The 115343-nt window shown below is 51.1% G+C and carries 118 protein-coding genes, 1 tRNA gene and 2 pseudogenes (2 of these 121 only partly in view); 49 read left to right on the top strand and 72 right to left on the bottom strand.

The window, feature by feature from the left end; translation table 11 throughout:
* The 3 genes in view from nuoC to IPK30_09140 are tightly spaced (at most 48 nt apart) and all read right to left on the bottom strand, a layout consistent with a single transcriptional unit that may run on beyond the window.
* Nucleotides 1–88, bottom strand: the 5' end (the start) of a protein-coding gene (gene nuoC / locus IPK30_09150) for an NADH-quinone oxidoreductase subunit C/D (protein MBK8103434.1). It extends 1709 nt beyond the left edge of the window; the window shows 88 of its 1797 coding nt (coding positions 1–88); its start codon is at nt 86–88; the stop codon falls past the left edge of the window.
* A gap of 48 nt (nt 89–136) precedes the next feature.
* The gene (locus tag IPK30_09145) at nt 137–808 is read right to left on the bottom strand and encodes an NADH-quinone oxidoreductase subunit B (protein MBK8103433.1); all 672 of its coding nucleotides are present in this window, start codon (nt 806–808) and stop codon (nt 137–139) included.
* A gap of 29 nt (nt 809–837) precedes the next feature.
* Complete coding sequence (locus IPK30_09140) at nt 838–1167, bottom strand: NADH-quinone oxidoreductase subunit A (GenBank protein ID MBK8103432.1); 330 nt, start codon at nt 1165–1167, stop codon at nt 838–840.
* Between the two features lie 263 nt (nt 1168–1430).
* Here IPK30_09140 and IPK30_09135 point away from each other — a divergent pair, with 263 nt between their 5' ends.
* The 3 genes from IPK30_09135 to IPK30_09125 all read left to right on the top strand — a co-directional run bounded on the left by IPK30_09135 (nt 1431) and on the right by IPK30_09125 (nt 3766).
* Nucleotides 1431–2177 (top strand): transglycosylase SLT domain-containing protein, encoded by a 747-nt coding sequence (locus IPK30_09135; GenBank protein MBK8103431.1) that lies wholly within the window; start codon nt 1431–1433, stop codon nt 2175–2177.
* 116 nt (nt 2178–2293) lie between these two features.
* Nucleotides 2294–3028 (top strand): LysM peptidoglycan-binding domain-containing protein, encoded by a 735-nt coding sequence (locus IPK30_09130; GenBank protein MBK8103430.1) that lies wholly within the window; start codon nt 2294–2296, stop codon nt 3026–3028.
* 24 nt (nt 3029–3052) lie between these two features.
* Nucleotides 3053–3766: an acyltransferase gene (locus tag IPK30_09125; GenBank protein MBK8103429.1), complete on the top strand. Its 714-nt coding sequence runs from the start codon at nt 3053–3055 to the stop codon at nt 3764–3766.
* A gap of 3 nt (nt 3767–3769) precedes the next feature.
* On the opposite strand, the gene IPK30_09120 is transcribed toward IPK30_09125, so the two are convergent.
* Nucleotides 3770–4396 (bottom strand): dUTP diphosphatase, encoded by a 627-nt coding sequence (locus IPK30_09120; protein ID MBK8103428.1) that lies wholly within the window; start codon nt 4394–4396, stop codon nt 3770–3772.
* On the opposite strand from IPK30_09120, the gene IPK30_09115 reads away from it, so the two are divergent.
* The 3 genes from IPK30_09115 (at nt 4387) to ahpC (ending at nt 6225) form a co-directional block, all read left to right on the top strand.
* Nucleotides 4387–4638: a hypothetical protein gene (locus tag IPK30_09115; GenBank protein ID MBK8103427.1), complete on the top strand. Its 252-nt coding sequence runs from the start codon at nt 4387–4389 to the stop codon at nt 4636–4638. The two genes, IPK30_09120 and IPK30_09115, sit on opposite strands and share 10 nt — an antisense overlap.
* Nucleotides 4604–5560, top strand: coding sequence for an AI-2E family transporter (locus tag IPK30_09110; GenBank protein ID MBK8103426.1), 957 nt, complete (start codon nt 4604–4606; stop codon nt 5558–5560). Before IPK30_09115 ends, IPK30_09110 begins: the two co-directional genes overlap by 35 nt.
* A gap of 98 nt (nt 5561–5658) precedes the next feature.
* The gene (gene ahpC / locus IPK30_09105) at nt 5659–6225 is read left to right on the top strand and encodes a peroxiredoxin (protein MBK8103425.1); all 567 of its coding nucleotides are present in this window, start codon (nt 5659–5661) and stop codon (nt 6223–6225) included.
* Nucleotides 6226–6301: 76 nt separating this feature from the next.
* Here ahpC and IPK30_09100 read toward each other — a convergent pair whose 3' ends face one another.
* From IPK30_09100 to IPK30_09085, 4 genes are all read right to left on the bottom strand, one after another.
* Complete coding sequence (locus IPK30_09100) at nt 6302–7915, bottom strand: hypothetical protein (GenBank protein ID MBK8103424.1); 1614 nt, start codon at nt 7913–7915, stop codon at nt 6302–6304.
* 76 nt (nt 7916–7991) lie between these two features.
* Nucleotides 7992–10562 (bottom strand): FG-GAP repeat protein, encoded by a 2571-nt coding sequence (locus IPK30_09095; protein ID MBK8103423.1) that lies wholly within the window; start codon nt 10560–10562, stop codon nt 7992–7994.
* Between the two features lie 26 nt (nt 10563–10588).
* Nucleotides 10589–10888: a hypothetical protein gene (locus IPK30_09090; protein MBK8103422.1), complete on the bottom strand. Its 300-nt coding sequence runs from the start codon at nt 10886–10888 to the stop codon at nt 10589–10591.
* A 19-nt stretch (nt 10889–10907) separates the two neighbouring features.
* On the bottom strand, nt 10908–11219 hold the full coding sequence (locus IPK30_09085) for a hypothetical protein (GenBank protein MBK8103421.1): 312 nt from the start codon (nt 11217–11219) through the stop codon (nt 10908–10910).
* Nucleotides 11220–11331: 112 nt separating this feature from the next.
* On the opposite strand from IPK30_09085, the gene ahpF reads away from it, so the two are divergent.
* Entirely contained in the window at nt 11332–12876 is a 1545-nt protein-coding gene (ahpF, locus tag IPK30_09080) for an alkyl hydroperoxide reductase subunit F (GenBank protein MBK8103420.1), read from the top strand.
* A 28-nt stretch (nt 12877–12904) separates the two neighbouring features.
* Entirely contained in the window at nt 12905–13771 is an 867-nt protein-coding gene (locus tag IPK30_09075; protein MBK8103419.1) for a LysR family transcriptional regulator, read from the top strand.
* A gap of 3 nt (nt 13772–13774) precedes the next feature.
* On the opposite strand, the gene IPK30_09070 is transcribed toward IPK30_09075, so the two are convergent.
* The 11 genes from IPK30_09070 to dnaE form a co-directional block, all read right to left on the bottom strand.
* Nucleotides 13775–14836: an ABC transporter ATP-binding protein gene (locus IPK30_09070; GenBank protein ID MBK8103418.1), complete on the bottom strand. Its 1062-nt coding sequence runs from the start codon at nt 14834–14836 to the stop codon at nt 13775–13777.
* Nucleotides 14829–16418: an iron ABC transporter permease gene (locus IPK30_09065; GenBank protein MBK8103417.1), complete on the bottom strand. Its 1590-nt coding sequence runs from the start codon at nt 16416–16418 to the stop codon at nt 14829–14831. The genes IPK30_09070 and IPK30_09065 overlap by 8 nt, the downstream gene beginning before the upstream one ends.
* 3 nt (nt 16419–16421) lie before the next feature.
* Nucleotides 16422–17480 carry a Fe(3+) ABC transporter substrate-binding protein gene (locus tag IPK30_09060; protein MBK8103416.1) on the bottom strand — a complete coding sequence of 353 codons (1059 nt, stop codon included), beginning with the start codon at nt 17478–17480 and terminating at the stop codon, nt 16422–16424.
* A gap of 11 nt (nt 17481–17491) precedes the next feature.
* The gene (locus IPK30_09055) at nt 17492–18643 is read right to left on the bottom strand and encodes a DUF1513 domain-containing protein (protein ID MBK8103415.1); all 1152 of its coding nucleotides are present in this window, start codon (nt 18641–18643) and stop codon (nt 17492–17494) included.
* Nucleotides 18633–19685 carry an imelysin family protein gene (locus IPK30_09050; GenBank protein MBK8103414.1) on the bottom strand — a complete coding sequence of 351 codons (1053 nt, stop codon included), beginning with the start codon at nt 19683–19685 and terminating at the stop codon, nt 18633–18635. The genes IPK30_09055 and IPK30_09050 overlap by 11 nt, the downstream gene beginning before the upstream one ends.
* The gene (locus tag IPK30_09045) at nt 19682–21100 is read right to left on the bottom strand and encodes a c-type cytochrome (GenBank protein ID MBK8103413.1); all 1419 of its coding nucleotides are present in this window, start codon (nt 21098–21100) and stop codon (nt 19682–19684) included. Before IPK30_09045 ends, IPK30_09050 begins: the two co-directional genes overlap by 4 nt.
* An 87-nt stretch (nt 21101–21187) precedes the next feature.
* Nucleotides 21188–22540 (bottom strand): peptidase, encoded by a 1353-nt coding sequence (locus IPK30_09040; protein ID MBK8103412.1) that lies wholly within the window; start codon nt 22538–22540, stop codon nt 21188–21190.
* A 138-nt stretch (nt 22541–22678) separates the two neighbouring features.
* Complete coding sequence (locus IPK30_09035; protein ID MBK8103411.1) at nt 22679–23167, bottom strand: DNA starvation/stationary phase protection protein; 489 nt, start codon at nt 23165–23167, stop codon at nt 22679–22681.
* A 36-nt stretch (nt 23168–23203) separates the two neighbouring features.
* The gene (tilS, locus tag IPK30_09030) at nt 23204–24529 is read right to left on the bottom strand and encodes a tRNA lysidine(34) synthetase TilS (protein ID MBK8103410.1); all 1326 of its coding nucleotides are present in this window, start codon (nt 24527–24529) and stop codon (nt 23204–23206) included.
* Between the two features lie 25 nt (nt 24530–24554).
* On the bottom strand, nt 24555–25505 hold the full coding sequence (locus IPK30_09025; protein ID MBK8103409.1) for an acetyl-CoA carboxylase carboxyltransferase subunit alpha: 951 nt from the start codon (nt 25503–25505) through the stop codon (nt 24555–24557).
* Between the two features lie 58 nt (nt 25506–25563).
* Nucleotides 25564–29091, bottom strand: coding sequence for a DNA polymerase III subunit alpha (gene dnaE / locus IPK30_09020; GenBank protein ID MBK8103408.1), 3528 nt, complete (start codon nt 29089–29091; stop codon nt 25564–25566).
* A 106-nt stretch (nt 29092–29197) separates the two neighbouring features.
* Between dnaE and IPK30_09015 the strand changes: the two genes are divergently transcribed.
* Together IPK30_09015 and IPK30_09010 are read left to right on the top strand one after the other, a co-directional pair.
* Entirely contained in the window at nt 29198–31099 is a 1902-nt protein-coding gene (locus IPK30_09015; GenBank protein MBK8103407.1) for a DUF1631 family protein, read from the top strand.
* Nucleotides 31048–31566 (top strand): DUF1631 family protein, encoded by a 519-nt coding sequence (locus IPK30_09010; protein MBK8103406.1) that lies wholly within the window; start codon nt 31048–31050, stop codon nt 31564–31566. The genes IPK30_09015 and IPK30_09010 overlap by 52 nt, the downstream gene beginning before the upstream one ends.
* On the opposite strand, the gene rnhB is transcribed toward IPK30_09010, so the two are convergent.
* The 33 genes and pseudogenes from rnhB to iscR form a co-directional block, all read right to left on the bottom strand.
* Complete coding sequence (gene rnhB, locus IPK30_09005; GenBank protein MBK8103405.1) at nt 31544–32152, bottom strand: ribonuclease HII; 609 nt, start codon at nt 32150–32152, stop codon at nt 31544–31546. The genes IPK30_09010 and rnhB overlap by 23 nt on opposite strands.
* Before the next feature lie 13 nt (nt 32153–32165).
* Nucleotides 32166–33326, bottom strand: a complete 1161-nt coding sequence (gene lpxB / locus IPK30_09000) for a lipid-A-disaccharide synthase (GenBank protein ID MBK8103404.1) — start codon at nt 33324–33326, stop codon at nt 32166–32168.
* A 12-nt stretch (nt 33327–33338) separates the two neighbouring features.
* Nucleotides 33339–34109 carry an acyl-ACP--UDP-N-acetylglucosamine O-acyltransferase gene (gene lpxA, locus IPK30_08995; protein MBK8103403.1) on the bottom strand — a complete coding sequence of 257 codons (771 nt, stop codon included), beginning with the start codon at nt 34107–34109 and terminating at the stop codon, nt 33339–33341.
* 11 nt (nt 34110–34120) lie between these two features.
* The gene (gene fabZ / locus IPK30_08990) at nt 34121–34561 is read right to left on the bottom strand and encodes a 3-hydroxyacyl-ACP dehydratase FabZ (protein MBK8103402.1); all 441 of its coding nucleotides are present in this window, start codon (nt 34559–34561) and stop codon (nt 34121–34123) included.
* A 45-nt stretch (nt 34562–34606) separates the two neighbouring features.
* Complete coding sequence (gene lpxD, locus IPK30_08985; protein MBK8103401.1) at nt 34607–35653, bottom strand: UDP-3-O-(3-hydroxymyristoyl)glucosamine N-acyltransferase; 1047 nt, start codon at nt 35651–35653, stop codon at nt 34607–34609.
* Between the two features lie 2 nt (nt 35654–35655).
* Nucleotides 35656–36168, bottom strand: a complete 513-nt coding sequence (locus IPK30_08980; protein ID MBK8103400.1) for an OmpH family outer membrane protein — start codon at nt 36166–36168, stop codon at nt 35656–35658.
* A gap of 79 nt (nt 36169–36247) precedes the next feature.
* Nucleotides 36248–38851 (bottom strand): outer membrane protein assembly factor BamA, encoded by a 2604-nt coding sequence (gene bamA / locus IPK30_08975; protein ID MBK8103399.1) that lies wholly within the window; start codon nt 38849–38851, stop codon nt 36248–36250.
* Nucleotides 38852–38930: 79 nt separating this feature from the next.
* On the bottom strand, nt 38931–40310 hold the full coding sequence (rseP, locus tag IPK30_08970; GenBank protein ID MBK8103398.1) for an RIP metalloprotease RseP: 1380 nt from the start codon (nt 40308–40310) through the stop codon (nt 38931–38933).
* On the bottom strand, nt 40303–41487 hold the full coding sequence (locus IPK30_08965; protein MBK8103397.1) for a 1-deoxy-D-xylulose-5-phosphate reductoisomerase: 1185 nt from the start codon (nt 41485–41487) through the stop codon (nt 40303–40305). Before IPK30_08965 ends, rseP begins: the two co-directional genes overlap by 8 nt.
* Nucleotides 41484–42278 (bottom strand): phosphatidate cytidylyltransferase, encoded by a 795-nt coding sequence (locus tag IPK30_08960; protein MBK8103396.1) that lies wholly within the window; start codon nt 42276–42278, stop codon nt 41484–41486. The genes IPK30_08965 and IPK30_08960 overlap by 4 nt, the downstream gene beginning before the upstream one ends.
* A gap of 21 nt (nt 42279–42299) precedes the next feature.
* A complete protein-coding gene (gene uppS / locus IPK30_08955; GenBank protein MBK8103395.1) occupies nt 42300–43028 on the bottom strand; it encodes a di-trans,poly-cis-decaprenylcistransferase in 729 nt (242 codons plus the stop codon).
* Between the two features lie 41 nt (nt 43029–43069).
* Nucleotides 43070–43627 carry a ribosome recycling factor gene (frr, locus tag IPK30_08950; protein ID MBK8103394.1) on the bottom strand — a complete coding sequence of 186 codons (558 nt, stop codon included), beginning with the start codon at nt 43625–43627 and terminating at the stop codon, nt 43070–43072.
* Between the two features lie 32 nt (nt 43628–43659).
* Nucleotides 43660–44397 carry a UMP kinase gene (gene pyrH, locus IPK30_08945; protein ID MBK8103393.1) on the bottom strand — a complete coding sequence of 246 codons (738 nt, stop codon included), beginning with the start codon at nt 44395–44397 and terminating at the stop codon, nt 43660–43662.
* A gap of 127 nt (nt 44398–44524) precedes the next feature.
* A pseudogene (locus IPK30_08940) lies at nt 44525–45393 on the bottom strand (elongation factor Ts).
* 89 nt (nt 45394–45482) lie between these two features.
* Nucleotides 45483–46223 carry a 30S ribosomal protein S2 gene (rpsB, locus tag IPK30_08935; GenBank protein ID MBK8103392.1) on the bottom strand — a complete coding sequence of 247 codons (741 nt, stop codon included), beginning with the start codon at nt 46221–46223 and terminating at the stop codon, nt 45483–45485.
* A 140-nt stretch (nt 46224–46363) separates the two neighbouring features.
* Entirely contained in the window at nt 46364–47488 is a 1125-nt protein-coding gene (gene der, locus IPK30_08930) for a ribosome biogenesis GTPase Der (protein ID MBK8103391.1), read from the bottom strand.
* Entirely contained in the window at nt 47485–47835 is a 351-nt protein-coding gene (locus IPK30_08925; protein ID MBK8103390.1) for a 50S ribosome-binding GTPase, read from the bottom strand. The genes der and IPK30_08925 overlap by 4 nt, the downstream gene beginning before the upstream one ends.
* Nucleotides 47836–47844: 9 nt before the next feature.
* Complete coding sequence (gene bamB / locus IPK30_08920; GenBank protein ID MBK8103389.1) at nt 47845–49035, bottom strand: outer membrane protein assembly factor BamB; 1191 nt, start codon at nt 49033–49035, stop codon at nt 47845–47847.
* Between the two features lie 2 nt (nt 49036–49037).
* Nucleotides 49038–49709, bottom strand: a complete 672-nt coding sequence (locus IPK30_08915) for a tetratricopeptide repeat protein (GenBank protein ID MBK8103388.1) — start codon at nt 49707–49709, stop codon at nt 49038–49040.
* Nucleotides 49710–49750: 41 nt separating this feature from the next.
* Nucleotides 49751–51019 carry a histidine--tRNA ligase gene (hisS, locus tag IPK30_08910; GenBank protein MBK8103387.1) on the bottom strand — a complete coding sequence of 423 codons (1269 nt, stop codon included), beginning with the start codon at nt 51017–51019 and terminating at the stop codon, nt 49751–49753.
* Between the two features lie 32 nt (nt 51020–51051).
* Nucleotides 51052–52152 carry a flavodoxin-dependent (E)-4-hydroxy-3-methylbut-2-enyl-diphosphate synthase gene (gene ispG, locus IPK30_08905; GenBank protein ID MBK8103386.1) on the bottom strand — a complete coding sequence of 367 codons (1101 nt, stop codon included), beginning with the start codon at nt 52150–52152 and terminating at the stop codon, nt 51052–51054.
* An 18-nt stretch (nt 52153–52170) separates the two neighbouring features.
* A complete protein-coding gene (locus IPK30_08900; GenBank protein MBK8103385.1) occupies nt 52171–53022 on the bottom strand; it encodes a DUF4115 domain-containing protein in 852 nt (283 codons plus the stop codon).
* Nucleotides 53019–53828 carry a type IV pilus biogenesis/stability protein PilW gene (pilW, locus tag IPK30_08895; GenBank protein MBK8103384.1) on the bottom strand — a complete coding sequence of 270 codons (810 nt, stop codon included), beginning with the start codon at nt 53826–53828 and terminating at the stop codon, nt 53019–53021. The genes IPK30_08900 and pilW overlap by 4 nt, the downstream gene beginning before the upstream one ends.
* Nucleotides 53825–54961 carry a 23S rRNA (adenine(2503)-C(2))-methyltransferase RlmN gene (rlmN, locus tag IPK30_08890; protein MBK8103383.1) on the bottom strand — a complete coding sequence of 379 codons (1137 nt, stop codon included), beginning with the start codon at nt 54959–54961 and terminating at the stop codon, nt 53825–53827. The genes pilW and rlmN overlap by 4 nt, the downstream gene beginning before the upstream one ends.
* A gap of 39 nt (nt 54962–55000) precedes the next feature.
* Complete coding sequence (gene ndk / locus IPK30_08885; GenBank protein ID MBK8103382.1) at nt 55001–55426, bottom strand: nucleoside-diphosphate kinase; 426 nt, start codon at nt 55424–55426, stop codon at nt 55001–55003.
* A 108-nt stretch (nt 55427–55534) separates the two neighbouring features.
* On the bottom strand, nt 55535–55729 hold the full coding sequence (gene iscX, locus IPK30_08880; protein MBK8103381.1) for a Fe-S cluster assembly protein IscX: 195 nt from the start codon (nt 55727–55729) through the stop codon (nt 55535–55537).
* A 13-nt stretch (nt 55730–55742) separates the two neighbouring features.
* Entirely contained in the window at nt 55743–56081 is a 339-nt protein-coding gene (gene fdx, locus IPK30_08875; GenBank protein ID MBK8103380.1) for an ISC system 2Fe-2S type ferredoxin, read from the bottom strand.
* 1 nt (nt 56082) lies between these two features.
* Entirely contained in the window at nt 56083–57957 is a 1875-nt protein-coding gene (gene hscA, locus IPK30_08870) for a Fe-S protein assembly chaperone HscA (protein MBK8103379.1), read from the bottom strand.
* Between the two features lie 35 nt (nt 57958–57992).
* Nucleotides 57993–58559 (bottom strand): Fe-S protein assembly co-chaperone HscB, encoded by a 567-nt coding sequence (hscB, locus tag IPK30_08865; GenBank protein ID MBK8103378.1) that lies wholly within the window; start codon nt 58557–58559, stop codon nt 57993–57995.
* A 6-nt stretch (nt 58560–58565) separates the two neighbouring features.
* Nucleotides 58566–58889, bottom strand: coding sequence for an iron-sulfur cluster assembly protein IscA (iscA, locus tag IPK30_08860; GenBank protein ID MBK8103377.1), 324 nt, complete (start codon nt 58887–58889; stop codon nt 58566–58568).
* 28 nt (nt 58890–58917) lie between these two features.
* On the bottom strand, nt 58918–59301 hold the full coding sequence (iscU, locus tag IPK30_08855) for a Fe-S cluster assembly scaffold IscU (GenBank protein ID MBK8103376.1): 384 nt from the start codon (nt 59299–59301) through the stop codon (nt 58918–58920).
* A 20-nt stretch (nt 59302–59321) separates the two neighbouring features.
* Nucleotides 59322–60536, bottom strand: a complete 1215-nt coding sequence (locus IPK30_08850) for an IscS subfamily cysteine desulfurase (GenBank protein ID MBK8103375.1) — start codon at nt 60534–60536, stop codon at nt 59322–59324.
* A 25-nt stretch (nt 60537–60561) separates the two neighbouring features.
* Entirely contained in the window at nt 60562–61047 is a 486-nt protein-coding gene (gene iscR / locus IPK30_08845) for a Fe-S cluster assembly transcriptional regulator IscR (GenBank protein ID MBK8103374.1), read from the bottom strand.
* Nucleotides 61048–61309: 262 nt separating this feature from the next.
* On the opposite strand from iscR, the gene rpmE reads away from it, so the two are divergent.
* The 3 genes and pseudogenes from rpmE (at nt 61310) to IPK30_08830 (ending at nt 64231) form a co-directional block, all read left to right on the top strand.
* Nucleotides 61310–61522, top strand: coding sequence for a 50S ribosomal protein L31 (gene rpmE / locus IPK30_08840; protein ID MBK8103373.1), 213 nt, complete (start codon nt 61310–61312; stop codon nt 61520–61522).
* Nucleotides 61523–61603: 81 nt separating this feature from the next.
* Nucleotides 61604–62869 carry a malate dehydrogenase gene (locus IPK30_08835; GenBank protein ID MBK8103372.1) on the top strand — a complete coding sequence of 422 codons (1266 nt, stop codon included), beginning with the start codon at nt 61604–61606 and terminating at the stop codon, nt 62867–62869.
* A 63-nt stretch (nt 62870–62932) separates the two neighbouring features.
* Nucleotides 62933–64231: pseudogene (locus IPK30_08830) on the top strand (M18 family aminopeptidase).
* Between the two features lie 4 nt (nt 64232–64235).
* Here the strand turns inward: IPK30_08830 and IPK30_08825 are convergent.
* Entirely contained in the window at nt 64236–65996 is a 1761-nt protein-coding gene (locus IPK30_08825) for a hypothetical protein (protein MBK8103371.1), read from the bottom strand.
* A 73-nt stretch (nt 65997–66069) separates the two neighbouring features.
* On the opposite strand from IPK30_08825, the gene IPK30_08820 reads away from it, so the two are divergent.
* The 5 genes from IPK30_08820 (at nt 66070) to IPK30_08800 (ending at nt 69341) form a co-directional block, all read left to right on the top strand.
* The gene (locus tag IPK30_08820; GenBank protein ID MBK8103370.1) at nt 66070–66531 is read left to right on the top strand and encodes an FxsA family protein; all 462 of its coding nucleotides are present in this window, start codon (nt 66070–66072) and stop codon (nt 66529–66531) included.
* Between the two features lie 142 nt (nt 66532–66673).
* A complete protein-coding gene (locus IPK30_08815) occupies nt 66674–66964 on the top strand; it encodes a co-chaperone GroES (protein MBK8103369.1) in 291 nt (96 codons plus the stop codon).
* 47 nt (nt 66965–67011) lie between these two features.
* Nucleotides 67012–68658 carry a chaperonin GroEL gene (gene groL, locus IPK30_08810; GenBank protein ID MBK8103368.1) on the top strand — a complete coding sequence of 549 codons (1647 nt, stop codon included), beginning with the start codon at nt 67012–67014 and terminating at the stop codon, nt 68656–68658.
* 105 nt (nt 68659–68763) lie between these two features.
* The gene (locus IPK30_08805; protein ID MBK8103367.1) at nt 68764–68958 is read left to right on the top strand and encodes a hypothetical protein; all 195 of its coding nucleotides are present in this window, start codon (nt 68764–68766) and stop codon (nt 68956–68958) included.
* 26 nt (nt 68959–68984) lie between these two features.
* Complete coding sequence (locus IPK30_08800; protein MBK8103366.1) at nt 68985–69341, top strand: type II toxin-antitoxin system RelE/ParE family toxin; 357 nt, start codon at nt 68985–68987, stop codon at nt 69339–69341.
* 34 nt (nt 69342–69375) lie between these two features.
* Here IPK30_08800 and rpsT read toward each other — a convergent pair whose 3' ends face one another.
* Nucleotides 69376–69639, bottom strand: a complete 264-nt coding sequence (gene rpsT, locus IPK30_08795; GenBank protein MBK8103365.1) for a 30S ribosomal protein S20 — start codon at nt 69637–69639, stop codon at nt 69376–69378.
* Nucleotides 69640–69797: 158 nt separating this feature from the next.
* Between rpsT and IPK30_08790 the strand changes: the two genes are divergently transcribed.
* Nucleotides 69798–69888: transfer RNA gene (locus IPK30_08790), tRNA-Ser, on the top strand.
* Between the two features lie 23 nt (nt 69889–69911).
* On the opposite strand, the gene IPK30_08785 is transcribed toward IPK30_08790, so the two are convergent.
* The 3 genes from IPK30_08785 to IPK30_08775 all read right to left on the bottom strand — a co-directional run bounded on the left by IPK30_08785 (nt 69912) and on the right by IPK30_08775 (nt 72642).
* Nucleotides 69912–71561 (bottom strand): phosphoethanolamine--lipid A transferase, encoded by a 1650-nt coding sequence (locus IPK30_08785; GenBank protein ID MBK8103364.1) that lies wholly within the window; start codon nt 71559–71561, stop codon nt 69912–69914.
* Nucleotides 71562–71638: 77 nt separating this feature from the next.
* Entirely contained in the window at nt 71639–72241 is a 603-nt protein-coding gene (locus tag IPK30_08780) for a DUF882 domain-containing protein (GenBank protein ID MBK8103363.1), read from the bottom strand.
* Nucleotides 72241–72642, bottom strand: coding sequence for a YkgJ family cysteine cluster protein (locus tag IPK30_08775; GenBank protein MBK8103362.1), 402 nt, complete (start codon nt 72640–72642; stop codon nt 72241–72243). The genes IPK30_08780 and IPK30_08775 overlap by 1 nt, the downstream gene beginning before the upstream one ends.
* 52 nt (nt 72643–72694) lie before the next feature.
* Here IPK30_08775 and IPK30_08770 point away from each other — a divergent pair, with 52 nt between their 5' ends.
* Complete coding sequence (locus tag IPK30_08770) at nt 72695–73846, top strand: cupin domain-containing protein (protein ID MBK8103361.1); 1152 nt, start codon at nt 72695–72697, stop codon at nt 73844–73846.
* On the opposite strand, the gene IPK30_08765 is transcribed toward IPK30_08770, so the two are convergent.
* Nucleotides 73847–76159 carry a fused MFS/spermidine synthase gene (locus tag IPK30_08765; protein MBK8103360.1) on the bottom strand — a complete coding sequence of 771 codons (2313 nt, stop codon included), beginning with the start codon at nt 76157–76159 and terminating at the stop codon, nt 73847–73849.
* Between the two features lie 116 nt (nt 76160–76275).
* Between IPK30_08765 and IPK30_08760 the strand changes: the two genes are divergently transcribed.
* The 11 genes from IPK30_08760 to IPK30_08710 all read left to right on the top strand — a co-directional run bounded on the left by IPK30_08760 (nt 76276) and on the right by IPK30_08710 (nt 85460).
* Nucleotides 76276–76560, top strand: coding sequence for a zf-TFIIB domain-containing protein (locus tag IPK30_08760; GenBank protein MBK8103359.1), 285 nt, complete (start codon nt 76276–76278; stop codon nt 76558–76560).
* A gap of 152 nt (nt 76561–76712) precedes the next feature.
* Nucleotides 76713–77315 (top strand): YIP1 family protein, encoded by a 603-nt coding sequence (locus tag IPK30_08755; GenBank protein ID MBK8103358.1) that lies wholly within the window; start codon nt 76713–76715, stop codon nt 77313–77315.
* Between the two features lie 53 nt (nt 77316–77368).
* Nucleotides 77369–78793: a cytochrome-c oxidase, cbb3-type subunit I gene (ccoN, locus tag IPK30_08750; GenBank protein MBK8103357.1), complete on the top strand. Its 1425-nt coding sequence runs from the start codon at nt 77369–77371 to the stop codon at nt 78791–78793.
* The gene (gene ccoO, locus IPK30_08745; GenBank protein ID MBK8103356.1) at nt 78790–79452 is read left to right on the top strand and encodes a cytochrome-c oxidase, cbb3-type subunit II; all 663 of its coding nucleotides are present in this window, start codon (nt 78790–78792) and stop codon (nt 79450–79452) included. Before ccoN ends, ccoO begins: the two co-directional genes overlap by 4 nt.
* Nucleotides 79449–79631, top strand: a complete 183-nt coding sequence (locus IPK30_08740; GenBank protein ID MBK8103355.1) for a cbb3-type cytochrome c oxidase subunit 3 — start codon at nt 79449–79451, stop codon at nt 79629–79631. Before ccoO ends, IPK30_08740 begins: the two co-directional genes overlap by 4 nt.
* Nucleotides 79628–80527 (top strand): cytochrome-c oxidase, cbb3-type subunit III, encoded by a 900-nt coding sequence (gene ccoP / locus IPK30_08735; protein ID MBK8103354.1) that lies wholly within the window; start codon nt 79628–79630, stop codon nt 80525–80527. Before IPK30_08740 ends, ccoP begins: the two co-directional genes overlap by 4 nt.
* 22 nt (nt 80528–80549) lie before the next feature.
* Nucleotides 80550–81971, top strand: coding sequence for a cytochrome c oxidase accessory protein CcoG (gene ccoG, locus IPK30_08730; GenBank protein ID MBK8103353.1), 1422 nt, complete (start codon nt 80550–80552; stop codon nt 81969–81971).
* Nucleotides 81968–82183: a FixH family protein gene (locus IPK30_08725; protein ID MBK8103352.1), complete on the top strand. Its 216-nt coding sequence runs from the start codon at nt 81968–81970 to the stop codon at nt 82181–82183. Before ccoG ends, IPK30_08725 begins: the two co-directional genes overlap by 4 nt.
* An 18-nt stretch (nt 82184–82201) precedes the next feature.
* Nucleotides 82202–84619: a heavy metal translocating P-type ATPase gene (locus tag IPK30_08720; GenBank protein MBK8103351.1), complete on the top strand. Its 2418-nt coding sequence runs from the start codon at nt 82202–82204 to the stop codon at nt 84617–84619.
* Between the two features lie 5 nt (nt 84620–84624).
* Nucleotides 84625–84783: a cbb3-type cytochrome oxidase assembly protein CcoS gene (gene ccoS, locus IPK30_08715; protein ID MBK8103350.1), complete on the top strand. Its 159-nt coding sequence runs from the start codon at nt 84625–84627 to the stop codon at nt 84781–84783.
* Nucleotides 84780–85460: a sulfite exporter TauE/SafE family protein gene (locus IPK30_08710; GenBank protein MBK8103349.1), complete on the top strand. Its 681-nt coding sequence runs from the start codon at nt 84780–84782 to the stop codon at nt 85458–85460. Before ccoS ends, IPK30_08710 begins: the two co-directional genes overlap by 4 nt.
* Before the next feature lie 18 nt (nt 85461–85478).
* Here IPK30_08710 and IPK30_08705 read toward each other — a convergent pair whose 3' ends face one another.
* The 4 genes from IPK30_08705 to IPK30_08690 form a co-directional block, all read right to left on the bottom strand.
* Nucleotides 85479–86252 carry a heme ABC transporter ATP-binding protein gene (locus IPK30_08705; protein ID MBK8103348.1) on the bottom strand — a complete coding sequence of 258 codons (774 nt, stop codon included), beginning with the start codon at nt 86250–86252 and terminating at the stop codon, nt 85479–85481.
* Between the two features lies 1 nt (nt 86253).
* Complete coding sequence (locus IPK30_08700; protein MBK8103347.1) at nt 86254–87198, bottom strand: iron ABC transporter permease; 945 nt, start codon at nt 87196–87198, stop codon at nt 86254–86256.
* 99 nt (nt 87199–87297) lie between these two features.
* Entirely contained in the window at nt 87298–88140 is an 843-nt protein-coding gene (locus tag IPK30_08695) for an ABC transporter substrate-binding protein (GenBank protein ID MBK8103346.1), read from the bottom strand.
* Between the two features lie 14 nt (nt 88141–88154).
* The gene (locus tag IPK30_08690; GenBank protein ID MBK8103345.1) at nt 88155–88709 is read right to left on the bottom strand and encodes an energy transducer TonB; all 555 of its coding nucleotides are present in this window, start codon (nt 88707–88709) and stop codon (nt 88155–88157) included.
* 231 nt (nt 88710–88940) lie between these two features.
* On the opposite strand from IPK30_08690, the gene IPK30_08685 reads away from it, so the two are divergent.
* From IPK30_08685 to lnt, 14 genes are all read left to right on the top strand, one after another.
* Complete coding sequence (locus tag IPK30_08685) at nt 88941–91031, top strand: TonB-dependent hemoglobin/transferrin/lactoferrin family receptor (GenBank protein MBK8103344.1); 2091 nt, start codon at nt 88941–88943, stop codon at nt 91029–91031.
* 38 nt (nt 91032–91069) lie between these two features.
* Entirely contained in the window at nt 91070–91477 is a 408-nt protein-coding gene (hutX, locus tag IPK30_08680) for a heme utilization cystosolic carrier protein HutX (GenBank protein ID MBK8103343.1), read from the top strand.
* A 24-nt stretch (nt 91478–91501) separates the two neighbouring features.
* Nucleotides 91502–92041: a pyridoxamine 5'-phosphate oxidase family protein gene (locus IPK30_08675; GenBank protein ID MBK8103342.1), complete on the top strand. Its 540-nt coding sequence runs from the start codon at nt 91502–91504 to the stop codon at nt 92039–92041.
* A gap of 108 nt (nt 92042–92149) precedes the next feature.
* The gene (locus IPK30_08670) at nt 92150–92599 is read left to right on the top strand and encodes a PPOX class F420-dependent oxidoreductase (protein ID MBK8103341.1); all 450 of its coding nucleotides are present in this window, start codon (nt 92150–92152) and stop codon (nt 92597–92599) included.
* 26 nt (nt 92600–92625) lie between these two features.
* Nucleotides 92626–93735, top strand: a complete 1110-nt coding sequence (locus IPK30_08665; protein MBK8103340.1) for an efflux RND transporter periplasmic adaptor subunit — start codon at nt 92626–92628, stop codon at nt 93733–93735.
* Nucleotides 93732–96833, top strand: coding sequence for an efflux RND transporter permease subunit (locus IPK30_08660; GenBank protein ID MBK8103339.1), 3102 nt, complete (start codon nt 93732–93734; stop codon nt 96831–96833). Before IPK30_08665 ends, IPK30_08660 begins: the two co-directional genes overlap by 4 nt.
* A 45-nt stretch (nt 96834–96878) precedes the next feature.
* The gene (gene grxD, locus IPK30_08655; protein ID MBK8103338.1) at nt 96879–97202 is read left to right on the top strand and encodes a Grx4 family monothiol glutaredoxin; all 324 of its coding nucleotides are present in this window, start codon (nt 96879–96881) and stop codon (nt 97200–97202) included.
* Nucleotides 97203–97227: 25 nt separating this feature from the next.
* Nucleotides 97228–97830, top strand: a complete 603-nt coding sequence (locus IPK30_08650; GenBank protein ID MBK8103337.1) for a peroxiredoxin — start codon at nt 97228–97230, stop codon at nt 97828–97830.
* Nucleotides 97831–97897: 67 nt separating this feature from the next.
* The gene (locus IPK30_08645) at nt 97898–98629 is read left to right on the top strand and encodes a hypothetical protein (GenBank protein ID MBK8103336.1); all 732 of its coding nucleotides are present in this window, start codon (nt 97898–97900) and stop codon (nt 98627–98629) included.
* A gap of 40 nt (nt 98630–98669) precedes the next feature.
* Nucleotides 98670–99662: a PhoH family protein gene (locus tag IPK30_08640; protein ID MBK8103335.1), complete on the top strand. Its 993-nt coding sequence runs from the start codon at nt 98670–98672 to the stop codon at nt 99660–99662.
* Nucleotides 99655–100128 carry an rRNA maturation RNase YbeY gene (ybeY, locus tag IPK30_08635; protein MBK8103334.1) on the top strand — a complete coding sequence of 158 codons (474 nt, stop codon included), beginning with the start codon at nt 99655–99657 and terminating at the stop codon, nt 100126–100128. Before IPK30_08640 ends, ybeY begins: the two co-directional genes overlap by 8 nt.
* 29 nt (nt 100129–100157) lie before the next feature.
* Nucleotides 100158–101018, top strand: a complete 861-nt coding sequence (locus IPK30_08630) for a CBS domain-containing protein (GenBank protein ID MBK8103333.1) — start codon at nt 100158–100160, stop codon at nt 101016–101018.
* Nucleotides 101019–101024: 6 nt separating this feature from the next.
* Nucleotides 101025–101384, top strand: a complete 360-nt coding sequence (locus tag IPK30_08625) for a hypothetical protein (protein ID MBK8103332.1) — start codon at nt 101025–101027, stop codon at nt 101382–101384.
* The gene (gene lnt / locus IPK30_08620) at nt 101360–102526 is read left to right on the top strand and encodes an apolipoprotein N-acyltransferase (protein ID MBK8103331.1); all 1167 of its coding nucleotides are present in this window, start codon (nt 101360–101362) and stop codon (nt 102524–102526) included. The genes IPK30_08625 and lnt overlap by 25 nt, the downstream gene beginning before the upstream one ends.
* Here the strand turns inward: lnt and pepN are convergent.
* The 4 genes from pepN to IPK30_08600 form a co-directional block, all read right to left on the bottom strand.
* A complete protein-coding gene (gene pepN, locus IPK30_08615; protein ID MBK8103330.1) occupies nt 102513–105194 on the bottom strand; it encodes an aminopeptidase N in 2682 nt (893 codons plus the stop codon). The two genes, lnt and pepN, sit on opposite strands and share 14 nt — an antisense overlap.
* On the bottom strand, nt 105191–106039 hold the full coding sequence (locus tag IPK30_08610) for a DUF2797 domain-containing protein (GenBank protein MBK8103329.1): 849 nt from the start codon (nt 106037–106039) through the stop codon (nt 105191–105193). The genes pepN and IPK30_08610 overlap by 4 nt, the downstream gene beginning before the upstream one ends.
* Before the next feature lies 1 nt (nt 106040).
* Nucleotides 106041–106376 carry a DUF1315 family protein gene (locus IPK30_08605; GenBank protein MBK8103328.1) on the bottom strand — a complete coding sequence of 112 codons (336 nt, stop codon included), beginning with the start codon at nt 106374–106376 and terminating at the stop codon, nt 106041–106043.
* Between the two features lie 267 nt (nt 106377–106643).
* A complete protein-coding gene (locus tag IPK30_08600; GenBank protein ID MBK8103327.1) occupies nt 106644–107678 on the bottom strand; it encodes a methyltransferase domain-containing protein in 1035 nt (344 codons plus the stop codon).
* Between the two features lie 97 nt (nt 107679–107775).
* On the opposite strand from IPK30_08600, the gene IPK30_08595 reads away from it, so the two are divergent.
* Nucleotides 107776–108756 (top strand): NAD(P)-dependent oxidoreductase, encoded by a 981-nt coding sequence (locus IPK30_08595; protein ID MBK8103326.1) that lies wholly within the window; start codon nt 107776–107778, stop codon nt 108754–108756.
* A 6-nt stretch (nt 108757–108762) separates the two neighbouring features.
* Here IPK30_08595 and IPK30_08590 read toward each other — a convergent pair whose 3' ends face one another.
* Nucleotides 108763–109008, bottom strand: a complete 246-nt coding sequence (locus IPK30_08590; GenBank protein ID MBK8103325.1) for a SlyX family protein — start codon at nt 109006–109008, stop codon at nt 108763–108765.
* Between the two features lie 16 nt (nt 109009–109024).
* Nucleotides 109025–109630 (bottom strand): alpha-ribazole phosphatase family protein, encoded by a 606-nt coding sequence (locus IPK30_08585; GenBank protein MBK8103324.1) that lies wholly within the window; start codon nt 109628–109630, stop codon nt 109025–109027.
* Between the two features lie 49 nt (nt 109631–109679).
* On the opposite strand from IPK30_08585, the gene IPK30_08580 reads away from it, so the two are divergent.
* Nucleotides 109680–110243: a cob(I)yrinic acid a,c-diamide adenosyltransferase gene (locus IPK30_08580; GenBank protein MBK8103323.1), complete on the top strand. Its 564-nt coding sequence runs from the start codon at nt 109680–109682 to the stop codon at nt 110241–110243.
* 12 nt (nt 110244–110255) lie between these two features.
* Here IPK30_08580 and IPK30_08575 read toward each other — a convergent pair whose 3' ends face one another.
* Both IPK30_08575 and IPK30_08570 read right to left on the bottom strand, forming a co-directional pair.
* On the bottom strand, nt 110256–111167 hold the full coding sequence (locus IPK30_08575) for an ROK family protein (protein ID MBK8103322.1): 912 nt from the start codon (nt 111165–111167) through the stop codon (nt 110256–110258).
* Nucleotides 111168–111170: 3 nt separating this feature from the next.
* Nucleotides 111171–112028: a hypothetical protein gene (locus tag IPK30_08570; GenBank protein ID MBK8103321.1), complete on the bottom strand. Its 858-nt coding sequence runs from the start codon at nt 112026–112028 to the stop codon at nt 111171–111173.
* Between the two features lie 64 nt (nt 112029–112092).
* Between IPK30_08570 and nhaA the strand changes: the two genes are divergently transcribed.
* Nucleotides 112093–113469 carry a Na+/H+ antiporter NhaA gene (nhaA, locus tag IPK30_08565; GenBank protein ID MBK8103320.1) on the top strand — a complete coding sequence of 459 codons (1377 nt, stop codon included), beginning with the start codon at nt 112093–112095 and terminating at the stop codon, nt 113467–113469.
* A complete protein-coding gene (hda, locus tag IPK30_08560) occupies nt 113466–114191 on the top strand; it encodes a DnaA regulatory inactivator Hda (protein MBK8103319.1) in 726 nt (241 codons plus the stop codon). Before nhaA ends, hda begins: the two co-directional genes overlap by 4 nt.
* 16 nt (nt 114192–114207) lie before the next feature.
* Here the strand turns inward: hda and IPK30_08555 are convergent, their stop codons facing one another.
* Both IPK30_08555 and IPK30_08550 read right to left on the bottom strand, forming a co-directional pair.
* Nucleotides 114208–115107 carry an NAD(+) kinase gene (locus IPK30_08555; protein MBK8103318.1) on the bottom strand — a complete coding sequence of 300 codons (900 nt, stop codon included), beginning with the start codon at nt 115105–115107 and terminating at the stop codon, nt 114208–114210.
* A gap of 17 nt (nt 115108–115124) precedes the next feature.
* Nucleotides 115125–115343, bottom strand: the 3' end of a protein-coding gene (locus tag IPK30_08550) for a cyclic nucleotide-binding domain-containing protein (GenBank protein ID MBK8103317.1). The gene runs 876 nt beyond the window's last position; only the last 219 of its 1095 coding nucleotides appear in the window; its start codon lies beyond the right edge, outside the window — the gene reads right to left on this strand; the stop codon is at nt 115125–115127.

Here is a 115343-nt window from a genome sequence, read left to right as displayed (position 1 = left end):
CATATAACTCACGCACGACTTCATGCTCAAACCCTGCGGGCTGAGATACTGCGTCTACTGAAGATTGTGTGTCAGTTTCTTGCGTCACGCGATGGCTTCCAACTGGCTCTAGCTGCAAAAAAATAATTTGCGGAAATTAAACTTGATCCGGCGTGCGCAAAATCTGCACCGCGTTGCGCTCGGCTTGTTTCAAATCGCGCTGCGCTGGCATATTGGCTTTGTAAACACCCTGTTCACCCACCACCCACGACAACGGCCTGCGCTCTTTACCAATGGCATCTTGCAATAGCATCAAACCCTGCAAAAACGCCTCTGGGCGCGGCGGGCAACCTGGGATATACACATCCACCGGCAAAAACTTATCCACGCCTTGCACTACGGAATAAATGTCATACATGCCGCCAGAATTGGCGCAAGAACCCATGGAAATCACCCATTTAGGCTCTAACATTTGCTCGTATAAACGCTGCACAACCGGCGCCATTTTGATGAAGCAAGTGCCTGCCACTACCATCAAATCCGCTTGTCGTGGCGACGCGCGGATAACCTCGGCGCCAAAGCGCGCCACATCGTGTGGCGAGGTAAAAGAAGTCGCCATTTCGACATAGCAGCAAGACAAACCAAAGTTGTAAGGCCAGAGTGAATTTTTTCGCCCCCAGTTCACCGCGCCGTGCAGAAGATTTTCCAACTTGCCCAGAAAAATATTTTTGTGCACTTGCTCTTCGAGAGGGTCCGCCACTTGCTGGCGATTGACGGGCGGATAACGACCGGGTTCGTCGGGATCAATGCGGGTCAGCGTGTAATCCATCTTTACCTCAAGTCAAAAAGTGTGGCTGATTATTTGCTTTGCGTATTTTTCTTGCGACGCGAGTCCGGCGCCCAATCCAATGCACCAATGCGCCAGACATAGATCAATCCTGCCAGCAGCACCAGAATAAAAATTGCTGCTTCTATGAAGCCGGGCCATCCCGATTCGCGCACAGACACCGCCCATGCGTAAAGAAAGAGTGCTTCCACATCGAAAATAACAAAGAACATCGCGGTGAGATAAAACTTGGCCGAGAAACGCAAGCGGGCATTGCCCACCGATACCACACCAGACTCAAACGGCTCGTTCTTTGCACGACCGCGATAGCGCCCACCGACCAACCACGACACACCGAGCATCAGTACGCAAATGGCGACGATGGCAAGCAGAAAAATACCGAAAGACCAGTTGTGGGCGAGAGTTTCTACCTTGTCTAGCGCAGTGACAGACACATAGGCTCCAGAGGAGAAAAAATGATGTTATGTAACCGCGCGTATGGTAACCAAAAGCCCTTGCTTTGCACAGGCTTCTACTTGTCCTAACGCAGGCTTCGCATAAAGATCAGGCTAGAAAATTGCATATAAATCAACGACAATCGGCGACCCTTTTCTGTGGTTATCCGATGAACTTCCGCACTGCTACGCCAACGCGCACGCTGTTATTTTGCTTCATCTTACTCGTACTGACAGGCTGCGAAACTGTGTCGGAGCGCGGTGCATATGGTGCCAAACATCGCTCTTTTCGCTTTTCACTGTTTTCTTACAACATTCGCAGCGATGGCAAACAATGTCGCGCCGAGTGGAGCAAAGCCCCACACTTAGCGCCAAGCCTGTGGCAACGCGCTGTAAACCGCTACCAGATGCCGAACAGCGAGACCAATCCACGCATCATCACCGAGCGCGGCTGGTATATCAGCCATCAGTCTTATTTGAATCGTGTATCGGCACGCTCGTCACGCTATCTGCACTATGTTGTTGGCCAGTTAGAAGCTCGCAACCTTCCAGGTGAACTGGCTTTACTGCCGATTGTTGAAAGCGCTTACAACCCCTTTGCCGTTTCAACCAGCAACGCATCAGGGCTGTGGCAGTTCATTCCCGGTACCGCCAAACACCTAGGAATGGACATGAACTGGTGGTATGACGCGCGCCGCGATGTGCCAGCCGCCACCAACAAAGCGCTCGACTATCTGGTTTTCTTACGCAATCACTACGATGGCGACTGGCTTAAAGCACTGGCCGCTTATAACGCCGGCTGGGGAACCATCGACAAAGCCGTTGCCAAAACCGCGCGCGCGGGCTGCCTACCGATTACTGGAGTCTTGATGTCCCTACCGAAACCAGGGCGTATGTACCCAAACTACTGGCGCTAGCGCAAATCAGTAAGCAACCTGAAAAATTCGGCATTAATTGGGCCTACATCCCCGACCTACCCTATTTCTCCGAAGTGCATTTCAGCGGCCAGATTGACCTCGGTTTTGCAGCCGACTTGGCCAAAATCGACAGCGATGAGTTGCATCTGCTAAACCCCGGCGTCAGCCGCTGGGCAACACCGCCAGGCGGCCCCTACCGTTTGCTGGTACCCATCGACCAAGCCAACGACCTGCAAGAACGCATTGCCAGCATGAACAGCAACGAGTTGCTGCCTAACGCAGGCTCCCTCAACAGCAACGACAGCTTCAACCCTCATGTGCAAGCCCTAGAAGATAAAGCTGCTCGCAACACCAAAACCCGTTCGCCCAGCAGCAGCTCCGTTAGCAAAAGCAACAGCACGCTAAACAGCAGGAGCAGCTCCAATTCCAGCTCAAGTTCCAGCTACACCGTTAAAGCCGGCGATACGCTGTGGTCGATTGCGCAAAAAACTGGCACCACGCCCGATGCGCTGCGCAAAGCGAATAACCTGCGCGTAGGGCAGACGCTCAGCCAAGGTCAAAAAATATCTGTGTCCAGCACCAACTCCAGCACCAACAAAGTGGCTTCCAGCGGCTCGAGTCGCAGTCGCGTCACGCAATCGTATGAACCTACTAGCGCAGCGACTAAAAGTACCGCCAAAAAAACCAGTAGCAGCAAAACCACATCCCACACCGTAAAAAGCGGCGACACGCTGATGGCCATTTCACGCCAATACAAGGTCAGTGTTAACGACATCATGCGTTGGAATTCACTCAGCAAAAACAATTCCGCAATCAAACCGGGGCAGCGTATTAAACTGCATCTCGACTAACTTCATCGCCGGCATCCACAACCCATGAAGCAAGATTTGCGCCCCTATCTCGCTAAAAAAATCTGGCTGCGTTTTCGCCACTGGTATGCCGAATATTTTTTGCGCCCTGAATGTGCCTCTCTCGGCAAATATCACACCATCACCAAGCCGTGGTACACCGTTATTTCTGGCGACAATATTCACATCGGTGAATCACCCACCATCGTGGCGGAAGCGGATCAGCGTGTGCGCATCGGCGTGTGGGGGCGCGAACAAGGCAGCGGCACGATTCGCATCGGCGATGCGGTGATGATTTCCCCCGGCGTGCGAATTTCAGCATCCGATGAAATTTTAATTGGCGATGGCTGTATGTTTGCCAATGGCGCGTATGTGACGGACTGCGATTGGCACGGCATTTACGATCGCACCGAACGCGATGCACAGGCCTACCCCGTGCATATTGGCAATAATGTGTGGGTGGGCGATCACGCCACGGTGTTAAAAGGCGTCACCATTGGCGACAACAGCATTGTCGCCGCGTGCAGCGTCGTCACCAAAGATGTACCTGCCAATGTCATCGTGGCTGGCAATCCGGCGCGCATCGTGAAAGAACTAGACACTAATGCAGAATTTCGCACACGCACGCTGTTTTATGCGCACCCAGAAGCATTGGCCAAACAATTTGATGACATCGACAAATTTGTTTTGGGCGGCAATAGCTGGTGGCGCTGGCTGCAATCGCTAATTATTCGCCGATAAGTTCTACGCTTCAGCAACCAACTCACGGTAGCGCTGCGACAATCCCGCGTACAAATCGTCTTTGAAGTTTTGGCTACCCGCATCAAGGCTAGCCATTAGATCCACCAAGTGCTCGTTGTCTTCACGACCCGCCCAATTTTTGATGTAGCTACCATCCTTATAGCCATTATCTTGGCGAAAAAAATTGAGTACATTTTTACCAACATAGCCGCGATACAGCGCATCAAAACCTAACTCTGCTGACGCCATCAACTGCACAAAGGCATCTACATTAAACCCGCGCTGATTGAGCGTAAGCTGCACGAAATCTTCCAGCGCCAAACGAAATTCTTTTTTCTCATAACGCACACGCAACGCGGTTTCCAATTCAACACTTAACTGCTCTACCGGAATATTTTTTGCCAGCAAGCTGCTCAGACCAAAGTGAAAAATATCGATCAACTCCAACTGCACTTGCTCAACATCGGGCTGCTGTTTTTTCCACCATTTCCAACCGTAGTGATCCATCAATTCCGCACACTCTACCCAGATCGCGCGATACCACTCGTAGCCCTGCTCGCGCCACTGCGGGTGTACTTTGCAGTTCATGCTGTCTTGCAAAGTGAGCATGGTAAGAATCTGTGCTTGCATCGTTATCGGCCTCGTTTTCTGCTGCGGAGCGCATGGTAACATGCGGGCACAAACACACTCTTTACCCCCTCAAACGCAAGGAAATTGCCGTGTACGACCGCCGTCTGCTAGAACCACTTTATACGCTGATAGCCCTTGGCTTACTGGTGGCTGGCTGCGTCATGATCCTGTTGCCGTTTTCTTCAGCATTGGTGTGGGCGGCTATTTTTGTTTTCTACCCGCCATGTGTATTGGTTCATTAATAGCAAACTTGGCGGGCGCAATTGGCTCTCGGCTTCACTGCTGGTACTCGCTATTTTTGGCTTGATCGTGCTGCCCTTAATGTACGCCGTCGTCAGCTTTGGCGGCGTAACCAGCGAGTATGTGATCCGTCTCACCTCACACTTGCAGGGTGGCATGCCCACCCTACCGCAATGGCTGGTCGAGATGCGCTGGGTAGGCCCCAAGATTCACGAGTGGTGGGAAAAGCTGGTACTGGGTGATCCCGCTGTGCGCCAGCAAGTGAACGACGCCGTGATGGTGGTCTTGAAAGGCCTGCTTAAATTTGGCGCGGTAGCCGGGCAAGGTGTGGGCATGTTGGTGCTGAGCTGCTTTGTGTCGCTGTTTTTCTACGCCGGCCTGCCTTCCGTCACGCAGTGGCTACAAGCCGGTGTACGCCGCGTTTCCGGCGGCAATCGTCGCGCTGAAAACTTGCTGGCTGTGGCGGGCGGTACGATACAAGGTGTGGTGTTCGGCATACTCGGCACAGCGTTGGCACAGGGGTTTTTAGTTGGCATCGCCCTGTTGATCGCCGGCATTCCCTCCACCGCCGGCCTGACTTTTTTGGCCATTCTCTTGTCGCTAGTTCCGTTTGGATCCTTCTTAATTTGGGGGCCTGCAGCGTTTTGGCTGTATCAAAACGATCAAACCGGCATGGCCATTTTTGTGGTGGTGTGCTGTGCAGGCATTGCCGGCTCGGCTGACAATGTGATCAAGCCTCTGCTGATTGGTCAAAACAGCAACTTGCCTTTCATCCTCATCATGCTCGGTATTTTGGGCGGCGCTATTCAGTTCGGTGCATTGGGCGTGTTTCTCGGCCCCACCTTGCTAGCTCTGGGTTATGCGCTGGCCAAAGAGTGGCTTCACGGCGTAGAACCGCCACCCACAGCGGAAGTTCAAGAATAGCCAATAGCTATCAAAACCATAAAAACTATCCATTTTGCAAAGCCTGCCACTGTGCCTATAGTGGCAATCCCAACCACCCGCTCTACAAGGAGTACCTTATGAGTTCATTGATTAACACCGCTATCAAACCGTTCAAAGCGACTGCTTTTCACAACGGTAAATTTGTTGAAGTGACTGACGCCGATTTGAAAGGCAAATGGTCTGTCGTCTGCTTCTACCCTGCAGACTTCACCTTTGTTTGCCCCACCGAACTGGGCGATTTGGCTGACACCTACGCTGAATACCAAAAAATTGGCGTGGAAATTTATTCTGTGTCTACCGACACACACTTCACACACAAAGCCTGGCATGACGCTTCTGACACGATCAAAAAAATCAAATACCCGATGATCGGCGATCCAACTGGCGCGATCACTCGCAACTTTGGCGTGATGATTGAAGAAGCGGGTCTCGCACTGCGCGGCACTTTCGTGATCAACCCAGAAGGCGTGATTAAAGTGTGCGAAATCCACGACTTGGGTATTGGCCGTGACGCCACTGAATTGCTGCGCAAAGTAAAAGCTGCACAATATGTTGCTTCACACGACGGCGAAGTCTGCCCAGCCAAATGGAAAGAAGGCGAAGCCACACTGAAACCTTCTCTGGATTTGGTAGGCAAAATCTAAGCTGTTTTTTTCTTAGCTTGGCACCAAAAAAAAACGCCCCAATATTGGGGCGTTTTTTTGTTCAGCATTCACTGCATTACTTGCGTGTATACACTTGCGTTCCCGCACCCAAAGAAATGGGCGTTAGGTAACTATCGTTTGTATCAAAGCCAACCATTTTCCCATCACCAGAAATAGCCGGGCTATTTGCAGTTGCCGTGCCTTGCTGACCCGTTGGATCGACATTGGCGCGCGAAAATGCATTGGTTTTGCTATCGAACACATAAATATCCTGTGTGCCATTGCTGTCTTCATTCCAGTAAGCATTCACAGGGTCTGCTGCCAGTAAATTATCAGCCGTAGAATAGAATGCCACTTTGTACGCCAGATTGGTTCCCGCAATAACTGGTGCGCGACTAGTGGAATTCGAACCATTCCCTGCGCGTCTAGATTCTCCCGTTGGCACACCCAGCGTATCTAGTGGAGAACTGATACGGCGCTGAGAATTGACATCATAATCCGAATTAACATCTTTGGGATCAATCGCCGCGAATTCCACCACAAACACATCGCGATCAGCACCGGCGTCACCACCAGGCACTGCAGTGACATCCATATTGGTAGCGCGAGATTCAAAAGCAATCATATAGCTCTTAGTTTTGCTCTTGCCATCGCCGGCAATTTTCGGTGCTGCGCTGTCGTTATCCCCTTCTGCTGACACAACAAAACCATTGGTTCCCGTTGGCGTCAAGGTACCGCTCAACTGATAGGTTTTAAACCGTTTACGATCGTAAATAAAAATATCGGTGACATTTGCAGTAACAGGGCTGGCGACCAAATTGGATGCATCACTTTCGTACACCACAAAGCGCCCATCGGCAGAAATTGCAACACTCGAGCTGTTGTCATTCCCCTCCACTGTGGGGTTACCGCTGAGATCATGCTGGGCATCAACCAATTCCATCTTTTTCGTTTTTAAATCGACCACATAAATATGGTCATCGCCAGATGTTACAAAAGGCGACAAGGTGGTGGCATAAGACTCAAACGCTACCCACGCCTGTTTAGCCGTACCTGCAATTGCCGGATTGCCACTCCAATCATTGGACTGCGTCATAATTTTCCACGGCGCATCGGTAGTGCTAACTGGTTGATTAAATACATCCAGCTGCCCAGCAGTTAAAGTGCCATCTGCACCATCCATGATGCCGCTGAGGCGATAGGTTTTCTTTTTCGCAATATCGCGCACAAAAATATCCGATTCCGTATCGTTATTGGTGTCGTTGTTAGCGTCTTGCGTCAACAAATCTAAATTGTCGGCATTGGATTGGAAAACCACCAACTTGCCATCTGACGAAATTTCGCCGTTATAACTACCCGCCTCGTCGGAACTGCTATACCAATTGACAGCGGAGTTTGTCGCCTCTTGCCCCAAACTATTGACGCTGACGCGCGTAATTTTTGACCCAACTTTCATAAAAATATCGCGATCGACATTGCCATCCTGCAGGGTGAGATTGGTGGCATCCGACTCAAAAGCACACTGCGCGCCACTTTTGGACAAACTGACATTGCGACTCAACGCATTCCCCACAATTTTCTGCGGTGTGATGCTGACCAATGTGGTAGTAGCTGCCAAAGCCTGCGAGCCAAAGCCAGCAGCGGCAACACTCACAGAAAAAGCCAACAGATTTTTTTGAAATGTTTTCATTTTTTCATTCCTTTTTTTGGTTAATAGAAACATACAACAACGCACTCGCTACAACACTTTTACTACAATACTGCCACTACAAATCTGCTCCGCTGATCACGGTTACACCGCCCGCATCTTTTTGTAATTTCACGCTCTGCACATCTTTACCTGGGATGCCGATGATCAAGTCAGCCTTGCCATCGCCATCAATATCACCTGCACTCACGGAGGCACCAAACAAATCACCTTTTTTCACACCGTACAAGGACTCGCCCAATACCTGAAAAGAACTGCCATCCATAAAATAAATACGCACTCTGCCGGTAGCCGCTATCGCTTTGGGCACAGCGGTAGGGTTGGCCGCTTTGGGCGTGCCGGCCACGATGTCGGCAAAACCGTTATCGTTCACATCCCCTAACGCCAGTGCAGAACCCAAGCCTTCGTTTGTCGCCGCGCCCAGCAGCGGATCCAGTTCTGGGTGGAGGCTAATTATGCTGCCCCTAAAAATGCGAATACTGCCCGCGTTTTTCTTTTTCACGCCATTAACAAAAACATCTGCACCCGGCATGCCAACCACCCAATCCTTGAGGCCATCACCGTCCACATCTGCACCCGCTGCAATGGCCGCACCAAAATAGTCTTTAGCGGCTGTGCCGTATTCAAAAAAATCTGCCGTGGTGCCGTTACTCAGTGAATAAACACGCACGCTGCCTGCATCGGTTAAACCGTCATCTGTGTCGTCATCATTCGGTGCGCCCACCATCAATTCATCACCAGGGTTGGTATCCCAAACGCCCATGGCTAGCGCCGTTCCTGCGCGCGCATTGGCGGTTTCACCGTACACATCTAACAGTGGCACAGCATCCAAATTACTACCCGACAGCACTTTCACTTCGCCCGCTTGTTTGAGCGGTTTCACACCCTGCGCGTTCACCGCTTTGGGAATACCCACTGCGACATCTGCATTGCCATCGTCATTAAAATCACCCAAGGCAACTGCCGCACCAAACATAGCATTGGTTTCTGTGCCGTAACGCTCTTCATGTTGCACCGTGCACGGCGCAGTGCAGCCGTAAATAACGCTGATCATGCCGACATTTTTTAAACCGTTATCCACATCATCGGCCAGCGGTGCACCCACCACCACATCTGCAATACCGTCACCGTTTACATCGGCATTACCAGCGACCGCTGTACCAAAACCATCTTTCGCCACACTGCCAGTCAACGGAAAAATCGGCAGCTCTGTTGCGCCAGAAATAATTTCTACTTTGCCCGCGCTAGAAATGGCTTTGAGTGGCGGTGATGCCGGAACATCATGTCCGGGAGTGCCGACAACGAAATCGCCATAACCATCACCATCAAAATCACCGGCAAACGCAACCACCGTACCCGTTTTATCTTTTGTGACTAGACCATCGACATTCGGCATGGGCATCGGATCACAAGCATCACCTTGGCCGTTGCTGTTGTAATCTTTTTGATCAGCATTGGCGATTAACGGGCAATTATCCGTTGTATCTGCCACACCATCATTGTCGCTATCCGTATCCAAAGTTAAACCGTTGCAAGTGGCGGCGTTGGGCGTACAGCCGTAAGGATTTCCTGGCAACCACGCATCGGGCATGCTGTCGCCGTCACTGTCTACAGCGGCGGCATCGTTATTAGGAAACGCATCCAAGTTATCGCTCACACCATCGCCATCGGTATCCGGCGGCGGTGGAGATAGCGGCTCATCGTCTTGGCAGTCATCAATACCATCGCCGTCAGTATCACGCAGCAACAACCAACCCATGTCACAAAATGCGGCGGATGCCATCACGCTTTCATTGGGAAATTCGTATTGATGCTCCATTACTTCGTCAGCATCAGAGTCGTAATGCACCGCATCATCAAAATGACTCGTGGATGAACCACCTTGATAAGACGATGGCGCGAACAATTGCACTCGACCTGCATTCACACCTGCTGATAACAAACTGCTCATGGCCGATGTTTTAGCACCTGTCCACACCAGATCACCGTCGCTCACAATTGAGGCTGCGCGTTCGCCGTTGGTCATAGTTTTCCAACTTTTTCCCGTGCTGGCATCCATCAAAAACGAGCTGTAGTTATCAATCAGCCCACTGCTAAATACACCATTGCTGCCGATAAAAGAAAGAAAACCTAAACCGTGCATCATTTCATGCACAGCAGTTCCCAAAAAATCCACTTGATTCGAGCCGGGGTTATGATCCGTACCGAAATACCAAGTTGTACCTGTCAAACAACCGCTTTGTCCGAGGCGATTATTAAACTGTCCTTGGATGTGGCTGGACTCAGCCATAGCACTGGCAGAACCAATATCGGCTGCTTGTGCCGACACATACCAAACATTGCTTTGTGGCGCCCCAGTAAAACTGTGATACGCATTTTGCGGTCCCGCACTGCCCAACACCGCGCTGAATTCGCTACAAGGCAAATCATCAAAAGAAACACTTACTTTGATATTTTGACGAAAGTTGATCAGTTGTTCGATTTCTGCTTTTGCCGCCAACAGCGCGGTCTGCCGCTCCGCGGTGACATTATTTCCAAAAATAAAAACAATGCCCGCCGCTTGCGCAGAAGTAATACCGGCCAAGAAAATTGCGGTTGTTGCTATGAATGATCGAAATAGCTTTTTCATAATGCACACCAAAATAATTTAAACGGTTAGTGTTTTTCTTTCTGTTTTGGTTCTTGGATATATTCTTCGCCGTGGTAATTCACATGCAACTTTCCATCTTTGTCGCGCGTTGCCACGGGCACAGATTTGTAGCGGTTGCCCAGGGACGCCGACTGCGAACCATCGGCGTGCACCGTTACTTTGCCTTCGTCCGCTGTTGGTTTTTTCATTTCACGAATACCTGCCAACACTTCAGGCGATGGTTTTGCCGCATCTGTAACGGCATGGTTATCGTCAACAGAGTTATCCACTGGCTCTGCCACGATGGCATCTTCAGGGCGAACCATTGCTGCATCGCTAGAAGCCTCAGAAGATGTTTCCTGCAGCTGCCGGTGTTGCCGAAGCAGATGATTGCACTGAGTTTGCGGAGGATGCTGAAACGCTATTCGATGCTTGATGCGATGCGGCAGAAGAAACCGCCTGTGATGATTCTGCAGCCGACTCTGGTGACAGGCGCAGCCAAGCAGCAAACACCAGCACGGCAAGGGCTAACATGCCTACCGCTATCCCTGTTTTTTTTGGCATAGGCATCACACCACCCTCCTTTGGAATAGCGCCAGACTGCCACGATGCACCGCCATCTTCTACTACCTGCCTCACAAATTTATCTTTTGGCATAATAGCCTTCAGCTATTGAATCAATAAAAACAATCCATTTTGAAAATCTACAGTTAGCCCGTACAGTGGCCACATCCAAGAACACCCTTGAATACCACCGGAGGACACAGCCATGCTCGACACCAACATCAAAGCTCAATTGGAGCAGTACATCGCCCTGTTGGAGAACCCCATTGAACTAGTAATGGCGCCCGACGCCAGCAACGCTTCGTTAGAGATGCGTGATTTGCTGCAACAGATTGCGGCGCTCTCTGACAAGATCAGCTTCCGCGAAGACGATAGCCAGCAGCGCGCACCTTCCTTCAGCGTTGCACGCCCTGGCGAAGCACCGCGCATACGCTTTGCCGGCATTCCGCTCGGCCATGAGTTCACCTCCTTGATTCTCGCCCTGCTGCAAACCGGTGGTCGCGCACCCAAAATCAGCGACGAGCAGATCGCGCAAATTACTGCGTTGGATATGGATGCCGAGTTTGAAACTTACATCTCACTGAGCTGCCAGATCTGCCCAGAAGTGGTGCAAGCACTCAACATCATGGCGGTGCTGAACCCGCGTATTAAGCACACGATGATCGACGGTGCGTTGTTTCAAGACGAAGTAAACAATCGCCAAATCATGGCCGTACCGACTGTGTTTTTAAACGGCGAACAATTCGGACAGGGGCGCATCGAATTGGATGAAATGTTGGCCAAGCTCGACGCAAACAGCGCTGCCAAAGCCGCAGAAAAAATTGCTGCGAAAGAAGCGTTTGATATGTTGATCGTCGGCGGCGGCCCTGCCGGTGCAGCAGCTGCCATTTACGCGGCGCGCAAAGGCATACGCACGGGCGTGGTGTCGGAGCGTTTTGGTGGACAGGTATTGGACACCATGGCCATCGAAAACTTTATTTCTGTGCCAGAAACCGAAGGCCCAAAAATGGCTGCCGCCTTAGAACAACATGTGCGCGCTTACGATGTGGACATCATGAATTTACAACGCGCTTCCGCATTAAAAAGCAGCAATGGCATGATAGAAATTGAGCTCGCCAGCGGCGCATCGGTAAAAAGTAAAACGGTGGTGCTTGCCACAGGTGCGCGTTGGCGCGAAATGAATGTGCCAGGTGAAAAAGAATACCGTGGGCGCGGCGTAGCCTACTGCCCGCACTGCGATGGCCCACTGTTCAAAGGCAAACGCGTAGCAGTGATCGGTGGCGGTAATTCCGGCATTGAAGCGGCGATTGATTTGGCGGGCATCGTGGCACATGTCACGGTGTTGGAATTTGATGCACAGTTGCGCGCCGATGCGGTGTTGCAGAAAAAACTCGCCAGCTTGCCGAATGTCACCGTTATCACTTCTGCGCAAACTACAGAAGTGATAGGCGATGGCAACAAAGTGAACGGCTTGACCTACAAAGATCGCCACAGCGGTGACACACACACTGTCGATCTGGAAGGTATTTTTGTGCAGATTGGTTTAGTGCCGAACACCGATTGGCTGAAAGATACCATTGCACTCAGCCCGCGCGGTGAAATTGAAATCGACACACGCGGCGCCACCAATATGCCTGGCGTGTTTGCTGCCGGTGATGCGACCACGGTGCCGTTCAAGCAAATCATTATTGCGATGGGAGCGGGTGCCACAGCGGCGCTAGGTGCGTTTGATCACATGATTCGCCAGTAAACTAATTTTGTAAAAAAGGAGCACAGCGATGAACTTGCGCGATTTGCAATACTTGGTAGCAGTGGCCGATGTGCGCAATTTCAGTCAGGCAGCTGACAAATGTTTTGTCAGCCAGCCGACGCTGTCGAATCAAATTCGCAAACTGGAAGAAACGCTGGGCATCACGCTGTTTGAGCGCAACAACAAACGCGTGATCCCCACCGAAACGGGCGAGCAAATTGTCGCATTGGCGCGCAAGGTGTTGCATCAAGTCGATACCATGCACGATGTGGCGAAAAGTTCCAAAGACCCTCTGGCGGGAAAATTTCGTCTCGGCGCTTTTCCCACGCTGTCCACCTATATTTTCCCCAGCTTGGTTCCCAAAATTACTGCCGCGCTTCCACAATTAAAATTGGTATTGATTGAAGAAAAAACGCAGCAGTTACTGGAGCGATTAAAACGCGGCGAGTTGGATGCGGCATTCTTGGCTCTACCTATTCACGATGAGCAACTGGAAGTGCGCGCCTTGTTTGACGATGAGTTTTTGCTCGCCACGCCGCCTACACACGCGCTGGCCCAAAAAAAACAGGTTGCACAAGCCGATATTGGTAGCGAGAAATTATTGCTATTGGAAGAGGGGCATTGCTTGCGCGATCAAGCGTTGGCGGTGTGCCAATTGGTCGGCTCGGAAGAAGAACAGGATTTTCGCGCCACCAGTTTAGAAACGCTGCGCCAAATGGTGAAAGCTGGAACGGGTATTACTTTTATGCCGCACATCGCCATACAGCCCGACGAGCGCGATATTTGTTACATCCCTTTTAAAAAACCGGCACCGTATCGCACCATCGGTTTGGTGTGGCGCAAAACCAGCGTACGCACCGCCGTGATTGAGAAATTGGCTGCGTTGTTGCGTTGAATATCAGGTGCGTGGAAAAGTAATCAAATGATCAAATTCCACGCGGATGCCGATGTATTCACCGATAGCATGATTATGGTGACTTGGTATCAATGACAGCACTTCGCTGCCATCATCTAATTGCAACGCGCACAAAAAATCAGCACCGCGAAACTGCTTGCGCAGCAATTGCGCTCGCACAGGACTGGCATCATCGTGCACCACATCATCGGGGCGCACTAAGACATCGAGCACACAACCCTCGACAACCGGCAAGTTATGCAAGCTGCAAAATTCGCCGAGCGGCATCCGCAAGCAGCGCTCGCTCAACACGGCTGCCGGCAACAACACGCCTTCACCGACAAACTCAGCCACCGCGCGATTAGCGGGTTCGTGGTACAGGGCGTACGGCGTATCCCACTGCTGCAGGCATCCCTCTGCCAGCAAACCCACCTTATCCGCCATCGCAAAAGCTTCCTGCTGATCGTGCGTCACCAATAACGCGGCCGTGTTGCTGCTTTTCAACAGAGCGCGCACATCCATTGCCAAACGCTGACGCAACTCAGTATCCAAACTCGCAAAAGGTTCGTCGAGCAACACCAGCGCAGGCTGTGGCGCCAAAGCGCGCGCCAGCGCCACGCGCTGCTGCTGCCCGCCAGACAATTCGTGTGGAAAGCGCTGCGCCAGATCGCTGAGTTCGATCATCACCAACAGCTCTGCAACGCGCTGCTGTCGCTGCGTGGCTGATGCCTTGCGCAAACCAAAGGCGATGTTGTCGGTAACGGTGAGATGCGGAAACAGGGCGTGATCTTGAAACACCATGCCGACACCGCGCTGATGCGCGGGCACGGCAGCGCCATCCCCACTGAGCGTGCGACCCGCCAGCGCAATGCGTCCATTCACGGGTGTTTCAAACCCCGCCACGGCACGCAATAAAGTCGATTTGCCGGTGCCAGAACCGCCGAGCAAGCAACCGATTTCACCGGTCGCCAATACCAACGAAACAGCATCCAGAACGCTGTGTGTCCCGTAGCGCACTGTAAGATTTTCAATAGCCAACCAAGGCTCTGCCTGCCCATTATTCATGTAACGCGGAATCTCCTGTGCGGTCGAGAATGAGCACCGGCAGCAACCCCGCCACAACCAGCAATACCGCCGGCAATGCTGCACGCTGCCATTCACCTTCCGATGTCATTTCAAAGATACGCACCGCGAGTGTGTCCCAGCCGAAAGGCCGCATCATCAAGGTGATCGGCATCTCCTTCAACACATCAATCACCACCAACAGTAATCCGGTGGTGAGACCGCCGCGCAACAGAGGCAAATAAACCCGCTGTAGCAAAGCAAATCCATGCACGCCGAGCGAACGCGCCGCCATGATCTGTGACGCAGTAATGCGCTGAAATGCACTAGCCACGGGCGACAAACCCACCGAGAGAAAGCGGCAGGCCAGCGCCAGCAACAACACCACAACTGAGCCTTTCAACACCGCCGTCTGCTGTAAGCCTGTCAGCGCGATGAGCTGGTTATCCAACCACGCCACCGGAATAAACACCCCCACCGCTAGCACGGTGCCGGGAATGGCATAGCCGACAGTGGCAATCTGCGTTGCCAACACGGTGCTGCGCTGCGGCAGCACATGGCGCGCATACCCCAGCAACAACGCCACGGCCACCACCACCAGCGCCGCTAACACCGCCAGCAGCAGTGAGTGACCGACGAAATCGAGGTAGCGGCTGTCCAAATCCGTAGACACCGCCAGCCAAGCCCAACGCAACAATTGCAGCAGCGGAACGATGAAAGCCGCCAGCAGCACGCAGGCGCAGCCAGCCGCTGCCAACCACGCCTGTGTTCGCGATAGCTTGCGCAGCACAGCCACACGACCTGCAGGCGTATAGCGCCGCGCACCGCGTTGCCACTGTTCGATGGCGATCAACGCAAATGCCAGCAGTATCAATAACGAAGCCAACTGCTTGGCGGCAGGTAGCGAAAATAGGGCAAACCACGCCTTGTAAATGGCCGTGGTGAAAGTATCGATGCCGAGCACATACACCGCGCCAAAATCTGCCAGCGTTTCCATCATGGCAAGCAGACAGCCCGCCGCAATCCACGGTCGTGCCAAGGGCAGCGCCACGCGCCACAGTGCTTGCAGCGGCGATAAACCCAGTGACTGCCCCACCTCCAGTGCGCGACTGCCCTGCGTGGCAAAAGCATTGCGCGCCAGCAAATACACATAGGGGTAGAAACTGAGCGACAACACCAGCACCGCCCCGCCGAGGCTGCGCACGGCAGGCAGGCGCAGATCAGCGCCGAAAACTGCGCGTAGGCTCTCCTGCACGGGGCCGGTGAAATCCAGCAGCCCCACCTGCACAAAGGCCATGACATACGCCGGCACCGCCAGCGGCAGCATCAGCGCCCAGCGAAATACACGGCTGCCCGGAAATTGATACTGAGTCACCAGCCACGCCAGCGAGACACCCAACAGCAGTACACCCGCCAACACACCGCCACACAGCAGCAGCGTATTCAGCAATACCTGCGGCAGCACATAGGCCACCAGATGCTGCCAGATGGCGGCTTCTGGATGCGCAAACGACGACAGCACCACCAGCAGCGGCAGTGCTGACAGTGCTGCCACACACCAGACAGCTAGCCGCAGTGGGAACATCGCTTATTGATAACCAGCGCGATCCATCAGCTGCACGGCCTGCGCTTGCAGCTCACCGGCTTTGCTGATGTTAGTCATGCTCGGCTTGAAATCACCCCACGACGAGACAATAGGCGCCGGCTTCACATCCCAATTGACGGGATATTCCATGTTCGCGTCGGCAAACAAATTCTGCGCCTGTGTGGAGGACAGCCACTCGATCAGCTTCACTGCCTCGTCGCGGTGTTTGGCATGAGTGGTGACACCAGCACCCGACACATTCACATGCACGCCGTCTTGACCTTCACCTTGGTTGGGCCAGAACACTTTCACAGCGATATCCGGCTTCACTTTCAGCAAGCGCCCAAAGTAGTAGGTGTTGGCAATACCCACGGCACACTCGCCAGCGGCAATGGCTTCGAGCAGTTTGGTGTCATCCGCAAACGGCGCTACGGCCAAGTTTTCTACCCAACCGCGCACCATGGCTTCGGTGGCAGCTTCGCCATTGGCGGCAATCATCATCGCCACGAGGGATTGGTTATAGACTTTTTTCGAAGTGCGCAAACACAGTTTGCCCGCCCATTTGTCGTCTGCCAGCGCTTGATAGGTAGACAGCTCTTCCGGCTTCACCAAATTCGGGTTGTAGAAAATGCTGCGCGCGCGCGCCGACAAACCAAACCAACGCTTGCCAGGGTCGCGCAAATGCTCGGCAACATTTTTCTGCAGCACCGCCGACTCCACCGGCTGCAACACGCCCTGCTGGGCTGCCTGCCACAGGCTGCCGGCATCCACCGTCAGCAACACATCCGCCTGCGTGTTCTGCCCTTCCTGCTTCAAACGCTCCAACAGCGGCCCTTCTTTGTCGGTGACAAAAGTCACTTTCACACCTGTCTGCTGGGTGTAGGCATCAAACACGGGTTTGATCAGCTGCTCATTGCGCGTGGAATACACCACCACTTCCGCTGTAGCGGCTGGCGTGGGCGCGGTCGTTGTAGCCGGTGCTGTCGGTTTATCGCAAGCAACCAGTCCAGCCAAAAGAGCGGCAACGACAAGGCGCTTTGACCAATACAGTGGATAGCTCATCAACTCCTCCTTCAAAAATAAGTAATAGACAAATGGTTGTCCCAGCCGCCAGCAGGCAAGGCTAAGCGCTGCATCGCTACAGTGTTATCGGCGCTGCGCGCATGAAAGCAGGATTGCTGGCCGGAAGTGGCAATAAACCCATCGTCAACGGCGACAATACCCGCGCAGTCCGGCAAGGTGTAATCCAACAGATTCACTGCGCTGTCGAGGTGCCAAATTTGTAAGCGATTGCCGCGCGGGGCCGAAGCCGCCAACCAGCGCAAACCGTTGTGCACCGTGATACTGGCGCTGTAGTAATTCACGCCGTCCATCTGCGCGGCGGCCAACGGAAACAATTGCAGGGTTTGTTGCGGGCGTTTGACGGCGATCAGCGAACCACCGTGCGCCGGTTCATAACCGTCATCCAGTGTGTTGCCCTGCGCAAAAATGTACTGCTGCCCTGTCACCAGCGTGCCATCTTGCGCCACAGCAACATGGCGAATGCTGGCACGCGGGTCTGTCAGCGTGTCGCGACTGCGCAGGCTGCCGTCGATGTTCACCACCGTGAGGCTAGATTCCACCACATCACTCATCGCCTCGCGGCTGTTTGCCTCCGTGCGTACGCCACCGTTGGCGATGGCAAAGCCGCTGTGATCCGGCAGCCAAGCGAACTGGTGCGGCTCAATACCGTGTGTGGCAAATTCGCGTTCGAATACCAGTTGCTCTTGTTGCAGACGATACACACCAACCACACCGCGCCCCGCTTGTCGCGTATCGTTTTCCACGAGATACAAACGGCTGCCGTCTTTGGCAAACAAACCGTGGCCGTAAAAATGGCGCTGCGCGCGCGCATTCAGTGTGTGCACAATGCGTCCGTCGCGGCTATCCAGCAAGTAGACCTGTGTACCGGGGCGACGCGCTACAAAAGCCACGCAGGGCAAAAATGGGTGTGGTGCAATATCGTGGCAACGCTGTGGCACGGGCGTTTGAAAAACCTGTGTGCCATTTTCTGTGTATCCCGCACAAAAATGCTGCCCTGCTGCATCCGAACGCGCGGACAGCAAACAGGACGACCGCTCGGCCAGTGCGTACATCGGTACCGCTGTCATCACCGCGGCTGCCGCACCCAGTTGCAGCGTTTGCTGCAAAAACTGGCGGCGGCTGTACGACACCTCAATCGCCATCCGTGCCATTAAAACCGAGTTGCACATTCAAGGCCTTAGCAACTTCCTTTTCGTACAACAACCGCAAGGTGTTCAACTGTTCAAACAACTGTTTGAGTTGTTGTTTACCCGCCTCCGTTGCGAGCAAACGCTCAAGTGGCACTTGCAGCGGAACCAACTGTGCTTGCAGGGTGGCATAGGTTTCGTCAATTTTTTGCGCCAGTGCGGGCTGTTTGCTATGCACCAAGGCGCGCCAACCACTGCCAGTCCACAGCGCCTGACTGGCCACCACCCCTGCCTGCAAACTGCCCAAGGTGTCACCCGCTCGCCATGCTTCGGCTTGGTACGGCTGCGGCGAGCCTGTACCAGACAGCCCTGTCGCCACACCCAATTTTTTGTGCATCACATTGAAGGCGGTTACTTGCGCGCGCAGCAATTCAGACAATGGCCCCGCCGCATCGGCGTAACGCGCATTGGGCGTTTGCAGCAATAGCGCAGCAAACTGCTGCCAAACTTGTAATGCGCGCGATGACTGCGCCAACTGGTAGGCCGTATTGGCCTGCAATAACGGGCAATAGCGTGCGCGCTGAGCGGAATCTGCCAGATTGCGCTCACGATCAAACAACATGTATTCGCTAGCGCTGAGGCCGCGCACGGCTACGCTGCCCACCGTCAAACTCTCGATCGTAATCGCCGTATTTTTTTGCAGCAGTTCCTCCGTCTGTTTGGCGGCGAGATTGCGTTTGTCTGGCCAGAATTGAATCTGTAAACCGAGATGATCCGCCGGGCTAGGTGGCACCAACACAGGTTGCAGTGCTAGCCACGCGTGTTGCGCCGCCAACCACTGGGCACGCACCGTCGCCAACTCTGCTTTACCGGCACAGAATTGCTCGCTCGTTGTATGAAAAGCTTGGTTGGTGTGCTGCCAGTTTGTGTAGGCTGGAAGCGCAATATCGTTGACCAAGTGCTCGACAGCTTGCTGTTCTGGACTCGCGGCTAACACAGCATTTACGCCGAACAACAACGCAAAACAAGGTGTTGCCAAAACGCGAAATAGCTTCATAACGACTCCACAAACTGCACCAACGCCGCGCGTTCTTCTGCATTCATTTGCATTACCGCCTGCTTCGATTTCTCGGCTTCACCGCCGTGCCAAAGTATCGCTTCCAACACATTGCGCGCACGACCATCGTGCAAAAACTGTGTGTGTCCATTGACGGTTTGCGTCATGCCCAAACCCCACAGCGGCGGCGTGCGCCACTCCGTGCCGCTAGCAAGAAACTCGGGGCGCTGATCCGCTAAACCCTCGCCCATGTCATGCAACAGCAAATCGGTGTAGGGATAAATAATTTGATTCGCCAGCTCAGGTTCTGCTGCATCTGCGCGCGTGGTAAACGACGGTGTGTGGCAACTTTGGCAACCTGCATCCGCAAACAATTTTTCACCTTGAGCGACAACAGGATCACCCAAATTGCGCCGCCCTGGCACGCCGAGATTGCGCGAGTAAAACAACACCTGCGCCAAAATTTTACGGCTGACTTCTGTGCCTTCTTTGTCATTGCCATTGGCAGCTTGCAGGCAATCTTTTTGATGTGTCGTGCAATCATCCGCTTGATTCGCGAACGAAGTCAGCCCCATATCACCGGCAAACGCGCCGGCGTTTTGTTGATTCAAAGTGGATTTACCTGCTTTCCAACCAAAGCGCCCCAGCACAGTTTTTTGCAGCTCGCTGTTCCACACGCGATTGGCGCGACCGGAAATACCATCGTGATTTTTGTCATCCGGATCTTCATGGGCGAGCAAGTCGCTGTCGCTAATGGCCTCCAGCAAACCCAAGCCAATCATCGGCGGTGCCACACGCGCCGACATCATCACCTGAGGATCCATAGGACCATAGGCAAGCTCAGAAATTTGCAGTGTGGGTTTGCGCAAATTGACCGTTGTGCCATCCGCCAATTTCACTGGCTGTTCGCTATAAGTAACGCGCACGCGCCCTTCTGGCTTGAAGCCGGGGTTCGCCATATCTTGCAGCTGTCCACCGTAAACAGGATCACCGATCACCCCGTCGCGCAGCAGTTGTTCTTCTTGCCCTGCTTTAGAGGGCACAGAGAGACGCACCAGCATAGAAACCGCGTTGACGGCATTCGCGTCTGGCGGATGACCGCGCCCATCTTTGATGTGACAGTTCTGACAGGCGTTGGTGTTGAACAAAGAACCCAAACCATCGCGCGCTGTAGTTGACGATGGTGCCGCCACCCAAGGATTGCGGAAGAAGCTGTTGCCGACGCTGAAGTCCACACGGCGCGAAGGTGGCAAGTTCGCCGACGGCAGTGAATACGCGTTTGCACTTGCCTCAAAAGTGGTTGCGGCTCCGCCAGGGCGTGTTGGATCGCCAACGGGCGGTGACACAGGCGCTGTTTCTGCCTGTGCCGGTGCGGAAGCCCACAACAGCAGAGATAAGATTGCGACGGAACGCATACGGGTAACTGAAAACAAACGCGACAACATCAGGAAACCTACACCTCTACTTTCAGTTACAACAATCAGAAAACGCTCAGAAAACCATCAGAATTTGTGATCCGCTGTATCTGGATTCAAATCTTGAATCCCCAGCGCTTTGGCAGCTGCTTCGATATCCGCCGTCTGTGCCACCAGCGCATCAATTCCCGCTTTCACCAGTGCATTGCCTTCAGCGTTATCTGCAGCAATCAGTTGATCAAAATGCTTGCCTGCATTTGCGCTGTCTACTAGCGCTTGCATCGCTTTTTCAGTGTTGGCCAATTTCTCTTGCAGAGCAGCATCAACAGCGGCATCGTGCTTTTGTACCAGCGATGACAAGCTCGCACCTTTCAGCACACTGCCATCCAAACGGTGAAACTCACCGAGATAAATATTGCGAATGCCTTTTGCGTTATAGAAATGCGAGTTGTGCGTGTTGTCACTGAAGCAATCGTGCTCGTCTTCTGTCGAATTCGCTTCCAGCGCCACTTTCATGCGTTCACCTGCTAACTCACCCAAAGAGAGACTGCCCATACCAAACAGCATTTTTCGCAAGCCCTGCTCAGTGCTTTCTTTCGCCAGTTCCGCACGATAGTTGTCTGCATTCGGCTGCCATTGCGCCACCATGTCCTGTAAATCTTTCACCAACAACTCGGTTGCTGCTTTCAGAAATTCCGCACGGCGATCGCAATGTCCACCCGTACAGGCATCACCCTTGGCGTAGTCCGTGGCAGGACGATTGCCCGCACCAGCACCCGTGCCATTCAGATCTTGCCCCCACAACAAAAATTCAATGGCGTGGTATCCCGTAGCGACATTGGCTTCACTGCCACCCAGCTCATTCAAGCTAGCCAACACCTCAGGCGTGATGGTGGAAAGATCCAAAGTTTTCTCGCCCACTTTTAGTGAAGTGTTGGCAATAACATTGGCGGCAGCCCCCGGATTGCCCAGCGCCGATTGATAGCTGGGAGCCACATAGTCAATCAGCCCCTCATCCAAAGGCCACGCGTTCAACTGGCCTTCCCAGTCATCTACAACCGCGTTGCCGAAACGAAACACTTCGCTTTGCATGTAGAAAGGACGCGCGGCCAGCCAAGCCGCGCGCGCAGCTTGTAGATTCGCATCAGTCGGTTCAGCAATCAGCTTATCAACAGTCGTCTGCAAGGCTTGGGCGGCTGTCAGGGAATCACTGAACACAGCCAAAGCTATATCGCTGTAATGCTCGACCACCGCACGCGCAGCGGCATCGGCTTGCACCGGCGCAGCCTCTGCTGGCTGCGGTGTTTCAGCAGCAGGCACAGCTTGCTCAACTGCGGCAGGCTTGGCGGTATCGTCTTTACCACAACCGGACAGAATGAGCGCCAGCGACAAAGTGCCTGCACTCAGAATCAATGAATAAAACGGGAATGGTCGACGCATAAAAATCTCCAACGGGGAATGTAACAACCCGCGAATGATAATGATTTTTATTGACCCTGTGCAGTGCACCAAACCCTGTCGACTAAACTTTCTTGCCCCAAATCAAAAAACAGCCAACATCTTGGAGCGCTACTGTTCCTACTCTTCCAGCAAGGAGCGCAGCATCCACGCCGTTTGTTCATGAATCGCGATGCGCTGGGTGAGCAAATCTGCCGTCGGTTCATCGCTGGCTTTGTCGACACAGGGAAACAATTGACGCGCCGTGCGCGCCACCGCCTCATGCCCCTGCGCCAAAATTTTTACCATTTCCAAGGCTTTAGGAGGCTGTGCTGGCGTATCCGGCAGCGATGCCAATTTGCTAAACGCCGCATAACCGCCGGGTGCGATATGCCCCAATGAACGGATGCGCTCCGCAATGGGGTCTACCGCGTTCCACAGTTCGGTGTACTGCCCCATAAACATCACATGCAGGGTGTTAAACATCACACCCGTTACATTCCAATGAAAGTTATGCGTGGTGAGATACAGCGTGTAGGTATCCGCCAATAAATGACTCAAACCATCCGCAATAGCGGCGCGATCTTTTTCGCTGATGCCAATATCAATTACCGTATTTTTTTTGCTCATAGCACTGCACCTCTCCATTAAAAAGCAAACAAAGCACTAAACAGTTAATTCCCACTGCGGGAGATAACCCTGTTCGTTTTCGTTGACGGTTGCATCGGCACAAATCCACCAATCCCCTACCGCTAATAATTGCTGGTCTTGATAGATCAATGGCGTTCGTTCACGCAGCCATGGTGGAATCGCGCATTCTTGAAACAGTTTTTTTAAAGTCTGCGAATGCTCGCGACCGTGCGGACGGCAACGCACGCCCTCGCGCGCAAAACTCACGGTCAGCGGTCGCGCATTGTCGAGGCGCATGCCCTGTCCACACACGGAAGAAAACGACAATTGCCCAAAACTGGCATTGCTCAGCAAGTCATCCACACTGCACTGCCAAACTCTCTCGCAATCTAATGGAGGCAATTGTGGCATCGCATAAAGCCGCCCTTGAAAACGCCGACACTGCCATCCCTCCCACTCAATTTGAGGTGAGGAATCCATGCGTGAATCCATCGCCTGCGCTTGAATCACATCCAAAATTTTATGACCGGGAATCGGCGCACCGCAGCGCATAAACCACAAACGCAGCACATTGCGTCGCCGCGCGCGCGATAAACCTAACAAATAGGAATACGCCAGAGAAAAACCAAACCGTTCTGCGTGTGGATAACAGGCGAAATAATCAATCTCGGCTAACTCGTCATTAACAGCGTCTGCCTCACCACACCAATCCATACTGCGTGCAATCGACTGATCCGCTTGCGGCCACCGCGTGCGCAATACCGGCAACACCTGTTCGCGTAAAAAATTTCTATCAAAGCCGAGATCGCTATTGGACTCGTCTTCCACCCACTGCAATTGATGCTGTATGGCGTAGGCGCGCAGTTCCATTTGCGGGCGTGCCAACCATGGACGATACAAACAACCGCCGCCCAATCGACGCCATTCCGGCATTCCACCCAAGCCGCGTACACCAGAGCCGCGCAATAACCGCAGAAAGAAAGTTTCGACTTGATCGTCAGCGTGATGCGCCATCAACAACACATCACCATAACCCACCCGATTTGAAAAAATATCGTAACGCGCTTGACGCGCTGCATTTTCCAAACCAGTGCCATTGCGTACAACAGCTATGCGCTCGGCAAAAAATCCGACACCCAAATCATGTGCCACAGAGGCGCAATGAGCCTGCCAAGCATCGGCATTCGGACTCAAACCGTGGTTCACATGCAGCGCCAAAATCTCTTGCGGCAACCCCAATGAAACAACGGCATGCAATAAAGCATGAGAATCTGCACCACCGCTGTATGCCACGATGAAGCGCTCTGCATCGTGAAAACCTTCCAGTTTTTCCTGTAACAGTTCGCGCAGTCCATCACTCATCACGATTCGTCCTTTTGTAATCGATTCAAGGATTACCAAAACTCATCAATCGTTGGTAGCGCTGTTCCAGCAAGGCATCCAACGGCTTTTGTAACAAATCATCCAATTGCTGCGCCAATGTTTCACGCAAACTGCTAGCCATTTCAGCCACACTGCGGTGTGCGCCACCCAGTGGCTCAGGGATGACATGATCCACAATGCCCAATTCCAACAGTGTTTGCGAAGTGACGCCCATCGCCTCCGCCGCCAACGGCGCTTTCTCTGCCGTCTTCCAAATAATATTGGCGCAACCTTCCGGAGAAATTACAAAATAAGTGGCGTATTGCAGCATATTGATTTGATCGCCAATACCAATACCCAACGCGCCGCCGGAGCTGCCTTCACCAATCACGGTGCAAATCATCGGTGTGCGCAAACGCGACATCACCGCTAAATTTTGTGCAATCGCTTCGGAAATGCCGCGCTCTTCGGAATCAATGCCAGGATAAGCCCCTGGTGTATCAATCAGCGTCAACACGGGCAAGCGAAACCGCTCCGCCATCTCCATCAAACGCAATGCTTTGCGATAACCTTCCGGCTTGGGCATACCAAAATTGCGCGCCACTTTTTCTTGCACCGTGCGGCCTTTTTCTTGGCCGATCACCATCACCGGTTTGCCTGCCAAACGCGCAACACCACCGATGATGGATTTGTCATCGCCAAAGCGACGATCACCGTGCAACTCATCAAATTCTGTAAATAAATGTGGGATGTAATCCAAGGTGTAAGGGCGCTGAGGGTGACGCGCCACTTGCACCACCTGCCAAGCACTGAGATCGCTATAAATTTTTTCGGTCTGTTTGCGACTTTTCTCGCGCAATTTCCCCAATTCATCAGCGATGTTCACGCCAGAATCATTGCCGACCAGTTGCAGTTCTTCGATCTTGGCTTCCAACTCAGCAATGGGTTGTTCAAATTGAAGGTAGTTATACGCCACTGTTTACTCCACGGGATGGCTTCATTTTTTCTTTAAAATTATCAACGATCAACGACACTCAATACTGCACACGCACCGCCGCAAACCCGAGCCTAGCGCGCAAAGCGCGCAGCAACTCATCCGCTGGGCTGACATGCCAACCCGCTCCCGCCACGATCTCACCGCGCGCACGCTGCCCTTGGTATACGAACTGTAAGCCACAGCCCTCATTCTGGCGAAAGGGCTGCACGCATTTACCAATAAGCGCCACAGCGGATTCACGGCTGGTTTGCAGCGAGGCCAGTGTCTCAGCATCAAGCTGAATCTGCAAATAGCGCGCCTGCTCTTGGCGCACCTGAATAAAATCACGCACTTGCGATGCACGCAGCGCCAAAGCATTGCGGTAGTCATCACGGCTCACGACGCCCTCGACCACCAGCATGCGTCCCAGCTCCAGCTTGTCGCGCGCGCGGTCGTACTCCTCCGCAAATACGGTGGCCTCGATGCGACCACTGCGATCATCCAGCAGCACAGTCGCCATATTCTTACCACTCTTGGTCTTGCGCACATTTACATCCACCACCAAACCTGCCACGCGCTGGGGGCTGCGATTGGGCTCGACATCCGCAATGCGGTTCTTCAGCAGTGCGCGCAGCTCGTCTTGATACTCTTCAACGGGATGCCCAGTGAGGTACAAACCCAGCGTGTCTTTCTCACCCTGCAAACGGTCGCGCATGGACCACGCGGATACGGAACGGTAATCGGCGTACACATCGCCACTGGCTTCAGCCGCTGTCGACATCACCTCGCCAAACAAATCCGCCATACCTGCGCTCTGATTTTTGTGCTTCTGACCCGAAGCCTGCACCGCATCAGGCAGTGCCGCCATCAACACGGCGCGCGCGCGATCAATGTTGTTATCAGTAACTAAATTATCTAACGCACCGCTGCGCACCAACGCTTCCAAAGCGCGTTTATTGAGCTTGTGTTGATCCACACGCGCACAAAAATCGAACAGATCCACAAATTTTCCCTGTTCACGACGCGAGGCAACGATGGATTCGATTGCACCCTCACCCAAACCTTTTATCGCACCCAAACCGTAAATAATGCGCGAGGACTCATCAACCGTGAAATGAAAATCGCCACTGTTCACATCTGGCGGCAGCAGTGTCAGCCCCATGGCACGACACTCTTCAATGAATGTCACCACTTTGTCGGTTTTATCCATATCCGACGAAATTGTCGCCGCCATAAATTCAGCGGGATAATGCGTTTTCAACCACGCCGTTTGATACGACACTAACGCATACGCCGCCGAGTGCGATTTGTTAAAACCGTAGCCAGCAAACTTTTCCATCAAATCAAATAAACCACCGGACTGTGCTTCACTGATACCACGCGCACTAGCGCCTTCCATAAACTTTCCGCGCTCTTTCGCCATTTCTTCTGGCTTTTTCTTGCCCATGGCACGACGCAACATGTCCGCACCACCCAGCGTGTAATTCGCCATCACCTGTGCAATTTGCATAACTTGTTCTTGGTAAACGATAACGCCGTAAGTGGGGCGCAATACCGCTTCTAGATCATCGTGATGCAATTCAACGGTTGGATAAGCCACCTTGGCTCTGCCGTGTTTACGGTTGACGAAATCATCCACCATGCCAGATTCCAAAGGTCCTGGACGATACAACGCCACCAAGGCGATCAAATCTTCAAAACAGTCTGGCTTTAATTTGCCGATCAGTGTTTTCATGCCACTGGATTCCAACTGGAACACCGCCGTGGTTTGCGCCTTTTTCAACAAGTCATATGTCGGTTTATCGTCGAGAGGAATGTCCGCAATATCGAGCGCAGCCTCGCCTTTTTTCTCCCGCTCTGGATTAATAATTTTCATCGCCCAGTCGATGATGGTCAGCGTGCGCAAACCGAGGAAGTCAAACTTCACCAAGCCCGCTTCTTCCACATCATTTTTATCAAACTGCGTTACCAAACCACCACCGGATTCATCGCAGTACAACGGAGAAAAATCGGTCAACCGCGTCGGTGCAATCACCACGCCGCCCGCGTGTTTACCGACATTGCGTGTCAGGCCTTCCAACTGCAACGCCATCTCCCAAATTTCTTTGGCATCTGCATCATTGCTTAAAAAATCGCGCAAAATTTCTTCACGCTTGTAGGCTTCCTCCAAAGTCATGCCTACTTCAAACGGAATCATTTTGGATAATTTATCCGCTAAGCCGTAAGACTTACCCTGTACGCGCGCCACATCACGCACCACCGCTTTCGCTGCCATGGTGCCAAAGGTAATAATCTGCGATACCGCATCGCGGCCATAGGTTTCTGCCACATAGCTGATGACGCGATCGCGCCCTTCTGTGCAGAAATCGATATCAAAATCCGGCATCGACACCCGCTCTGGATTGAGAAAGCGCTCAAACAGCAAATCGTAAGCCAGCGGATCCAAATCCGTAATTTTTAGCGCGTACGCCACGAGAGAACCCGCACCAGAACCGCGTCCTGGCCCCACGGGAATGCCATTATTTTTTGCCCACTGAATGAAATCCATCACCACCAAAAAGTAGCCAGGAAATTTCATTTGATTGATCACAGACAACTCAAACGCGAGGCGCTCTTCGTACACCTTGCGTTTACTGCCATCAGGATCTGACCCGGCCGGTAATAATTTGGGCAAACGCTCCGCCAAACCCTGCATGGAAACTTGTTCAAAAAACTGCTCGATGGTCAAACCGGCTGGCACGGGATAATTAGGTAAAAACGGTTTGCCTAATTGCAAGACCACATTACAGCGTTTCGCTATCTCTACGGTATTGGCAAGCGCCTGCGGCAAGTCACTAAATAGCTCCTGCATTTCTTGCGCAGATTTTAAGTATTGCTCTTCGCTATAGCGTCGTTCGCGGCGCGGATCATCCAGCGTCCTGCCATCATTGATGCACACGCGCACTTCATGCGCTTCGAAATCTTCGCGCTCGATAAAACGCACATCGTTTGTTGCCACCAACGGACAGCGCATTGCTGCCGCCAGAGCCACGGTCGCGTGCAAACAATCTTCATCCCCTGCACGATTTGCGCGCTGCACTTCGAGATAAAAACGACCAGGAAAGTAACGCAACCATGTCTGTAAGCGCGATTTTGCTTCTTCGATATGACCTGCCTGTAAAGCGCGCCCCACATCACCTTGCCGCCCACCCGAAAGCAGGATCAAACCTTCGTTCAGCTCCTGCAACCATTCCCGCTGAACAACCGCACGCCCCTGTGACTGCCCGTGTTGATACGCCCGCGAAATTAACTGCGTAAGATTGCGATAACCAGCATCATTTTGTACTAATGCAGTGACCATGACTGGATTAGAAGAATCATCGTCATCACCGAGCCAGAAATCACTGCCGACAATCAGCTTGATGCCTTTGGCCTGTAGTGTCTTGTAGCATTGAATCAAGCCAAAAAAATTACATATATCCGTAACTGCCACTGCGGGCATGCCCAATGCACACAAGCGTTCAACCAGCGCATCCGTTGTGACCAAGCCATCAACCAAGGAATATTCCGTGTGTAAACGCAAGTGGATAAAGGTCGAAATGGTCACAATTTCATCCATTTAAGAGGAATGCCTGTCTACCATCAGGCGATGGTCGGGCATTATACTCGACCGACATTTGGATCAGTTCACGCAACATCGCATTGGAATCGCCATGAGCTCAGCACTGCCACATAAACTGCAAAAAATCTTTGAACAAACAGCCGCATTGGTTTTACCCACCGCCATCCGTGCAGGTGGTCCTGTGTTAGTTACCATGAAGCGCGAGGATGGCGAGCCAACACCAGACAAACGCGGCATGTTCATCCAGCAATTCAAGCGCTGTTTAACAGAGCAATTTGCACAGACCGCGAAAAAACCAGACGATAAAAACGAAGCAGCGGCAAAAAAAATGCCGAACACCCGCGAAGCCATGGAAGAACGCATTAGCAAGTATTCGCTGGTTGATTCTGAACAACTTGAAGTGCAACTACTTATTGATCGCCTTTGCAACGCGCTGCAAGTAGAACATCAGTTCGATGCCGACTGTCTTGCCATGCGGCTAGAGCGCATGGCGGGTATCACCATTGAGCGCAGCAATAATCCGTTATGCACCAAACACCTCACCAATGTTTTCCTTCAATGCTGTGATGTCTTGCAGCCCACTAAAATGGCGCGTGATGCCGCCATGACCAACTGGGGCAAAGCCTTAAAAGAGGCCTACCCACAATGGCTAAAACAACTTAATCAATTATTGATCAAGCAACATATTTTGCCGCGCTTGGATTTGGACGACATCAGCCGTCGTTACGAGAAAAAGAATCAAGACAAAGCGCGTGAAATGCGCAAAAACCTGATTGAAGATATTACAGGCAAACCACAAGACGCAGACAGTGAAGTCAGCAGTGCCGAATTGATGCGTTCACTTAACGCCTTGGTTGCCAATGCTGCCGTCGCCAACCCTGAATTAAATAAACACATTGTCACCGGCACGGCGGGCGGAACCATCGCCACAAAAGCCGATGTTTTTGACGCTATCAGCAATGTTTCTAGTGCAGCACAAATCAATACCGAAACGGGTTATCGCGAACTACCAGACAACATTCCTACACTGGCAGAAAAAGTAGCTCTACTACCTGAGATGCAAGCCAAGGCACTAGACAGCCAAACACAAAACGCCATTTCCCTGCTATCCATGATGTTTGACCGCCTGCAAAGTGAGGAGCAAATTGCCGCCCCTATCAAACCGCTGATCGATGAACTGCAAATTCCTATTCTTAAAGTAGCGGTACAAGATCAAGACTTTTTTTCTAATCCGGACAACCCAGCTCAAGAACTGATCAACGAAATTGCGCAAGTTGGAACACAATGGACGCCCAAGCAAAATATAAACAAAGATCCGTTCTATAAAAAAATATCGTCCTTTGTCGACGACATCAGCGCATCCGCTGAATCCATAGAAAATCACGAAGGTTTTTTTGAAGAAAAGCTGATCACACTGAAAGATTTCTTAGAGCGAGAGAAACAACGCTCCGCACTCTTGGAAGAAAGAATTATCCAAGCGGAGTCCATGAAAGCACGCACAGAGTCTGCGCGCGAAACAGCAGAAAAAATTATTCTTAAAAAAGTTATTCGCCACAACGCCAAACCCAACACCGCTAATTTTTTACAAGAATATTGGCAGCATGTTTTATTCTTTTATATCAATCGCGACGAAGACTATGTATCCGACGAACAGCAACAGGCGCGAAAAGTCATTGATGACCTGCTGATTTTCAAGACAGAAACACTCAGTACATCATTCGACAAAGTATGCGATTCAGCACTATGGCACCTGCACCATATGGGCCTAGCACTGACCGAGCAAGAAACAACCCTAGCCAATCTGCGCAATGAATTTAATTCTGCGCAACAAGAGATTAAAGACGAGCAAGCGGCGGCAGCAGAAGCCGCCACAAAAAAAGCCGAGCAAGAACAGGCAGCAGCTCGAGCGGCAGCCGAACTGACCAGCTCTGTCAGCAGCATATTAGCGCGCACAGAAACAGAAACAGCACCACACCAGAATCAGCGCCAATAACGCCGGCAACCCCCGCCTCATCGGAAGACTTCGCCGACAACATCTTTGGTTCTTCTGCTTCTGCCACCACAACTTCTACAGACATCAGCTTCACAATCGAGTCTTTACCGCTTGAAGCCACAATCGACGAGGTTGTATTTGAAGAGGATGACGACTTTGAAGAAGTCTTAGCCATTGAAGACGACTTTGCTCTTGAAGATATCTTTGACAAACAAGCCGACATGCTGAGGGCGGACACTTGGTTTCGCCTCAGCAATGCAACACACGACAAGCTTAAAGTTAAACTGGCTGCTGTTATCAAACACAACGGAAACTACATCTTCGTGAATCGCGAAGGCGCGAAAATCATCACTGCCAAAAAGTCAGAAGTAGCTGAACTCTTGCGCTGCGGAGAGCTCAGCATTATCGATGACACAATATTTTTTGATCGCGCGTTGGAATCTGTTATTCAGTCCCTGCGGAAATAAGACGCGCCACGGGCGCGTACGAGCGACGATGCAGCGGCGTAACACCATGACGCCGCAACGCGTCTAAATGTTTCGCTGTCGGATACCCTTTATGTTCAGCAAAGCCATACTCTGGGTACTGCACATCTAACAACGCCATTTCACGGTCGCGTTGTACTTTGGCGAGGATAGAAGCTGCACTGATAGCAGCTACACGGCTATCACCCTTCACCACAGCCTCCGATGGGTATGACCACTTTGGCAAACGATTGCCATCCACCAACACAAACTCTGGCTGAACATGTAACGCAGCTACAGCACGATGCATAGCCAGCAAACTTGCCTGCAGAATATTCAAACTATCAATTTCTTGCGGTGTCGCGCGCGCAACAGCCCAACACAAAGCTTTTTCTTGTATTTCAACAAACAAAGCCTCGCGTTTTTTTTCACTAATTTTTTTAGAATCCGCTAACCCTTTGATCGGCTTAGTTGGATCGAGAATAACCGCTGCCGTCACCACATCGCCCACTAAAGGCCCGCGCCCAACTTCATCTACACCCGCCAACAATGCGCCTTGGTACTGACAAATGTACGCACTGACTTCCATACGAGCCTCTGTGTTACTTTTCTTGCAAATCTACAATGGCTTGCGCAGCACAATGACTGGCATCACGCTGGATATCACGATGTATCACCGTAAACTGTTGCTGCAATTCACTGACTTGTTCTGAATTATTTAACCAAGTCAGCAGTGCATTGCCCAAGTTTTCTACCGTTGCTGCTTTCTGCAAAAATTCTGGTACCAATTTTTTATTGGCCAGCAAATTTGGTAAAGAAACATACGGCACCTTCAGCAAACGCGAAATAATGGCGTAGGAGAGCCGCGCCATTTTGTAAGCCACTACCATCGGCTTTTTGAGCAGCATAGCCTCCAAGGCCGTCGTACCAGAGGCCATCAACACTGCATCACTCGCCGCCATACACTGCTGCGACTGCCCATCAATTAAATGCACAGGGAGATCGGGATAATCCGCCAATATAGCTGTCAATTGCGCTTTGCGATCGGCATTGGCTGCAGGCACAACAAAAGACAAATCCTTTTTCTGCGCCACACACCAACGCGCCACCTCAAAGAATAAACGCCCCATACGCGCAACTTCTCCAGCACGACTGCCAGGCAACAACGCAATCACTGTTGCAGTCGGCACAATCGATAAGGCAATACGAGCAACGGCGCCATTGCTTACCAGTGGAATACTATCTGCCAGCGGATGACCCACACATACGGCGCGCAACGAGGGGTATCTTGCCGCTCGATCTTGATAAAACTTTTCTTCAAACGGAAATAGCGTCAACACCACATCGGCTGCGCGCGCAATTTTTTTAATGCGACCCTGCCGCCACGCCCATACAGATGGACTGACATAATGCACAGTTTTGATCCCTGTCGTGCGCAATGACTCTTCCAAAGACAAATTAAAATCAGGAGAGTCAATACCAACAAAAACATCTGGCGGGTTTGCAAGAAAATATTCTCGTAAATAACGGCGAATTTTCAATAACTCTGGCAGGCGCTTTAGTGGCTCTATCAACCCCATTACCGCCAAACGATCTTGTGGAAAAAAACTATGGCAGCCTTCCGCCTCCATCAAGGGGCCACCAATACCTTCCACCTGCAAATCGGGATAATGCTCACGCAAAGCGCGAATTAGGCCCGCGCCAAGAATATCGCCAGAGGCCTCTCCAGCAACAATGCCCACTCTGAAAGTTTTTTTACTCACTGCAACTCGCGATTAACGCACAATGCCACGCGTAGAGCTGCGTAAAGATTCGATAAAAACATCGAGTGGTGGACAATCGGAATGCATCACTTCCAATTCAGACAGAGCCTCTTCCAAAGTTAAACCTTCGCGATACACCGTTTTGTAAGCGCGATTCAGCACCGTGAGTTGCTCGCGAGTAAAACCGCGTCGTTTTAAACCTTCCAAATTGATACCTCGCGCTTCGGCAGGGTTACCGTAAGCCAACACAAAGGCAGGAATATCTTTTCCTACGGCTGTACCCATACCAGTAAATGCGTGTGCGCCAATATGTACGCGTTGATGCACCAATGTGTAACCACCGAGCACAGCCCAATCGTTAACATGTACATGCCCAGCTAAGGCAGTGTTGTTGACCAGAATGGTGTTGTCGCCAATCACACTATCATGTCCAACATGCACATATGCCATCAATAAATTGTGATTGCCTATCGTCGTTTCAGCGCGGTCTTGAATCGTGCCGCGATGAATGGTCACACCTTCGCGAATCACATTGTGATCGCCAATCACCAAACGCGTTTCTTCACCGCGATATTTGAGATCTGGCGTATCATCACCCACCGTTGAAAACTGATAAATGCGATTATGTTTTCCAATAATCGTTGGGCCTTTCAGCACGCAATGCGAAGCGATCTCCGTGCCTTCACCGATTTCCACATCAGGGCCAATAATCGTCCACGGTCCAACCTTCACATCTGCCGCCAACCGGGCAGAGGAATCGACAATCGCGCGCGGATCAATCATGTGTTCGATACTCACACTTTTCGATCAGCGCACAAAATAGTGCCTTCGCTGGCCAATTCACCATCGACCAACGCGCGACAAGCAAACTTCCAAATGCCGCGCTTCTCAGAAATGATACGGGCTTCCAAATGCAATCTATCGCCAGGCACCACAGGGCGTTTGAAACGCACATCATCGGCACCAACAAAATAGTAAATAGAGCCATCTTGCGGCTTTTTATTCATGGTTTTAAAGCCGAGAATACCTGCCGCTTGCGCCATCGCCTCGATGATCAATACGCCAGGAAAAACAGGGATATCTGGAAAGTGACCATTAAAAATTGCTTCGTTGATAGTTATGTTTTTGAAAGCAACGATTGATTCACCTTCTTTCAATTCCACCACGCGATCCACCAACAAAAATGGATACCGATGTGGCAAATATTCACGAATTTCTTTTACATCCATTAACATACTTTTACCTTTTTTATAAACCGTAGCTTTTGTATATTGCAATCACTATGAATGATCTTGATGCCTTTCCAATGTCCGTATACGCTGAAAAAGCGATTCTAATTGCAAAAATCGCACGGCACTTTTGCGCCACGCCGCTGTTTTTGTCAATGCCGTACCAGACGAATACGAACCCGGCTCACTGATCGAACCTGTCACCAAACTCTTGGCGGTGATATGCACGCCATCTGCAATACGCAGGTGACCGACAATCCCTACCGCACCGGCAATCGTGCAATGCTGTCCAATTTCTGTGCTACCCGCAATACCTGTACACGCAGCAATTGCGGTGTACTTGCCAATTTTTACATTGTGCGCAATTTGCACCAAATTATCGATAATCACACCATCTTCGATAATCGTGTCTTCCAATGCGCCGCGATCAATACAAGTATTAGCGCCAATCTCTACACGATCGCCAATTAACACTCCGCCCAGTTGATGAATTTTCTGCCAACCAACTGCGTCACCTGCTGCAAAATTAGGGGCAAAACCAAACCCATCAGCACCAATAACCGCGCCACTATGAATCACGGCATCTGAGCCAATTTTAACGCCGTGATAAACGGTAACTCGCGTATGTAAAAAACTGCGCGCGCCAATAACACTAGCCCTACCTACCGAGCATCCTGCGCCTAATGTAGCACCTTCACCAATCACCACATCAGCAGCAAGCACACAGTGCGCGCCAATCGATGCGGTAGCTGCAATGCGTGCCGAGGGATCAATTACTGCTGTTGCATGAACTCCTGCCACACACGCTGTCGACTCAGCAAAAAGCGCTGAAATCTTGGCGTAATCCAAATAGGGATTTTCGGAAACCAAACAAGGGACGGGGCAATCCGCCACAGCTTCCGCTTTGAGAATTACCGCGGCAGCTTTTGTTTGTCGTAACTGCTTGCGATAGGTCACATTGGAAAAAAAACTTATTGTGTTGGCATCTGCCCCCACCAAAGTTGCAATGCCATGTATATGGCAATCACCAGCAACACTCCCTGAAAGTCTCAAGGAGAAACGCTCAGCAATTTCAGCGAGCGTATAGCTCTTTCGCATTTTTATTGTTTGCTGGTAGAAGATGTGTTCAATTTGGCAGTCACTTTTGCGGTGATATCAAAAGTTGCATCAGCATGAATCACAGCCTTTCTATCCATCAACAAACCAATACCTTCTGATTCAACAATGCTTTTAACAGCGCTTTCCAAGCGAGGTCCGATATTATCCATCAAACGTTTGCCTGCTACTTGGCGCTCTGCGTTCAGCTTACGCACAATCAGCTCGAAATCAGCCTGCTTAAATTCCATGGTTTTTTGTTTGTCCTGTGCACCAGCGCCACCACCCTCAATGGCAGAACGCAAACTGGTAATGTCTTTTTTCAATTTTTCTGCATCAGCAATCATCTTGGCAATATCAGAGCGTGCTTCAAACGCTTTCATTTCAGATTTGGCCATATTGGTGCTCAGAATGGCTTCTTGTACATCCAACACTGCCACCTTGCCGCCTTCTGCTACGGCGATTGGAGCCAACACCAGCGCGACAACAGCCGCCATTACTTTGATTGCTTTATTCACAGTAAAAACTCCACCTTGCATTGATTAAACCTGAGCGACAAATACTACACCTGCCGCCATCAAAAAAATGTTAATTGCTTTAGAAGTTCTGTCCCATAGAAAACTGGAATACCTCTGACTCATCATCACTACCCGCATTCAGCGGCTTAGCAATACTGAACATCAATGGCCCAAAGCTAGTAATCCATGTCAGACTGACCCCAGTTGAATACCGCATATCCGCGGGACTAAAGCTAAAACTGTCACAATTAATTTGTTTTTCCCCTTTGCCTTGCACAATTCTACCGTTAAGAACTGTTGGAACTGCATCACTGCAATCCGTGTCGTAAACATTACCCATATCGAGAAACACGGATGTTTGCATAGAGGTTTGATCTTTTACAAACGGCGTTGGCACGATCAAATCAATACTGCCATCCATCACCACATTGCCACCGATAGGATCATCATCCCCATCCAAAGCATTTGTTTCTACCAATTTATCCCCACTTGCGGTCAATACAGAAACATAAGCAAGTTGGCCATTAGGCAATGCGGTGTACTGGAAGGCGCGAGCTGGCGTACCGCGTGGCCCTAATGTATTGCGTTTAAAACCACGCACTGAACCGAAGCCACCACCATAGAAGTTTTCAAAAAATGGCAGCTCATCTGTACCGCCATAACCCATACCATATCCAAAACGACCACGAAAACGCAGCGTGTATTTATCATTGATCGGCTTGAAGACTTGGCCGCGATAAACAGCTTTGAAATATTCCAAATCACTTACAAACGGCGCCGTGCCTTCAAAAGCAATACTTTGCGAGAAACCACTGGTGGGCAGTTTAGCTTTGTTCAAAGTAGATTGACTCCAGCTTGCCGTCAGTTTTATATCGTCGAAGCTGGTGCCATGACGATCCAGAAAGCCTTTGTAAGCAGGGCCAGCCGTCATACTGGTGTAGGTTCCATCGGCTGGAAACTGTGTAATACAGCTAGCAGGATTTGCTAAACAGGCTTGATCAACATAAGGAATGCTGGGATCTGGCAACAATGGCGTGCCAGAAATTTCTTGCGCAGGCGCCGATCCCACTTTGATGCTGTTGTGCGCGTAACCAATGCCGAACTGCAGACGCTCAATTTCAGAAATTGGATAGCCAAAGTTCATGTCTAAACCATAACTGTCTACGGAATAATCTGACACGTTATAGTTAGAAAGATCTCTAGCTGTGTAATACAAGTTAAAGCCACGGCTCACGCCGTCCACCGTGTAATAAGGGTCACTGTAACTAAAACTTATTTGATCCATGTATGAGCTGGTGCTGATGTTCACACCCACCTGCTTGCCCGTACCCATAAAATTATCTTGCTGAATACTACCGCCCAAAATCAAACCGGAACCTTGTGCAAAGCCTACACTGGCACCGATACTGCCTGACGGCTGTTCTTCTACCGTGTATTCCACATCAATTTGGTCGCCAGTACCCGGCACATCGGTTGTCTTCACATCAACAGTCTTAAAATAACCCAAACGTTCTAACCGCGTTTTAGATTGTTCAATCTTTGAAGAATCCGCCGTCGCGGACTCCATTTGGCGCATTTCACGACGCAACACCTCATCCGCCGTCTTGGTGTTACCTTTAAAGTTAATGCGATTCACATAAGCGCGATGATGTGGCAACACAGAAAATGTGATTTTGACAGTTTTGTCTGCTTCGTTGCGCTCCGGCACGGGTTTCACTTCTGCGTAGGTGTAACCTTCATTACCTAAGCGTTTACTGATTGCAGATTGCGAGTTGGTGAGATTGATCTGCGAAAATACAGCGCCCTGTTTCAGTGTTACCAACCCGCGCATTTCATCTTCAGGAATGATTAACTGCCCAGCAAATTCAATATCACTCACGGTATACACCTCACCCTCGTGTATGTTTACCGTAATAAAAATGGCCTCTTTGTCATCTGACAACGACACCTGCGTCGACTCAATTTCAAAGCGCAAGTAACCGCGATCCATATAATAAGAACGCAAACGCTCCAAATCGCCTTCCATTTTTTCACGCGCATATTTGTCATTGCTAGTCGCCCATGACAACCAGTTAGAAGTTTCCGATTGGAGCAAATTCAGCAGATCTTCTGTTGGAAACACAGTGTTGCCAACAATGTTGATTGCTTTAATTCTGGCGACTTCACCCTCATCAATACCAATAGAAATTCCCACGCGATTGCGTGGCAAATCTCGCACTTCCGTCTTTACTTTTGCACCGTAACGCCCCTGTGCAACATATTGCCTTTCCAACTCTGAACCCATCGCTTCCAGTGTAGATGGTTTATAGATTTGTCCTTCGGACAGACCTGCTTTTTTTAGTGCATCTGTCAAATCTTCCGATTTAATTACTTTGTTGCCTGAAATATTAACTTCCGCAACCGTTGGTCGCTCCACTACCTTAATAACCAACACATCGTGATCACGATTGATTTGAATATCGTCGAAATAACCTGTGCGAAACAAAGAACGGGTCAAATCTTGCAATTGGCTAGCATCAATTTCATCGCCGGTATTCACGGGCAAAGCAGCAAACACCGAACCCGACGAAACGCGCTGCAACCCTTCAATGCGAATATCAGCCACCCTGAATATGTCCGCAGCGTATGAAGCAGGCGCAACTAACACCAGCAACAAACCTGCAAAAAAGACTAGCTTTTTCATTACATCAATCACTCAAAATCCCCTGTGTGAACTAACAAAAAGCCAGTTCACGCTTAATCGATATAGCAATTTGCCCACATCACAACCTGAGCAAATCATTGTAAATTGCGAACAACATCAAGCCGACAATCAGCGTCATCCCAAGTTGGCTGCCTAGCTGCTGGATGCGTTCAGACACTGGGCTTCCCTTGGCAGCCTCGATCAGATAGATCAGCAACAAACCACCATCCAGCACTGGAATAGGCAGCAAATTCACTACGCCCAAATTGATACTGAGAATGGCCAGCATGCGGCAAAACACCGCCAGACCATGCTCGGCAGAATCGCCGGCCACTTTAGCAATGCCAAGGGGACCGCTCAAGTTTTTTGGTGACAAGTTGCCGACTATCAATTTCTGCAGCGTGACCAGCAATAACTGGGATTGGCTCGCCGTTTCTCGGATGCCCTGTTGCAGCGCTTGCCAAAGCGAATTGCTAACAACGCGGGTGTACTGCTTACCCAAGGGCGGGGTGCCGATCTGCGCGCCAATCTGCCCGATAGGCTTGCCTTGGGGATCACTCACTTGAGCCGGCGTGATGGCTATTTCCTGCCATACGCCCTGCCGCCGCACCCCCAATACCAAAGCTTGTTCAGGCTTGCTGCGCACAACTTTCAGCCAGCTTTCCACACTGTCTACTGGCTTACCATCCAGCTTTTCAATGATATCGCCAGCCTGCAAGCCCGCTTTTTCCGCTCGACTCTGCAGCATAACCTCGCGCACCTGCACAAACGGCGGTAGGTAAAACGCCATGCCTAAGCTTGCAAGCGGATCCGGCATATCCGTATCAGACAACCAAGCCTGCACACCCACCAAGAGCTCATAAGAGGTTGTGTTATTGGGATAGCGCACCGTAATCGCCAAATCACCCGTGTCGCCAATGCGCATTAGCAAGGCTTCCAATACACTCGAGCGTGTTGGCGTGGGGATGTCATCTACTGCGACGATCTCCTGCCCCGCCTGCAGACCTGCGTACGCTGCCGGTGAATTCGGCGTCACTGCGCCAACCACCGGCACCAAGCTCAGCTGTTCGCCTAAAAACATCCACCAAAACAAACAGATAGCCAACACGAAGTTGGCTACAGGCCCTGCGAGGACGATCGCGCAGCGCTTCCACACAGATTGACGATTAAAACTGGCATGCTGCTCAGCTTCCGCAACAGGCGCTTCGCGCTCGTCCAGCATTTTGACATAGCCGCCCAGTGGGATAGCTGCCACCACATACTCACAACCTGAGCTATCGGTTCGGCTCCACAATGTTTTGCCAAAACCGATCGAGAAACGCAGCACTTTCACGCCCAGCTTTCTCGCTACCCAGAAATGCCCAAACTCATGTACAGCAACCAAGACAGCAATCGCCACAACAAACGCGCCCGCCGACCAGAAAAAGCCTGTCAGAGACTGCAACACCGTTTCAACCACGACGCTTCACCTCGCGCTCGGCAACCACTCTCGCCTGCTCGTCCACTTCTAGTAGGGCGCAAATATCGCTCGGCGCAACTTGCGCCGCCAATTCCGTCAGCACTCGCTCAACCACGGCCGCAATACCTGTAAATGGCAAACGCCCCGCAAGGAACGCCGCCACTGCAATTTCATTTGCTGCATTCAACACTGCGGGCGCACTGCCGTTTGCCTTCAGCGCTTCTCGCGCCAAACGCAGAGCAGGAAAGCGCACGGTATCCGGTGGTAAAAAATCAAGACGCATAGCGGATGCAAAACTCAAGCGCTGCACACCGGCATCAATACGCTCTGGCCACGCCAAACCATACGCGATGGGTGTGCGCATATCAGGGTTACCCATTTGCGCCAGCGTAGAACCGTCACGGTATTCAACCATCGAGTGCACGATGCTTTGTGGATGCACCACGATATCCACACACTCCTGCGCGACACCAAACAAGTGGCATGCCTCAATCAATTCCAAACCTTTGTTCATCATCGTGGCGGAATCGACAGAAATTTTTTGCCCCATGCTCCAATTCGGATGTGCGCAGGCTTGCTGCGGCGTCACTGTGCGCATGGCATCCAATGAAAACTCGCGGAACGGTCCTCCGGATGCGGTCAAAATCAAACGACTAACACCGGCTTCGTCCATGCTTTTGTCATACGGCAAACACTGAAAAATGGCATTGTGTTCACTGTCGATAGGCAACAACTGTGCGCCGGCTTCTTTAACTGCCTGCGTAAACAGATGCCCCGCGCACACCAGCGCTTCTTTATTGGCCAATAAAACTTTTTTGCTCGCTTTCACCGCCGCTAATGTTGGTGTAAGGCCTGCAAAGCCAACAATCGCCGCCATCACCGTATCCACATCCGCATGTGCCGCGACAGCTTCCAAGCCAGCCACACCAGACAATACTTCTGTCGCTAAACCTGCTGCGCGAATTTCTGTTGCAAATTTCTCTGCCAGTGCCGCATCCACCACTACCGCGTAACGCGGCGCAAAGATTTTGCACTGCGCTAATAAAACATCAGCACGACTGTGCGCGGTCAACGCAAAAACAGAATAGCGATCTGGGTGGCGCGCAATCACATCCAGCGTGCTCACGCCGATGGAGCCTGTCGACCCCAAAACCGTAACGGACTGCACGCACTTCACTGCAGAGCACTCCAAACCAAATACAGCGCGGTAAACACAGGCACTGCTGCCGTCCAACCATCCAATCTATCCAATACGCCGCCATGTCCTGGCAATAAATTGCTACTGTCTTTAATGCCGCGTTCGCGTTTCATCATGCTTTCAAATAAATCACCCAGCACCGAAGCACAAGAAACCAATACCATCGCCGCAATAAGCCCCAGCGTTTGCAATAAATTGCATTGCACAACCAGCGCCAGCACCAGTGCGAATACCGCATTCGCCAAAGTGCCACCCCAAAACCCTTCCCAAGTTTTATTCGGGCTGACATGCACTGCCAATTTCCGTCGACCAAAACGACGGCCAGAAAAATACGCACCAATATCAGCAAAAGCGATTACAGCAATCACCAACCACAACAGACCACTGTGTGCGACTAGCGGCTGCAAAAACAACACGCCCAGCCACGCGGGAATCAACAACCAAAAACCCAATAGCAACAACAGCGACACATGGTTTGATATTTTTTTAACCGGATACCTGCCGATCATTATCAAAACAAATAACCAACCCAACAACGACAGCACCAATAAAGCATTTAACAAAACACCCGCATGGTGTACGCCAAAAATAAACAACAAGTACATCACACATGCCATACAACCAGCATAGGCATATTGCTGCCAGCGCTGTGTCAGGCCAGATATATTGGCCCACTCACCCGCTGCCAACAAAAAATTGCCGAGAAAAACAAAACCAATCCAACATAGGGCAGCGCCAGCAAACCGAGCACCAAACCAGCCAACAAACAACAGGCCGTGATAACGCGCGTTTTAAGCACCTGCACCCACCTGATCGCCGGAGAGACCGAAGCGACGCTGACGCGTGTAAAAATCAGCTATAGCGGCACGCATCGCCGTTTCATCAAAATCAGGCCAAAATAAATCGGAAAAATATAACTCAGCATAAGCTGCGTGCCACAACAAAAAATTGCTGATACGCTTTTCACCGCCCGTGCGTATCAACAAATCCACGGGCGGCAAATCACCCAGACTCATTGTGCGACTCACCAAACCTTCATCAATATCCGTGGGCAAAATATCACCGCGCACGCAAGCTTCTGCCAATTTTTTAGCCGTATTGGCAATATCCCAGCGACCGCCGTAGTCTGCTGCAATCGACAATACGCGCTCACCGCCAGCGGTAAACACCTCCGCTTCGTCAATTAACTTCGCCAACTTAGGTGAAAAGCGCGCACGATCACCAATGACGCGCAAGCTCACCCCTTCTTCTTTCATTTTTTTCTTTTCGTTAGATAAATACAGCGAGAACAGCCCCATCAAGGCATCCACTTCTGGCGCGGGGCGCTGCCAATTTTCAGAGCTAAAGGCAAAAACAGTGATATAGGGAATGTTGGCATCTTTAGCGGCACGCAACACATCACGCACACGCTCCACGCCTTTTTTATGACCCGCCACACCGGGCAAACCATGTTTTTTTGCCCAACGATTATTGCCGTCCATAATCAGGGCGACATGTTGTAACGCAGCAACTTCAGACACGGGAGACGACACGATCAAGACAACAAAATCGAGGCTGCGCCTCAGATTTCCATCAAGTCTTTTTCTTTGACTGAAAAAGCTTTATCAATTTCAGCAACAAACTTGTCAGTAATTTTCTGCACTTCATCCTGCGCACGACGATCATCATCTTCACTGATGGTTTTTTCTTTGAGCAGGTCTTTCAGTTGCGTGTTAGCATCGCGGCGAATATTGCGCACCGAAACACGCGCCGTTTCCGCCTCTGCTTTGGCGTGCTTGATAAAGTTTTTGCGCGTCTCTTCGGTCAACGCAGGCATTGGAATGCGGATAACCGCACCTGCCGTATTGGGATTCAAACCCAGATCAGAAGTCATGATTGCCTTTTCAATCGCCGGCACCACAGCTTTTTCCCACGGCGTAATCGACAGCGTGCGCGAATCTTCCACATTGATATTGGCCAGTTGTTGTAGAGGTGTATCCGCACCGTAGTAATTCACCACGATGCCTTCAAGGATACTGGGGTGCGCACGACCGGTGCGAATGCGGTTCAGTGCATGTGAAAGCGCTTCAATGCTTTTCTTCATGCGCTCTTCGGCTTCTTTTTTGATGTCATTAATCATGCTGGCCTACTCTCTTTAAATCACTATCGATATTAGTCTTCGTTTTTCTCAACCATCAGCGTGCCTTCATTGCCGCCGACGACGATATTGAGCAGCGCGCCCGCTTTCGACATTCTGAAAACACGCACGGGCATATTGTGTTCACGGCACAAGCAAATCGCCGTCAAATCCATCACGCCCAATTTTTTATCCAAGGCTTCATCGTATGTCAGACGCTCATACATTTTTGCATTAGGATTTTTCATGGGATCGGCATCATAAACACCATCCACCTTGGTAGCTTTAAGCACCAACTCGGCATTCACTTCAATACCGCGCAAACACGCCGCAGAATCGGTGGTGAAAAACGGATTGCCGGTACCGGCTGCAAAAATCACCACTTCACCTTGCTCTAGGTAGCGAATCGCGCGACGGCGGTCGTAATGCTCTACCACACCACTCATGGGAATGGCGGACATAACATGGCTCTGAATATTGCTACGCTCCAAAGCATCGCGCAGTGCCAAACCATTCATTACGGTGGCCAGCATGCCCATGTGGTCGCCAGTGACGCGATCCAAGCCCGCTGCCGACAACGCGGCACCGCGAAATAAATTGCCGCCACCAACCACCAAGCCCACTTGCACGCCGATACCAACCAACTGGCCGATCTCCAACGCCATCTTGTCGAGCACTTTGGGGTCAATGCCGAAGCCCTCTTGCCCCATCAACTCCTCGCCACTCAGTTTGAGCAGGATGCGCTTGTATTTCCTATCCTTGCCAGTGGTCATGAGGACAATTCCATCAGAGAAAAGTGGCGGTCATTCTAGTGCATGAAGGTGGATATTTCAGCCGCAGCACCAACAAAAACGGCGAAGCAGGTCACCCCACTTCGCCGCTTTCCGCACTAACTGCTGATTACTTAGCAGCGACAGCCGCTGCCACTTCTGCAGCAAAATCTACTTCTTTTTTCTCAATGCCTTCGCCAACTTCCAAACGCACGAAGCGCGTGACTTTAGCGCCGTGTTTTGCCAACAACTGCGCCACCTTCATGTCGGGCTCTTTGACATACGCTTGCTCGATCAGCGACACCTCAGCGAGGTATTTTTTCACAGCGCCTTCCACCATTTTCTCAACGATGTTTGCTGGCTTGCCGGACTCCGCTGCTTTCGCCGCCGCAATTTCGCGTTCTTTTGCAATGACCGCCGGTGACACTTCTTCTGGCGAAATAGCTTCTGGTTTCGCAGCGGCGATATGCATGGCAATGTCTTTTGCCAAATCTTCGCTACCACCCTCCATCGCTACCACCACACCGATCTTGATGCCGTGGCGATAAGAAGCCAGCAACGCGCCTTCTACCAACTCAGCGCGACGCACTTGAATGTTTTCACCAATTTTTTGCACGAGCGCCACGCGCGCTTCTTCAACAGTCTGACCACCGAAATCTAACGCTGCAATTTTTCTACATCAGTTTCACGCGCCGCCAAAGCCGCTTCCGCCACTTTGTTAGCGAACACTGTGAAGTTTTCATCTTTGGCAACAAAATCGGTCTGGCTGTTTACTTCCAGCACCAACGCTGTTTTGCCGTTGCTAACAATCACAATCGCGCCATCTGCGGCAATATTGCCCGCTTTCTTCGCTGCTTTTGCCTGACCGGATTTACGCAAATTATCAATCGCGGTTTCGATATCGCCATTGGCTTCTACCAATGCCTTTTTACATTCCATCATGCCAAGACCGGTGCGCTCACGCAGCTCTTTTACACTGGATGCTGAAATCTCTGCCATGGTTTTTTCCTCTCTGTATTTATCAATTTTTCAAAAACCAGAAAGGGGGACACGCCCCCTTTCTCTCAAACTAGCAATGATTTTTTAAATCAAGCTTGCTCGCTGTCTACTTCAACAAACTCGTCTTTGTTGACCACGCCGCCAGTTGCATTGGCAATGCCTTCTGCACAAGCATCTGCCATCGCTGTGACATACAACTTGACCGCGCGCAAAGCATCGTCGTTGGCAGGGATAACAATATCCACACCCGATGGATCACTGTTGGTATCCACGATACCGATCACTGGAATGCCCAATTTATTAGCTTCAGTGATTGCAATGCGTTCGTGATCCACATCGATAACAAACAACGCATCAGGCAAGCCGCCCATATCTTTGATACCGCCGATCGCACGCTCCAGTTTTTCCATGTCGCGTGTGCGCATCAATGCTTCTTTTTTAGTCAGCAAATTGAAAGTGCCGTCTTGCGATTGTTTTTCCAATTCGCGATAACGCTTGATGGAAGTGCGAATGGTTTTGTAGTTGGTCAACATGCCGCCCAACCAGCGATGGCTGACATACGGCATGCCTACACGCGCCGCTTGTTCAGCAACCACTTTGGCCGCTGCACGCTTAGTGCCGACGAACAAAATTTTGTTGCGCTTGGAAGACAAATCGCGCACCAAGGCCAATGCTTCGTTGAAAGCTGGCACGGTATGCTCAAGGTTGATGATGTGAATTTTATTGCGCGCGCCGAAGATGTATTTGCCCATCTTGGGGTTCCAGTAGCGCGTCTGGTGTCCGAAGTGCGCACCTGCTTGCAGCAGGTCTGTCATGCTGATATTGGCCATAGTTTCCTCTCGGGTTAAGCCACCACAGCTCCCATCAATCTACCCCGCAGGGCACCCAGATTGATGTGACGAACTGTGTGAGTCGTTGATCCGCTTCAGCCCCATGCTCGAGCGGGCGGGCTTTATACCACAGGGGGAGGCTATTTGTCCCGCTTTTTGAAGTGCTGCACCATGCGCTTGCGCTTCTGCAACTGGCGCGGTGTTAGGGTGTTGCGCCTGCCTTCGTAGGGATTGTCGCCGCCACGAAACTCGATGCGCAGCGGCGTGCCGGCGAGCTGCAACACCTCGCGGTAGATGTTTTCGAGGTAGCGGCGATAGTGATCCGGCACCTTATCCACTTGGTTGCCGTGAATGATGATGATGGGCGGGTTCTGCCCACCGGCGTGGGCATAGCGCAGCTTGATGCGGCGACCGTTCACCAGCGGCGGCTGATGGGAGGACACGGCGTCTTCCAGAATGCGCGTTAAGAAAGGCGTGCTCAATTTTTGCGTGGCGGATTTGTAGGCTTTCTTGATGGAATCATACAAATTGCCCACGCCGCTGCCGTGCAGTGCAGAAATGAAATGCGTGGTGGCAAATTTTGTAAATTGCATGCGTCTGTCCAGCACGCGCTTCACTTCATTGCGCTGATCTTCGTCGAGGCCGTCCCATTTATTGATAGCCACTACCAAGGCGCGACCTTTTTCAATCACATGGCCGAGCAAATGCAAATCCTGTTCGACGATGCCTTCCTGCGCATCCAGCAACAAAATCACAACATTCGCATCTTCAATCGCTTGCAGTGTTTTGACGATAGAAAACTTTTCTATCGCTTCCGTAATATTTTTGCGCTTGCGAATACCCGCCGTATCAATCAGCGTAAAATTTTCTTCGTTGCGTTGATAGTCAATATAAATACTGTCACGCGTAGTACCTGGCAAATCAAACACCACTACGCGATCTTCACCCAACATGCGGTTTACCAAAGTGGATTTCCCAACATTCGGTCTACCGACAATGGCGATTTTTATGCGGCGCGTTTCCGGCTCATTTTCTTGATCTACTTCTTCCTGATCCAGCTCGCTTTCTGCATCCCACAGATCGTCATCGGCAGTTTCATCACTTTCTGTTTGCTCTGGTGCTGGAAACAGCGTTTGCGCTACCGCCTCCAATAATTGATGCACACCACGACCGTGCGTTGCCGCAATCGGATGCACTTGCTGAAACCCCAGAGAGAAAAAATCGCTGGTGGCGATATCAGGGTCCATGCCATCCGATTTATTCACCACCAAAAAGTATTTTTGTGATTTTCTCGCAGATGGCGTGCAATTAATTCATCGCCAGCCGACAAACCCGCACGACAATCCACCAAAAATAAAACCACATCAGCTTCTTCAATCGCTGTCAGTGATTGGTGCGCCATCGCATCATCAATACCGCGCTCTTCTTCACCGAGGCCGCCGGTATCCACCACAATAAAGCGATGCCCTTCAAACGCGGCTTCGCCGTATTGGCGGTCGCGCGTTAGCCCAGAAAAATTGGCCACAATCGCATTGCGTGTGCGCGTGATGCGATTAAACAATGTCGATTTACCGACATTAGGACGACCAACGAGAGCAATAACCGGCAGCACAATAATCCCTTACTGCTTAAGGCTAAGTGCGTACAACTTGCCGCTAACAGTCAACGCATACAAGGTGTCACCATCGCTCTGCAAATTTGCTCTTACACCATCACCACCGATGTTGTAGCGGCCTGCATATGTGCCACCTGCACGCTTTAGCAAATGGATGTAACCGCGCTTATCCGCCACAGCAAGATAATCTCCAATAATGGCAGGTGATGACAAACCGCGATTATCAAAGCCTTCCACTTTCCAAATTTCATTGCCGGTGGTCATGCTAAGTGCGCGCACAACATCGCCGCCCTCAACGATATAAATTACATCGTCTGCTGTTGCCATGCTGTGTACAACGGAAGCTTTTTGCTCCCATTTTATTTGGCCACTTTCCTGTGCAATATCGACAATCACACCCTGATAAGACGCAACAATCACATCGGTTAATGTCAAAACTGGGTTTGCTTGCACATCAATGATTCGCTCCAATTCAGAGCGACCATTGTGCACAATGAAACGACGCTCCCACTGCATTAAACCCGTGCTCGCGTTTAGCACAGCAATTTTTCCGTTATCAAATGCAACAAAAACCGAGCCAGATTGGATCACAGGGGAGCTGTTTCCACGCAGTGTTAGCACCGCCTGTGATGATTTATAAGACCAACGCACACGACCACTTGCAGCATCAAATGCTTTCACTTGCGCATCGGTTGATTGCGCCACCACAACATCACCATCTGTAGCGGCAGCCGCTAACACTTGGCTGCTGGTTTGTGCGCGCCAACGCACTTCACCACTGGCTGCATCTAGCGCAATAACACCGCCACTTGCTGGTGAGACAAAAACCATATCGGCACCCGCGCCTACTGCACCAACCAAGGCCGCATCCAGATCGACCTTCCAGCGCACTTCACCGCTGGCACGACTCATTGCCAACACACCTCCGTTGGCATTCGCTGCATAAATTGTTCCGCCACTTACCGCAGGTGTGAGCGACAACAACAGCGCCTCATCACCTTGGCTTCCCACGCTGCGCGACCACTGTTTCGCCAAAGAAACCGAGCTGCCTGACAACTCTTTCAACGGCGCTACTGTTTCATCTTTTTTATTGGAGTCATCGAACAGACTGCACGCTGTCATCCACAACGCCAAAGAAACAACAGCTGTTGTTCTTACAAATGCTTGCAATACTGTTTGCGCGGTCTGTTTATTCATAACTACTTACCTGATTTGCCTTGCGTTACAACAGTCGATGCCAAGCTAGAGGTCTTCACTTCCAGTGCTGTTGTGCGATCTTTATTACCCGCAGCATCAAATGCTTGTTTTGCCGATTGATAACTCACGCGTGCTTCTTCTGTTTTTCCTTGAGCAGCCAGTACATCCCCGCGCAACTCAGCTACCTCACCATCCCACACGCCACCGCCTTTAATGCCGCCTAAAGTAGCCAGCGCTTTGTCACTTTCGTTCTGTGCATATTGCACTTGCGCCAAGCGCAAACTCACTAAAGGTTGCAAACTAGCATCCGGTTTTTGCTGCTGCACCCACGCCAAAAAATCTGCCGCTGCCGACAAGTTATTCGCCGCAACAGCATCTTTCGCCAAACGCAAACCCGCAAAGGTTGCATACACAGTATTGGGATAGGCTTTGCGCAACTGTTCGGCTAAATCTGTCACTTTTGATGCGCTATCAGCAACTTCCGTTGCCGTCAGCATTTGCTGAAACAAATCAGATGCCGCCTCAATGTTTTTTTTCTGATAGGCCTGGTACTGCGTCCAACCAAAAAATCCCACTACCGCCACACCAACGCCCACTACCGTGGAGCGACCATTCTCGCGCCACCATTTTTTTATCAATTCAATTTGCTCTTCTTCAGTACGATAATCAGCCATAACGCCCTCTCAGCGTTTAAAAATCATAGAATAGATAGCACTTATGCCAATAAATGCTGGCGTAAAAAGGCGCTCAGTGTACCAAAAGGCACTACCTGCTGTTCCCGCTCGTCGCGCAAAAACTTAACGGCAACCACCTGTTTGGCCAGCTCGTCCTCGCCCAATACCAACGCAATACTGGCTCCACTGCGGTCGGCGCGCTTGAACTGATTTTTGAAGCTACCCCCACCCGTATTCAATACCACAATAGCGTGAGACATGGCATCACGACACTGCTCCGCCAAAACCAGAGCCTCAGCTAAAGCAACTTCTGAAAACACAATAAAAACATCGGGCGATGCCGCAGGAATCTCGCTCGCTCCTTCCAGCAACAGCGCCAATCGCTCCATGCCCATTGCAAAGCCAAAAGCCGGTGTCGGCTTGCCGCCTAACTGCTCAACCAAGCCGTCATAGCGACCGCCCGCACACACCGTCCCCTGCGCACCGAGCGCGCTAGTCACCCACTCAAACACCGTTGCGTTGTAATAGTCCAAACCGCGCACCAAGCGCGAATTAAGCTCAAACTTTACGCCAGCGCGCGTTAATATATTGCACAACACATCAAAATGACGACGCGACGCATCGTCCAAATAGTTTTGCATTTGTGGCGCGTTGCATAAAATTTTCTGCGTATTTTCATCTTTGCTGTCGAGGATACGCAATGGATTGCTGTGCAAACGACGCTGACTGTCCACATCCAACTCAGCAACATAATTTTCTAAATATGCCACCAGCGCTGCACGATACGCCGCACGCGCGGCATTCGAACCCAATGAGTTGAGCTGCAATGAAACCAAATCTTCTAACCCGAGCTCACGCCACAAACGCGCTGTTAGCAACAACATTTCTGCGTCAATATCGGGACCGTCAAAACCAAATGCTTCTACGCCAATTTGATGAAACTGACGCAAGCGACCTTTCTGTGGGCGCTCGTGGCGAAACATAGGCCCCATGTACCACAACTTTTGTGTCTGGTTGTACAGCAAACCATTTTGCTCGCAAGCACGCACACAACTGGCAGTACCTTCAGGACGCAGGGTCAAACTGTCACCATTGCGATCTTCAAAGGTATACATTTCTTTTTCGACAATATCGGTCACTTCACCGATAGCGCGTTTAAACAATGCCGTCTGTTCAAGAATAGGGAAACGGATTTCACGATAGCCGTATCCATGCAACACATCAGCCACTGTTGACTCGATAAATTGCCACACATGCGACTCATGCGGCAGCAAGTCATTCATGCCACGAATAGATTGAATCTTGCTCACGAATAAAAACCTGCTCTAAAAACTCTGATTGATTAGCCCCTGCCAATAACAGCAGCTTGCTGCGCGACTTTTTCGCGAATCATTTTTTCCAGCGAATCCACCAACTCGCTATTTTCCAGCTTGACGCTAGGTTTGCCATCCACAAATACCATGTTGCTCGGCGAGCTTCCTGTTAAACCAATATGCGCCACTTTTGCCTCACCGGGACCATTAACATAGCAGCCGATAATGGCGACATCCAAGGCATCATTGATGTCTTCCAAACGCGATTCCAGCGCATTCACGGTTTGGATAACATCAAAGTTTTGCCGCGAACAACTCGGGCAAGCGATGATATTGATGCCCTTAGTACGCAAATGCAGGCTTTTCAAAATATCAAAGCCGACTTTTATTTCTTCTACAGGGTCAGCTGCGAGAGAAATACGAATCGTGTCGCCAATACCATCCATCAACAACAGACCCAAGCCAACGGAGGATTTCACCGTACCGGAGCGCAAGGCACCCGCCTCGGTAATACCTAAATGCAAAGGCTGCTCAATTTGCGAAGCGATTTTTCGATAGGCATCTACCGTTAAAAACACATCCGATGCTTTCAAACTCAATTTGAAATCATGGAAGTCCATTTTGTACAAAATATCAACATGACGAAAAGCAGACTCTACCAAAGCATCTGCATTGGGCTCGCCGTATTTTTTCTGCAAATCTTTTTCTAATGATCCAGCATTTACACCGATGCGAATGGGGATATTTTTTTCGCGCGCTTTTTCAACTACCGCACGCACACGATCTTCGCGACCGATATTGCCTGGATTGATGCGCAAACAATCGACACCAAGATCTGCAACACGCAGCGCGATTTTGTAATCAAAATGAATATCTGCGACCAACGGCGCTTTGACTTGCTGACGAATCAGACCAAATGCTTCCGCCGCGTCCATGGAAGGCACAGAGACACGAACAATATCTGCACCCACATTTTCCAATTGACGAATTTGCGCCACCGTAGCAGCCACATCGGTAGTTTCGGTATTCGTCATGCTCTGCACCGCAATCGGTGCATCACCACCGACAGGCACATTGCCTACCATGATTTGGCGCGATTTGCGGCGCTGAATAGGGCTATGTTTCAACATATATGGTCGTACCTCTCACTACTCGACCCGATCGGATTGCGTGTCATCACCCAACACAAATTGCGCCGATTGATAACCAACTTTGACCGGCACGGCAACTAAAACACCGTTGTAACTAACATTGGCCGCGCCCGCTCTTCCCAACCAAACACGCAACGGCGGTGACACCGTCATATCAAGCACATCACCTTTGCGTTGATTTTTTTCGTGCAATATCTTTCCACTCTCATCTTTAATTTGCACCCAACAGTCATCGGAAAACTCCATATGCAACACGGCGTCTTGCGACACTTCAACAGCAGGGACAGGCAATGCTGCGGGCGCAACAGCAGTTACGGGTATTGCCGGCGGCTCTACGCCACCCACCACTGAACCAACAACGCCGATATCAGGCAAATCCACTTGCCCTGACACTGTTTCACTAGCAGGGGTCGCAACCATGACATTTTCGCGTAACACCCATTGCCAATACGCAGCCCCCGCAACAGCTATTAATAACAACGCAGCAGCAACCACCCAATACTTTTTAGTCTGACTCGGCGCAGAAATTACTACGCGACGAGCCTTCGTCACCGACGAGTTTGGCGCTGCTTCTATTTGTGGCGCCACACGCTCATAAGCGCGAACCAATGCATCACCATCTAAGCCATACATCTTGGCGCAGGTACGCAAATAGCCTTTTACAAATACCGCACTGCGGAAATCTGTAAATTGACCCGCCTCCAAGTTAGCCACCTGCCGTGGCGATAAACGCAACTCACCAGCCGCAACATCAAGAGAAATTTGCTTTTTCTCACGATGCTGCTGTAACGCAAATCCTATCTCTGTTGCACTAGAGAAGGTCAGCGGAGAATCATCAGCAAGACTCATTTCTTCTTAGCCCAAGCCTGATATTCGCTGTACTGCGGCGATGTCGCAAAATGATTTTTTAGCAACAGCGCATAGCTGGACACTTGATCTGGCTGTCCTCTCTTCTGTGCCAAACGAATACCCAACCACAGAGATTGCGCCGTTTGTTTAGATGACATTAAAAACTTTTCGTACAGTTGATTGCTTTGATCCAACTCTCCAGTTTCAAGCTTCAACTCTGCCATCTCTAAAATCACCTGCGGATTACGCGCATTGTTGATGTAACTACGACGAAATGCTTCCTCTGCTTCTTTCATTTTTCCCTGCTTCTTCAAGCAAGTACCGTAATTTAAAAACGCGGCATCGCGCTTGCCATACATCACATCTTCTGTCGCTTTAGCAAAATACGAGCAGGCTTCATCAATGCGATTGTCTCGATACAAAAACACACCGTAGTTCACATAAGTCGGCGTGTAATCAGAATCAGCACTCAAGGCTTCTTTGTATTCTTTTTCCGCCAACGCTTTTTCGCCATCGGATAAATAGTAGTACGCCAACACATTGCGCAACTCGGCAGAATCGTCATCAATTTCCAAGCCTTTTTTAATGGCGCGCAATGCCAACTCGCGCTTGCCATCACGCATATAGCCATTGGCCAATGTAATGTAGTCCTGCAATGCGGCGTTCATATCCACCTTGCTTTCTGTGTTAGGTTTGGGCTTGGGCTTACCTGTCATATCATCCGTGACTTCGGTTACACAACCGGCGACCAACACACAACCACAGACCAGTGCGCCAGCGACTAAGCGTTTCAGTAAAACCATCATTTTTCTCCTTGAACAATACGCACAACATCATCGCTTGTTGATGATAGCCCGCGTTCGTAGCGCTCACTGCGGCGCGTCCGGTCATTGACCTGCCCCGCCAGCTGCCCACAAGCCGCATCAATATCATCACCACGCGTGGTGCGAATGGTGGTTGTATACCCTGCTTCTATCAAAATGTCACGGAATCGGTACAAACTGTTGTTGCTCACGCGTCGATAATCCGACAGCGAAAACGGATTGAACGGAATCAGGTTGATCTTAGACGGCACATCGCGCAGCAGTTCCGCTAATTGACGCGCGTGCTCAGGCCTGTCGTTCACGCCGTCGATCAAGGTGTACTCAATCGTTGCGCTGCGTTTGTCGGATAAGCCATCTAAATAGCGTTTAATCGATGCCAACAACATCGCGATGGGGTATTTGCGATTGATCGGCACCAGCTCATCGCGCAACGCATCATTCGGCGCATGCAGTGAGACCGCCAGCGAAACATTGGTGCGCTTGCCCAGCTCATCCAGCATCGGCACTACACCGGAGGTGCTAAGCATCACGCGTCGCTTGGACAAACCGTAGGCATGGTCGTCCATCATTAAATTGACGGCATCCACCACATTCTCAAAATTGAGCAGCGGCTCGCCCATGCCCATCATCACCACATTGGAGATCACGCGCTCGGCTTGCGGATTCAAACTGTTAAACGAGCGCGCCGCCAACCACAGCTGACCGACGATTTCTGCCGCCGTTAAATCGCGCTGAAACCCCTGTTTTCCGGTAGCGCAAAAACTGCAATCCAACGAGCAGCCTACCTGTGAGGACACACATAGCGTGCCGCGTTTTTTTTCTGGGATAAACACGGTTTCGATGCAGCTGCCGCCAGAAACGCGGATCAACCATTTGCGCGTGCCGTCCACCGACTCCATCTGCTGCACCAGCTCGGGCGGACGCACCTCGGCCACTGCGTCCAGTTTGGCACGTAGAGCTTTGGAGAGGTTGGACATCTGGCTGAAGTCATCGACACCGTACTGGTGTATCCACTGCAGCACTTGTCGTGCGCGGAAGGGTTTTTCGCCGAGTTCGGCAAAAAAAGCCTCCATTTTTGCCGGACTGAGGCCGAGCAGATTCACTTTGTCAGTCATCTCGCTCATCGCGCCTCCGGGCGCCCGACATGTAGGGCTTTAGCGAGGATAAATATCCGTCGCAGGGAAAAAGTAGGCAATTTCACGCGCAGCAGAGGCGGCAGAGTCAGAGCCGTGTACTGCATTGGCGTCGATGCTGCTGGCGAAATCTGCACGAATCGTGCCTGCTGCAGCTTGCTTAGGATCGGTAGCACCCATCAGCTCGCGGTTCTTGGCCACAGCGTTCTCGCCCACCAACACTTGCACCATCACGGGACCGGAAGTCATGAAGGCCACGAGGTCTTTGAAAAAGCCACGCTCGCGGTGTTCTGCATAAAAACCTTCGGCTTCAGCTTGACTCAAATGTTTCATGCGTGACGCAGCAATGTGGAGACCGGCCTGCTCAAAGCGGCTGTAAATGGCACCGATAGCATTCTTGGCAACAGCGTCTGGTTTGATGATGGACAAAGTGCTTTCTACAGCCATTACTGCGTTCTCCAAAAAACTGGGTTAAAAATGGGCGGAATGCCAAAATCAGGGGCGGCATTATAGGGCAAGCCGCGCCGCTTGCCACTGCCATGCATCTCAGAGAGCTTAGTCCAGCTCGCTCAGCCAAGCCGCTTGGATAGCCTCTAGGATCTTTTCGCCACAGCGATCTGGGGTATCGTCAAAATCTGGCAGTGCCATCACCAAATCGCGCAAATCCACAAAGTTGATGTAGCGCGGATCCATCTCTGGCTTGCTCTCTGCCAATTCAATCGCAATGACATGTACATCTGTCCATTTCATATCAAGCTCCTCCTCAGTGGCGCTCGGATGCCAAGTTGATGGTGTATTTCGGTATTTCGACCACCAAATCTTCGTCTGCGACCAGTGCCTGACAACTCAAACGCGAATCCGGCTCCAAACCCCACGCTTTGTCCAACATATCATCTTCCAACTCATCGGCCAGCTCCAACGAATCACCGCCTTGGCGCACGATGACATGACAAGTGGTGCAAGCGCAGGACATCTCACAGGCATGCTCAATTTTGATGCCGTGTTTCAGCGCTGTCACACAAATGCTATCTCCTTTTACTGCTTCAACCACCGCGCCGTCAGGACACAGTGTTTCGTGCGGCAAAAAAACAATCTTGGGCATTTCAAACTCCGTTGCTGTCATCGGCAGCAGACAATTCTTGAATAGATTTTCCTGCCAGCGCCTTCTGCACAGCGGCGTTCATACGACGCGCAGCAAAAAACTCGCTCTCGCGCCCAGCACGCTCAACCACTTCTGCAATGGAACGACCGTCATGGTTATTTTCTTGCTGCGCCAACTCATCTAACAAACGCAATAGACTGCTGCGTTCTTCTTCTGTGAGCAAAGCAGAATCGGCTTGCAAAGCAGACAGTAAGTTTTCTTGCATGCGCTTGGCTTCCACGCGCTGCTCACTCAATTTACGCGCCTGCACATCTTCTTTTGCGTAGGTAAAAGAATCCTGCAGAATGCGTACCACTTCGCTATCGCTCAAACCGTATGAAGGTTTAACGGTGACATGGGCTTGCACACCGCTGCTGTTTTCACGCGCACTGACACTGAGTAAACCGTCAGCATCGACTTGAAAAGTCACACGAATATGCGCGGCACCCGCCACCATCGGTGGAATATTGCGCAATTCAAAACGCGCCAGCGAACGACAATCCGCCACCATTTCGCGCTCACCTTGCACCACATGAATGCTCATTGCCGTTTGGCCATCTTTGAATGTGGTGAACTCCTGCGCCTTGGCAACCGGAATTGTGGTGTTGCGTGGAATAATTTTTTCCACTAAACCCCCCATGGTTTCAATGCCCAAAGACAACGGAATCACATCCAACAATAACAATTCACTGTCTGGGCGATTACCCACCAACTGATCAGCTTGTATTGCTGCGCCCAAAGCAACCACACAATCAGGATCAATATCAGTCAGCGGCAATTGCTGGAAAAAGTCGCCGATTTTTTTTCTTACAAACGGACAACGCGTAGAGCCACCCACCATCACCACATGCGCAACTTCTTCCGCTGAAATTTTGGCATCGCGCAGTGCTTTGCGGCAGCAACGCACACTGCGCTCAACAAAGGCTTCGATCAACGCGTCGTATTGTTTACGCGCAATATTTCCAGACCAACCGTTAAATGCAATAGCGACAGATGTTGCATTGGATAACGCTTCTTTCGCGGCACGACAGATATCTAACAGCTCACGGCGACCTGAAAAATCCAACGCGCTGATGTTTGCTTGTTGCAGCACCCACTCTGCCAGCGCCTGATCAAAATCGTCGCCACCCAAGGCGGTGTCGCCCACTGTGGCCAACACTTCAAACACGCCGCGCGATAAACGCAGAATGGAAATATCCAAAGTGCCGCCACCGAGATCGTAAACAGCGATCACACCTTCTTCGCCGCGATCCAAACCGTAAGCAACCGCTGCGGCTGTCTGCTCGTTGAGCAATCGCAACACCTGCAAGCCTGCGAGCGTCGCGGCATCTTTTGTCGCTTGGCGCTGTGCATCATCAAAATACGCGGGGACAGTAATCACCACACAATCCAATGCACCGTCCAATGCTGTGCTAGCACGCGCCGCCAAATGCTTCAAAATTTCTGCCGATGCCTGCACAGGGCTCACTAAACCCGCCACGGTTTCAATTTGCACCATGCCGTCTTGATCAGCAAAACGATATGAAAATCCGCCGCCGAGACTGCTCACATCCTGCAAACCGCGCCCCATCAAACGCTTAACCGACAACAGCGTGTTAAGCGGATCTTTAGCCGCCTGTACACGCGCAGCTTTGCCAACTTCCACACTGCCGTCCGCAAAATAATGCACCGCGGATGGCGTGATGTTGTCACCATTGCCATCGGGCAAGATCACTGGCGAGCCGCTGCGCACCGTCGCCACCAGTGAATGCGTTGTGCCTAAATCAATGCCTACGGCGCGTTTGCGCATGTGCGGCGCAGGACTCATGCCGGGTTCTGATATCTGTAAAAGTGCCATGCTATTAGCCGTAATTTTTTATCAAGCGATAACGCTCAAATATCCAACAAATGTTCTTGCCGATCTTCAATTTCTAGAGACAACTTGGTAGCAAACTGCAACTTATCAATTGCATTTTGTGCCGCAAGCCACTCTTGCTTTTGCCATGCCTCTGCAAATGACTGCTGATGCTGCGCAATCTTTTGCCGCACATCTGCCATCAACTGATCTAAAGTGTTCAGATCGTTAGCAGCCTCATCCAAGCGTTCACGCAGCTCGATTTGTGTCATTAAAAAACCAGCATCTTGCACCGTTCTTTCTGCCGCACGCTCTTGCCCCGCACAGGCCATCAAATACTGCGCACGCAACAAAGGCGATTTCAGCGTGTTGTACGCAGCATTGACCTGCGCCGCCTGCTGCTGGGCCAAACGCTGCGAGCGGTCGCATTCGTGTGCAAAGCGATCGGGATGAACAGCTTGTTGCAGTTGTCGATAGCGCACACGCAAATCATCGAGATCGACGACGCAACTCGGCACCAACCCAAAGATAGAAAAATAATCTTGCTGTTCGCCAAACGCCGGCTTTAAGGTGCAGGCGATAACATGCTCAGCCGATGTCGCCATAACAACTCAGACGTGAAAACTTTCGCCGCAACCACACTCGGCGCTGACATTGGGGTTATTGAACTGAAAGCCTTCATTCAACCCTTCCTTGGTGTAATCGAGTTCAGTGCCATTGAGATAAACCAAACTCTTGCCATCGACAACAATTTTCACACCATTGTTGTCGAACACTTCATCGCCTTCTTGCAGCTCATCGACAAACTCCAGCACATAAGAAAGCCCTGAACAGCCTGCTGTTTTCACGCCGAGACGCACACCCAAACCGTGACCGCGATTTGTCAGGAAATTATGCACATGATTGCGCGCCGCTTCTGTCATGGTTATGGCCATTCACTCACCTCCAGCTTGCTAGGCAATATTACTGCGCGCGTTTTTGCTGTAGATCGTGAATGGCGGCTTTGATGGCATCTTCCGCCAACACCGAGCAATGAATTTTTACCGGCGGCAGTGCCAATTCTTCAGCGATTTGCACATTTTTGATCTGCGCGGCTTCGTCTAGCGTTTTGCCTTTTACCCACTCGGTCAACAGCGAGCTGGAGGCAATCGCGGAGCCACAGCCGTAAGTTTTGAACTTGGCATCTTCAATAATGCCCTGTTCATTCACTTGAATTTGCAAACGCATCACATCGCCGCAAGCGGGCGCGCCCACCATGCCAGTGCCGACATTGGCGGCTTTCGTATCCAGCACGCCGACATTGCGCGGATTTTCATAATGATCGATGACTTTTTCACTGTATGACATGACTCAACTCCCGACTGCAATTAATGTGCAGCCCACTGCACAGAATTCAAATCTATCCCTTCTTTATACATATCCCACAACGGCGACAACTCGCGCAACTTACTGACAGCTTTACGCAAGTGCGATACTGCAAAATCAATATCTTCCTCCGTTGTAAAGCGACCAATACTGAAACGCAGCGAACTGTGCGCCAATTCATCGTTCAAGCCCAAAGCACGCAACACATAAGACGGCTCCAAACTTGCAGATGTACACGCAGAACCAGAAGACAACGCCAGATCTTTCAGCGCCATCAACAACGATTCACCTTCTACGAATGCAAAACTGATATTCAAGTTGCCCGCGACACGGTGATCGAGCGAACCATTTACAAATACTTGTTCCATATCACTGACACCAGCCAGCAGACGATTGCGCAAGGCGAGAATCCGAGTATTTTCTTCCGCCATATCCTCACCGGCGACACGAAATGCTTCCCCCATACCAACAATTTGGTGCGTGGGCAGCGTGCCTGAGCGCATGCCGCGCTCGTGACCGCCGCCGTGCATTTGCGCTTCGATGCGCACGCGCGGTTTGCGGCCAACATACAGCGCGCCAATACCTTTCGGGCCATAAATTTTATGCGCGGATAGCGACAACAAATCTACCGGCAACTCTGCCATATTCAAAGGCACTTTACCTGCACTCTGCGCCGCATCGACATGGTAGATCACGCCTTTTGCGCGACACACCGCACCGATGGCAGCGATATCGTTGATGGTGCCGATTTCGTTGTTGACATGCATGATCGACACCAGCGTGGTGTCTGGGCGCAACGCAGCTTCTACCTGCTGCGGGCTGATCAAACCGTCTGCACTCGGATCCAAATAAGTGACTTCAAAACCTTCGCGCTCCAACTGACGACAAGCGTCCAACACCGCTTTGTGTTCAATCTTGGAGGTGATGATGTGCTTGCCTTTTTTCTCGTTGAAATGCGCAACACCTTTGATCGCCAAATTGTCTGACTCGGTAGCGCCCGAGGTCCAAACAATTTCACGCGGATCAGCACCGATGAGAGCCGCTACTTGGCTGCGCGCCTCTTCCACTGCTTCTTCTGCTTTCCAACCAAACAAATGCGAGCGCGAAGCGGGATTGCCAAAATTTCCATCCAGCGTCAAACAATCCATCATTTTTTTGGCGGCACGCGGATCGACCGGTGTGGTAGCAGAGTAATCAAAATAAATCGGCAGTTTCATGGTTACACTCTCTTACTGATAACGATTACGCGGTTGTGCGCGCGTTCAAAACCGTCACTGGATGCACATCATCTAGCTTGCGTTGCTGGCGCGCCGATACGTCCTGCACACCCTGAGTATTTACGAGACTCGCCAGAATAATTTCACTGAGAAAATCGTGAATTTTCTCACTCAACAAACACCAAAGATCATGCGTTAAGCACTTCTCGCCCTGCTGACAATCGCCTTCACCACCACAACTGGTGGCATCCACCGATTCATTGACCGCATCAATAATCTGCGCCACGGAAATCAAGGCGGCATCACGGCTGAGACGGTAGCCGCCGCCGGGGCCGCGAACACTACTGACTAATTCATTGCCGCGCAACTTCGCAAATAGCTGCTCTAAGTAGGACAGCGAGATGCCCTGACGATTGGAAATTTCGGCCAAACTGACAGGACCTTTGTCCGCGCGCAGCGCGAGATCCAACATAGCGGTTACCGCATAACGACCTTTTGTTGTGAGACGCATAACGACCCTCGTATTTCACGCACCAAACCTTGATGCCATTATGCAATAACCGAGTGTTTTCCTCAATCTTTTATCCGAGAAAATAACTCGGATAACCCTTAGATCGCCAAGCCTTTGTTTCTGCTGAACATTGCCTGCAACAACTGTCATACAAGCGGTTTCAATAAGCTGGGGCTTCTGGTAGGATGCGCGTCCCGTTTTTCCCTGTTGCCGTGTCAGGCGTTTGACCCTGATGGCGGCACGACACCCGGAGCGCTCGACCATGAAAACCGATATCCACCCAAAATACGCCGAAATTACTGCCAAGTGCAGCTGCGGCAACACAGTTGCTACCCGCTCTACACTGTGCCGCGACATCAACCTCGATGTATGCGCCGCCTGCCACCCGTTCTACACAGGCCGTCAAAAAGTGGCGGAAACTGGTGGCCGTATCGACCGCTTCAAACAGCGCTTTGGCGGTCGCGGCTTGAAATAAGCTGCTCGTACTTGTTTGGCAGGGCGCACGCCCTGTCTTGCTCTCTCCATTTTCACCTCTGAATCGGCAGGATCCAACGGCATGCTTGATGTAAAAAAGCCGTGTGATGAAGATTTGCGCCAAGCGGCGCTGGATTACCACGCCCTGCCGACGCCGGGAAAGCTGGCCACCGTCCTCACGACACCTGCCGATGACCAGCGCGATTTATCACTGGCTTACAGCCCCGGTGTGGCCGAGCCAGTGCGTGAAATCGCACAAAACCCAGAACTCGCCTACCGCTACACCGGCAAAGGCAATCAAGTAGCGGTTATCTCTAACGGCACCGCCATCCTCGGCTTGGGCAATCTCGGCGCGATGGCCAGCAAGCCGGTGATGGAAGGTAAGGCTTTGTTATTCAAGCGCTTTGCTGACATTAACGCCATCGACATCGAAGTGGACACCGAAGACAGCGAGCGCCTTATCGATGCCGTCGCCCTGATCGCCAACTCGTTTGGCGGTATCAATTTAGAAGATATCCGCGCGCCAGAGTGCTTCGACATTGAAGCCGAGCTGATCAAGCGCTGCGATGTGCCGGTGTTTCACGACGACCAGCACGGCACTGCCATCGTCGGCTTGGCCGGCCTGTTGAATGCTTTGGAAGTGCAGGGCAAGCGACCAGATCAGGTAAAAATTGTGTTCCTCGGCGCTGGCGCAGCCGCTATCGCCAGTTGTGAATTGTTGATGGCCGCTGGCGCACCACACGACAACATTCTGATGCTGGATAGCAAAGGCGTTATCCATACGGATCGCCAAGGTCTCGGCGTGTACAAACAGCGCTTTGCCGTGGAAACCTCGGCGCGCACGCTGGACGATGCCATCACAGGCGCCGATGTGTTTGTGGGCCTGTCGGGCCCCGACCTGCTCAGCCCAGAACAGCTGTTGAAGATGGCAGACAAACCTATCGTATTTGCCGGCTCCAACCCCGACCCAGAGATTCGCCCCGAATTGGCACTCGCCACGCGCAGCGATGTGTTGATAGCCACCGGCCGCTCGGACTACCCGAACCAAGTGAACAATGTGCTCGGCTTCCCCTTTATTTTTCGCGGCGCCTTGGATATACGCGCAGCCGTGATCAATACCGAAATGAAAATGGCTGCGGTGCGTGCGCTGTGCGAAATCACGAAAGAAGCCGTGCCGGATTCGGTTGTCGCGTCCTACGGCGGCAAGCCTTTGGCTTTTGGCCGCGATTACATCCTGCCAAAACCGACCGATCCGCGTTTGTTGTCGCGCGTGTCGGCGGCTGTAGCTCGCGCAGCTGTGGATAGCGGCGTCGCGCGTCTGCCCTACCCTGCGCACTATCCGCTGTAACACTGCATCGCTGCTGAATCTTCCGTTATAGAATGGCGGGAGATTCACTCTCTGCTTAACGCCATGACGCACAACGCACTCGATAATTTTCTCGCTTTTCTCAACGCCTCACCCACGCCCTTTCACGCTGTGCAGCAAATGCAAAATAAGCTGCTCGACGCTGGCTTTATCGCGCTGCATGAAAGCGACAGCTGGCAGATTCAAGCCGGCAAACGCTATGTGGTGACGCGCAATGATTCTTCGCTGATCGCCTTCATCACCTCACAACAAGACCCTGCGTTGAGCGGCATTCGCCTAGTGGGTACACACACCGACAGCCCCTGTTTAAAACTCAAACCTGAGCCGCATTTGCAGCGCTCCGGTTACGCACAATTGGGCGTTGAAGTGTACGGCGGCGTGTTATTGCACCCGTGGTTTGATCGCGACCTCACACTCGCCGGTCGCGTCAGCTATCGTAAAAATGACGGCGCGCTCGCCACCGCATTGATTAACTTTTCTCGCGCCATTGCCTGCATTCCCAGTTTGGCCATTCATCTGGATCGCGATGTAAATAACGGCCGCGCCCTGAACGCGCAAAAAGAATTGCCGCTATTGCTTCACAACCAAAAAACTGACGAGAAACTCGACATACGCCAATTGTTGCTCACACAACTACTGCAAGAGCATCCCAACTGCGAAGCATAAGCCGTATTGGATTTCGAAATCTGTGCTGGCGACACACAAGCCGCCGCATGCATCGGCTTGCAAGATGATTTTATTGCCAGCGCGCGTTTAGATAATTTATTGAGCTGCTACGCTGGTTTACAAGCGCTATTAGCTTGCGATGGTTTACAGCCCGCCGTTTTGGTTTGCACCGATCACGAAGAAGTCGGCAGCGTTTCTTGCTGCGGTGCGCAGGGCACTTTTCTCACCAGCGTTTTGCAGCGCTGGCTGGGCGACAACGAAACACTTGCACGCAGCACGCATCGCTCGCTGATGATTTCCGCCGACAACGCGCACGGCATCCACCCCAATTACCCAGAAAAGCACGACGAGAAACATGGCCCACTGTTGAACAGTGGTCCCGTTATTAAAATCAATGCCAATCAGCGCTATGCCAGCAATGCCGTTACACAGGCTTTTTTCCGCAACCTGTGCGAACAAGAACAAATCCCCGTGCAAAGTTTTGTCGCGCGCGCGGATATGGGCTGCGGCAGCACAATTGGCCCGCTGACTGCTGCAGAAACCGGCATCAAAACTTTAGACATCGGCGTGCCAACTTTTGCCATGCACTCTATCCGCGAACTGGCAGGCGCACAGGATGTTGCCTATTTGCAGCAGGCACTCACCGCTTTTTTTAATTGCGCGCACTTGCCCGCATAATTTTTTATTCTTTCAACACCATGCACGGCGAACCGTCACACCAAGCAAAGCTGGCAATTGCTTTTACCGTAGAACCGGCGGGTACCAGAAACTTGCCATCTGCCAATTTGTGAAAAGTTGGCTCTAGCGGCATTACGCGCTCAAAAATAATTTCGCGATTATTCAATAAATAGCGCGCCTGATACTTAGCCAATATCTCTGGATTGCGCAGCATCATCGTCAAAATATTATTGCGCTCTTTGCTGATATAACCTTTGCGCGCTACGATCACATCCGGCTGCTGCGCCATAATGCCGTCGATAATTTCTGCATCGGTTTGCGCGCGTTTTTCCTCAGGCCAAAAAAAGCGCACTAAACTGTCCATCACAGTTTCATAGTGGCGATACACCCACGACTGCTGCGCCGCTTGATGAAAGCGTGCCAAACCTATCGCTCGGTAGCCCAAGCCCAAATTATCAATAAACACCGTTTGTGAACCCGCATACCAAGGCGCTTGGCCGATTTGGTCGTACACCACCACAGCGTTATCACGATAGTTGAGATGAACAAAATCGCCCACCGCCGCAATAAAGTTATAGCGAATATTGAATACACCGATACCGGCAGGATTCTCTTTGAAATCATCCGGATTGCTTAGCAAACGCCCCACGGTTTGCCAGTAATCATTTTGATTACCGAGTGCGCGAAAAAAATTATTCACAAAGATGGATGGATGTGAATCTTTGAAATGCACATAGCGCGAACTGGTCAAAGTAAATACCACCAACGCGCCTAATAACACGCTTGTAGCAACTTGCAACCAAGCACGAGGCCGCCACCACCGCGCCAATAGCATCAACGAAAAAATATAGACAAAGGGCAGTGCAATACCCGTATGGCGATTAAAGGCTTTGTCTTCAAAAACAAATATCGTCCACAGCAGTGACAACACCAGCGCTCCCGCCAACGCCAAATCGCGCCGATCCCAACGCTGCAACACACCGGGCAGCGCCACCAACAACAGCAGCCACCAACCGGAATGCCAGCCGTAAGTCAGTAAATTTTTGAAAGATTGCAGATGATCTGGATTTACTTTGAAATAAAACGGATGCGGAACCACATCGTGGAAATACCAAAACCGCCACAGCGTCACGGCAACAAATGACAGAACCACCAGCGCAGTTCCCTGCCAAAACTTAGCCTCTACTCGCTGACAAAAAAACAAATACGGCACAACCGCGCCCAACATAAACAGGCCTTCCGGCCGCGCATTGATTAACGCAATAGCTGGCAACCACCACCAATGCACGCGTTGCGGATTCGTCACCCAATCCACCAGCCACAGCATCACAAACCAATAAAAAGCGGTTTCCAAGCCGCGCACAGACCAAACATAAAAAGGAATACTCGCCACCATCAAAAAAGCGGGCAGCAGCGAGAGAAACCTGTCAGAAATAAATCGCTGCGACAACACAAACACTTTTTGAATACACAGCACGCCGAATACAAAACACAGCAGCTTGGTGGCGAGCACAATATGCAGTGGCAAAAAAGTGAGCAGCGTAATCAGCCCTAACCACAGCAAACCGCTGCAGGCTTCGATGTGTTCGCCACCAATATTAAAAACATAACCGTAGCCGTGCGCGATATTTTCTGCAAAGCGAAAATAAATAAACGCATCTTCTTCGATGTCATCAAAACCGATGGCCACCAGTGCGGCATAAAACAGTACGCAGCCGATGAAGGCCATCCACGGAAAAGCTTTGTTGTTATTGGAAAAAATCATTGCGCGCGCTTGCGGAATCTCAGTAAAGCCTGCATCCTCGCAGAATCACTCGCAGGGTAAAAGAGGAAATCGCATGCGCTGGCTGCTGTGGCTGTTATTGGCCATGCCTTTGATCGAACTGTGGTTCATCATTCGCGTAGGTTCATCCATCGGCGGCTTTACCACCATCGCCCTGCTGCTCGGCGCGGGCATCCTCGGCATGAATTTGCTGCGCTTGCAGGGCTTCAACACGCTCAGCAAGTTGGATCAACGCCTACAGCGCGGCGAGTTGCCCGCCGTGGAAATCTTGGAGAGTTTTGCGCTTTCTTTTGCCGCCTTCCTGCTCATCATCCCCGGCTTTATCACAGACCTGCTCGCCATCCCGCTGCTTATCCCACCGCTGCGCCGCTGGCTGGTGCGGCGTTTTCTCAGCACGGGGTTTTATGCACAGCGCTACACATCTCACCAAAACGCATCCGCCCACGCGCCTCCCCGCTACGACAGCGACATCATTGAGGGCGAATACCGCCGCGAGGACGACTCGCGCCTGCGCTAAGTGGGAAAAATTCTCGCCTAACCATTGAAATACCCGCACCTCCCCCCATAATCCTGCCACCTCTTTTGAACGAAGAGTGAGCAAGGTGGCAACACCGAGCTAACTATCTGTTTTAACTCACTAAAACTTTACGGAGAGAACCATGAAGATCCGTCCTTTGCACGATCGCGTCGTTATTCGTCGCGAAGAGAAAGAAGAAAAATCCGCTGGCGGTATCGTGCTGGCATCCACCGCGCGTGAAAAACCCAACAAGGGTGAAGTGATTGCGGTCGGCCCAGGCAAAGCACTAGACGACGGCCAAGTGCGCGCACTGCAAGTCAAAGTGGGCGACAAAGTGGTATTTGCCAGCTACGCCGGCAGCCAAACCCTGAAAGATGGTGATGACGAATTCATCATCATGAGCGAAAGCGAAATTCTGGGCGTGTTGGAATAAGTTCCACGCTTTTTTTATCCATTTAAGCAACTGTTAGAGGAAAGACCATGACAGCTAAAGACGTAAAATTCGGCGACAGCGCGCGCCAAAAAATGCTGAAAGGCGTGAATGTATTGGCCGACGCCGTGAAAGTGACACTGGGCCCTAAAGGCCGCAATGTAGTGCTCGACAAATCGTTTGGCGCACCGACCATCACCAAAGACGGCGTTTCTGTTGCTAAAGAAATCGAGCTGAAAGACAAGTTCGAAAACATGGGCGCGCAGTTGCTGAAAGAAGTCGCTTCTAAAGCGAACGACGAAGCCGGTGACGGCACCACTACCGCCACTGTACTGGCCCAAGCCATCGTCAACGAAGGTTTGAAATCCGTTGCCGCCGGCATGAACCCGATGGATCTGAAGCGCGGCATCGACAAAGCAGTCGCTGCTGCCGTTGAAGAAATCAAAAAAATGTCTACGCCGTGTGCAGACACCAAAGCGATTGCACAAGTTGGCACGATCTCTGCCAACAGCGACAACAGCGTAGGTGAGATCATCGCCACTGCAATGGAAAAAGTGGGCAAAGAAGGCGTTATCACCGTTGAAGAAGGCAACGGCTTGGAAAACACGCTGGATGTGGTTGAAGGTATGCAGTTTGACCGCGGCTACATCTCGCCTTACTTCATCAACAACCAAGCCAGCATGAGCGTCGAGTTGGACAACCCGCACATTCTGTTGGTCGATAAAAAAATCTCCAACATTCGCGAAATGTTGCCTGTGTTGGAAGCCGTTGCAAAATCTGGCCGCCCATTGGCCATCATCGCTGAAGATGTGGAAGGCGAAGCCTTGGCGACTTTGGTCGTGAACAATATGCGCGGCATCGTGAAGGTGGCTGCCTGTAAAGCACCAGGCTTCGGTGATCGCCGCAAAGCGATGCTAGAAGACATCGCCATTCTTTCTGGCGGCACCGTGATTGCAGAAGAGATCGGTTTGGAGCTGGAAAGCGCCACGCTCGCTCACCTCGGTCACGCCAAGCGCGTCACCATGGACAAAGAAAACACCACCATCATCGACGGTGCTGGCGATGCCAAAGCGATCGAAGCACGCGTAGCTGCATTGCGCGTACAGATGGAAGAAACCACTTCTGATTACGACCGCGAAAAACTGCAAGAGCGCGTAGCGAAACTGGCTGGCGGCGTGGCAGTGATTAAAGTGGGCGCTGGCACTGAAGTGGAAATGAAAGAGAAGAAAGCACGCGTAGAAGACGCGCTGCACGCAACCCGCGCCGCTGTGGAAGAAGGCGTAGTGGCTGGCGGCGGCGTGGCCTTGATTCGCGCGGTACAGGCGCTCGAAGGCCTGCGCGGTGACAACGAAGACCAAACCATCGGCATCACCTTGGCGCGTCGCGCGATGGAAGCACCTATCCGTCAAATCGTCAGCAACGCCGGTGATGAAGCGTCTGTGGTGGTCGACAAGATCAAGCAAAACAAAGGCAACTTCGGCTACAACGCAGCCACCGGCGAGTACGGCGACATGTTGGCGATGGGTATTCTCGACCCCGCCAAAGTAACGCGCGCGGCGCTGCAAGCGGCTGGCTCTGTGGCTGGCTTGATGATCACCACCGAAGCGATGGTTACTGACATCGTAGAAGACAAGCCTGCTGGCGGCATGCCAGATATGGGCGGCATGGGTGGTATGGGTGGCATGGGCATGATGTAGGCCCTGCCTCTCTCGGCACACAAAAAACCCGTCAGCGATGGCGGGTTTTTTTATGCGCCGTAAAACTCTGCTAGCATTGGCACAACCATCAAGAATAGCTCAATCATGCAAACACCGACCGTCAGAGAGACGCTGCACACTGTAGCCAATCAACTGCCAGATAGCGCAACATGGAACGATGCGTTATACAAATTGCATGTGCGCCGCAGCATTGAAGAAGGCGTCAAGGAATTGGATACCCAGCAGGGTGTCCCACACCAACAAGTCATGCAAAGTTTCCCAAAACCCACAGCAAGCTAGATTTTTATTTTCCAAGGATTGGAAATATGCAGTTGGAATGGTCTCCACGCGCCCAGCGGGATTTACAAGCAATTCACGACTATATCACCCATGATTCACCTATTCGCGCATGGAAGTTTGTCCAGCGCCTAGGCACAGCCACTTTGTCGCTGCAAACATTTCCTTTGATGGGGCGCCCTGTACCAGAAGTTATCGACAATGCCGACATTATTCTTGAATTAATTTTTCGCAATTACCGAATTATCTACCGTGTAATTCCCGACGAGAGCATTCAAATTATCACCGTACTGCACGCGAGCCGCGATCTGAATAACCTTCAAAACCAGCCTTGGCTAACACAACATAAGAGCCTCCATCACCAGAAACAAAAACGCCCCGACTAGCGGGGCGTTTTCTTATGCGGTAAGCGGCGCTGAATCAGGCCATCGCTTTGATTTGCGCGCTCAGGCGGCTCTTGTGACGAGCGGCTTTGTTTTTGTGGATTTGGTCTTTGTCAGCAATGCGGTCGATCACTGGCACAGCAGCCGTGTATGCCGCTTGCGCTGCTTCCTTGTTGCCGCTCTCGATGGCCAGCACAACTTTTTTGATGTATGTGCGAACGGTAGAGCGCAGGCTGGCGTTATGGTCACGGCGTTTGTCAGCCTGAAGGGCGCGTTTCTTGGCTTGCTTGCTGTTTGCCACTGTAAAACCTCAGAAAATAGTTGCGGATTTCGGGACGCGCAAATATGCCGTCTCACTCCTGCTCTGTCAAGCAAAATCAACGGATTTCACCGCGTTTTCATTGCTTTCAAACAGGGGCTTGTGTACAGTGCGCCCTCCCTGATTTTCAGGGTTCTCACGGTGAGATGGCCGAGCGGTTTAAGGCGCACGCCTGGAAAGTGTGTGTACGTTAATAGCGTACCCAGGGTTCAAATCCCTGTCTCACCGCCATCCTCCTGTCCTTCTGTGACCTTTCACTTCACTGCGGCTCGACACGGCAAAAACATATCCAACTCGGATTTGTATTCTTGGGTTTGCACATCAAACAAGCCCAGTAGCGTGTGAAATACATTGTCGTGCGTCAACTTAGCGCTCTGATTCTGGCGCAAACAATCTTGCGACAAGCCCCAGTTTGTAAATGCATTGGGTGAAAACCAAGCCAAAATTGGTACCCGTGTTTGTGCATCTGGCGCGATGGCGTATGGAGCGCCATGCAAATACATGCCATCTTCACCCAACGATTCGCCGTGATCAGAAACATAGAGCATCGCCGTGTCGCGCGTCTGACTGTTGCGCTTGAGAAATTCGATGACTTGATTCAGAAAATAATCGGTATACAAAATGGTATTGTCATAAACATTGACCAACTCTTCATTGGTGCAACTACCCAGCTGATTGGTACGGCACACAGGGGTGAAACGCTCCATAGAAGCCGGATAACGCCTGAAATATTCCGGCCCGTGACTGCCGTTGGAATGAAAGACCACGAGCGCATCACCTATTTGTTTATCAACATAAGACTGCAAACTTTCTAGCAATATTTCATCTAAACATTCGCCGTCTTTACACAGTGCAGGATTCTCTGAGCGCGACATATCTTCATATGGAATACGCGCGCAAACGCCTTTGCAATCTCCGCTGTTATTGGTACGCCAGAACACATTGAGCCCTGCACGCTGCAATATATCGAGTACATTTTCCGTCGTTTTCCCTTTCTTATCGCCATAATCCTCGCGATTGAATCTGGAGAACATACAAGGCACCGACACAGCCGTAGCCGTACCACAAGAAGACACATCGCCATAGTTCAAAATATCTTGTTTCTGCAATTCGGGATTGGTATTGCGACCATAACCGTTCAGTGAAAAATGATCTGCGCGCGCTGTTTCACCCACCACTAAAATTACCAAGGATTTCTTAGGTCTACCTGTAATCTGTGCGCCAAACTTACCATCCAATCCGATTGGAATAATCGCATGAACTTTTTTAATACCTAATACCGTTTTTATGTATTTACTCGTGCCATACACCACATTGGTTGGATTGATGAAGTGCGTCAATTTATCTTCCTGTCGAAAAATTGATGCGTAGGTAAGATAAAAAGGTGCCACTACCGCTGCCACCACGACCAAGGCACACACCATACCTAACAGGCGCTGCCACCAACCGCGCCACAAAGTGGGGTACCGCACAGGTTGCAACCAAACCAAAATAGCAGGCACTACACCTAAACCGATCAAATACAGCGCCATGCGCGGCGTAAGCAATGCTTTAGTTTCGCGCATGTCCGTTTCAAACACATTTTGAATCATGTCCTTATCAATAGACACACCATAACTGCTGATGAAATACAGCGTGCCAGCAGAGACCAACAACAACAGCATCAGTGCTGGCTTTAACACATACCGAAACGACAACAACAGCAACAGCAGCGAAAAGAACGCCACCAAAAATACGCCAAACGATGCATAAAACGCTGCCGTTGATAACCCTTCATAAGGCACCAGCGTCAGCAATGCCTTCCACACGCCGCGGTTGTAAAACGACACCAGCAGAATTGCGACACACACAATCAACTGAAACGGATTTAAATGGGGCCAGCGCCACCCACGATCATCAGACACGAACACTCCTACCACGCGGATTATTCCGCGACTTAACGAAAGGCGCGCACCTTACACGGGAGATTGTCAAAATTTGGTCAAAAACGCCTGCAAGCGACCGAACCACTGATTGGGTCAATTCCCCATGTACGATAGCCCGCCGTATCAATATGAATGCGACCGGAGGGATAGCGGGTGTAACCCATATTCCACAAGGCGCCTTGTGTGCGCCAAAAATCACACAGCGCATCCGTAGGATCGACCGTGCCTTGCACACGAAAATCCAAGGCAAAGCTGCGCGCATGTGCACTTTTTTCTGCGCCACCGGCACAAATGTTCAACGACGGATTCCGATATGCCGAATAAACTTCTACGCTGCCGATTACCCCAGTCAGCTGTAGATAGCGCAATAAGCGCAACACCGAAACAGCATCGCTCCAACGCTGTCGCGGTGGAACAGCAAACGGCTCAGCGTTACATTTTTCCCAGTCAGAAGCGGAGCGTAATAAATGTTCAGGCGGCAGAACTTTCAATACATCTTGCGCAGCAAGATATTGTAAAAACTGCTCGACCTCCTGTTTATGCCGCGCTTGCCACGCAGGAAAGCTGTTGGGGTCTTCGCGTTTTTTTGTGACAACCGGTGTGGAAGTACACGCGGCAAGTAACGCAAAGGTAAAGATGAGAAAAAGTGTGTACTTCATTAATTCACCTTTTGCTTCCACGCGCAAAATCCGGGGCGCGGCCCCACGGCTGGATGATTGCGGCAAGTATCGGGGCGTTTTTCATACACCGTACAGCGGCGCGTGTTGCGATCGAGATACAGGCAATCGCCACTAGAATGTTGCGTCAGCGTGAAAATACCATCGCGTTGATTGAGGTGTTGCACAACACCGTCTTTCAACAGGCGCTTGCCAATTACTTTCAGCGGTTCGTCCATTTCAAAAGCGTCGATCACACCGAGGCGCAGTAAATCTGGCAGACGCACTTCCACGGGTAGCTGACAACAACCCGCCATGCAGTTGTCGCACAAACCTTTGCGATAGCGGTGCCACGTTTCTGTGCGCGCAATATCGGCATCGAAAGCCATCATGTTGTTTCCCATTGCCAAGAGCACATGATACAAAGCCAGCCTTCATTCAGCACTGGCGCATTCCATGTTTTCGTCTCCGCTCGGCACTTTGCATCCACAAACTTTTATCGACACCATCTGGCAACAGAAACCGTTGTTAGTGCGCAATGCGCTGCCAGAGGCCATAAACATCATCGACGGCAATGATCTCGCCGGCATCGCTTGCGAACCCGATGGCGAAGCGCGGTTGATTCTGCACGATGCTGCACAGGATCGCTGGCTGTGTGAGCAAGGCCCTTTCAAAGCTGCGCGTTTCAAAAAACTGCCAAAAACACAGTGGACGCTATTGGTGCAATCGGTGGATCACTGGATTCCCGAAGTTGCAGCCCTACTCCAACATTTCAGTTTTCTGCCGCGCTGGCGTTTGGATGACATCATGATCAGCTACGCCACCGATGGCGGCGGAGTCGGCCCGCACTTTGATTACTACGATGTATTTTTGCTGCAAGTGTCTGGCCAACGCCGCTGGCAAACTGGACAGCGCTGCGATGAAACATCGGCACTGCGCGACGGCGAACCGCTGCGTCTGCTGCAAGATTTTCAAACGCAAACGGATGAAATATTAGCAGCTGGCGACCTGCTGTATGTGCCAGCTGGTGTAGCACATTGGGGCACGGCAGTTGGCGATGATTGCATTACCGTGTCTATTGGTTTTCGCGCAGCCGCGCACCGCGAAATTGTGCAAGCCGCACTGGAAAATATTGCCGACACACTACCCGCGCATTTGCGCTATACAGACTCTCCCGCCGCGATCGATACAGATTCGTTTTGCATCAATGATGCCGCCATCGACAAACTGCTCGCACTGTGGGACAACTTGCCGCGCCACACCATCCGTGCGGCCTTGGTCGATGCGCTCGGCGAACTCGCCACCGAACCGCGTCAACACGAACGCATCACACCTGAAAGCACACTCAGCGAAAAACAATTACAGAAAAAATTGCAGGCGAAAAATGGTTTGCAGGTAGAACATCATCCCGCCAGTCGTCTGGCCTATCGCCTAACTGACGATAAAAGTCATGCCGTGCTATATGTGGATGGAGGGCAACTGCACACCACGGCGACATTGGCACGCGCGATCTGCAAAGGGCGCATCACCGCCGCAGAATGCGCCACCCAAGCCGATAGCGAATTACTGCTGGCTTTAATCAATCAAGGCAGCTTAACAAGCGCGTAATCACTGCACTGGTTCTGGCTTTTCAAATTCGTCTTTCGGGAAAAGATCGTAATTGATGTCTAAGCCCGCTTGCGTCCACCGCTCCTGCGGTTGATCGACAATTTTATCGAATTCCATTTGCAATAAATTGACCGGATCAATGCCTGCACGGGTGTAGTAGTTATTCGTGAACGGATCGCGCGCACGCGCAAACGCTAATGCTTTATCTACCTTGATGGGTTGATCGCTGCCGATAAACATCCAGAAACCAAAATTCAGTGTGTAGGGGAACACTGAACGAAATGTTTGAATGGTTCTGCCGGTAGGTATCCAGTTCACCACATAACCGCCTGGCTTAAGGTGATTTTTCAACAGTGTGAAATACTCACTGGAATACAAATTACCCGCATAGGGAATAAATGGGCGCAGCGCATCCGTTTCGATAATGTCGAATTGGCGACCACTGCGCATCAGCCAAGTGCGGCCATCATCAATAACAAACTCCATGCGCTTATCGTCCAGCATGGATTGCACGGCAGCGTAGGGTTTCAACGCATGCGCATCACGCAGGTTTTTCCATTGCGAACCCAAGATTTCCACATTGGTAATGCGCTTGGTTTCTGGTCTGCCGCCGGCAGCCCACAGCGTGTTACCCGAGCCTAAACCGATAATCAGAATATCTTCCGGCGCGGGATGCAACACTGCAGGCACATAACTCAACGCCGTGTGAATATTTTCATAAGGAATAGCACTTTGCGTAGCGCCATTGATCATAAAGTACGCTGACAATTCACCCGATCCAGCATCGTGCATATTGCCTTTGATGTAGGAAACTCCCGTGCTGTCTTCTGCAGGCAAACCACCTGCTGGCGTGGTGCCGTGCAGTTTTGCCCATAAAGTTTCTTTGTTGGGGATGCCGTAAAAACCCGCCACAACCACCGCAACCCCTACGGCGGCAACCACGCCCTTCAACCAAGGTTTGGCCACAATTTTTGCCAACAAAAACCAGTACACCGCGCCGAGTAGCAGCAAGATTTTCAACGCACCCACACTGCCGAAGAAATGCAACAACACCAAGCCAACCAAAATAGAGCCCAGCGTTGAGCCCAAAATATTGGCCGTTTGTAGCGCGCCGACACGCTTGCCAATATCGTCCAAACTGGTCTGATTGATACGCTGCAAGTACGGAAAGCTAGCACCCATCAAGATGGTGGGCGGCACGATCAACAGGGGAACCACGATGAAATACATCATCAAAAATTCCGGCGTGGCTTTCGACAATTCAAACGCGAAGGGGAAGTTGATCGGTGACGCAAAGTACTGCCACAACAATGCCAACGACGGCCACTGATCGACGACATGCACGAGAGCCGAGATCGACAACACGGCATACGCAGCGATACCCGCCTGCAACAGCAAAAAGCTGTGCACTGGACGGCGACTGCGCGGCGAAAATATCAAACCCAAAATAGTGCCGATAGCCAAACCGACCAAGAAAAAGAACAGCAAGATACTGAAAGTAAATGAGGTTGATTTCAGCATCACACCTAAAATGCGGAACCAAACGATCTCCAAGCCCAGCGCCACAAAACCCGACAGCGCATAAATCGCCAACCAAGTGCGCAGGGAAAAATAGGTGTCAGTTTTTTCTACCTGCGTTGCAATGGGTGCATCCGCTTGTTGCGTCCAGTACGCGCTGCGCTGCAACAACAAGGCCAACAATAAGGCGCCACACATGGCACCGGCATTCAGCGCGGCACCTACTCGCAAGCTGGCCTCGAATCCGTAATGACGAATCAGAAACAAACCGGCGACCAAAGCACCTAAACTCGCACCGAGTGTATTCAGCGCGTACAACCAAGCAATTTTGAAAGAAGCTTCACTTAAATGGCGCGTTAAGGCTTTCGACAGCAGAGGCAGGGTGACACCCATGCAAAATGTCGGCACCAACAAACTCAAAAACAGCACCGCACTCAACATCGGCATGGAAGCACTCAACTGTGGCCATGTTTGATACAACACATCGTAATAAAACCATTTGCTAGCTACGGCGAACAGCGCAATTACCAGTTCGGCCAAAGCAAACATCAGCAGGCAACGGTATTGATTCAATCTGTCGGCAATGTAGCCTCCTACCAAACTGCCAAACCCCATGCCCAGCATGAATGCCGAAACGATAATGGTGGCAGAGTAGACATCAGCACCGGAGAAAAGCCCCAACATGCGCTGCCAGATCACTTGGTACAGCAGCGCGGAAAATCCTGATAAAAAAAACAGCGTTGTCAACAAACCACTGAGCAAGGCACCATTAGCGCGCGTCGTACGATCCAACATTCCCTCTTCCTTTTTGAACACATTTTTTTGCAGCATAGCATGCCCATGAATCTTTCCGTGTTTCTATCACAGAAGCGCGTTACAGTTGCCACCACACACTGCAACTGGAGCTTTCTATGCAATGCCCTATCTGCCCCAATAGCCAATTGGTTATCTCTGAAAGACAAAATATTGAAATCGACTACTGCCCGCAGTGTCGCGGCGTGTGGTTGGATCGCGGCGAGCTAGACAAAATTATCGAGCGCTCTGCACCCGCAGCGCCAACTCCCCAAGCGCAACCTGTACAGCGCGCACCGCAACAACCCGTCCCGCAGCCCTATGACACCTACAACAAACATCACGGCGGTCACTACAAAAAGCACAAGCGCGAAAGCTTTTTGTCTGATCTATTTGATTTCTAAAACCAAAATTGACGGGGTGTAGGCATATTTCCTACCGACAGCACACAATAAACCCCGTAAAATGAGGGGTATCGGGCTTGACCCGTATCAATAAAACCCAGCACAGATGCGCCTAAAATAGCTGCGTCTGTGCATACACACTGGTTCCTACGATGCTCAACAACCCTTTCAGCTTTCTCTTTTTTCCTCGCCGGCAGTGGCAAAAAGTTGCCTCCGCCAGCCTCGGTGCTTTGCGAACTTCGGCGTTGTATACCTTTGTACTGGCTGCTCTGCCCTGCTATGCTTGGTATTACGGCACCACCGTGACAGGCTGGCATCTGCCTGGCGGCAGTGATTTGATTTATCTCTCATCCGACAGCGCGCTGAAAATCATCATCGCTTTCTATTGCGCCATTATTTTGGCGCTGTGGGGTATTGGCTATGCCATACATTGGATGGCCGGCACCTACGGCTCCATTACTACTTTCACCAAGGGCTATGCCGTGGCAGCCTACGGTGCCACACCGCTATTTATTGCGGGTCTGGTGGGCTTTTACCCACTGCTCTGGCTGGATCTTAGCATTGGTGTACTCGCCGTGGCATGGGCCGTTTACCTGCTTTACTCCGGCCTGCCCGTGGTAATGAACATTCCTACCGAGCGCGGTTTTTTGTACGCCAGCGCGGTATTGGGCGTATGTATGGTTTTTCTCATGGTCATGATGGGAGCCACGGTTGTTCTTTGGAATTTTGGTTTTATGCCTGAATTCATGGACTAACGCGCACGCAGCACATCCTCCAAGTTTTCTCCTGATGTTACAAAAGGCGTTCTATGCAAGCTGATAATCAAAACTCGGCTCCTGTGGCTTACAACTACAAGGTGGTGCAGCAATTTACCGTGATGACGGTGGTGTGGGGCATCGTCGGCATGTTTGTCGGTGTGTTAATCGCCGCGCAACTGGTGTGGCCAGACCTCAATTTTGGCCAAGCGTGGCTGTCTTTCGGTCGCCTGCGCCCGCTGCATACCAATGCCGTGATTTTTGCCTTTGGCGGCAGTGCGTTGATCGCCACCTCGTTTTATATCGTGCAGCGCACCTGCCAAGCGCGCCTGATTTCCGACTCACTTGCCGCCTTTGTGTTCTGGGGCTGGCAGTTGGTGATTGTGCTCGCCGCTATCACCCTACCCATGGGGCTCTCCACCAGTAAGGAGTACGCCGAGCTGGAATGGCCTATCGATATTTTGATTACGATTGTTTGGGTGGTCTACGCCATCGTGTTTTTCGGCACTATTACCAAACGCCGCACCTCACACATCTATGTGGCCAACTGGTTTTACGCTGCCTTTATCATTGCGGTGGCCATACTGCATATCCTCAACAGTGCAGAAATTCCCGTCACCCTCACCAAGTCCTACTCCGTATACGCCGGCGCTGTCGATGCCATGATCCAGTGGTGGTACGGCCACAACGCCGTGGGCTTCCTGCTCACCGCCGGCTTTCTCGGCATGATGTACTACTTTGTGCCGAAACAAGCCGAGCGTCCTGTTTATTCTTACCGTTTATCCATCGTGCATTTTTGGGCTTTGATCGCCACTTATATTTGGGCCGGTCCGCACCATTTGCACTACACCGCCCTGCCGGGTTGGGTGCAAAGTTTGGGCATGGTGATGTCCATTATTCTGCTCGCGCCGTCATGGGGCGGCATGATCAACGGTGTGATGACGCTCTCTGGCGCGTGGGACAAATTGCGCACCGATCCCGTGCTGCGTTTCCTCGTGGTATCACTGTCTTTTTACGGCATGTCCACTTTTGAAGGCTCGATGATGTCGATCAAAAGCGTGAACGCGATGTCGCATTACACCGACTGGACCATCGGCCATGTGCATTCCGGCGCACTCGGCTGGGTAGCGATGATTACCATCGGATCTATCTACCATCTGTTCCCCATCCTGTTTAACAAAAACAGCTTGCACAGCATTAAGTTAGTGAATATGCATTTCTGGCTCTCCACTGTGGGCACGGTGTTGTACATCGCCTCCATGTGGGTAAACGGCATCATGCAAGCACTGATGTGGCATGCCTATAACACCGACGGCACACTCACTTACAGCTTTGCAGAATCGGTATCAGCCAGTTATCCAGGCTACATCGTGCGCTTTATCGGTGGCGCGATGTTCCTGCTCGGCATGCTGATCATGGCGTACAACCTCTGGAAAACCTCAAAGCTGCCAGCGGCAACAGTGGAGCAATCAGCATGAGCGGACAAGAAAATCTTCACAGCAAAATCGAAAAAAATATCGCATTGATGATGGTGCTGATCGTTATTGTCATCAGCTTCAGTGTGTTGGTTGAAATTCTGCCACTGGCGTTTCAAAAAGATGTCACTGAGCCAGTGAAAGGACTCAAGCCGTGGACGGCACTGCAATTGGAAGGTCGCGACATTTACATCCGTGAAGGTTGCAACGCCTGTCACTCGCAAATGATTCGCCCATTCCGCGCCGAAACCGAGCGCTACGGTTTTTATTCTGTTGCCGGTGAATCGGTGTATGAGCATCCCTTCTTGTGGGGCTCCAAACGCACAGGGCCAGACTTAGCACGCGTCGGTGGTCGCTACAGCGATGAATGGCACAGCGCGCATTTGTACAACCCACGCGATGTCGTGCCGGAATCGGTTATGCCCGCGTACAAATGGTTATTCGACAACACACTCGACGGCAAAAATACCGCTGCCAAGATGCAGGCATTGCGCAAATTAGGTGTTCCATACACGGATGAAGACATTGCTGGCGCACAAGCCGCTGTTGCTGGAAAACTGGAAGTCGATGCCGTGATTGCCTATCTGCAACACCTCGGTACTTGGATACCCGCCAACCCAGCTATCAAGCAGCGCAGTGAAGCGGCCAAGGTGCAGCAATGAACCTTGATATCAACACCGTGCGCGGCTTGATTACGCTGGCGCTGCTAATTCTTTTTGTCTGGCTAGTGATTTGGGCGTACAGCAAAAAACGCACAGCCACATTTAACGAGGCAGCCAACTTGCCATTTGCGGATGACGCAAAGCCAGCGACCAACACCCGAACAGGAGAACACTCATGAGCAGTTTCTGGAGTGCGTGGATCATCATCCTCACCACAATCGTTTTAGTGGGTTTGGTATGGGTGTTGTTCGGCAATCGCACACGCTCAGGCAATCCCGATTCCACCACGGGACATGTTTACGATGGTATCGAGGAGTATGACAACCCGATGCCGGCATGGTGGTTCTATATGTTTGTGCTATCGATTATTTTTGGTGTTGCTTATTTGATTTTTTATCCCGGCATGGGGAATTACAAAGGCGCACTTGGCTGGACACAAAACACAGAGTGGCAACAAGAAAATGCCAAAATGGATGAAAAAATTAATGCCGCGCTGGCTCCATACGCCAATATGTCGATCGAAGATTTGGCCAAAGATGAAAAAGCCATGCGCATTGGTCAACGCTTGTTTGCCTCCAACTGTGCGCTCTGTCACGGCGCAGATGCTGGCGGCACAAAAGGCTTCCCCAATTTGCGCGACAGCGATTGGCTCTACGGCGGCACACCGGAAAAAATCGTAGAAACGATAGCCCTCGGTCGTAAAGGCGCTATGCCGCCATGGAAAAGCGTACTGACTGAAACGCAAATGGATGATGTCACTGCGTGGATCACCACCAAAGAAGCGAACAAAAAATCGGCAGCCGGCGCGCAAGTTTTTGCCACTTACTGTGCGGTGTGCCACAACCCTGATGCGAAAGGCAACCAAGCCATGGGCGCGCCCGACCTCACTGACGATGTATGGTTGTACGGCGGCGAAATTGGCGACATTAAATTCACCATCCACAACGGTCGCAACGGGCAGATGCCTGCACACGAACACCTGTTAATTCCAGAAAAAATTCATCTGCTGGCAGCCTTTGTCTACAGCTTAAGCGCAACTAACCAGGAAGGTACTTCGCAGACTGCGCAACAGTAATTGCAAACAGGTTGGGATCTCTATGTCATCAAACGAACCTGAACGCATATCCGCTGTTAACGAGTACGCACCCAAGGAAGTTGCCGAGCTAGACCTGTATCAAAAGCGCGAAAAAATTTACACGCGCAGCATAGAAGGTTTTTTTCAGCGCATTCGTTTATTCACCGGCTGGCCCCTGCTAGTCGGTTATTTTTTTCTGCCGTGGACGCAATGGCACGGCCACCAAACGGTGCTGTTCGACCTGCCCGCGCGCAAATTTTATATTTTTGATTTGGTGTTCTGGCCGCAAGATTTAGTATTGCTGGCGTGGACACTCATCATCGCCGCCTTTGCGCTGTTTTTTTTCACTTCATTATTCGGTCGCATCTGGTGTGGCTATTCCTGCCCCCAAACCGTGTGGACCAGTATTTTCATGTGGATGGAGCAAAAAGCAGAAGGCAGTCGCAACCAGCGTATTAAATTAGATCAAGCACCTTGGGCTGTAGAAAAAATACTGCGTAAAGGTGCAAAACACGCCATGTGGGTGGCGTTTGCTTTTCTCACGGGCTTTACCTTTATCGGTTATTTCACGCCGATCACCGACCTCACCTTTGATTTTTTTACCGGCAATGCTGATCTCACTGTTTATGGTTGGATAGGTTTATTTGCGTTTATGACCTACCTCAACGCCGGCTGGCTGCGTGAGCAGGTGTGTTTGTACATGTGTCCTTATGCGCGTTTTCAAGCCGCGATGTTCGATAGCGACACGCTCACCGTGACTTACGACCAATTGCGCGGTGAGCCGCGCGGTGCACGACGCGTGAATGAAGGAGAAAAACCCCAAAACCTCGGCGATTGCATCGATTGCATGCTGTGTGTGCAAGTATGCCCAACCGGCATTGATATACGCGATGGCCTGCAAGACGAATGCATCAACGGCGCACTGTGTATAGATGCCTGCAATGCCGTGATGGAAAAAGTGGGCTACCCACCCAATTTGATCGCCTACAGCTCAGAAAGCCGCGTAGAAGGCAAAAAATTTCACTGGCTACGACTGCGCACTGTGGGTTATGGCAGTGTACTGCTCATCATGTGCGCGCTGTTCATTGGTGCGCTGGTATTACGCGAAACGACCGATTTGAAAATCCTGCGCGAGCGCAACGCGTTATACCAATTGCGCAATGGCAACATTGAAAATGTCTACACCATCAAAATTGGCAACCGCGATCGCAATGCACATCAATACACGCTAAGTGTTGACGAAAAAAACATACAGTTCATGGGTGAAACTGCCGTGCGGGTAGAATCCGGCGAAGAACTCAGCGTTCCCGTGCGTTTGTCTTTGCCTGCCAACGCATGGCGCAGACGCAGTTTTGATGTGAAATTTAACGCCTGCTTAGCGGATACTGCCGAGCAATCACATTGCATCACGCAAGAAAGTCGCTTCACAGGACCCATCCAATGAACAACCCTCGGCACACCGATACAAAACCTTGGTATCGCCAATTCTGGCCATGGTTCATCCTAGGATTACTCGCGTTTGCGATCAGTTTTTGTTCGGTGTTTATTTATCTCGCCGTCAAACACGCCGATCCCGTGATCGATAAAAATCACTATCAAGAAGATTTAAACATCAACAAAACGCTGGAGCAAAAGGATGCGCAGCCACAGCATTAAAACAAAGCAAGCGCACTTGTGAACGCCGACACCACGCACTGCTTTCACTGCCAAGAACTGCTGCCGCGTGATAATCCGCAGTGTTACGCCTCTGTCATCAACAACACCACTCGCTATTTTTGCTGCCCTGCCTGCGCAACGGTAGCCGACACCATTTACAACTTAGGTCTAGGGCAATACTACCGTCAGCGCGATGAAAAACCACAACGCCCAACGCAAATCACGCTCTCGTCTACAGAGTTAGAAGCGCATTACCAAAGCGCCTTGCATGTCATCGATGAAAACATCAGCGAAATTCAATTATTTATTCCAGACATTCACTGCACTTCCTGTTGCTGGTTGATAGAAAAACGCCTACTACAGCTAAAAGCAGTCAGCGAAGCGCAAGCACAGTTTCATTCACACAAGCTCACCGTACGCTGGAACAAACAAGCCTTATCACTCAGCGATCTATTACAGGCTTTGCAAAATATTGGCTATCGCGCTGCGCCGTGGCAACCCACCACACAACAAGAGGCGAGCAAATCACGGCAAAAAAAACTACTGCAGCGACTCGGTGTAGCAGGCATCCTCGCCATGCAAATTCACATGGTAGCGATGGGCAGCTATTTCGGTGCAGAAGCCAATATTCAACGCTGGTTAGATGTAGTGGCCCTGCTACTCTCACTGCCGCTGTGGTTTTATTGTGCGGATGTTTTTTTCAGCAACGCTAAACGCAGCCTCATTAATGCATTCCGCAATGATACGCAGCGTATTTTTATCAGCATGGATATTCCGATTGCGCTGGCTATTATCGCCGCCGCTATCGCCAGCATTATTGCCGTTATAACAGGAACGAACGAAGTGTATTTTGATTCCATCGCCATGTTCGTTTTTCTTTTGCTCGGCGCGCGTTTTTTAGAAACGCAAGCACGCAACCGGCTCACCGAATATGCACAAGAACCCGCATTGCCATCCACTTGCGTGCGCTTGCGCGATGGAAAGCAAGAAACCATCAGCACCCACAACTTACAAACGCGCGACTGTGTATTGATAAACAACGGCATTGTCCCTGTCGATGGCACCGTACTCAGCGGCAACGCAGCAATTGAAAAAGCCATTATTACTGGCGAATTTTTACCCGTGCAAAAACAAACGGGCGACACCGTGATCGCCGGCACCACACTCATCAATGGTGAATTGATGGTGCAAGCCGAACACTGGGGCGAAGACAGTCATATTGCACACTTACATCAACGCATGGAACAGGCGCTCAGTAACAAACAATATCGTCATGCCACCGCACGATTGCTCCATGAAAAAGTGGCGCAGTTTTTTACACCCGTTGTTCTTTTTCTCGCCGTTGGTAGCGCGCTGTTTTGGTGGTGGAGTGATGCTTCTCGCGCATTGCCCAGCCTGCTCGCTGTTTTAGTGGCCAGCTGCCCCTGTGCACTGACGCTGGCGCTACCGACAGCGCTCACTGCTGCCACGCTGCAATTGCGCCGACACGGTATTTTGATAACCGGCAGCCATGTACTACAAACTTTGCCCAGCATTGCACAGTTTGTGTTTGATAAAACGGGCACACCGACGCTGGGTCGTATGCACATCACGCACACGCAAACTTTCAGCAATTTTTCCGCAGAAGAATGCTTGGCATTAGCAAGCGCCATGGAGCGTTACTCGCTGCATCCTATTGCCAGTGCATTTCGCAGCACTTTACAAACATCGCTTACATTTGCTGAACAAGATATTTCTTCACTGCTGCATTGCGGCATTGAAGCAAAACACAACGGCGACATTTATCGTTTAGGTAAAGCATCTTGGGCTTGTGATCCCTCACCAAAACAACAAGCCTGCAATAACACCATGCCGATTTATCTCAGCAAAAACGGCGCGGCGCTGGCTGTTTTTTTCTTGGGCGACCCATTGCGCATAACCACACCACAAAGCATTCAGCAATTACAAAACAACGGAATACAGTGCACGATTGCCTCTGGTGACAACTCTAGTGCCGTACAAACCATTGCCCACACACTGTCGATCTCTGATGCGCACCGCAATTGCACGCCAGAGCAGAAAGTTCAGCTCATCGAAAAACTGCGCCAGCAACACGGCACTATTTTGATGGTGGGTGATGGCATCAACGACGGCCCCGTTTTGGCGCATGCCGATATTTCAGTTGCACTGGCAGATGCCAGCCAAACCGCGCAACTCGCGGCGGATGTGATTTTGCTCAACAACAAACTGGATGATTTACTCACCTTGCGCGCTGTTGCGCTGCGTACGCAAAAAATTGTGCGCCAAAGCCTCGCATGGGCGCTGCTGTACAATGTCAGCATTCTGCCGCTGGCCGCTATTGGGTGGTTGGCACCGGTACACGCCGCTATCGGCATGGCACTCAGCTCTCTGTTCGTCACGCTGAATGCTCTGCGTTTATTTCCACGCACGCGATAAAAAATATGGCCAGCTTTTATCTCATCATTCCTGTCGCAATTATTTTCTGCATCATTGCTGTCTCTGCATGGCTGTGGGCGAGTCGCAGCGGACAATACGATGATCTCGATCGCGAAGCGCGTCGTATACTCGAAGACGACGACAAAAATTCACCACAAATATGAACGCACTCGTGGATTGGCTACCTGCACTCTCATCCGCTTTTTTGCTCGGCATCATGAGTAGCGGACACTGCTTAGGCATGTGCGGTGGCATTGCCTGCGCGCTTGGCCTGCAAACATCAAAATCCAAATTCACACTACTGATTTATCACACGGGGCGCATTACCAGTTACGCGCTACTCGCTTTATTGTTTGGCGCCACACTACAACACCTCACCCATCAACAACCTTATTTGGCGCCACTACTGCGCAGCATGGCGGGTTTGTTGTTGTTGGCCATGGCACTGCACATCGCCAATATCTGGAGCGGCATCACGCAACTGGAACGCATCGGCACGCATTGGTGGAAACCGATACAAAATCTGGCAAAGCCTTTACTCCCAGCAAATACAAATCTAAAAGTGTTTGCGTTGGGATTACTCTGGGGATGGCTACCCTGCGCCTTGGTGTACAGCACACTGGCGTGGAGTGCGAGCCGCGCCGATGCCGCTGAATCCGCCATCTTGATGATTTTTTTTGGCTTAGGCACTGCACCCGCGTTGCTGGCCAGCGGCTTTTTTTCGCAACAACTGAAAACACTGTTTCAAAAAACCACTTGGCGTTACGCGGCCGCTTTTTTGTTGTGTGCGTACGCACTGTGGACGATTAGCAGTGCATGGATGCATCTAGGGCATCACTGAACACTCAGCAGCAATGCCTTAAAAATAAAACACCGTACCTTGATCGTTCACCACGGAGCGCGGGCGATAACGCCACACGGCTTCAATCACATCTGGACGCAAACAGTCTTCCGGCGCGCCTGCTGTTACCATTTTCCCTTCACGCAACACACACACTTGGTCGCAATAGTGCGCGGCGAAATTGATATCGTGCAACACAGCCAACACCGCCCATCCCTGTTTATGCGCTAAATTCATGGCGAGGTGCATGATGGCGTGCTGCTGCATCATGTCTTGCGCAGAAATCGGCTCATCCAATAACAATAACGGTTGTGTTTTGGCTTGCGCTAATTGCACCAAAACGCGCGCCAATTGCACGCGCTGCTGCTCACCACCCGACAATTCCGTAAACAGCGCGTCCGCCAAAGATGACGCATGTGTACGCGCCATTGCTTCATCCACCAACACAGCCAACTGCTTGCGATTGATAGACAACGGAATACCACCCAAGGCTACTACTTCGCGCGCGGTAAACGGCAAACTCAAACGACTGGCTTGCGGCAACACGGCGAGATGACAGGCCAAGTCGCGTTTATCCCACTGCTTTAATGCGCGGCCGTGAAAATTCACGGCACCCGTGCCATGCCATTCACCGGCAATGAGTTTGAGGAAAGTTGATTTCCCTGCACCATTGGGGCCCAGCACACCGACAAATTGTCCTGCAGCCAATTGCCATTCTGGAATCTCCAACACAGTTTTTTCGTGGCGCGAAAAATGCAATTGCTCGACTGAGAGAATATTTTCTGCCGTCATCTCACACACCATCCGGCTTGCTGCGTTGACGCAACAACAACGACAAGAAAAACGGCGCACCGAGCAATGTCGTGACCAAACCGACAGGCAGCTCTGCCGGCGCCACTTGTGTGCGCGCAAATAAATCGGCACACGCCAACAACAACGCTCCCGCCAACGCTGACAACGGCAGCAAACTGCGATGATCAGGACCCGACAACAAACGCACGGCGTGTGGCATCACCAAACCCACAAAACCGATAATGCCTGCTGCTGCAACCGCCACGCCCACGCCAATGGCCGACAACACAATCAACAGCAATTTTAATTTCTCGACATCAATACCGAGATAGCGCGCTTCTGCCTCACCCAAAGCCATGGCATTGAGTGCGGCAGCATGGCGCTGAAAGAAAAATGCCAACACCGCTACCGTAATGGCGCCGAGCAAAATATGCGCGCCACTGGCACCTGCCAGCGAACCCATTTGCCACAGCGTAATATCGCGCAGCACGCGATCGCTGGCGGAATAATTTAAAAAACCAATCGCCGCACCACCGAAAGCCGACAGCGCCACACCCGACAACAACAACATGGAAATAGATGTACCCTGCGGCGTGCGTGCAAAACGGTAAACCATCAAGGTTGCCAATAAACCACCAAAAAATGCGGCAATCGGTGTCAACCACACTGCCATCACCGGCGGCAATAAGGCGATGCAAGCCACTGCACCCAGTGCCGCGCCGGTAGATACGCCGGTAATGCCAGGATCTGCCAGCGGATTGCGAAACAAGCCCTGCATCACCACACCGCACTGCGATAACAGCGCACCCACCAATACCGCCAACAAAAATCGCGGCAAGCGCAGCTGCAACACGACCGTTTGTTCATGATGCGCCAAAGCCGTGCTGTCTTGTCCGATGGCGGCCTGCCACACGGTCTGCAAACTCGCCAGCGTCGGCAACTGCATCGGGCCTGTGGTAATCGACAACACGACAACAATCAGTAGCGCCAACGATAGAAACAACGCCACCCAAAAAACAGGCAATCTTCTCACTATTTTTTCTGCTCAGTTTTTTACAGCTTGTTGTTGCAGAAATGTTTGTAGACGCAGCGCCTCATCAACCGTCAATACACTCAAACCTGCCACGAGTGTTTCACTGCGCACTTCCACAATTTTTTGCGTTTGCGCTGCTTTTAATGTGGATAAAGTTGGGTAATCGCGTAAAAAATCCGCCATGGCATTTTTGCTACCGTCCGCTGCTAAGAAAATGATGTCCGGATTCGTCGCCATGATCGCTTCCGCAGAAATGGGCTGGTAGCTGTTGTACGTCATTACATTGCTCGCGCCCATCAAACGAATCAAAGCATCACCGCCAGTGCTAACACCGGCTGCACGCAAACCGCGACTGCCCGCCGATAACAAAAATAAAGCGCGGCTATTTTGTGGCAACGCTTGTTTTTGCAAAGTCGTCAATTTTTGTTGCACTTGCTCTAACACCGGCTTGGCCTGCTCCTGTGTTGCTACAACTTCTGCCAACTGACGAATACCAGACAACAAACCTGCACCGTCTTGCGCTTGCGGCACACGCAACACTTTTACACCTGCCGCTTCTAATGAGCTGAGTGTGGCAGGTGGTCCCATGTGTTCGCCGCCCACCAGCAGCGTGGGTTTCAATGCCAACAAACCTTCCGTTGCCAATTGTCGGTGGTAGCCGACCACGGGCAGCGGCGCGCCTGTGGGCTGTGTGCTGGTAACATCAATACCAACCAATTCTTTTTCCAAGTTCAATGCGCGTAATACTGCAGTGACACCGGCATCCGCACTAATAATGCGCTCAGCCGCCTGCGACCCGAAAGACAATAAGCTCGCCGCCAGAGCCACAACAAAACGCAATTGTTTGATTTTCATTTTCTCTCCACGAATTACTGAATAACAAATTCTACCGGCACTTGCACACGCGATGACACGGCCATGCCGTTCATGCGATACGGTGCAAATTTCCAATCGGCTACAGCCACTTTAGCGGCATTGTCCAAGGATTCGACGCCCGAACTGCGCGTGATAGATAACTTAAGTTGCTTGCCGCTCTCAGACAACAAAATTTCCAACCACACCGTTCCCTGCTGTCCACGACGCTGCGCAACAGGCGGGTAAACCGGCTGCGATGGCGGCATCAAAAATTTTGGCTTGGTCACCAAAACGGGGGCGGCTGGTGCAACTGGCGCAGGTGACGATGATGCGGTAGCTGGCGCGGCGGTTGGCGGCCTCTCTACAACAGCCTCTTTAATTGGCTGCTCAACAGCAACTCGACGCTCGATGGTTTTTTTCTTTGGCTTAGGTCGCTGCGGACGCACGGGTACCGCCTCAGGTTCTATTGGCTGCACGATTGGCTTGGGAGCCACCGCTTCTTCCGGCACAGGAGTTGGTGTAGGTGCGGATGCAGCCGCTGTTGCAGGGGCCAGCACAAAGGTATCCATCACCAGCTCAGGCTTTGCTTGGAGCGCGGTCGCTGAGTTTACTGGCAAGCGCAGCAATAAAAGCACATGCAATAGCAATGCGGCTGCAAGGCAAACAAGCATCCAAGGAAAAGACTCTGTGCGGTGGGTTTGTGTGTACATTTGCAAATAATAACGATTCTTGTTTACAAACAGTATTGAGAGCGATTACCATTTGCAACATCTTAACACTCACCGCGGAGCCCCGTCACCATGTCTGTCCCATCGATTCGCAGCGCCAGATTTCGCAGTACGCCACTGGCATTGGCGCTGACCGTCACCCTCTGCTCTACCGTGCAAGCCGAGGAAAGCGCCGCTACAACACCCACAACCGACATGGAAACCGTGATCGTTACTGCCGTCAGACACAATACGGATGAAAAACAAGTGGCCAGACCACTGGCCGTGGTCACGCAGGAAAAAATCAACCAAATGCAGCCCACTTCTACAGCGGAAGTGTTGTCTCACGAATCCAATATTGAATTGGCTGGTGGACCTCGTGCCAGCAGTCAAATCGTGAATATTCGCGGCATTGAAGGCCAACAAGTGCTGCAAACGGTGGATGGTGTGCGTCAAAACTTTGGCTCCGGACACCGCCCCACCTACTTCCTAGACCCTGTATTACTGCGCAGCGTAGAAGCCTTGAAAGGTCCTGCTAGTAGCCTCTGGGGCTCTGGCGCTATCGGCGGCGTGGTGGCGCAGAGCACCATTAATGCCAGCGATATTTTGAAAGCCGGCCAAGATGTTGGCGGTTTGATCAAATACGGCTACAACGACAACGGCGAAGCCAGTGCCACCACCTTGGCCGTGGGCGCGCGCACAGATCAGTTTGACCTGTTGGCATCTGGCTACTACCGCGATACCAACGACATCGAACTCGGGCACAAAAGCTACCGTTTTAATGACAACCTGGATAATTCCGGCAGCCGCGACCACGGCGCATTACTCAAAGGCCTATGGCAGATCACGGACAGCCAAAGTCTCGCCCTGAACTTACGCAAATCGAAAGAAAACGGCAGCGTACCCACCAATAGCTCCGCACCCGTGGCACCAACCAGCAACTATTTAATTGAGCGCGATATGGAAAACGAAAATATCTCGTTGGATTACCGCATCGACACAGCATCACCACTAGTAAACGCGCAAGCGATGATTTATCAGAATAAAACTGACATGAGTGAATCTCGCTTGAGCGATGGCCGCAGCGACGACACCAGCCTCAAAACGCGCGGTTATGCATTGAACAACAAATCAGATTTTGCCGGCATCAGCTTGCTGTACGGTTTTGATGGTTATCAGGACGAGTTTTCTACCAAACGCGGTGGCACTAACCGCCCTATACCACCGGAATCTACACTGGATGTGCGTGGCACTTTTGTGCAAGCAACCATTCCTTTGGTGAAAGATGTGTTGCGCACCGAACTCGGAATTCGTCACGACAAATTTGAAACCGAAGCGAAAAACTTGAATATTTCTCGCGAAGACAGTGCCATTTCGCCATCTGCTGCACTCGTTTTACAAGCAACCGATTGGATGGAAATTGCTGCGCGTTATGACGAAGCTTTCCGCGCACCCAGTTCGGAAGAAATGTATACCACCGGCGCACACTTCTGTATGGGCCCTCCCTTTGGTTGTAACAGCTTTGTGCCTAACGCCGATCTAGAAGCAGAAAATGCCGCTAACAAAGAGCTGTTGACGCGCATGAACTGGAGCAATGTTTTTGCTAGCGACGATAAACTTTCATTCAAGGCATCTGTTTTTCGTAATGATGTTGATAACTTCATCGAGCAGATCGTCACCAGCCCCACCGTTACCGTCATTCCTAACCCTCCTGGTCCACCCACTGTTATTTTTGATCCCGGTCACACTACTTGGGTAAATGTTGATAAAGCGCGCCTGAAAGGTTATGAACTGGAAGCGCGCTATCAATGGGCAAATCTTTCTACGCGCGTCAGTTACGGCAAAACACGCGGCGAAGATAAAGAGACTGGCGAATACCTTACGAATATCCCTGCTGATAAATGGGTTATCGATACGAACTACACATTTATTCCCGAACAAAAATTGTTAGCTGGCGTGCGTTTAACTCACACCGCCGCACAAGACCGCACGCCCGCTACCACAGCGAACACCTATGACGGCTACAATATCGCAGATATCTATGCGAGCTGGCAGCCTGCTGGTGAAAACCTGACGCTGGATTTCAGCGTCAACAATGTCACCGACGAATACTATCGCGTCGCTTTCCAAGAACTGTATCAACCCGGCCGTGAAGTGCGTGCCGCCGTAACATACCGCTTCTGATCCCAAAGCAATATCTTTTAACAGCAGGAGAAACCTTGATGAACAATCTCGCAAGTGAAGCAACATCCACACCTGTACTTGCAGGCTCGGAAGCGCTATCACTACTGCAACAAATTAGCACTTGGGGCAACACCACCACCATTATTTTGCATGGCGGCAGTGTGTTTGAATTCAAAGGAAACTTCCCAACAGGAACACTGGCTGAAGGATTTTATAATCTAAAAGGCGACGCTGGATTTGAAGGGCATTTAAACCTAGACAGCATCGCAACCATTCAATTTCAAAGCAAAAACCATCGCGGCAGAGAGAGTCACGCACTGGTGTTTGTGAATAAAAATGGCGAAACCGTTTTTAAAATCTTTATCGGTCGCGATGCCAATGGCGAATTGCTGCAGAACCAAATGATGCAATTCGAACAGTTGCGCCAACGCGCACTAGCCAACTAAACCCATCCACCACGAGGTAACATCATGTCTGAATCTAATTTAAAACAATCCACACAAGACAATTTGCAAGGCGAAATCACGCAATTCATCAACACACAGAAAAGCCTGATCTTGTCATCGATTGATCCACAAGGTAATCCATACGCCTCTTATGCGCCTTTCGGTATTGGCGATGAGTGCTTGTATGTCTTGCTGTCAGACATCGCATTGCACGCTGTCAATCTCAAGTTGAATCCAACACCTTCTGTGATGATCATCCAAGATGAAAGCGCTGCTGACGAATTGTTTGCACGCATTCGCGTGGTGTACCGCATCGAAGCGACAGAAATTGAGCACACAGCTGGCGCTGCTTACGAAGAAGGCATCAAAGTATTGAGCGATCGCCACGGCCAGCGCATCAACGAGCTCAGCAAACTCAGCGACTTCCACTTATTCAAGCTGCAACCCGTCAGCGGTCGCTTTGTAAAAGGTTTTGGTCGCGCGTATGACTTCGTCGGCAAATCGCTCAACGGCAACACAATTTCTCACCTGCGTGACGGGCATGTCACACGCCCTGCGGCTTAACACCACTCGCAGCAATACGCGAAAGCCCGACCTTGTGTCGGGCTTTTTATTGTCTAGCTATCGCATACAATTCTGCCTCTCAGATCAACACCATCACCGGAGCAGAACATGGCAGCCACGCCCAGTATTCCCGAATCTCATCACGATATCGTCAAAGGCAATAACTACGCACAAGTGGCGATGGTGATGCCGGATGGGTCGCTAGCCAACAATGTCGTGGCTTTTGTGTGGGATGGCGAATTTGTGCGTTTCAGCACGATTAAATCGCGGCAAAAATACAAAAACCTCGCCAAAGACCAACGCGTGGCACTGTGCATTGTCGATCCGAAAAATCCGTGGCGTTATATTGAAATTCGCGGCACGGTGGAGATTCAAGAAGACAGCGAACGCAAATTCATCAACAGCATCGCCAAAAAATACATGAATCAAGATCACTACCCGTTCGATCAGCCCAACGATGTGCGCATCACCTTCACGGTAAAACCGACGCGTGTACGCGCTGAATATGTGCACGCCAGCGATGGCACGCCAGAAAACATCGGCATCCAACGCGGTTAAAAACCAACACAGCCGTGGAGAACGCTATGGCAGCCCAAGCATCAAAATTTAAACGCTGGTTGGTGGTTTTTTTAGGCTGCCTGCTTCTGCTGTTGGCACTTGCCGCTTATAAAGTGTTGCAAATTCGTCAGTTGATGGCGATTGCTGCCGCTTATCCAGAACCTTCCGAAACCGTGGAAGCAGAAGTCGTGCAAGCGCAAAACTGGCAAGACAGTGTAAGCACGGTGGGTGAAGTGTTGGCACCACAAACGGTTGAACTGCGCAACGAACTGGAAGGTCGCGTGATTGCCGTCGGTTTTCACGCCGGTGATGCCATTAAAAAAGACCAAATGCTCTTGCAGCTGGATGCCAGTGAAGACATTGCACAACTGCGCGCCGCACAAGCCGATGCACAACTCGCGCAAACGGCACTCACGCGCTATGCCAAATTGGTGACGCAAAAATTGGTGAGCCGCGAGCAGTACGATCAGGCGCGCGCGCAATTTGCTGTCGCCACCGCGCGCACGCAAGCGCTGCAAGCCGTGATCGATAAAAAAACCATCACCGCACCTTTTGACGGTCGCGCGGGTTTGCATCATTTACAAGCAGGTCAATACCTCGCCGCAAACACCGTGATCACGCAATTAGTCGGCTCGCTAGCAACGGTGTGGGTGGATTTTTCGTTGCCGCAACAACAGAGCGGTATTGCGCTGGAAACAGCTGTCAATGTCAGCGCCAGCGGCACACTCACCGCGCCACTGTCTGGAAAAATTATTGCGGCGGATTCAGCCATCTCGACGACATCGCGCAATAAAAAATGGCGCGCAGCCGTGAACAATACTGATGAAAAACTGAAGCCAGGCATGCTGGTGGATGTGCAAGTGCCCGTTGCTGCTGCGCAATCTATTATTGCTATTCCATCCACTGCGGTGCAGTACAGTGACACAGGAAATTTTGTATATGTGATTACACCGGCAGACAACAACGCACTGCGTGTCACAACACGCTCTGTCACGATTGGTACCGAAAGAAATCAGCGCGTGGTAATTGAAAGTGGCTTGCAAGTGAACGAGCGCATTGCCACCAACGGTTCCTATAAACTGCAAAATGGCATGCTGGTGCATATCAAAAGCAGTGAAAAGAGCACCGCACAATGAGCGATGCTGCCCATCATTCATCCCCGATGGATATTTTTATCAAGCGCCCGATTATTGCGGTGGTGATTTCGCTGGCCTTGATCGTCATCGGCTTGTATGCCGCACAGAAATTGCCTGTATTACAGTTCCCGCGCATTGAAAGTTCTTCACTCGTCATTACCACACCTTTTGTTGGCGCACCTGCTGAACGCGTACAAGGTTTTATTACCGATCCGATTGAGCGCATCGCGGCCACAGTTCCCGGCGTGGATTATGTAGATTCCACCACGCTGGCCGGCATGAGTACCGTCACCGTTTGGCTGAAGTTAAATGAAAACAGCACCGCTGCACTCGCCGAATTAACCGCTCGCTTGCAGCAAATTCGCTACGAACTCCCAGCTGGTGCAGAAGACCCTGCGATTCAAGTCAACCGCGCCGATAAACAAGGCGCCGGTTTTTATTTGGATGTACCTATCACCGGATCACACACGCGCGCGTCAATTACTGATTACCTCACGCGCAACGTGAATCCGCGTTTAGCTGCCATTCCCGGCGTACAACGCATAGGCCTAGAAGGTGGGCGTGCACCGGCAATGCGCGTTTGGTTGGATCCATCAAAATTACAAGCATTCAATCTCAGCGCTGGCGATATTGATACCGCGCTGCGCAGTAACAATTTAATTGCCACAATCGGTCGTAGTGAAAATGCATGGCAGCGCATCGACTTACTCGCCAATACCACGCTCAAGACTCCAGAAGACTTTGAACAGTTGATTGTGCGCGAAAGCCATGGTGCACAAATTCGCTTGCGTGATATCGCGCAAATAAAATTAGGCGAAGTGGAAGGTGAAAATAACGCACGCATGGATAATCGCGATGCGGTTTATATTTCAGTCTGGCCCCTGCCGGGTGCCAATGAAATTGAAATTGCCGATGCTCTGTATAAAGAGTTAGCTGCCATCAACCCCACTCTGCCGCAAGGCATACACATCGGCATTGGTTATGACATCACGCTATATATGCGTTCCGCCTTGCGTGAAATTTTTCAAACACTGGCAGAAACCATTTTACTGGTGGGCATTGTTGTACTCGCGCTGATGGGTTCTGCACGCACTGCATTGGTTCCTTTAATCACTATTCCGATTTCTTTGTTAGGCGCGATGGCGGCAATGTTAGCGATGGGTTTTTCACTCAACTTGCTGACAGTGTTGGCAATCGTGCTGTCGGTAGGCTTGGTGGTGGATGACGCTATCGTCGTGGTGGAAAATGTGGCGCGTCACATGCGCGAAGGCAAAGGCCGCATTGCAGCAGCACTCGCCAGCTCGCAGCAGTTAGTCGCACCTATTATCGGCATGACTATCACGCTTGCCGCGGTATATGCCCCCATTGGTTTTTTGTCCGGCTTAACCGGCGTACTGTTCAAAGAATTTGCATTCACACTTGCAGTGGCTGTACTCATTTCCGGTTTTGTAGCACTGACGCTGTCGCCCATTATGAGCGCGTATGTCTGCCCGCCACACGGCAAAGAAAGCCGCATGACCATCAAAGTCAACCATGCATTTGAAGTGTTGCAGCAACGCTACGGTCGCGCCTTGGCACACTGTTTATTATGGCGACCACAAGTCTTAGTCGCTGCGTTATTTTTCTCACTGCTAGTGGTGCCTTTTTATTTTTTTTCGCAACAAGAACTCGCACCAGTAGAAGATCAAAGCAGTATCAATGTGGTGGTGGAAGCGCCTCCACAGGCTTCTCTCGCCTATACCACGCGCTATATGCACGAAGTCGTCAATATCTTGAATGCTCTGCCCGGAGCCAGCTTTATGTGGCAAGTGGTAACGCCGCAAGGTGGGTTCGGCGGTCAAACTTTTGTTGATTTCAATCAACGCGAATACAGCGTACAGGAATTGTTGCCTCGCGCTTACGGCGATCTAGGAAAAATCAGTGGCTTGAAAGCTTTTCCTATCCTCTACCCAGCGCTGCCAACAGCAGGCAATTTCGATATCGAAATGGTCGTGCTCTCTAACGACACGCCTCAGCAGATGAAACCACACGCCGACAAACTGGTAGCGTTTGCCAGAACCAGCAATAAATTTCTCTATGCAGATACCGATTTAAAAATTGATTTACCACAAGCTGAGTTTCAACTAAATCGACAACGCATTGCCGATCTCGGCATGGATCTCGCCAGTGTGAGTCAACAATTGAGCGTGTTGTTATCGGCCAATTATGTCAACCGTTTTGATTTGCATGGCAAAGCCTACCAAGTTATCCCCATGATCGCTTCTGATGATCGCCCCGATCCACAAGCACTGATGAACTTACAACTGCGCACACCGCGCGGTGAATTAGTGCCTTTATCGGCCATCGCCTCACTGCAACAACACACAGCACCGCGTGTGCTGGGCAAGTTTCAACAAAACAATGCGTTTCGACTCTACGGCGCCGCCATGCCTGGTACAACCAAAGCACAGGCATTAACCGCACTAGAAACTGAAGCAAAAAAAATACTGCCACCAAATTACAGTGTTGATTACGCTGGCGAATCGCGGCAAATGCGTCATGAAGGCAACACCTTGTTTGGTGTGCTATTGATTGCGCTACTGTTTGTGTTTTTTGTCTTAGCGATTCAATTCAATAGTTTTCGCGATCCTCTGGTTGTGTTGCTCGGCTCGGTGCCGCTGGCGTTATCCGGCGCAATGTTATTCACCTTTCTCGGCTGGACCACGATCAACATTTTCTCGCAAGTCGGTTTTATCACTCTCGTCGGCCTGATCTCCAAAAACGGCATTTTGATCGTCGAATTTGCCAACCATCTGCAGCAGGAAGGTCGCAGCAAATTTGAAGCCATCACTCAAGCAGCCACCACGCGCTTGCGCCCTGTACTGATGACAACTTGCGCCACGGTATTGGGGCATTTTCCTCTGGTGTTGGTGTCCGGCCCAGGAGCCGAAGCGCGCAATAGCATCGGCATTATTTTGGTGGCGGGCATGTTGGTCGGCACCCTGTTTACCCTTTTTGTGCTGCCTGCCGTGTATATGTTGATCGCCTCTGGCCATCACGAGACAGATGAAATCGATATACACCTGGCCAACGGTGCTTTTTCTAGCGCTGACCGCTAAAATAATCGCATCTCTACTGCCCCATACTCTCAGCGAGGTCACCCCATGGATGTCATGGATCAAATTAAAAACCAAATCGAAAAAAACCCCATCATCGTTTACATGAAGGGCAGCCCAAACGCACCGCAGTGCGGTTTTTCAGCACGCACAGCAGAAGCCCTGATGAACTGCGGCGTGAAGTTCGCTTTCGTAGACATACTTAACAACCCAGATATCCGCAGCAACCTGCCGCGTTACGGCAACTGGCCGACCTTCCCACAATTGTGGGTAAAAGGTGAGCTAATTGGCGGCTGCGATATCGTCACTGACATGCACGCCAAAGGCGAACTACTGCCACTGCTGCAAGAAGCCGCCGTGCAAGAGAACTGAGTTCCCTCGCTACAAGGAGCGTGCAATGGCTGTATTAGTAGGCAAACCGGCGCCAGATTTTCGCTGTGCGGCGGTATTAAGCAACGGCGAGATCGTGCAGGATTTTCATCTCGCCAGCGCCATCCAAAATAAATATGCGCTGCTGTTTTTTTATCCGCTGGATTTCACTTTTGTCTGCCCATCGGAGTTGATTGCACTCGATCATCGCATGGAAGAATTCACCGCACGCGGCGTAGAGGTGATCAGTATTTCTATTGACTCCCATTTCACACACCACGCATGGCGCAACACCGCCATTAACGATGGCGGCATCGGCGCTGTGCGCTACACCATGGCAGCCGACCTCACACATCACATTGCACGCGACTACGATGTGCAAACCGATGGCGGCATGGCATATCGCGGCGCTTTTTTGATTGACCCGCGCGGCATGGTGCGCAGTCAAATTGTGAATGACTTGCCGCTCGGTCGTAACATCGACGAATTGTTGCGTTTGATTGATGCACTACAATTTCACGCTGAACACGGGGAAGTTTGCCCTGCAGGTTGGCAAAAAGGCGATGCGGGGATGCAGGCCACTCCCGCTGGTGTTGCTCAGTATTTACAGCAACACAACGCCAAACTGTAAGAACTTAAATCCGCTGCGCTGCCAGCAATGAGGCTGGCTTGCTTCTTCGCTATGGACAGCAACACCGATGTACCTCACCGCTACACTCAGTCACGAAATACGCAATCCACTAACCAGCGTGCTGGCGGTGTTGCGCCTGCTCAGCACAACAGCTCTCGACGACAACCAAAGAAAATTGCTGCACACCGCAGACAGCGCCAATTGCACGCTGTTATCTCTGCTCGATGAAATACTGCAACGCACGCGCGCCGGCGGCACTTACGGCATTATCAATCAAGAATTTTCCATCGCTGAGTTAATACACCCGTTACTAACGCTGTATTCCTGTCAGGCACAACAAAAAGGTGTGATTCTCATTGCACACACGCACCCTTCCGCACCCAAAAATTTGTATCACGATGCCGGAAAAATTCGTCAAATACTCAGCAATCTACTCGCCAATGCCGTGCGCTTCACGGACAACGGCCTGATCAAATTGGAGATCACCCAAGCCACTTCTCAAGAAAACACACCTGTCCTATGTTTTCGTGTGATCGACTCTGGCACGGGAATACCGCCCACTGCGCTGTCAAAAATTTTTGAAGCTTATCAACAAGCACGCAACTCTCAGCAACACACGGATGGCACGGGTTTGGGCCTAAGTATCAGCCAAGCGCTAGCGCATGCGATGGGTGGCAATATTGCCGTCAGCAGCATTGAAGGGCGCGGCAGCACTTTTACGCTCACCCTGCCCATCGTGTGTGAAACGGAAATACCGCACCGATCAACTTCCCCCATCTCACTGCAGCGTATATGCTAGGGGACATGAATCACAGCGCCCACGGCGCTACGCAGCCGCCTTGAATACTCCAACAAACAACACTGTTGACCGCACCTTGGTGCTGGAACCTGCTGACAACCATCGCCTGAGCAATCTCTGCGGGCAGCTACAAGGGCACCTGAAACAAATTGAGCAACGCTTAAGCGTACAGCTCAGTGTGCGTGGCAACATTTTTACGATTCAAGGCGACAGCAATGCCACAGCCACAGCGGCGGCCGTGCTACAACAGCTGTACCAAGAAACAGCAGATCATCAAGAACTCTCGCCTGAAAAAATCCATCTCGCGCTGCAAGAAGCCAATGCCGCCGCGCACAGTAACGCACAGCATCACACCTACGAACAGTCCAGTATTCGCACACGCAAAGGCAATATCAAACCGCGCGGCGCAGCACAGAACACCTATGTGCAGGCCATTCGTAAGTACGACATCAATTTCGGCATTGGCCCAGCCGGCACAGGAAAAACCTATCTTGCTGTCGCCTGCGCCGTGGAAGCCCTGCAGAGTGAAAAAGTAGAGCGCCTGCTGCTCGTGCGCCCCGCTGTGGAAGCAGGCGAAAAATTAGGTTTTCTGCCTGGCGATTTGGCACAAAAAATTGATCCGTACCTGCGACCACTGTACGACGCACTTTACGAAATGATCGGCTTTGAAACAGTCGGGAAATTATTAGAGCGACAAATCATTGAAGTGGCACCGCTAGCCTATATGCGTGGTCGTACGCTGAACAATGCGTTTATTATTTTGGATGAAAGTCAAAACACTACCGAATCGCAAATGAAAATGTTTTTAACGCGTATCGGTTTTGGTTCTACCGCTATTATCACCGGTGATGCCACACAAATTGATTTACCGCGCGGCACCAAATCGGGCTTACTGCATGCCTGCGAAGTGTTGCGCGATGTCGACGGTATCAGTTTCACACGCTTTAGTTCACACGATGTGGTGCGTCATCCCTTGGTACAGCGCATCGTCGATGCCTATGATCGCCACGAAAACAGTGATCGCCATGGCTGAACCGACTATCCATGTTTTGATCGACAATACCTGCGACGCCCCCAACACCCCCAACGATGCTGAGTTCTCACAATGGACAATCGCAGCTCTGGCTGGGCTGCGCGCCCGTGCTGAAGTCTCTATCGGTATTGTTGACGAAGAAAACAGTGCCAGCTTGAACATGGAATACCGTGGGAAAAATTACGCCACCAATGTGCTGTCATTTCCCAGCGACCTGCCAGAAGATTTTGACCCACCGCTGTTAGGGGATTTCGCACTGTGCGCTGCTGTTATCAACAAAGAAGCGCAAGCGCAAAACAAAACTGCAACAGCACACTGGGCGCATATGGTCGTGCATGGCTGCCTGCATTTGCTAGGTTTCGACCATATAGACGACGCTGAAGCTGATGAGATGGAAGCACGCGAAATCACCATTCTTCGCCAATTAGGGTTTAACAATCCCTATGAATTTAATACTGATAAATAACGCACAGCACAGGAAAGAGCACACCATCCATGAGCGATGACACACACAACGAACCAACTGAAAAATCATGGTTGGATCGTTTTATGAAAGCCATTGGCCTGTCACTGCGCGACAGCACAGACCTGCTTGACATACTCGACGACGCACACAAGCAACAACTGCTCGACGATGAAATGTTTTCCATCATGGAAAATGCACTCAATATTCGCGGAAAGACCGTTAGCGATATCATGGTGCCGCGCCGTCAAATGGTGACACTAAAAGCCAGCGACTCTCTGGAAACCATGCTGGCTGCTATTATCGAATCCGAACACTCTCGCTTTCCCGTCTTAGGAGAAACACCCGATCAAATCGTTGGCATTTTATTGGCAAAAAAATTTCTGCCGTTGATTTTGAAAGATAAAGACAGCTTCGATATTCAAGAATATTTACACAATGCCAATGTGATTCCGGAAACCAAGCGCATCAGTGAATTGCTGCGTGAATTTCGTTTGAATCGCTACCACATGGGCATCGTAGTGGACGAATACGGTAATGTAGCTGGATTGGTGACAATTGAAGATGTGCTGGAAGAAATTGTCGGCAATATCGAAGATGAAACCGATATCGAAGAAGATGAGCGTTTTATTCGCCCGCTTTCTGGTCACGATTATTTAGTCAAAGCGCTCACACCCATTGAAGATTTCAACGCCGCATTTGGATCAACACTGTCCGATACAGATTTCGACACCATGGGCGGTCTTGTGATGCACGCTTTTGGTCATTTACCGCGCCGCAATGAAATCACCACTATCAACGATTTCAGCTTTCGCGTGCTGAATGCCGATAAACGCCAGATACACATGCTGCGCGTCACTTTGCCCACTAACAGCAACACCGCGGCGGAATAAATACGCATGAAAAATCTATTCTCCGGCAAGTGGGGCGACCTCGCTGCACTCCTTGCCGGTGCCACACTGCCACTGGCCTTAGCGCCATTTGATTGGTGGTGGTTTGCGCCGCTGCCGCTGCTTGCTTATCTCGCGTTGTCGCATGGTATTGCTATGCGACGCCGTTTTTGGCGCAGTTTTTTATTTGGCTTAGGACTTTATGGCACGGGCGCTTCGTGGATTTATGTCAGCGTGCACGATTACGGCCCCGCTCCCGCACCGCTGGCCGCTGGCTTAATCTTTCTTTTTTCTTGCGGCATGGCACTGCTTTTTTGTTGCCGATGTTGTGCTGGCACCGTTTTTTGCAAGACAAACGCGGCGGCGTAGCCTTGGCATTTCCAGCCATTTGGATGCTAGACGAATGGTTTCGCGGTTGGATTCTCACCGGCTTTCCTTGGCTTTTTATTGGCTACAGCCAAACCGAAACTTTTATGGGCAACTGGGCGCCTGTTGTCGGTGTGTACGGCATCAGCTTTTTATTAGCATTTTTCGCCGCCTCGCTATTTGATTGCTTACAACAGCGGCGTTTTTCCATTCCGTTTCTGCTGTCTCTGTCGCTGCTGTGTGCAGGCAGCGCACTACTGGGCAAAGTGCTGTGGACGCAGCCAACCGGAACACAGCAAGATTTCGCCTTAATACAGGGCAATGTACCGCAACAACTCAAATGGAAACCGGAACAACGCGAGGCAATTCGAGCGCTGTACCGTAACGCTAGCGAACCCCTTCTGAAAAAAAATGCACTCGTGGTGTGGCCTGAGGCAGCTATCCCGGAGCTTTACACCAGTGAACATCCTTTCTTTCAACAGATGACGCATGACTTGCAAAACCGTGGCGGCGCACTGATTACAGGCATTCCCACCGTGCACTACGACACCGACGACACGCCGTATTTTCATAACAGCATGATCGGCCTCGGCGAAGCCAGTGGCATCTACAACAAACAGCGCCTCGTACCGTTTGGTGAATATGTGCCGCTAGAAAGTTGGTTAAAAGATTTACTCGATTTTTTCAAAATGCCTATTTCTGATTTTCGTGTTGGCACAGCCAACCAAGCCAATATCAGCAGTGGCTTGTTGCGTATTGCATCGAGTATTTGTTACGAAGTGGCCTACCCCAAATTGGTCGCCGAACAAGCCAAAGAGGCTGACATCTTACTCACCGTGAGCAATGACACTTGGTTTGGCAACTCCATCGGTCCACATCAACATTTGCAAATGGCACAAATGCGCGCACGAGAAAATGCCAGGGAAATGTTGCGCGCCACCAGCAACGGTATTTCTGCACACATAGACGAGCGAGGAAAAATCATCAGCCGCTCACCGCAATTTGAATACTTCGTGCTGCAAGGCGCAGTGAAGGCGCGACAAGGCCACACCTTGTATCAATTACTGGGTAACTGGCCACTGTTGATCGTCTGTTTTCTATTGCTGCTCACTGTGCGATGTTGTCGACTATCTACTCGCCCTTAAGCACCGATTTACTCGCCACTTCGTAAACATCCGGCGAGCGTTTTCCGCTATCTAAAATGCGCTGCAATTCGGTGCGCATTTTTTCCTGATTCGCAGCGGGCATTTTTTGCCAACGCGTCAATGGCGACAACAATCGTGCAGCGATTTGCGGATTGATTGCATCTAGCTCAATGACTTTATCCGCCAAAAAACGATAACCACTGCCGTCGTCGGCATGAAAATGCGCAAGATTCTGGCTACAAAACGCACCAATAACTGCACGCACTTTATTCGGGTTGCGAATATCAAACGCTTCATGTTGCAACAATTCTTTGACACGATCCAAGGCGCCTGGCAGTGAACACGCCGCCTGCCATTGCAACCAAAGATTGACCGCCAAGGGTTCCTGCTGCCAGCGGCGATAAAAAATACGCAGCGCTTTTTCTCGCACAGCGACAACAAAATCTGCATCACAGTTGATCAGTGCTTGCAAAGAAGCGCTGGCGTCCGTCATGTTGGCGGCATTGTTGTACTGATCAAGACACAACTGTGCAGCTGGCTTGTCGTTTAATAATGCCAAGTACGACAGCACGATATTTTTCAAACTGCGATGTGCAATGGCAGTAGCTACTGGCTGATACACCGTTGCAGGTTGATGGCGGTGATATACATTTTCCAAAGCATGACGCAATTCATGGGCCAATGCTTTGCGAGCAAATTGCCGTGCGCGATGAATGGCAACTGGATGCGCCACCTCTGACAATTCTGCAAGATAACTTTCAGACGGCAGTTCCAACATTAAAGCCACCATCGCTGGATCTAGCGTTTCATCCAACAACAGCACGCGAAATGCGGCAACCAATTTGTTATCCAAATCCAAAGGCTGCTGACGCAACACTTTGTCGATCAACTTTTGTAAAACTTGCACGCCCAATTGCTGCGCCGCATCCCAACGATTAAAGCCATCGCTGTCGTGGCTCATCAAAAACGCCAGTTCGTCTGCTGTATGCGGATAATCCAGTTTTACCGGTGCAGAAAATCCACGCAACAGCGACAATACCGGCTGTTCTTCCACGCCTTCAAACACAAACTGCTGCACGCTGTCGCGCACTTCCAGCAAGTGCTCTTTTTGAGCCGCACTACTGGGTTCACCCATGCGCTCAGCGCGCAAGCGTACAGATAATTCACCGCCAGTTTTCCCTAACAAACCAACTACCACTGGAATATGGAAAGGCTCTTTGTAGGAGGCTTCTGGTGTGGCGGGACAGCTCTGCTCCACCGACAAGCGCAGCGTTTTTTCGCGCGCGTTATACTCACTGCGCACACGCAGCACAGGCGTTCCGGCCTGTGTATACCAATAGCGGAACTGCGTTAAATCGCGGTGCGATGCCGACGACATAGCCGCCAAAAACTCATCTATCGTGACAGCCTGCCCATCGTGGCGCGCAAAAAATAAATCGGTGCCCTTGCGGAAATTTTCTGCACCCAACATACGATGCAGCATACGCACCACTTCCGCGCCTTTTTCATACACGGTGGCGGTATAAAAATTGGAAATCTCCATGTAAGACGCTGGCTGTACGGGATGCGCCATCGGCCCGGCATCTTCGGCAAACTGCGCGGTGCGCAACATATTCACTTCTTCGATGCGCTTGACCGTGCGCGAACCCATGTCGGCAGAAAACTCGCTGTCGCGAAAAACCGTAAAGCCTTCTTTCAAACTCAACTGAAACCAATCGCGACAAGTGACGCGGTTGCCAGACCAGTTGTGGAAATACTCGTGCGCCACTACCGCTTCAACGCGTTGAAACCCTTTATCCGTAGTGACTTCGGCGCGTGCCAACACACAAGAAGTATTGAAAATATTTAGGCCCTTGTTTTCCATCGCGCCCATGTTGAAATCATCAACAGCGACAATCATGTAAATATCTAAATCGTATTCGCGCCCGTAAACTTTTTCATCCCAAGCCATCGCGCGCTTCAACGAAGACATCGCGTGACTGCACTTTGCCAAATCTTTGGCTTCTACATAAATACGCAGCGTGATACGCCGCCCTGAGCGCGTAACAAAATAATCTTCCACAAACTTCAAGTTGCCCGCTACCAGCGCAAACAAATAGCACGGTTTTTTGAACGGATCCTTCCATGTCGCCCAATGCATGCCATTGTTGAGTTTGCCGCTTTCTACCAGATTGCCATTCGATAGCAACACGGGGTAACGCTGTTCTTCAGCCAAGATAGTCACTGTAAACAGCGACATCACATCGGGTCTATCCAGATACCAAGTGATACGACGAAAACCTTCCGCCTCACACTGCGTGCAAAACATTCCACTGGACTTATACAAACCCTCCAGCGCCGTATTGAGCTGTGGACGAATAGCAACAATTGTTTCCAACTCAAAACTTTCTGGCAGCACAGCCAAAATATGCAACTTATTGTCTTTGATTTCGTAATCACTAGCAGGTAGCGGCTTGCCATTGAGCGTCACACTGCGCGTGGCCAACTCGGCGCCATCCAACACCAGCAGCGCATCGGCATTACCTTGCGGATTTCTGCGCATTTTCAAACGCGCATTGACCGTAGTTGCCATCTCCGTCAACTGAAAATTGAGATGCGTTTCATCGATTAAAAAATCAGACGGTTTATAATCTTGCAGCAGCGTTGCTTGTGTCACTGAATTGCTCATATCACTGAAAATTCCACTTCATACGCGGTAAATTTGCGCACATTGAGCGCGCCACTATCCAACATCAAATACTGACCTTTAATCCCTAACAGCTCACCTTCTACGACAGGTGTTTTATCAAAATTGTGCGTGCTGACTTTTTCTGCATAACGCTGAATGGGGTATACAAAACGCTGTTCACTTTCATCCGATAAAAGATTAACTGACTGCAAACCAAAGGTGTTTTGCAAGGCTGCCACCTCTTGCTGAATACCTTGCAGCAATTGTTCACGCACCGCCGCTAAATCCACCGTTTGCGCATCCGCACGCAGCAATGCGCGCCAATCCGTTTTATCTGCCACCCATGTCTTGCACAGCACTTCGAATAAACCCGACAAACGCCGATTTGCCACCCGCGCAATCGGCAGGGCTTGTATAGCACCCTGATCCAACCACCGTGTCGGCATTTGGCTGGCGCGTGTTATCCCCACTTTTACACCCGAAGAATTCGCCAAGTAAACGACATGATCTGTCTGGCAATGTGTTTCCGCCCAATCCGGTTCGCGACAAGTACCTAAATGCAGATGGCATTTTTCTGGGCTAACAATGCAGCTATCGCACTGCGCCAATTTTTTAAAACAGGGAAAACAATAACCTTGATTGAAACTTTTTTTCGTCACGCGATTGCAGTGTGTACAGCGAATAACGCCCGTGTGTTGCAAACGAATACGCTGCCCAATGTATTGATTCATCGGCACGCGTATGTCATTCAAAGGCAAAGCATATTGCGCAGGCGCACCAAGCGTTACCTGCATTTTATCCAAGCAGCCTTTGTGCAACACCGCGCTAGTCGCTGCCACCAACATCTCAATGCCTAGTTTGATTTTGTTCAGTCAAATGCCGAAACACGAGCAACTGCTCTTCATCCCAACGATTGTGTTTGTGATCGTGCGCTTTATCGCCCTCACTGCCGCAATGCTCATGTTCTTGCGGCTGAATATAGCCCACGCGTTCGTGTTCAGGCTTGTTGCGGCCATCGTAATAAATCACTGCCTGCAAACAGGTCTCGCGCTGCGCGGCTGACAGGCGCGTGCCATCCGCCCATTTACCCAATTCCACCGCGCGTTTCAGCGCCTCATACACCGTGGGGGTGATGTTATTGAGCAGGGCTTGTAGGTCGGGAAGGTCACTGGTTTCCGTCATGGTTTCACACAGAATTGCAGGCATGGATGGGCGTTACATTCTAGCAGAGCGCCGAGGATGCCTCTGTCATTTTGTTCTATCATCACGCCGCCGATGTTTTTGGAGACTACCGTGATCCGCACACCCATTCCGCTGATTTTTGTACTGACAATTGGCTTGTCGCTCACGGCTTGCGGCACAGGCTCCCAAGGCATGACGGGCAAGGCGACACAGCAACAAGCGCGCGCGGATCAATTGGCCGATGAGTATTTGGACTGTATTCGCGATCTAATTGAGAAAACTTCGCGCGAAAAATATGCCGACCGCCACACGCGGCGCAATGTGGTGTTGGATAGCTGCCAAACCTCCATTACGCCGTTTACTGTGGTGCAAGAGCAGGCATTCAGCAATGCTTGCGCCAACAGCGACAAGGGCCTCCAAGCCTGCGACGACGAGGCCGTGAGTAAGACCAAGCGTGAAACTGAAAAACTTAAACAGAAGGCAATCGAGCGCGTGGATGCCGCGCCTATGCCCTACTACTGAAAATCGCCTGTTTTTTCTGGCGATGACATGAATGTAGCGCCCCAACCATTTATAGGGCTCTTGTCTGCCCAATTCCTGTTCCAGCGCCAATAGTGTGTCCGCCTCGATTTTTACGCCCGGAAACAAGTAATCGTGCAGGCAGCGCACGCCCGTCACTTGCACCACTTCCATCCCCTGCTGCGCCAACCACGCCAACACTAGCGGCGCAGATTGCGGGCTGATGGGCGTCAAACTGCCTGCTTCACCGGCTTTATCCGCCGCGCGCGCGCGATCCACATTGCCCTTCAGCAAGTTTTTCCACACGATAGATTCACGGTTGTAAAACGCCAGCGACAGATAACCCTGCGGCGCAATCCACGGCAGCAGTTGTGCCAGCGTGGCGAGCGGATCCACCAACCACTCCAGCACGGCATGACACACCACCACATCAAATGGCTGAGGCGGCAACACCTGCGGCAATTCTTGAATACTGGCTTGCACACACTGCACGCAAGCGGCATCTAACCCCGCCTCGGCAAACTGCTGCTGCGCCTTTTCCAGCATGGGCGCTGCCGGTTCTGCCAGCATCACCTCATGCCCCAAGGTCGCGAGCCGCGCACTCATCTGCCCCAAGCCGCCGCCCGCATCCAACACGCGCAGTTTTTTCCCTGCTTGCAGCGCAGGCAGCGCGGTGAGCAAGTCATCCCACAATAATTGCAGACGCAAATCGCCCTTTTTCGAGCCGTAAATCTTGCGCTCGAAACGCTCAGCCAATTGATCAAAATGAATATCTTTCGTCATCACCAAACAGTATTCCCACTGCGTACATTGCCTAGCTCGAATCTCGTAGCTACGAAAACAATAGTGCCCGCTATGATAACCACACACTCTACGGATAATGGATAACGACGAACCCATGAATGTACTGCTCACTGGCCCTTTCGGCACCATCGGCACTCGCGTACTGAATGAACTGTTGGCGCGTCAACATCGCATAACTTGTTTCGATCTGGATAACAAAACCAATCGCAAAATTGCCAGCAGTTATGGCGATCGTATTCGCATGGTGTGGGGCGATATTACCGACGCGGCCAGCGTAAACGCCGCTGTTACAGGGCAAGATGCGGTGATTCATCTCGCCGCTATCATTCCACCACTGTCGGAAGAAAAACCGGCCATTGCAGAAAAAGTGAATGTGCAGGGAACAAAACTGGTGATGGATGCCATCGCCAAACAAAACAAAATGCCGCTGCTGGTTTTTCCTTCGTCAATTTCTGTGCACGGCTTTAGCAATAAACGCCAACCGCCTTGCCGCGTGGATATGCCGTTAGAAGCGAAAGACAACTACGCTGGCCACAAAATTGCGTGTGAAAATTTGTTGCGCACCAGCAACATTCCTTGGGTGATTGTGCGCATTGGCGCGTGTGTTGATGCGATGAACGACAAAGTGGGTGATCGCGCTGCCATGATGCGCCACATGTTTTCACTGCATCCTGACACGCGTATTGAATATCTTCATCCGCGCGACGGCGCAACAGCAATGGCAAACGCCATAGAAAATCCAGCGGCTATTGGAAAAACATTGTTTCTTGGCAGCGGAAAACACAGCCAGACTTCGTGGCTGGAGTTCGTCAACATTACTCCGCGCGTGATGGGTTTGCGCGATTTAACCTCCGATGACTTTGGCGTGGATGATTACTACACCGATTGGATGGACACCACAGAAAGCCAACAATTACTGCAGTTTCAAAACTTAGGCTTGGAAGCCTACAAACGCGAATTAGCCTATGAATGGCGCTACAAGCGTTTTTTGATTCTGCCGTTCCGCTGGCTGATTCGCCGCTATATGCTGAGTTTTTCACCGGCACACAAAAAATAAATGCACTCAGTAATGCGGCGGCTTTTCTTGCGTGGCATTTGCAGCGCCATCCAAAGCAGCCTCCTGCATTTCTCGCCATTGGCGATACAGCACTTGCAACATTTGTTGTTGTTTTTCTGCATCCTGTTGCAAATTAGCTATCTGCTCATGGAGCGTTTGCAGCGCATCCTCCTGAAATGCCAAACGCATCTCCAGCTCATCGACACGCAACTGCAACTTCACCACCTCTGCATCGTTATTGATCGTACTCATACAGCCTCAAGCCATTTCAAAACTGGCTATTGTGGAAAATTAAAGTAGAAAAATCGTCATGCTCGTCACTGTGATGAATACGAATGCGACTGGCAGAAGCGTAAGGCACTTCTAGATTAGCAATACGATTCAACGGCATCGCCAACACATGCGCCAACAGAATACGAATGGTGCCACCGTGCGCGACCAACAACACATGTTCGCCGCGCAGGGTTTGCAATAATTGATTCCACGCCGCCAGCACACGCCGTTCAAACACACGCATCGGCTCGCCGTTCGGCGGCGCGGCATTAACCGGATCGGAAAAAAACCGGCGCACATTGCTGCCTTGCTCGCGCCACACTTCGTCAATCAAACGACCTTCCCAATCGCCAAAATCGACTTCACGAAAGCCATCCATCACCGACAGCGGCTTATTGCAGCGCTGAGCCACTTCATCGGCAAACAAGGCGCAGCGTTGCAGCGGCGAAGACACAATATGCGTCCACATGTCCAACTGCTGCGTTTTGCCGCGCAATTGCTGCCAGCCTTTTTCATTCAGCGGAAAATCAAGGCGGCCGCGATACACATGCCCGCCTTCACATTCGCCGTGCCGCAATAAATCTATCGTTGTTGTCTGCATTTATAATGCCCAAACCCTACACATACTGAATCAATGAGAGGATCGCAGAATGGGCAATCGTCTGTCAAAAATCTATACCCGTACCGGCGATGATGGCACCACTGGTCTTGGCGATGGCAAACGCACACGCAAAGACAGCCCGCGCATGGAAGCTATCGGTACTATCGACGAATTGAACAGCGTGATTGGCGTGATGCTCGCGCATGCGATGCCAGAAGATTTGCGCGAAGTTTTTACCACCATCCAGCATCGCTTGTTTGATCTCGGCGGCGAGCTCGCCATGCCAGACTACATTTTTATTGATGAAGCCGATGTGCAGTGGATTGAAGAAACGCTGGATCACTACAACGAACATTTACCACCACTGAAAGATTTTATTTTGCCCGGTGGCACCATCACGGCCGCCAACTGCCATCTTGCGCGCAGTATTTGTCGCCGCGCTGAACGCATTTTGGTGCACATGAACGAGAGTGATGCGGTAAACGCACCGGTGCGTCAGTACATCAATCGCTTATCGGATTGGTTGTTTGTCTGTGCGCGCGTGTTGAATCGTTTAGAAGGCAGCGATTCAGAAGTGTTGTGGAAACCCAAGCCAGTTACCCAAGGACAATAAACGCTCTTTCCATTAAGGCCACAACCACGCTGCACCGATTACGCCGCTGGAATCACCATGTTCTGCTTTCAATAATCGCGTGCGCACCACATCAGAAAAAATCCATTGCTCCCATTGCTCCGGCACTTCGCGATACAACTCATCCACATTGGAAACACCGCCACCCAATACAACAACATCAGGGTCAATAACATTGATAACAACCGCCAAGGCGCGCGCCAGCAACTGCACATAATCACGCCACACGCGTACAGCAATCGCATCACCTTGGCGCATCAATTCAATGCCCTGCTGTGTTTTTTCAATCTGTAATCCCGCCTCACGAAAACTGTTGCCTAAACTCCTTCCACTCAACCAATTTTCAACACAATTATCTCGCCCACAAAAACAGTGACGCACAACACGACCTTCTACACTGTTGCCCGGCATCACATTGTGTCCCCACTCACCGGCATTGTTGTTTGGGCCTGACAACAACTGCTGACGAATCACCACGCCGCCGCCAACACCGGTGCCGAGAATCACGCCAAACACACTATCCGCTCCGCGCCCAACGCCCGCACAGGCTTCCGACAACGCGAAACAATCCGCATCATTTGCCATAAGCACAGGTCTAGCCATTTCTTCACGCAAATCATGCAGCAGTGGCATTTCATTCAACACTGTGGAATTGCAACCACGCATCAAACCTGTGCGCGGTGATTGCGACCCTGGTGTACCAATACCCACAGGTATATCAGCTGACAAATAATTTTCTGTTATCGCGCGCTCAACCAAAGAGCGAATCGCATGCAGCGTGCCCTGATAGTCTCCACTGGGTGTAGGGGTGCGCTCACGCCATACGATATCGCTATCACCAACCAAAACAGCCACTTCAATTTTTGTGCCGCCGAGATCAACACCTATGCGTTTTTTTTCTGTCATGCACTACCTCAGCACCAAAATTGCCAACGCCAAGCCAACCAGGCCAATAATTTCTGTGCGCACCATTAGCAACTCCAACGCTGGACTGCGCTGCAATGTTAAACGCAAGCTGTAGTTAATATTATCTGGCAACGCAATGACTTCATCATCCAACATCAGCGACGCATCCAAACACTTCGCTAAGAAATCTGCCGACGATATTCTTGCATTCAATGCCTGCTGCTGCCACACACGAAACCCCGTGGTGAAATTTCCCGCCAAACACGCGCAAAGCCCCATAAAACGCACCGGCAACCATTCCAAACAGTGCTGCATTTTTTTTGCTGATGGCAGTTGTCCACTGCGAATTTGCACATGATTGTTGTATAAGATTAGCCAACGATAAAAAACAGCGCCCGCAGACCCTAGAATAAAAAACCAAAAAAATACGGCGAAAATACGATCAAGATACCAACAGCCTGCGTAGCGACGCCATGCCAACCACAAAGATTGATCCAGCACCTCTTGCTCACTAGGCATCAAACCGTGTTCTTCTAGCTGCAGCAGCACCGATTCTGTATTGCCATCTCGAAGTTGTACAGCAAGATCACGCATACATCGCTGCCAATCACCGCGTCCCACGCTATAGAGCAGCAGCAGCACACCGAAGAAAAAGGACAGCCAAAAATCCAAACTCCACCAGATTGCCGCCAACAACACCGAACCACTGACCGGCAATACCGCAAAAGCCATCCAACTGTTTGGCTTGCGCGCTGCCAGCGTATCCAGCAATGTCGCAACACCAGTATCACGATGCAAACTGCGCGCAAAAACCGTGTAGCGTGCCAATAGAAAAACGAACACAATACTCAGCAGAGCCATAGCAACACCATTTTCGTAAAAAACACTTATTGAGACTATCACAAACCTATCACGGCCATCCGACATGTCTGCCGATCACCTCCCAGAAACCAGCCAAGTTCACACCGCACCGTGGGAACAAACCTTTTCGCGCGTACTCTCACCGCTAGCGCAATTCATTCAACACCAATCAACCAGCAGTTTCCTATTGTTAATCTGCACTGCCATAGCACTTGCACTCGCCAACTCCAGCCTAAGCGAAGCCTACCTACACTTCCTGCATACACCGATATCTATTGCTGTTGGTTCTGCGCGTTTTGAAATGAGCTTGCAGCACTGGATCAATGAAGTATTAATGAGCCTGTTCTTTTTATTGGTTGGCTTAGAACTCAAACGCGAATTGGTGCTGGGCGAATTGACAGACCGGCAGCGCGCCGCTCTACCTGCCATTGCAGCCATTGGTGGCATGGTTGTGCCCGCTGTCGCCTACTGGCTTCTAAACCCATCAGGAGCCACTGCTGCAGGCTGGGGCATACCCATGGCAACGGATATTGCTTTTGCAATAGGCGCACTGAGCGCGCTGGGAAAACGCATTTCACCCACACTTATCACCTTTTTGATTGCACTAGCGATTGTGGATGATATTGGTGCCGTTCTGGTCATCGCCCTTTTTTATACGGAGCAACTGCACGCTGGAGGCTTATTTATAAGCGCTTTACTCACGGCAATACTGGTGGCATTTAATTTAGGCGGCATACGACGCGTCATACCCTACCTGCTCGTGGGCATGCTGCTGTGGTGCGCCATGTTCAACAGCGGGATACATGCCACCCTCGCCGGCGTTGTCTTGGCATTCACCATTCCTGTACGCCCAAAATACAATGCGCCCTATTTCATACATTCCGTCAATAAGCTCTCGCAACAAATGCAATCTGGGGTAAAAAACAACCAGCCTCTTCATAATGACGAAATGCTACATGCACACATGTCGGCACTGGAAGAAGGCTTAGAGTTTGCACAAGCACCGGCACAACGCCTCGAACATCAATTGCATTTCAGCGTGGCGTTTTTTGTGGTGCCACTGTTTGCCTTGGCCAATGCGGCCATCCCCATCAACTGGAGCGACATCACCACAGTTCTCACACATTCCGTCACGATGGGGGTGACAAGTGGCTTGATTCTTGGCAAATGGATAGGCATTACTGTTACTAGCTGGCTTGCCGTAAAACTTGGAATTGCTGCAATGCCCAAGGGCATGCAGATGCGTCACATACACGGCATCGGCTTACTCGCCGGTATTGGATTTACCATGTCATTTTTTGTCGCCGAACTCGCTTTTTCTTCTACACCAGAATTATTGCTCATGGCTAAAACTGGCATTTTATTTGCCTCCGTTGCCGCCGCACTTTTCGGTTACTGCTGGTTGCGCTTCGCCTGCAATAACAGCAGGATGCGCAAATGACGACACCACCCCCACCCAAGCAACTTTCGCTCAATGTGCAGCTGAATGATGATGCAACTTTCGACAATTTTTTTGCGACAGAAAACAGCACGCACAGCCTAGCCCTACAAGCCACACGAGCGCTGGCATACAACAACAGCGACGAACGGTTTATCTATCTGTGGGGTGCCGAAGGCACGGGCACCAGCCACTTGTTACAAGCGGCTTGCCATACCGCCAGCCAGCAAGGACAACAATGTCTCTATCTGCCGCTGGAAGAATTGGCCGGCTATGCCGCTGATGCGCTGTTAGAAAATCTTGATCAAATGGATTTGATTTGTTTAGACGGGCTACAACATGTCGTTGGGCAAATGGGATGGGCACACGCGCTCTTTCATTTTTATAACCGCCTGCGAGATAACGAACGCTGTAGATTGCTTGTCTCTGCCGACTGCGCACCACGCGATTTGATGACAGCACTGGAAGATTTAATTTCGCGCATGGGCTGGGGAACCACCTTTTATCTCACGCCACTCAGCGATGAAGAAAAGTTGCAGGCGTTCAAAATGCGTGCACTGGCGCGCGGCATTGAACTGTCTAACGATGTACTGCACTTCATTATTCAACGGACAGCGCGCGACATGCTAACGCTGTTTGAATGCCTGCAAAGTTTGGATACGCTGTCTTTAGAAGAAAAGCGCCGCGTCACAATCCCTTTCATAAAAGAAGTCTTTGGCTGGTAATCGCTAATTTTTGCAATCACGCCAAGCGACTGCCCCACCCCAATTTAGTACGGCAAGTTTCATAGTAATCATGGGTCAATGGGTGCACCAATTGCAGCTTTTCTTTCTTCTTTTGGACACGCACAACATCGCCGGCACGCAATGAAATGTGCATCTGGCCATCGCAAGACAATTCTGGCTGTCCATCCTGCTCGTTTTTTGCACCGGGCTCCGCCAACACAATACGCAACTGACTACTCCCTGCAACAACGATGGGACGACTGGTTAGCGTGTGCGGAAACATCGGCACGAGAGAAATCGCATCCAACGCTGGGTGCAAAATAGGTCCACCGCCTGACAGCGCATACGCTGTAGAACCTGTCGGCGTTGAAACAATCAAACCGTCAGAATGTTGGCTATAGACAAAATGCTCATCGAGATACAACGAAAATTCAATCATGCGCAGCGATGCACCGCGATGCAGTACAACCTCATTCAGCGCATCACCTTCCGCAATAACAACATTGTCACGCTCAACACAGGCTTCTAATAAAAAACGCTCTTCAAGCGTGAAATGCCCAGATAACACCTCGCCAACACGCTGTTCAATTTCATCGGGGGCAATATCAGTCAGAAAACCAAGACTGCCACGATTAATACCCAACACCGGCACAGATTGTCGGCATAAAGTGCGCGCCACACCAAGCATGCTGCCATCACCACCAACGACAATCACCAAGTCACAATGCTGCCCCAGTGACTCCCGATCACAAACTTGCTCACATTGAATGTCAGCACAAAGCATCGAACGCGTTTCACTCTCTATAACCAAACGAGCGCCACGCGCCAACAAAAATTTTGCCAGTGCAGTCAGAGTATCTATTACTTGGCTACTCCCTTTACGACTCACCAACCCAACGCGCTTAAAATGATCCACCTTCGTCACCACTCTTTTTACGCTGCATCATACGCAACAAGAGGCAACGGTGGGACCACATCTAACAGTTCCGCACGCTGCTGCGCATCAAATCCATCAATACCATTCAACAAGTACTGCGCAGAAAATCCTTGCTCTTGCAGCAAAGACACGGCCGCTCGTGAACGCAAACCTGTATCGCAATACACAATGTATTTTTTATGAATATCCAACTGTGTCTCCATCAACAAGCGCAA

The sequence above is a fragment of the Cellvibrionales bacterium genome, assembly GCA_016713115.1.
GTDB lineage: Bacteria > Pseudomonadota > Gammaproteobacteria > Pseudomonadales > UBA7239 > UBA7239.
Note: the sequence above shows the minus strand (reverse complement) of the source record. Positions and strands in the feature narration are given on the sequence as shown.

What these genes read in the sequence shown, in the direction of transcription:
- IPK30_09145 (MBK8103433.1), bottom strand. Translation starts at nt 808, where the DNA reads ATGGATTACACGCTGACCCGCATTGATCCCGACGAACCCGGTCGTTAT.
- IPK30_09140 (MBK8103432.1), bottom strand. Translation starts at nt 1,167, where the DNA reads ATGCTCGGTGTGTCGTGGTTGGTCGGTGGGCGCTATCGCGGTCGTGCA.
- IPK30_09135 (MBK8103431.1), top strand. Translation starts at nt 1,431, where the DNA reads ATGAACTTCCGCACTGCTACGCCAACGCGCACGCTGTTATTTTGCTTC.
- IPK30_09125 (MBK8103429.1), top strand. Translation starts at nt 3,053, where the DNA reads ATGAAGCAAGATTTGCGCCCCTATCTCGCTAAAAAAATCTGGCTGCGT.
- IPK30_09120 (MBK8103428.1), bottom strand. Translation starts at nt 4,396, where the DNA reads ATGCAAGCACAGATTCTTACCATGCTCACTTTGCAAGACAGCATGAAC.
- ahpC (MBK8103425.1), top strand. Translation starts at nt 5,659, where the DNA reads ATGAGTTCATTGATTAACACCGCTATCAAACCGTTCAAAGCGACTGCT.
- IPK30_09100 (MBK8103424.1), bottom strand. Translation starts at nt 7,915, where the DNA reads ATGAAAACATTTCAAAAAAATCTGTTGGCTTTTTCTGTGAGTGTTGCC.
- IPK30_09095 (MBK8103423.1), bottom strand. Translation starts at nt 10,562, where the DNA reads ATGAAAAAGCTATTTCGATCATTCATAGCAACAACCGCAATTTTCTTG.
- IPK30_09090 (MBK8103422.1), bottom strand. Translation starts at nt 10,888, where the DNA reads ATGGTTCGCCCTGAAGATGCCATCGTGGCAGAGCCAGTGGATAACTCT.
- IPK30_09085 (MBK8103421.1), bottom strand. Translation starts at nt 11,219, where the DNA reads ATGCCAAAAGATAAATTTGTGAGGCAGGTAGTAGAAGATGGCGGTGCA.
- ahpF (MBK8103420.1), top strand. Translation starts at nt 11,332, where the DNA reads ATGCTCGACACCAACATCAAAGCTCAATTGGAGCAGTACATCGCCCTG.
- IPK30_09075 (MBK8103419.1), top strand. Translation starts at nt 12,905, where the DNA reads ATGAACTTGCGCGATTTGCAATACTTGGTAGCAGTGGCCGATGTGCGC.
- IPK30_09070 (MBK8103418.1), bottom strand. Translation starts at nt 14,836, where the DNA reads ATGAATAATGGGCAGGCAGAGCCTTGGTTGGCTATTGAAAATCTTACA.
- IPK30_09065 (MBK8103417.1), bottom strand. Translation starts at nt 16,418, where the DNA reads ATGTTCCCACTGCGGCTAGCTGTCTGGTGTGTGGCAGCACTGTCAGCA.
- IPK30_09060 (MBK8103416.1), bottom strand. Translation starts at nt 17,480, where the DNA reads ATGAGCTATCCACTGTATTGGTCAAAGCGCCTTGTCGTTGCCGCTCTT.
- IPK30_09055 (MBK8103415.1), bottom strand. Translation starts at nt 18,643, where the DNA reads ATGGCGATTGAGGTGTCGTACAGCCGCCGCCAGTTTTTGCAGCAAACG.
- IPK30_09050 (MBK8103414.1), bottom strand. Translation starts at nt 19,685, where the DNA reads ATGAAGCTATTTCGCGTTTTGGCAACACCTTGTTTTGCGTTGTTGTTC.
- IPK30_09045 (MBK8103413.1), bottom strand. Translation starts at nt 21,100, where the DNA reads ATGCGTTCCGTCGCAATCTTATCTCTGCTGTTGTGGGCTTCCGCACCG.
- IPK30_09040 (MBK8103412.1), bottom strand. Translation starts at nt 22,540, where the DNA reads ATGCGTCGACCATTCCCGTTTTATTCATTGATTCTGAGTGCAGGCACT.
- IPK30_09035 (MBK8103411.1), bottom strand. Translation starts at nt 23,167, where the DNA reads ATGAGCAAAAAAAATACGGTAATTGATATTGGCATCAGCGAAAAAGAT.
- tilS (MBK8103410.1), bottom strand. Translation starts at nt 24,529, where the DNA reads ATGAGTGATGGACTGCGCGAACTGTTACAGGAAAAACTGGAAGGTTTT.
- IPK30_09015 (MBK8103407.1), top strand. Translation starts at nt 29,198, where the DNA reads ATGAGCTCAGCACTGCCACATAAACTGCAAAAAATCTTTGAACAAACA.
- rnhB (MBK8103405.1), bottom strand. Translation starts at nt 32,152, where the DNA reads ATGGAAGTCAGTGCGTACATTTGTCAGTACCAAGGCGCATTGTTGGCG.
- lpxA (MBK8103403.1), bottom strand. Translation starts at nt 34,109, where the DNA reads ATGATTGATCCGCGCGCGATTGTCGATTCCTCTGCCCGGTTGGCGGCA.
- fabZ (MBK8103402.1), bottom strand. Translation starts at nt 34,561, where the DNA reads ATGTTAATGGATGTAAAAGAAATTCGTGAATATTTGCCACATCGGTAT.
- lpxD (MBK8103401.1), bottom strand. Translation starts at nt 35,653, where the DNA reads ATGCGAAAGAGCTATACGCTCGCTGAAATTGCTGAGCGTTTCTCCTTG.
- bamA (MBK8103399.1), bottom strand. Translation starts at nt 38,851, where the DNA reads ATGAAAAAGCTAGTCTTTTTTGCAGGTTTGTTGCTGGTGTTAGTTGCG.
- frr (MBK8103394.1), bottom strand. Translation starts at nt 43,627, where the DNA reads ATGATTAATGACATCAAAAAAGAAGCCGAAGAGCGCATGAAGAAAAGC.
- pyrH (MBK8103393.1), bottom strand. Translation starts at nt 44,397, where the DNA reads ATGACCACTGGCAAGGATAGGAAATACAAGCGCATCCTGCTCAAACTG.
- rpsB (MBK8103392.1), bottom strand. Translation starts at nt 46,223, where the DNA reads ATGGCCAATATCAGCATGACAGACCTGCTGCAAGCAGGTGCGCACTTC.
- bamB (MBK8103389.1), bottom strand. Translation starts at nt 49,035, where the DNA reads ATGAATAAACAGACCGCGCAAACAGTATTGCAAGCATTTGTAAGAACA.
- IPK30_08915 (MBK8103388.1), bottom strand. Translation starts at nt 49,709, where the DNA reads ATGGCTGATTATCGTACTGAAGAAGAGCAAATTGAATTGATAAAAAAA.
- ispG (MBK8103386.1), bottom strand. Translation starts at nt 52,152, where the DNA reads ATGTTGAAACATAGCCCTATTCAGCGCCGCAAATCGCGCCAAATCATG.
- IPK30_08900 (MBK8103385.1), bottom strand. Translation starts at nt 53,022, where the DNA reads ATGAGTCTTGCTGATGATTCTCCGCTGACCTTCTCTAGTGCAACAGAG.
- pilW (MBK8103384.1), bottom strand. Translation starts at nt 53,828, where the DNA reads ATGATGGTTTTACTGAAACGCTTAGTCGCTGGCGCACTGGTCTGTGGT.
- rlmN (MBK8103383.1), bottom strand. Translation starts at nt 54,961, where the DNA reads ATGACTGACAAAGTGAATCTGCTCGGCCTCAGTCCGGCAAAAATGGAG.
- ndk (MBK8103382.1), bottom strand. Translation starts at nt 55,426, where the DNA reads ATGGCTGTAGAAAGCACTTTGTCCATCATCAAACCAGACGCTGTTGCC.
- iscX (MBK8103381.1), bottom strand. Translation starts at nt 55,729, where the DNA reads ATGAAATGGACAGATGTACATGTCATTGCGATTGAATTGGCAGAGAGC.
- fdx (MBK8103380.1), bottom strand. Translation starts at nt 56,081, where the DNA reads ATGCCCAAGATTGTTTTTTTGCCGCACGAAACACTGTGTCCTGACGGC.
- hscA (MBK8103379.1), bottom strand. Translation starts at nt 57,957, where the DNA reads ATGGCACTTTTACAGATATCAGAACCCGGCATGAGTCCTGCGCCGCAC.
- hscB (MBK8103378.1), bottom strand. Translation starts at nt 58,559, where the DNA reads ATGGCGACATCGGCTGAGCATGTTATCGCCTGCACCTTAAAGCCGGCG.
- iscA (MBK8103377.1), bottom strand. Translation starts at nt 58,889, where the DNA reads ATGGCCATAACCATGACAGAAGCGGCGCGCAATCATGTGCATAATTTC.
- iscU (MBK8103376.1), bottom strand. Translation starts at nt 59,301, where the DNA reads ATGTCATACAGTGAAAAAGTCATCGATCATTATGAAAATCCGCGCAAT.
- IPK30_08850 (MBK8103375.1), bottom strand. Translation starts at nt 60,536, where the DNA reads ATGAAACTGCCGATTTATTTTGATTACTCTGCTACCACACCGGTCGAT.
- iscR (MBK8103374.1), bottom strand. Translation starts at nt 61,047, where the DNA reads ATGCGTCTCACAACAAAAGGTCGTTATGCGGTAACCGCTATGTTGGAT.
- rpmE (MBK8103373.1), top strand. Translation starts at nt 61,310, where the DNA reads ATGAAAACCGATATCCACCCAAAATACGCCGAAATTACTGCCAAGTGC.
- IPK30_08835 (MBK8103372.1), top strand. Translation starts at nt 61,604, where the DNA reads ATGCTTGATGTAAAAAAGCCGTGTGATGAAGATTTGCGCCAAGCGGCG.
- IPK30_08825 (MBK8103371.1), bottom strand. Translation starts at nt 65,996, where the DNA reads ATGATTTTTTCCAATAACAACAAAGCTTTTCCGTGGATGGCCTTCATC.
- IPK30_08820 (MBK8103370.1), top strand. Translation starts at nt 66,070, where the DNA reads ATGCGCTGGCTGCTGTGGCTGTTATTGGCCATGCCTTTGATCGAACTG.
- IPK30_08815 (MBK8103369.1), top strand. Translation starts at nt 66,674, where the DNA reads ATGAAGATCCGTCCTTTGCACGATCGCGTCGTTATTCGTCGCGAAGAG.
- groL (MBK8103368.1), top strand. Translation starts at nt 67,012, where the DNA reads ATGACAGCTAAAGACGTAAAATTCGGCGACAGCGCGCGCCAAAAAATG.
- IPK30_08805 (MBK8103367.1), top strand. Translation starts at nt 68,764, where the DNA reads ATGCAAACACCGACCGTCAGAGAGACGCTGCACACTGTAGCCAATCAA.
- IPK30_08800 (MBK8103366.1), top strand. Translation starts at nt 68,985, where the DNA reads ATGCAGTTGGAATGGTCTCCACGCGCCCAGCGGGATTTACAAGCAATT.
- IPK30_08780 (MBK8103363.1), bottom strand. Translation starts at nt 72,241, where the DNA reads ATGAAGTACACACTTTTTCTCATCTTTACCTTTGCGTTACTTGCCGCG.
- IPK30_08775 (MBK8103362.1), bottom strand. Translation starts at nt 72,642, where the DNA reads ATGGGAAACAACATGATGGCTTTCGATGCCGATATTGCGCGCACAGAA.
- IPK30_08770 (MBK8103361.1), top strand. Translation starts at nt 72,695, where the DNA reads ATGTTTTCGTCTCCGCTCGGCACTTTGCATCCACAAACTTTTATCGAC.
- IPK30_08765 (MBK8103360.1), bottom strand. Translation starts at nt 76,159, where the DNA reads ATGTTGGATCGTACGACGCGCGCTAATGGTGCCTTGCTCAGTGGTTTG.
- IPK30_08760 (MBK8103359.1), top strand. Translation starts at nt 76,276, where the DNA reads ATGCAATGCCCTATCTGCCCCAATAGCCAATTGGTTATCTCTGAAAGA.
- IPK30_08755 (MBK8103358.1), top strand. Translation starts at nt 76,713, where the DNA reads ATGCTCAACAACCCTTTCAGCTTTCTCTTTTTTCCTCGCCGGCAGTGG.
- ccoN (MBK8103357.1), top strand. Translation starts at nt 77,369, where the DNA reads ATGCAAGCTGATAATCAAAACTCGGCTCCTGTGGCTTACAACTACAAG.
- ccoO (MBK8103356.1), top strand. Translation starts at nt 78,790, where the DNA reads ATGAGCGGACAAGAAAATCTTCACAGCAAAATCGAAAAAAATATCGCA.
- IPK30_08740 (MBK8103355.1), top strand. Translation starts at nt 79,449, where the DNA reads ATGAACCTTGATATCAACACCGTGCGCGGCTTGATTACGCTGGCGCTG.
- ccoP (MBK8103354.1), top strand. Translation starts at nt 79,628, where the DNA reads ATGAGCAGTTTCTGGAGTGCGTGGATCATCATCCTCACCACAATCGTT.
- ccoG (MBK8103353.1), top strand. Translation starts at nt 80,550, where the DNA reads ATGTCATCAAACGAACCTGAACGCATATCCGCTGTTAACGAGTACGCA.
- IPK30_08725 (MBK8103352.1), top strand. Translation starts at nt 81,968, where the DNA reads ATGAACAACCCTCGGCACACCGATACAAAACCTTGGTATCGCCAATTC.
- ccoS (MBK8103350.1), top strand. Translation starts at nt 84,625, where the DNA reads ATGGCCAGCTTTTATCTCATCATTCCTGTCGCAATTATTTTCTGCATC.
- IPK30_08710 (MBK8103349.1), top strand. Translation starts at nt 84,780, where the DNA reads ATGAACGCACTCGTGGATTGGCTACCTGCACTCTCATCCGCTTTTTTG.
- IPK30_08705 (MBK8103348.1), bottom strand. Translation starts at nt 86,252, where the DNA reads ATGACGGCAGAAAATATTCTCTCAGTCGAGCAATTGCATTTTTCGCGC.
- IPK30_08700 (MBK8103347.1), bottom strand. Translation starts at nt 87,198, where the DNA reads ATGCAGTTGCCGACGCTGGCGAGTTTGCAGACCGTGTGGCAGGCCGCC.
- IPK30_08695 (MBK8103346.1), bottom strand. Translation starts at nt 88,140, where the DNA reads ATGAAAATCAAACAATTGCGTTTTGTTGTGGCTCTGGCGGCGAGCTTA.
- IPK30_08690 (MBK8103345.1), bottom strand. Translation starts at nt 88,709, where the DNA reads ATGGATACCTTTGTGCTGGCCCCTGCAACAGCGGCTGCATCCGCACCT.
- IPK30_08685 (MBK8103344.1), top strand. Translation starts at nt 88,941, where the DNA reads ATGTCTGTCCCATCGATTCGCAGCGCCAGATTTCGCAGTACGCCACTG.
- hutX (MBK8103343.1), top strand. Translation starts at nt 91,070, where the DNA reads ATGAACAATCTCGCAAGTGAAGCAACATCCACACCTGTACTTGCAGGC.
- IPK30_08675 (MBK8103342.1), top strand. Translation starts at nt 91,502, where the DNA reads ATGTCTGAATCTAATTTAAAACAATCCACACAAGACAATTTGCAAGGC.
- IPK30_08670 (MBK8103341.1), top strand. Translation starts at nt 92,150, where the DNA reads ATGGCAGCCACGCCCAGTATTCCCGAATCTCATCACGATATCGTCAAA.
- IPK30_08665 (MBK8103340.1), top strand. Translation starts at nt 92,626, where the DNA reads ATGGCAGCCCAAGCATCAAAATTTAAACGCTGGTTGGTGGTTTTTTTA.
- IPK30_08660 (MBK8103339.1), top strand. Translation starts at nt 93,732, where the DNA reads ATGAGCGATGCTGCCCATCATTCATCCCCGATGGATATTTTTATCAAG.
- grxD (MBK8103338.1), top strand. Translation starts at nt 96,879, where the DNA reads ATGGATGTCATGGATCAAATTAAAAACCAAATCGAAAAAAACCCCATC.
- IPK30_08650 (MBK8103337.1), top strand. Translation starts at nt 97,228, where the DNA reads ATGGCTGTATTAGTAGGCAAACCGGCGCCAGATTTTCGCTGTGCGGCG.
- IPK30_08645 (MBK8103336.1), top strand. Translation starts at nt 97,898, where the DNA reads ATGTACCTCACCGCTACACTCAGTCACGAAATACGCAATCCACTAACC.
- ybeY (MBK8103334.1), top strand. Translation starts at nt 99,655, where the DNA reads ATGGCTGAACCGACTATCCATGTTTTGATCGACAATACCTGCGACGCC.
- IPK30_08630 (MBK8103333.1), top strand. Translation starts at nt 100,158, where the DNA reads ATGAGCGATGACACACACAACGAACCAACTGAAAAATCATGGTTGGAT.
- IPK30_08625 (MBK8103332.1), top strand. Translation starts at nt 101,025, where the DNA reads ATGAAAAATCTATTCTCCGGCAAGTGGGGCGACCTCGCTGCACTCCTT.
- pepN (MBK8103330.1), bottom strand. Translation starts at nt 105,194, where the DNA reads ATGAGCAATTCAGTGACACAAGCAACGCTGCTGCAAGATTATAAACCG.
- IPK30_08610 (MBK8103329.1), bottom strand. Translation starts at nt 106,039, where the DNA reads ATGTTGGTGGCAGCGACTAGCGCGGTGTTGCACAAAGGCTGCTTGGAT.
- IPK30_08605 (MBK8103328.1), bottom strand. Translation starts at nt 106,376, where the DNA reads ATGACGGAAACCAGTGACCTTCCCGACCTACAAGCCCTGCTCAATAAC.
- IPK30_08600 (MBK8103327.1), bottom strand. Translation starts at nt 107,678, where the DNA reads ATGACGAAAGATATTCATTTTGATCAATTGGCTGAGCGTTTCGAGCGC.
- IPK30_08595 (MBK8103326.1), top strand. Translation starts at nt 107,776, where the DNA reads ATGGATAACGACGAACCCATGAATGTACTGCTCACTGGCCCTTTCGGC.
- IPK30_08590 (MBK8103325.1), bottom strand. Translation starts at nt 109,008, where the DNA reads ATGAGTACGATCAATAACGATGCAGAGGTGGTGAAGTTGCAGTTGCGT.
- IPK30_08585 (MBK8103324.1), bottom strand. Translation starts at nt 109,630, where the DNA reads ATGCAGACAACAACGATAGATTTATTGCGGCACGGCGAATGTGAAGGC.
- IPK30_08580 (MBK8103323.1), top strand. Translation starts at nt 109,680, where the DNA reads ATGGGCAATCGTCTGTCAAAAATCTATACCCGTACCGGCGATGATGGC.
- IPK30_08575 (MBK8103322.1), bottom strand. Translation starts at nt 111,167, where the DNA reads ATGACAGAAAAAAAACGCATAGGTGTTGATCTCGGCGGCACAAAAATT.
- IPK30_08570 (MBK8103321.1), bottom strand. Translation starts at nt 112,028, where the DNA reads ATGGCTCTGCTGAGTATTGTGTTCGTTTTTCTATTGGCACGCTACACG.
- nhaA (MBK8103320.1), top strand. Translation starts at nt 112,093, where the DNA reads ATGTCTGCCGATCACCTCCCAGAAACCAGCCAAGTTCACACCGCACCG.
- hda (MBK8103319.1), top strand. Translation starts at nt 113,466, where the DNA reads ATGACGACACCACCCCCACCCAAGCAACTTTCGCTCAATGTGCAGCTG.